Source organism: Variovorax sp. 10N432 (assembly GCF_056394465.1).
The window spans coordinates 54753-167045 of the sequence record NZ_JBFTHX010000012.1 but is presented as its reverse complement, the minus strand read 5'-3'; the positions used below and the strand labels follow the sequence as shown (position 1 = coordinate 167045).

The 112293-nt window shown below is 67.1% G+C and carries 102 protein-coding genes (2 of these 102 running past the window's edge); 50 read left to right on the top strand and 52 right to left on the bottom strand.

Features of this window, described 5'->3' with window-relative positions:
• Positions 1 to 184 carry the 3' end of a glutathione S-transferase family protein gene (locus AC1DF3_RS16545; RefSeq protein WP_478140235.1) on the top strand. It extends 461 nt beyond the left edge of the window, so 184 of the gene's 645 nt are visible here — the last part of the coding sequence; the start codon falls outside the window, past its left edge; it ends in the stop codon at positions 182 to 184.
• Positions 181 to 1140: a flavin-nucleotide-binding protein gene (locus AC1DF3_RS16540; protein WP_478140234.1), complete on the top strand. Its 960-nt coding sequence runs from the start codon at positions 181 to 183 to the stop codon at positions 1138 to 1140. Before AC1DF3_RS16545 ends, AC1DF3_RS16540 begins: the two co-directional genes overlap by 4 nt.
• Before the next feature lie 3 nt (positions 1141 to 1143).
• Here AC1DF3_RS16540 and AC1DF3_RS16535 read toward each other — a convergent pair whose 3' ends face one another.
• On the bottom strand, positions 1144 to 2295 hold the full coding sequence (locus AC1DF3_RS16535; protein ID WP_478140233.1) for a cytochrome P450: 1152 nt from the start codon (positions 2293 to 2295) through the stop codon (positions 1144 to 1146).
• Positions 2296 to 2346: 51 nt separating this feature from the next.
• On the opposite strand from AC1DF3_RS16535, the gene AC1DF3_RS16530 reads away from it, so the two are divergent.
• Positions 2347 to 3042, top strand: a complete 696-nt coding sequence (locus tag AC1DF3_RS16530; RefSeq protein ID WP_478140232.1) for an ArsR/SmtB family transcription factor — start codon at positions 2347 to 2349, stop codon at positions 3040 to 3042.
• An 18-nt stretch (positions 3043 to 3060) separates the two neighbouring features.
• Here the strand turns inward: AC1DF3_RS16530 and AC1DF3_RS16525 are convergent, their stop codons facing one another.
• The 5 genes from AC1DF3_RS16525 to AC1DF3_RS16505 all read right to left on the bottom strand — a co-directional run bounded on the left by AC1DF3_RS16525 (position 3061) and on the right by AC1DF3_RS16505 (position 9807).
• Positions 3061 to 4578, bottom strand: a complete 1518-nt coding sequence (locus AC1DF3_RS16525) for an AMP nucleosidase (RefSeq protein WP_286522088.1) — start codon at positions 4576 to 4578, stop codon at positions 3061 to 3063.
• Positions 4579 to 4592: 14 nt separating this feature from the next.
• The gene (gorA, locus tag AC1DF3_RS16520; protein WP_478140231.1) at positions 4593 to 5948 is read right to left on the bottom strand and encodes a glutathione-disulfide reductase; all 1356 of its coding nucleotides are present in this window, start codon (positions 5946 to 5948) and stop codon (positions 4593 to 4595) included.
• Between the two features lie 53 nt (positions 5949 to 6001).
• On the bottom strand, positions 6002 to 8047 hold the full coding sequence (locus AC1DF3_RS16515; RefSeq protein ID WP_478140230.1) for a DUF6600 domain-containing protein: 2046 nt from the start codon (positions 8045 to 8047) through the stop codon (positions 6002 to 6004).
• Between the two features lie 147 nt (positions 8048 to 8194).
• Positions 8195 to 9346 (bottom strand): extracellular catalytic domain type 1 short-chain-length polyhydroxyalkanoate depolymerase, encoded by a 1152-nt coding sequence (locus AC1DF3_RS16510; RefSeq protein WP_478140229.1) that lies wholly within the window; start codon positions 9344 to 9346, stop codon positions 8195 to 8197.
• A 35-nt stretch (positions 9347 to 9381) separates the two neighbouring features.
• On the bottom strand, positions 9382 to 9807 hold the full coding sequence (locus AC1DF3_RS16505) for a CopG family transcriptional regulator (protein WP_286534204.1): 426 nt from the start codon (positions 9805 to 9807) through the stop codon (positions 9382 to 9384).
• 78 nt (positions 9808 to 9885) lie between these two features.
• Between AC1DF3_RS16505 and AC1DF3_RS16500 the strand changes: the two genes are divergently transcribed.
• The gene (locus AC1DF3_RS16500) at positions 9886 to 10338 is read left to right on the top strand and encodes a rhodanese-like domain-containing protein (protein WP_286534201.1); all 453 of its coding nucleotides are present in this window, start codon (positions 9886 to 9888) and stop codon (positions 10336 to 10338) included.
• A 36-nt stretch (positions 10339 to 10374) separates the two neighbouring features.
• Here AC1DF3_RS16500 and lysM read toward each other — a convergent pair whose 3' ends face one another.
• Positions 10375 to 10836, bottom strand: coding sequence for a peptidoglycan-binding protein LysM (gene lysM / locus AC1DF3_RS16495; protein WP_286534200.1), 462 nt, complete (start codon positions 10834 to 10836; stop codon positions 10375 to 10377).
• A 123-nt stretch (positions 10837 to 10959) separates the two neighbouring features.
• Between lysM and AC1DF3_RS16490 the strand changes: the two genes are divergently transcribed.
• Positions 10960 to 11733, top strand: a complete 774-nt coding sequence (locus AC1DF3_RS16490) for a type III pantothenate kinase (RefSeq protein ID WP_286522095.1) — start codon at positions 10960 to 10962, stop codon at positions 11731 to 11733.
• Positions 11734 to 11998: 265 nt separating this feature from the next.
• On the opposite strand, the gene AC1DF3_RS16485 is transcribed toward AC1DF3_RS16490, so the two are convergent.
• Both AC1DF3_RS16485 and argE read right to left on the bottom strand, forming a co-directional pair.
• Entirely contained in the window at positions 11999 to 13222 is a 1224-nt protein-coding gene (locus AC1DF3_RS16485; RefSeq protein ID WP_478140228.1) for a DUF445 domain-containing protein, read from the bottom strand.
• 13 nt (positions 13223 to 13235) lie between these two features.
• Complete coding sequence (gene argE, locus AC1DF3_RS16480) at positions 13236 to 14444, bottom strand: acetylornithine deacetylase (RefSeq protein WP_301805861.1); 1209 nt, start codon at positions 14442 to 14444, stop codon at positions 13236 to 13238.
• Between the two features lie 101 nt (positions 14445 to 14545).
• On the opposite strand from argE, the gene AC1DF3_RS16475 reads away from it, so the two are divergent.
• The 3 genes from AC1DF3_RS16475 to AC1DF3_RS16465 are packed head-to-tail and all read left to right on the top strand — an operon-like array spanning position 14546 to position 18106.
• Positions 14546 to 15745: a glycerophosphodiester phosphodiesterase gene (locus AC1DF3_RS16475; RefSeq protein WP_478140227.1), complete on the top strand. Its 1200-nt coding sequence runs from the start codon at positions 14546 to 14548 to the stop codon at positions 15743 to 15745.
• A 55-nt stretch (positions 15746 to 15800) separates the two neighbouring features.
• Positions 15801 to 17015: a M20 aminoacylase family protein gene (locus AC1DF3_RS16470; RefSeq protein ID WP_301805856.1), complete on the top strand. Its 1215-nt coding sequence runs from the start codon at positions 15801 to 15803 to the stop codon at positions 17013 to 17015.
• Positions 17012 to 18106: a M14 family metallopeptidase gene (locus AC1DF3_RS16465; RefSeq protein WP_478140226.1), complete on the top strand. Its 1095-nt coding sequence runs from the start codon at positions 17012 to 17014 to the stop codon at positions 18104 to 18106. Before AC1DF3_RS16470 ends, AC1DF3_RS16465 begins: the two co-directional genes overlap by 4 nt.
• Here the strand turns inward: AC1DF3_RS16465 and AC1DF3_RS16460 are convergent.
• Complete coding sequence (locus tag AC1DF3_RS16460) at positions 18103 to 19227, bottom strand: ABC transporter substrate-binding protein (RefSeq protein WP_286534189.1); 1125 nt, start codon at positions 19225 to 19227, stop codon at positions 18103 to 18105. The two genes, AC1DF3_RS16465 and AC1DF3_RS16460, sit on opposite strands and share 4 nt — an antisense overlap.
• A gap of 73 nt (positions 19228 to 19300) precedes the next feature.
• Between AC1DF3_RS16460 and AC1DF3_RS16455 the strand changes: the two genes are divergently transcribed.
• Genes AC1DF3_RS16455 through AC1DF3_RS16445 form a run of 3 tightly spaced genes read left to right on the top strand, consistent with a single transcriptional unit; the run spans position 19301 to position 22815 of the window.
• Positions 19301 to 21367: a molybdopterin-containing oxidoreductase family protein gene (locus AC1DF3_RS16455; RefSeq protein WP_478140225.1), complete on the top strand. Its 2067-nt coding sequence runs from the start codon at positions 19301 to 19303 to the stop codon at positions 21365 to 21367.
• A 10-nt stretch (positions 21368 to 21377) separates the two neighbouring features.
• Entirely contained in the window at positions 21378 to 22520 is a 1143-nt protein-coding gene (locus tag AC1DF3_RS16450) for an aminopeptidase (protein WP_478140224.1), read from the top strand.
• Positions 22513 to 22815, top strand: a complete 303-nt coding sequence (locus tag AC1DF3_RS16445) for a polyhydroxyalkanoic acid system family protein (RefSeq protein ID WP_478140223.1) — start codon at positions 22513 to 22515, stop codon at positions 22813 to 22815. Before AC1DF3_RS16450 ends, AC1DF3_RS16445 begins: the two co-directional genes overlap by 8 nt.
• A 12-nt stretch (positions 22816 to 22827) precedes the next feature.
• On the opposite strand, the gene AC1DF3_RS16440 is transcribed toward AC1DF3_RS16445, so the two are convergent.
• From AC1DF3_RS16440 to AC1DF3_RS16420, 5 genes are all read right to left on the bottom strand, one after another.
• On the bottom strand, positions 22828 to 23082 hold the full coding sequence (locus tag AC1DF3_RS16440; RefSeq protein ID WP_286534182.1) for an acyl-CoA-binding protein: 255 nt from the start codon (positions 23080 to 23082) through the stop codon (positions 22828 to 22830).
• 62 nt (positions 23083 to 23144) lie between these two features.
• Complete coding sequence (locus AC1DF3_RS16435) at positions 23145 to 23975, bottom strand: hypothetical protein (RefSeq protein ID WP_478140222.1); 831 nt, start codon at positions 23973 to 23975, stop codon at positions 23145 to 23147.
• 15 nt (positions 23976 to 23990) lie between these two features.
• Positions 23991 to 24665, bottom strand: coding sequence for a TetR/AcrR family transcriptional regulator (locus AC1DF3_RS16430; protein WP_286506677.1), 675 nt, complete (start codon positions 24663 to 24665; stop codon positions 23991 to 23993).
• A 116-nt stretch (positions 24666 to 24781) separates the two neighbouring features.
• The gene (locus AC1DF3_RS16425; protein ID WP_478140221.1) at positions 24782 to 25270 is read right to left on the bottom strand and encodes a phasin family protein; all 489 of its coding nucleotides are present in this window, start codon (positions 25268 to 25270) and stop codon (positions 24782 to 24784) included.
• A gap of 77 nt (positions 25271 to 25347) precedes the next feature.
• On the bottom strand, positions 25348 to 27006 hold the full coding sequence (locus AC1DF3_RS16420) for a hypothetical protein (RefSeq protein WP_478140220.1): 1659 nt from the start codon (positions 27004 to 27006) through the stop codon (positions 25348 to 25350).
• 205 nt (positions 27007 to 27211) lie between these two features.
• Here AC1DF3_RS16420 and rfbB point away from each other — a divergent pair, with 205 nt between their 5' ends.
• The 7 genes from rfbB to AC1DF3_RS16385 all read left to right on the top strand — a co-directional run bounded on the left by rfbB (position 27212) and on the right by AC1DF3_RS16385 (position 36721).
• On the top strand, positions 27212 to 28291 hold the full coding sequence (rfbB, locus tag AC1DF3_RS16415; protein WP_478140219.1) for a dTDP-glucose 4,6-dehydratase: 1080 nt from the start codon (positions 27212 to 27214) through the stop codon (positions 28289 to 28291).
• Entirely contained in the window at positions 28288 to 29178 is an 891-nt protein-coding gene (rfbD, locus tag AC1DF3_RS16410; protein ID WP_478140218.1) for a dTDP-4-dehydrorhamnose reductase, read from the top strand. Before rfbB ends, rfbD begins: the two co-directional genes overlap by 4 nt.
• 19 nt (positions 29179 to 29197) lie before the next feature.
• The gene (gene rfbA / locus AC1DF3_RS16405) at positions 29198 to 30085 is read left to right on the top strand and encodes a glucose-1-phosphate thymidylyltransferase RfbA (protein WP_478140217.1); all 888 of its coding nucleotides are present in this window, start codon (positions 29198 to 29200) and stop codon (positions 30083 to 30085) included.
• Positions 30082 to 30630 (top strand): dTDP-4-dehydrorhamnose 3,5-epimerase, encoded by a 549-nt coding sequence (gene rfbC / locus AC1DF3_RS16400; protein ID WP_478140216.1) that lies wholly within the window; start codon positions 30082 to 30084, stop codon positions 30628 to 30630. The genes rfbA and rfbC overlap by 4 nt, the downstream gene beginning before the upstream one ends.
• Positions 30631 to 30737: 107 nt before the next feature.
• Positions 30738 to 32813 carry a DUF7024 domain-containing protein gene (locus AC1DF3_RS16395; RefSeq protein ID WP_478140215.1) on the top strand — a complete coding sequence of 692 codons (2076 nt, stop codon included), beginning with the start codon at positions 30738 to 30740 and terminating at the stop codon, positions 32811 to 32813.
• 66 nt (positions 32814 to 32879) lie between these two features.
• Entirely contained in the window at positions 32880 to 34535 is a 1656-nt protein-coding gene (locus AC1DF3_RS16390) for a hypothetical protein (RefSeq protein ID WP_478140214.1), read from the top strand.
• A gap of 2 nt (positions 34536 to 34537) precedes the next feature.
• Positions 34538 to 36721: a carbohydrate-binding protein gene (locus AC1DF3_RS16385; RefSeq protein ID WP_478140213.1), complete on the top strand. Its 2184-nt coding sequence runs from the start codon at positions 34538 to 34540 to the stop codon at positions 36719 to 36721.
• On the opposite strand, the gene AC1DF3_RS16380 is transcribed toward AC1DF3_RS16385, so the two are convergent.
• From AC1DF3_RS16380 to gmd, 17 genes are all read right to left on the bottom strand, one after another.
• Positions 36718 to 38697 carry an acyltransferase family protein gene (locus tag AC1DF3_RS16380; RefSeq protein WP_478140212.1) on the bottom strand — a complete coding sequence of 660 codons (1980 nt, stop codon included), beginning with the start codon at positions 38695 to 38697 and terminating at the stop codon, positions 36718 to 36720. The two genes, AC1DF3_RS16385 and AC1DF3_RS16380, sit on opposite strands and share 4 nt — an antisense overlap.
• Positions 38690 to 39637, bottom strand: coding sequence for a glycosyltransferase family 2 protein (locus AC1DF3_RS16375; protein ID WP_478140211.1), 948 nt, complete (start codon positions 39635 to 39637; stop codon positions 38690 to 38692). The genes AC1DF3_RS16380 and AC1DF3_RS16375 overlap by 8 nt, the downstream gene beginning before the upstream one ends.
• Positions 39634 to 40008 carry a GtrA family protein gene (locus AC1DF3_RS16370; protein WP_478140210.1) on the bottom strand — a complete coding sequence of 125 codons (375 nt, stop codon included), beginning with the start codon at positions 40006 to 40008 and terminating at the stop codon, positions 39634 to 39636. The genes AC1DF3_RS16375 and AC1DF3_RS16370 overlap by 4 nt, the downstream gene beginning before the upstream one ends.
• 1 nt (position 40009) lies before the next feature.
• Entirely contained in the window at positions 40010 to 40924 is a 915-nt protein-coding gene (locus AC1DF3_RS16365) for a transketolase family protein (protein WP_478140209.1), read from the bottom strand.
• A complete protein-coding gene (locus tag AC1DF3_RS16360; RefSeq protein ID WP_478140208.1) occupies positions 40921 to 41733 on the bottom strand; it encodes a transketolase in 813 nt (270 codons plus the stop codon). Before AC1DF3_RS16360 ends, AC1DF3_RS16365 begins: the two co-directional genes overlap by 4 nt.
• Positions 41730 to 42794, bottom strand: a complete 1065-nt coding sequence (locus AC1DF3_RS16355) for an NAD-dependent epimerase/dehydratase family protein (protein WP_478140207.1) — start codon at positions 42792 to 42794, stop codon at positions 41730 to 41732. The genes AC1DF3_RS16360 and AC1DF3_RS16355 overlap by 4 nt, the downstream gene beginning before the upstream one ends.
• The gene (gene rfbH, locus AC1DF3_RS16350) at positions 42775 to 44106 is read right to left on the bottom strand and encodes a lipopolysaccharide biosynthesis protein RfbH (protein WP_478140206.1); all 1332 of its coding nucleotides are present in this window, start codon (positions 44104 to 44106) and stop codon (positions 42775 to 42777) included. Before rfbH ends, AC1DF3_RS16355 begins: the two co-directional genes overlap by 20 nt.
• Positions 44099 to 45190, bottom strand: coding sequence for a CDP-glucose 4,6-dehydratase (gene rfbG, locus AC1DF3_RS16345; RefSeq protein WP_478140251.1), 1092 nt, complete (start codon positions 45188 to 45190; stop codon positions 44099 to 44101). Before rfbG ends, rfbH begins: the two co-directional genes overlap by 8 nt.
• Positions 45190 to 45960, bottom strand: coding sequence for a glucose-1-phosphate cytidylyltransferase (gene rfbF, locus AC1DF3_RS16340; RefSeq protein ID WP_478140205.1), 771 nt, complete (start codon positions 45958 to 45960; stop codon positions 45190 to 45192). Before rfbF ends, rfbG begins: the two co-directional genes overlap by 1 nt.
• Positions 45961 to 46033: 73 nt before the next feature.
• Positions 46034 to 47779, bottom strand: a complete 1746-nt coding sequence (locus AC1DF3_RS16335) for a sugar translocase (protein ID WP_478140204.1) — start codon at positions 47777 to 47779, stop codon at positions 46034 to 46036.
• Positions 47776 to 49089: a glycosyltransferase family 4 protein gene (locus AC1DF3_RS16330; protein WP_478140203.1), complete on the bottom strand. Its 1314-nt coding sequence runs from the start codon at positions 49087 to 49089 to the stop codon at positions 47776 to 47778. The genes AC1DF3_RS16335 and AC1DF3_RS16330 overlap by 4 nt, the downstream gene beginning before the upstream one ends.
• Positions 49086 to 50123, bottom strand: a complete 1038-nt coding sequence (locus tag AC1DF3_RS16325) for a glycosyltransferase family 4 protein (RefSeq protein ID WP_478140202.1) — start codon at positions 50121 to 50123, stop codon at positions 49086 to 49088. Before AC1DF3_RS16325 ends, AC1DF3_RS16330 begins: the two co-directional genes overlap by 4 nt.
• Positions 50120 to 51154: a glycosyltransferase family 4 protein gene (locus AC1DF3_RS16320; RefSeq protein ID WP_478140201.1), complete on the bottom strand. Its 1035-nt coding sequence runs from the start codon at positions 51152 to 51154 to the stop codon at positions 50120 to 50122. The genes AC1DF3_RS16325 and AC1DF3_RS16320 overlap by 4 nt, the downstream gene beginning before the upstream one ends.
• Positions 51151 to 52254, bottom strand: a complete 1104-nt coding sequence (locus tag AC1DF3_RS16315; protein WP_478140200.1) for a DegT/DnrJ/EryC1/StrS family aminotransferase — start codon at positions 52252 to 52254, stop codon at positions 51151 to 51153. The genes AC1DF3_RS16320 and AC1DF3_RS16315 overlap by 4 nt, the downstream gene beginning before the upstream one ends.
• The gene (locus AC1DF3_RS16310) at positions 52251 to 52892 is read right to left on the bottom strand and encodes an acetyltransferase (protein ID WP_478140199.1); all 642 of its coding nucleotides are present in this window, start codon (positions 52890 to 52892) and stop codon (positions 52251 to 52253) included. The genes AC1DF3_RS16315 and AC1DF3_RS16310 overlap by 4 nt, the downstream gene beginning before the upstream one ends.
• On the bottom strand, positions 52889 to 54085 hold the full coding sequence (locus AC1DF3_RS16305) for an FkbM family methyltransferase (protein WP_478140198.1): 1197 nt from the start codon (positions 54083 to 54085) through the stop codon (positions 52889 to 52891). Before AC1DF3_RS16305 ends, AC1DF3_RS16310 begins: the two co-directional genes overlap by 4 nt.
• Before the next feature lie 164 nt (positions 54086 to 54249).
• On the bottom strand, positions 54250 to 55287 hold the full coding sequence (gene gmd / locus AC1DF3_RS16300; protein WP_478140197.1) for a GDP-mannose 4,6-dehydratase: 1038 nt from the start codon (positions 55285 to 55287) through the stop codon (positions 54250 to 54252).
• Positions 55288 to 55749: 462 nt separating this feature from the next.
• Between gmd and AC1DF3_RS16295 the strand changes: the two genes are divergently transcribed.
• The 4 genes from AC1DF3_RS16295 to AC1DF3_RS16280 all read left to right on the top strand — a co-directional run bounded on the left by AC1DF3_RS16295 (position 55750) and on the right by AC1DF3_RS16280 (position 62428).
• Positions 55750 to 58149: a glycosyltransferase gene (locus AC1DF3_RS16295; RefSeq protein ID WP_478140196.1), complete on the top strand. Its 2400-nt coding sequence runs from the start codon at positions 55750 to 55752 to the stop codon at positions 58147 to 58149.
• A 4-nt stretch (positions 58150 to 58153) separates the two neighbouring features.
• Positions 58154 to 59299 carry a glycosyltransferase gene (locus AC1DF3_RS16290; protein ID WP_478140195.1) on the top strand — a complete coding sequence of 382 codons (1146 nt, stop codon included), beginning with the start codon at positions 58154 to 58156 and terminating at the stop codon, positions 59297 to 59299.
• Between the two features lie 35 nt (positions 59300 to 59334).
• Entirely contained in the window at positions 59335 to 60294 is a 960-nt protein-coding gene (locus AC1DF3_RS16285) for a GDP-L-fucose synthase family protein (protein ID WP_478140194.1), read from the top strand.
• Between the two features lie 193 nt (positions 60295 to 60487).
• The gene (locus AC1DF3_RS16280) at positions 60488 to 62428 is read left to right on the top strand and encodes a glycosyltransferase family 4 protein (protein ID WP_478140193.1); all 1941 of its coding nucleotides are present in this window, start codon (positions 60488 to 60490) and stop codon (positions 62426 to 62428) included.
• 17 nt (positions 62429 to 62445) lie between these two features.
• Here AC1DF3_RS16280 and AC1DF3_RS16275 read toward each other — a convergent pair whose 3' ends face one another.
• Genes AC1DF3_RS16275 through AC1DF3_RS16265 form a run of 3 tightly spaced genes read right to left on the bottom strand, consistent with a single transcriptional unit; the run spans position 62446 to position 65372 of the window.
• Positions 62446 to 63147 carry an ABC transporter ATP-binding protein gene (locus AC1DF3_RS16275; RefSeq protein ID WP_478140192.1) on the bottom strand — a complete coding sequence of 234 codons (702 nt, stop codon included), beginning with the start codon at positions 63145 to 63147 and terminating at the stop codon, positions 62446 to 62448.
• 6 nt (positions 63148 to 63153) lie between these two features.
• A complete protein-coding gene (locus AC1DF3_RS16270) occupies positions 63154 to 63957 on the bottom strand; it encodes an ABC transporter permease (RefSeq protein ID WP_478140191.1) in 804 nt (267 codons plus the stop codon).
• Positions 63954 to 65372: a mannose-1-phosphate guanylyltransferase/mannose-6-phosphate isomerase gene (locus tag AC1DF3_RS16265; RefSeq protein ID WP_478140250.1), complete on the bottom strand. Its 1419-nt coding sequence runs from the start codon at positions 65370 to 65372 to the stop codon at positions 63954 to 63956. Before AC1DF3_RS16265 ends, AC1DF3_RS16270 begins: the two co-directional genes overlap by 4 nt.
• A 115-nt stretch (positions 65373 to 65487) precedes the next feature.
• On the opposite strand from AC1DF3_RS16265, the gene AC1DF3_RS16260 reads away from it, so the two are divergent.
• From AC1DF3_RS16260 to AC1DF3_RS16250, 3 genes are read left to right on the top strand one after another with little or no spacing between them, the layout of a single operon-like run.
• Complete coding sequence (locus AC1DF3_RS16260) at positions 65488 to 67455, top strand: glycosyltransferase family 2 protein (protein ID WP_478140190.1); 1968 nt, start codon at positions 65488 to 65490, stop codon at positions 67453 to 67455.
• A complete protein-coding gene (locus AC1DF3_RS16255) occupies positions 67452 to 68444 on the top strand; it encodes a glycosyltransferase family 2 protein (protein ID WP_478140189.1) in 993 nt (330 codons plus the stop codon). Before AC1DF3_RS16260 ends, AC1DF3_RS16255 begins: the two co-directional genes overlap by 4 nt.
• 31 nt (positions 68445 to 68475) lie before the next feature.
• Positions 68476 to 69528 carry a glycosyltransferase family 2 protein gene (locus AC1DF3_RS16250; RefSeq protein WP_478140188.1) on the top strand — a complete coding sequence of 351 codons (1053 nt, stop codon included), beginning with the start codon at positions 68476 to 68478 and terminating at the stop codon, positions 69526 to 69528.
• Here the strand turns inward: AC1DF3_RS16250 and AC1DF3_RS16245 are convergent.
• Entirely contained in the window at positions 69510 to 70277 is a 768-nt protein-coding gene (locus AC1DF3_RS16245) for a glycosyltransferase family 2 protein (protein WP_478140187.1), read from the bottom strand. The two genes, AC1DF3_RS16250 and AC1DF3_RS16245, sit on opposite strands and share 19 nt — an antisense overlap.
• Before the next feature lie 44 nt (positions 70278 to 70321).
• Between AC1DF3_RS16245 and AC1DF3_RS16240 the strand changes: the two genes are divergently transcribed.
• Both AC1DF3_RS16240 and argB read left to right on the top strand, forming a co-directional pair.
• Positions 70322 to 71416 (top strand): glycosyltransferase family 4 protein, encoded by a 1095-nt coding sequence (locus AC1DF3_RS16240; protein ID WP_286522159.1) that lies wholly within the window; start codon positions 70322 to 70324, stop codon positions 71414 to 71416.
• Between the two features lie 57 nt (positions 71417 to 71473).
• Positions 71474 to 72367 (top strand): acetylglutamate kinase, encoded by an 894-nt coding sequence (gene argB / locus AC1DF3_RS16235; protein ID WP_286522163.1) that lies wholly within the window; start codon positions 71474 to 71476, stop codon positions 72365 to 72367.
• 15 nt (positions 72368 to 72382) lie between these two features.
• Here the strand turns inward: argB and galE are convergent, their stop codons facing one another.
• Positions 72383 to 73402: a UDP-glucose 4-epimerase GalE gene (gene galE / locus AC1DF3_RS16230; RefSeq protein WP_478140186.1), complete on the bottom strand. Its 1020-nt coding sequence runs from the start codon at positions 73400 to 73402 to the stop codon at positions 72383 to 72385.
• A 122-nt stretch (positions 73403 to 73524) separates the two neighbouring features.
• Between galE and slmA the strand changes: the two genes are divergently transcribed.
• Together slmA and katG are read left to right on the top strand one after the other, a co-directional pair.
• Complete coding sequence (slmA, locus tag AC1DF3_RS16225; protein ID WP_478140185.1) at positions 73525 to 74175, top strand: nucleoid occlusion factor SlmA; 651 nt, start codon at positions 73525 to 73527, stop codon at positions 74173 to 74175.
• 148 nt (positions 74176 to 74323) lie between these two features.
• On the top strand, positions 74324 to 76567 hold the full coding sequence (gene katG / locus AC1DF3_RS16220) for a catalase/peroxidase HPI (protein WP_478140184.1): 2244 nt from the start codon (positions 74324 to 74326) through the stop codon (positions 76565 to 76567).
• 16 nt (positions 76568 to 76583) lie between these two features.
• Here the strand turns inward: katG and AC1DF3_RS16215 are convergent, their stop codons facing one another.
• The 8 genes from AC1DF3_RS16215 to AC1DF3_RS16180 form a co-directional block, all read right to left on the bottom strand.
• Entirely contained in the window at positions 76584 to 76988 is a 405-nt protein-coding gene (locus AC1DF3_RS16215) for a DUF2501 domain-containing protein (RefSeq protein WP_478140183.1), read from the bottom strand.
• An 89-nt stretch (positions 76989 to 77077) separates the two neighbouring features.
• Positions 77078 to 78148 carry a malate/lactate/ureidoglycolate dehydrogenase gene (locus AC1DF3_RS16210; protein WP_478140182.1) on the bottom strand — a complete coding sequence of 357 codons (1071 nt, stop codon included), beginning with the start codon at positions 78146 to 78148 and terminating at the stop codon, positions 77078 to 77080.
• A gap of 5 nt (positions 78149 to 78153) precedes the next feature.
• Positions 78154 to 79095 carry an SMP-30/gluconolactonase/LRE family protein gene (locus tag AC1DF3_RS16205; protein WP_478140181.1) on the bottom strand — a complete coding sequence of 314 codons (942 nt, stop codon included), beginning with the start codon at positions 79093 to 79095 and terminating at the stop codon, positions 78154 to 78156.
• Between the two features lie 2 nt (positions 79096 to 79097).
• Complete coding sequence (locus AC1DF3_RS16200) at positions 79098 to 80624, bottom strand: UxaA family hydrolase (RefSeq protein ID WP_286522177.1); 1527 nt, start codon at positions 80622 to 80624, stop codon at positions 79098 to 79100.
• A 99-nt stretch (positions 80625 to 80723) separates the two neighbouring features.
• Entirely contained in the window at positions 80724 to 82118 is a 1395-nt protein-coding gene (locus tag AC1DF3_RS16195; protein WP_286534102.1) for a TRAP transporter large permease, read from the bottom strand.
• Between the two features lie 11 nt (positions 82119 to 82129).
• The gene (locus AC1DF3_RS16190; RefSeq protein ID WP_286534101.1) at positions 82130 to 82687 is read right to left on the bottom strand and encodes a TRAP transporter small permease; all 558 of its coding nucleotides are present in this window, start codon (positions 82685 to 82687) and stop codon (positions 82130 to 82132) included.
• Positions 82688 to 82696: 9 nt separating this feature from the next.
• The gene (locus tag AC1DF3_RS16185) at positions 82697 to 83692 is read right to left on the bottom strand and encodes a sialic acid TRAP transporter substrate-binding protein SiaP (protein WP_478140180.1); all 996 of its coding nucleotides are present in this window, start codon (positions 83690 to 83692) and stop codon (positions 82697 to 82699) included.
• Positions 83693 to 83743: 51 nt separating this feature from the next.
• Positions 83744 to 84451, bottom strand: a complete 708-nt coding sequence (locus tag AC1DF3_RS16180) for a FadR/GntR family transcriptional regulator (RefSeq protein WP_286534099.1) — start codon at positions 84449 to 84451, stop codon at positions 83744 to 83746.
• A 162-nt stretch (positions 84452 to 84613) separates the two neighbouring features.
• On the opposite strand from AC1DF3_RS16180, the gene AC1DF3_RS16175 reads away from it, so the two are divergent.
• From AC1DF3_RS16175 to AC1DF3_RS16165, 3 genes are read left to right on the top strand one after another with little or no spacing between them, the layout of a single operon-like run.
• On the top strand, positions 84614 to 85348 hold the full coding sequence (locus tag AC1DF3_RS16175) for an SDR family oxidoreductase (protein ID WP_286534098.1): 735 nt from the start codon (positions 84614 to 84616) through the stop codon (positions 85346 to 85348).
• Positions 85345 to 86091 carry an SDR family NAD(P)-dependent oxidoreductase gene (locus AC1DF3_RS16170; protein WP_478140179.1) on the top strand — a complete coding sequence of 249 codons (747 nt, stop codon included), beginning with the start codon at positions 85345 to 85347 and terminating at the stop codon, positions 86089 to 86091. The genes AC1DF3_RS16175 and AC1DF3_RS16170 overlap by 4 nt, the downstream gene beginning before the upstream one ends.
• A gap of 20 nt (positions 86092 to 86111) precedes the next feature.
• Complete coding sequence (locus AC1DF3_RS16165; RefSeq protein WP_478140178.1) at positions 86112 to 86963, top strand: fumarylacetoacetate hydrolase family protein; 852 nt, start codon at positions 86112 to 86114, stop codon at positions 86961 to 86963.
• 165 nt (positions 86964 to 87128) lie between these two features.
• Here AC1DF3_RS16165 and AC1DF3_RS16160 read toward each other — a convergent pair whose 3' ends face one another.
• From AC1DF3_RS16160 to AC1DF3_RS16135, 6 genes are read right to left on the bottom strand one after another with little or no spacing between them, the layout of a single operon-like run.
• Positions 87129 to 88109 (bottom strand): tripartite tricarboxylate transporter substrate binding protein, encoded by a 981-nt coding sequence (locus tag AC1DF3_RS16160; protein WP_286534095.1) that lies wholly within the window; start codon positions 88107 to 88109, stop codon positions 87129 to 87131.
• A gap of 59 nt (positions 88110 to 88168) precedes the next feature.
• Complete coding sequence (locus AC1DF3_RS16155; protein ID WP_478140177.1) at positions 88169 to 88525, bottom strand: cupin domain-containing protein; 357 nt, start codon at positions 88523 to 88525, stop codon at positions 88169 to 88171.
• Between the two features lie 12 nt (positions 88526 to 88537).
• The gene (locus AC1DF3_RS16150; protein WP_478140176.1) at positions 88538 to 89536 is read right to left on the bottom strand and encodes a quinone oxidoreductase family protein; all 999 of its coding nucleotides are present in this window, start codon (positions 89534 to 89536) and stop codon (positions 88538 to 88540) included.
• Positions 89533 to 90414, bottom strand: a complete 882-nt coding sequence (locus AC1DF3_RS16145) for a beta-keto acid cleavage family enzyme (protein ID WP_478140175.1) — start codon at positions 90412 to 90414, stop codon at positions 89533 to 89535. Before AC1DF3_RS16145 ends, AC1DF3_RS16150 begins: the two co-directional genes overlap by 4 nt.
• Positions 90411 to 91175 carry an SDR family NAD(P)-dependent oxidoreductase gene (locus AC1DF3_RS16140; RefSeq protein WP_286534091.1) on the bottom strand — a complete coding sequence of 255 codons (765 nt, stop codon included), beginning with the start codon at positions 91173 to 91175 and terminating at the stop codon, positions 90411 to 90413. Before AC1DF3_RS16140 ends, AC1DF3_RS16145 begins: the two co-directional genes overlap by 4 nt.
• 42 nt (positions 91176 to 91217) lie before the next feature.
• Positions 91218 to 92084 carry a dioxygenase family protein gene (locus tag AC1DF3_RS16135; RefSeq protein WP_286534090.1) on the bottom strand — a complete coding sequence of 289 codons (867 nt, stop codon included), beginning with the start codon at positions 92082 to 92084 and terminating at the stop codon, positions 91218 to 91220.
• Positions 92085 to 92219: 135 nt separating this feature from the next.
• Between AC1DF3_RS16135 and AC1DF3_RS16130 the strand changes: the two genes are divergently transcribed.
• The 17 genes from AC1DF3_RS16130 (at position 92220) to AC1DF3_RS16050 (ending at position 110659) form a co-directional block, all read left to right on the top strand.
• Positions 92220 to 93251 carry a LacI family DNA-binding transcriptional regulator gene (locus tag AC1DF3_RS16130; protein WP_286534089.1) on the top strand — a complete coding sequence of 344 codons (1032 nt, stop codon included), beginning with the start codon at positions 92220 to 92222 and terminating at the stop codon, positions 93249 to 93251.
• 342 nt (positions 93252 to 93593) lie between these two features.
• On the top strand, positions 93594 to 94376 hold the full coding sequence (locus AC1DF3_RS16125; protein ID WP_478140249.1) for a GntR family transcriptional regulator: 783 nt from the start codon (positions 93594 to 93596) through the stop codon (positions 94374 to 94376).
• 17 nt (positions 94377 to 94393) lie between these two features.
• Complete coding sequence (locus tag AC1DF3_RS16120) at positions 94394 to 95614, top strand: ABC transporter substrate-binding protein (RefSeq protein WP_286534088.1); 1221 nt, start codon at positions 94394 to 94396, stop codon at positions 95612 to 95614.
• A 146-nt stretch (positions 95615 to 95760) separates the two neighbouring features.
• Positions 95761 to 96633 (top strand): branched-chain amino acid ABC transporter permease, encoded by an 873-nt coding sequence (locus AC1DF3_RS16115; protein WP_286534086.1) that lies wholly within the window; start codon positions 95761 to 95763, stop codon positions 96631 to 96633.
• A 58-nt stretch (positions 96634 to 96691) separates the two neighbouring features.
• Positions 96692 to 97672 (top strand): branched-chain amino acid ABC transporter permease, encoded by a 981-nt coding sequence (locus AC1DF3_RS16110; RefSeq protein ID WP_286534084.1) that lies wholly within the window; start codon positions 96692 to 96694, stop codon positions 97670 to 97672.
• Positions 97665 to 98432: an ABC transporter ATP-binding protein gene (locus AC1DF3_RS16105; RefSeq protein WP_478140174.1), complete on the top strand. Its 768-nt coding sequence runs from the start codon at positions 97665 to 97667 to the stop codon at positions 98430 to 98432. The genes AC1DF3_RS16110 and AC1DF3_RS16105 overlap by 8 nt, the downstream gene beginning before the upstream one ends.
• Positions 98433 to 98493: 61 nt before the next feature.
• Positions 98494 to 99204 (top strand): ABC transporter ATP-binding protein, encoded by a 711-nt coding sequence (locus AC1DF3_RS16100; RefSeq protein WP_286534079.1) that lies wholly within the window; start codon positions 98494 to 98496, stop codon positions 99202 to 99204.
• A 25-nt stretch (positions 99205 to 99229) separates the two neighbouring features.
• Positions 99230 to 100183, top strand: coding sequence for a tripartite tricarboxylate transporter substrate binding protein (locus AC1DF3_RS16095; protein ID WP_478140173.1), 954 nt, complete (start codon positions 99230 to 99232; stop codon positions 100181 to 100183).
• A complete protein-coding gene (locus tag AC1DF3_RS16090) occupies positions 100180 to 101469 on the top strand; it encodes a 3-isopropylmalate dehydratase large subunit (RefSeq protein ID WP_478140172.1) in 1290 nt (429 codons plus the stop codon). The genes AC1DF3_RS16095 and AC1DF3_RS16090 overlap by 4 nt, the downstream gene beginning before the upstream one ends.
• Positions 101466 to 101963 (top strand): LeuD/DmdB family oxidoreductase small subunit, encoded by a 498-nt coding sequence (locus AC1DF3_RS16085; protein WP_478140171.1) that lies wholly within the window; start codon positions 101466 to 101468, stop codon positions 101961 to 101963. Before AC1DF3_RS16090 ends, AC1DF3_RS16085 begins: the two co-directional genes overlap by 4 nt.
• Positions 101960 to 103660, top strand: a complete 1701-nt coding sequence (locus AC1DF3_RS16080; protein WP_478140170.1) for a hydantoinase B/oxoprolinase family protein — start codon at positions 101960 to 101962, stop codon at positions 103658 to 103660. Before AC1DF3_RS16085 ends, AC1DF3_RS16080 begins: the two co-directional genes overlap by 4 nt.
• Entirely contained in the window at positions 103657 to 105711 is a 2055-nt protein-coding gene (locus AC1DF3_RS16075) for a hydantoinase/oxoprolinase family protein (protein ID WP_478140169.1), read from the top strand. Before AC1DF3_RS16080 ends, AC1DF3_RS16075 begins: the two co-directional genes overlap by 4 nt.
• Before the next feature lie 82 nt (positions 105712 to 105793).
• Positions 105794 to 106405, top strand: a complete 612-nt coding sequence (locus AC1DF3_RS16070) for a cysteine hydrolase family protein (protein WP_478140168.1) — start codon at positions 105794 to 105796, stop codon at positions 106403 to 106405.
• Positions 106402 to 107832, top strand: a complete 1431-nt coding sequence (locus tag AC1DF3_RS16065; RefSeq protein WP_478140167.1) for an FAD-dependent oxidoreductase — start codon at positions 106402 to 106404, stop codon at positions 107830 to 107832. The genes AC1DF3_RS16070 and AC1DF3_RS16065 overlap by 4 nt, the downstream gene beginning before the upstream one ends.
• Positions 107822 to 108685 carry an isocitrate lyase/PEP mutase family protein gene (locus tag AC1DF3_RS16060; protein WP_478140166.1) on the top strand — a complete coding sequence of 288 codons (864 nt, stop codon included), beginning with the start codon at positions 107822 to 107824 and terminating at the stop codon, positions 108683 to 108685. Before AC1DF3_RS16065 ends, AC1DF3_RS16060 begins: the two co-directional genes overlap by 11 nt.
• A 64-nt stretch (positions 108686 to 108749) precedes the next feature.
• Positions 108750 to 109736, top strand: a complete 987-nt coding sequence (locus tag AC1DF3_RS16055; protein ID WP_478140165.1) for a Bug family tripartite tricarboxylate transporter substrate binding protein — start codon at positions 108750 to 108752, stop codon at positions 109734 to 109736.
• Positions 109737 to 109756: 20 nt separating this feature from the next.
• Positions 109757 to 110659, top strand: a complete 903-nt coding sequence (locus AC1DF3_RS16050; protein ID WP_478140164.1) for a DUF1932 domain-containing protein — start codon at positions 109757 to 109759, stop codon at positions 110657 to 110659.
• A gap of 46 nt (positions 110660 to 110705) precedes the next feature.
• Here the strand turns inward: AC1DF3_RS16050 and AC1DF3_RS16045 are convergent, their stop codons facing one another.
• The gene (locus tag AC1DF3_RS16045) at positions 110706 to 111614 is read right to left on the bottom strand and encodes a LysR substrate-binding domain-containing protein (RefSeq protein WP_286534067.1); all 909 of its coding nucleotides are present in this window, start codon (positions 111612 to 111614) and stop codon (positions 110706 to 110708) included.
• A 141-nt stretch (positions 111615 to 111755) separates the two neighbouring features.
• Here AC1DF3_RS16045 and AC1DF3_RS16040 point away from each other — a divergent pair, with 141 nt between their 5' ends.
• Positions 111756 to 112293, top strand: the 5' portion of a protein-coding gene (locus AC1DF3_RS16040; RefSeq protein WP_478140163.1) for a substrate-binding domain-containing protein. The gene runs 185 nt beyond the window's last position; only the first 538 of its 723 coding nucleotides appear in the window; the start codon lies at positions 111756 to 111758; the stop codon falls past the right edge of the window.

Below are 112293 nucleotides of genomic sequence, written 5' to 3'. Positions count from 1 at the left end.
TCCGTTCCTTGCCGGAGAGTCCGCCACCCTGGCCGACATCGCCAACTACACCTACGTGGCCCATGCGCCGGAAGGCAATGTCTCGCTCGAGGCCTATCCGCAGGTGCGCGCCTGGCTGGCGCGGATCGAGGCGCTGCCGGGCTTCGTGCCGATGGCGGCCTCGCGCATCGGGCTGGCGTCATGAATGCCACCCTCACCCCCTGGCACGAGGGCGAACGCGCGATGCAGACGCTCGCTGGCGTGCGCGAGCGGATGGAGGCCTTCGGCGCCCGCGTGCTGCGCGACTACATGCCCGATCAGCACCGGGACTTCTTCGCCCAGCTGCCGTTCCTGGTCGTCGGCAGCCTGGATGCCGCTTCGCAGCCGTGGGCCAGCGTGCTGGCGGCGCCGCCGGGCTTCGCGCATTCGCCCGACCCGCGGTTGCTGCGAATCGACGCCTTGCCCGCGGAAGGCGATCCGCTGGCGCAGGCCCTGGCGCCCGACGCGCCGATCGGCCTGCTCGGCATCGAGCCGCACACGCGCCGGCGCAACCGCATGAACGGCGTGGTGGCGAGCGTCGATGGCGCCGGCTTCTCGGTCGACGTGCAGCAGAGCTTCGGCAACTGCCCCAAGTACATCCAGGCGCGCGAGCCGGTGTTCGTCGAGCGCGCGCCGGCGGCCGCGGCGCCCCATTGGACCGACCGCCTCGATGCCGCGGCGCGGCGGCTGATCGGCCAGGCCGACACCTTCTTCATCGCGACGGCACATCCGTCGGCCGGACGGGGCGGCGCGGCGCAGGGAGTGGACGTCTCGCACCGGGGCGGCCGACCGGGCTTCGTGCAGGTGAGCGGGGAAGGCACGCTGACAGCGCCCGACTTCGTCGGCAACGCGTTCTTCAACACGCTCGGCAACATCGCGGTGAATCCGCGCGCCGGACTGTTGTTCATCGACTTCGAACGCGGCGACCTGCTGCAACTCGCGGTCAGGGCGGAGGTGCTCTGGGACGGGCCGGAACTGGCCGCCTTCGCGGGCGCCGAGCGCCTGCTGCGGATGCAGGTGGTGTCGGTGCTGCACCGGCCGGCGGCACTGCCGCTGCGCTGGGGCCGCGCCGCGCCGTCGCCCTTTCTCGCGCCCACCGGGCGGTGGCCGGAAGCTGCTTGAGCCTCAGTGAAAGACGGGGATCCGCGCGTTGACCGACGGCCGATAGTGCCAGCCGCGCCGCAGCAGCGCATCGGTGTCGAGCCCCTCGGCCAGCAGCGCCTGGAGGCCGGCGGCCGCGAGGGTGCCGGCCAACGCCTGCCCCGGGCAGGCATGGCGGCCGTGGCCGAAACCCAGGCAGCGCCGGTCGGTCCGCATCAGTTCGAAAGTCGCGGGGGCGGGATTGAGCGCCGGGTCGCGGTTGGCGGCCGCCAGCACCAGCAGCACCGCGTCGCCCGGCGCCAGCGCCTGGCCGGCGACCGTGGTCGGCGCGGCGACGAAGCGCCGCGTGTTGTGGACCGCGGGGTCGTGCCGCGCGACCTCCGCCACCAACAAGGGCATCAGCGTCAGGCGGTCGCCGATCTTCCGGCGCAGGCCAGGTTCCCGCGCCAGCGCGGCGAGGCCGTTGCCCAGCAGTCCGGCCGTGGCCTCGCAGGTCTGCGACAGCAGGCCCACCAGGTTGGCGCGCAGCGCCCGCGACAGTGGCGCCGGCGCGTCGGCCTGTATGGTGGCGAGCAGGCTGCCGTGGCGGGCCGGCCGGGCAGCGACCAGCCCTTCGAAGCGGTCCATGAGCCGGGCCGCGGCGGCGCTCGCCGATGCCAGCTGGCCGTCGGTCGACAGGGGCGAGAGACAGGCGACGAAGTCGCGCGTCCATCGCGCGACCTGCGGCAGTTCGCCGTCGGCGAAGCCGAGCAGGTGCGCGACCGCGCTGACCGGCAGCGCGAAGGCCCGGTCGGCCAGCGTCATGGCGGGCATCGCTGCGGCGACGCGCAGCGTGGCGGCATGCGCCGCTTCGAGGTCGACGCCCGCCAGCGCGCGCTGCAGCAGCGGCTTGTGGGCCGTGTGCAGCGCGCCGTCGTTCATGCGGACCAGCAGGCCGAACAGCTCGCCGGCCGGCGTGCCCGCGATGCCGCGTGGCACCGCCTCGGCCACCGGCCGCACGCGCAGCGCATCGTTGGCGAAGATCTCATGCAGCACCTCGGCGCGGCTGGCGATCCAGAGCTTCAGCCTCGGGTCGAAGACCAGCGCCGGCCCGCTGCGCAGGCCGGCATACCAGGGGTAGGGGTTGCCGTGGGTCACGGCGGCGATCGCGTCGGGGGGCGGGGCCATGGAGTTCATGCCCCGCAGTCTGGACTTTTCATGCCGACACGCTTCGTCTACGATCGAAATATGGATGCCGCCTCCACCGCCGATTCCCATCTCTCGCGCCTGGCGAGCGCGATCGCCGAGCCCGCGCGCTCGCGCATGCTGTGCTGCCTCATGGACGGCCATGCCCGCACCGCGACCGAACTCGCCACCGTCGCCGAGGTCGCGCCGTCCACGGCCAGCGCGCACCTGGCGCGCCTCAAGGAGCAGCGGCTGGTCCATGCGGTGGCGCAGGGCAAGCACCGCTATTTCCGGCTCGCGGGTCCCGAGGTGGCCGCCGCGCTGGAGGGCCTGCTGGTGGTGGCCGGCGCGCCGCGCGGCGAGTTTCGCCCGACCACACCCAGCCGGCTGCGCGCCGCGCGCACCTGCTATGACCACATGGCCGGCAGCGCAGGGGTGGCGCTGCACGACAGCCTGCATGCCCAGGACTGGCTGCGGGCGACCTCGGAGGGCGGCGACTACGTGCTCACGCCGGCGGGTGCGATGGCGCTCGAGAGCCTGGGCCTGGACGTGGCGCAGGCCCGCGCCGCCCGACGCCGCTTCGCCTGTGCCTGCCTCGACTGGAGCGAGCGCCGGCCCCACCTGGGCGGTGCGCTGGGGGCGGCCTGCCTGCAGCTGTCGCTGCGCCGCGGCTGGGTGCGGCAGGACCTCGACGGCCGGGCGCTGGCCCTGACGCCCAAGGCCGCGCGCGAGATGCCGGAACTGTTCGGGCTGGCCTGAGCGTCCGGCCCCGTCGGCCTACTGGAAAGCCACTTCCGCGAAGCTGCGCAGCTTGCGGCTGTGCAGCCGGCTCGAGCCTTCCTGGCGCAGGATGTCGATCGCCGCCATGCCGATGCGCAGGTGCTGCTCGACCCGTTCGCGGTAGAACTGGTTCGCCATGCCCGGCAGCTTGATCTCGCCGTGCAGCGGCTTGTCGCTGACGCACAGCAGCGTGCCGTAGGGCACCCGGAAGCGGAAGCCGTTGGCCGCGATGGTGGCGCTTTCCATGTCGAGCGCGACCGCCCGGCTCTGGCTGAAGCGCCGCTGCGGCTGGTTGCCCGGCAGCAGCTCCCAGTTGCGGTTGTCGGTGCTGGCTACGGTGCCGGTGCGCATGATCTTCTTGAGTTCGGTGCCCTGGGTGCCGGTGACCTCGGCAACCGCCTTCTCGAGCGCCAGCTGGATCTCGGACAGCGCCGGGATCGGCACCCACAGCGGCAGCTCCTCGTCGAGCACGTGGTCCTCGCGCACATAGGCATGCGCGAGCACGTAGTCGCCGAGCTGCTGCCCCTGGCGCAGCCCGGCGCAGTGGCCGAGCATGACCCAGGCGTGCGGCCGCAGCACCGCCACGTGGTCGGTGATGGTCTTGGCGTTGGCCGGCCCGACGCCAATGTTCACCATGCTGATGCCGGTGCAGTCCTCGCGCACCAGGTGGTAGCCGGGCATCTGCGGCAGGCGCGGCGGCGGCGTGCCCTGCGAGCCGTCGAGCAGCTCGCCATACATCGAGCTCGAACCCGCCGCCAGTCCGCGGCGCCGCGTGATGACGTTGCCCGGCTCGATGAAGGCGATGTATTCGCTGTTCTCGTCGGTCATCGCCTCGTGGCCGAGGCGCACGAACTCGTCGATGTAGAACTGGTAGTTGGTGAACAGCACGAAGTTCTGGAACCACTCGGGCGCCGTGCCGCTGTAGTGGCGCAGCCGGTGCAGCGAGTAGTCGACCCGCGCCGCCGTGAAGAGCGACAGCGGCTGCGCCTCGCCGGCCTTGGCCTCGTAGGTGCCGTTGGCGATGCCGTCGTCCATCGCGCCGAGGTCGGGGAGGTCGAACACGTCGCGCATCAGCGCCCGCCGCTCGGCGCTCATGGTGCCCTCGATGTGGTCGTTCTCGGCGAAGGAGAAATGGATCGGGATCGGCTGCGTGCTGGTGCCGATCTCGAGTTCGACCTGGTGGTTCTCGAGCAGCAGGCGGAACTGGTCGCGGTAGTAGCGCGAGAACAGGTCGGGCCGGGTCAGCGTGGTCTCGAAGCGGCCGGGCCCGGAGACGAAGCCGTAGCTCAGCCCGGCATTGGCGGCCGGCGTGCGGCGCGAGACCGTATGGGTGTGCACCCGCACGAAGGGGTAGCAGGCCCGCACCCGGCCCGGCAGGCTCTCGCCGGCCACGAAGCGCAGCATCGCATCGCGCAGGTGCTGCAGGCCGCCGTTGTAGATCAGTCGGACTTGCGCCAGGGCGGCATCGGGATCGGTGAAGCGGGCGGGCGCGATGAAGGCGGGCATGTAGGGCATGAAGCCATTGTGGCTCAGCCCGGCATCGGTTCGCGCATCGTCACGAACTCCTCGGCCACCGTCGGATGGATGCCGATGGTGCTGTCGAACATCGCCTTGGTGGCGCCCGCGCGCATGGCCACCGCGAAGCCCTGCACGATCTCGCCGGCGTCGGGGCCGACCATGTGCAGGCCGACCACGCGGTCGCTGGCCTTGTCGACGATCAGCTTCATGAAGGTGCGCTCGGCGCTGCCGGAGAGCGTATGGCGCAGCGCGCGGAATTCGCTCGAGTACAGCGTCACCGCGCCGAACCTGGCGCGCGCGGCGGCCTCCGTGTAGCCGCAGGTGCCGATGTTCGGATGGGTGAAGACGGCGGTCGGCGTGTAGTAGTAGTCGAGCCGGCGCTTGCCGGTGCCGAACAGCGTGTCGACCACGGCCATCGCCTCGGCCAGTGCCACCGGCGTGAGCTGCTGCCGGGTCGAGACGTCGCCCACGGCGTAGACCGATGGCACCGAGCTGCGGTAGCGCGCGTCGACCTCGACCCGGCCCTGGGCGTCGAGCGCGATGCCGGCCGCCTCGAGGCCCATGCCCTGGGTGTTCGGAACCCGGCCGGTCGCGAACAGGATGTCGTCGGCCTCGACCCGCTGGCCGCGCGACAAGATCGCGCAGAGGCCGCTGTCCAGGCGGCGGATCGAGGCGATCTCGGCGTTGAAGCGGATGTCGACGCCGGCGCGGCGCATTTCCTTGGCCAGGAATTCGCGGATGTCCTCGTCGAAATCGTTCAGCAGATGCGCACTGCGCTGCAACTGCACCACCTCGGCGCCGAGGCCGTTGAAGATCGACGCGAACTCGCAGGCGATGTAGCCGCCGCCAACCACCAGCAGCCGCTTCGGGAAGGGGTCGAGGTCGAACATCGCATCGGAGACGACCACGTGCTCGCGGCCGGGAAGGTCGGGCACGAAGGGCATGCCGCCGGTCGCGATCAGCACGTGCTGGGCCGTGAAGCGGCGCTCGCCGACCTGGACCGTATGGGCATCCGCCAGTTGCGCCCAGCCCTGGACCAGGGTCGCGCCGGCGCCTTCGAGCAGGCTGCGGTAGACCTCGTTGAGGCGCTGGATCTCGCGCGCCCGGTTGCTTTTCAGGCGGTTCCAGTCGAAGCGCGGTTCGCCCAGGTCCCAGCCGAAGCCGGTCGCCTCCTCGAAGGCCTCGGCGTAGCCGGCGGCGTAGCTGTAGAGCTTCTTGGGAATGCAGCCGACGTTGACGCAGGTGCCGCCCAGTTCCGCGCATTCGGCCAGCGCCACGCGAGCACCGCGCTGGGCGGCCATGCGGGCGGCGCGCACGCCGCCGCTGCCGCCGCCGATGACGAACAGGTCGAAGTCGAATGTGCGCATGGGAACTCCTTCGCGCCGACTGTAGCCGGCGCGGGGCGTTCCTGCTGCGCGGGCTACGGGCGGTCCGGCTGTGGCTGTTGCTGGCCCGGAACGCCGCTGCGCTGCGGGCCGCGCGGCTCGCCAGGTCCCCGGGGCTGCTGCTGCATCTGCTGGGCGCGCTGCTGCACTTCCTGCGCCTGGCGCATCGCGTTGGCCTGTTGCGCCTGCTGGGCTTGCAGCATCTGCTGTTGCGCCTGCATCTGCTGCTGCTGCTGCGCGCGCTGGGCCTGCATCTGCTGCATCGCCTGCAGCTGCTGGGCCTGCGCCTGGGCCGCGCGTTGCTGCGCTTCCTGCTGCAGGTGCATGGCCTGCTGTTGAGCCTGTGCCTGTGCCTGTGCCTGGACTGCTCGCTGCTGGGCTTCGATCTGCTGCCGTTGCGCCTGTTGCGCCTGCTGCATCTGCAGGGCCTGCTGCTGTTGCAACTGCTGGGCCTGCTGCAGGCGCTGTGCCTGCAGTTGTTGTTGCTGTTGGGCCTGTGCCTGGGCCTGCGCCTGCGCCTGGGCGGCACGCTGCTGGGCTTCGATCTGCTGTCGTTGCGCCTGCTGCGCCTGCTGCTGTTGCAGTTGCTGTGCCTGCTGCATCTGCTGCGCCTGCACCTGTGCCTGCGCCGCGCGCTGCTGTTGTTGCTGCTGAAGCTGCGGAGCCTGCTGGAACTGCGGCGTCTGCTGCATCTGTTGTGCCTGCTGCAATTGCTGGAACTGCCGCAGTTGCAGCGCGGCCTGCGGCGGCGGCGGCGTGGCCGGGCGGCCGAAACCGCCATGGCCCCGGTCGCCCGTCGGCACCGGCGCGCCCATGCCGACCGGCACCCCCGTCAGCTGTGCGGGCGGCAGCCGGACCATGTCGCGCCGGCCGATCGGACCGCGACCGAAGGCGTCGGTGGGGACCACCGTGACGGCGCCGGGCAGCTGCTGGTTGGCGAAGCCGCCATTGCGCGCCGCCAGCTGCCGCTGGAAGGCGGCCCGGTTGGCCTCGTCGACATAGCGCTGGCTGGCGCGGTAGCCTGGTCGCCAGGGCTCGCCGGGCGCCAGCGGGAACCAGCCGACGCCGTGCCGGCCGTTGCCGATCGCGAGGTTGGCGCCGGCGGCACCGCCGACGAAGCCGACCAGCGCCGGCGCGTAGATCGGGCGCGCCTGCCGCGGCCCGGGCACCCAGCCCCAGCGCGGACCGATGCGCGCCCAGCGTCCGTAGTGGGCGGGCGCGAAGCCCCAGGGCGCAGCATCGATCCAGGTCCAGCCCCAGGGCGCCACCTCGACCCATTGGCCGTCGCGGTAGGGCGCCCAGTCGGCATCGACGTTGCGCGGATACCAGACGCTGCCGTAGCCCGGGTCGTTCTGCCAGTCGCCATAGGCGTCGAGCTGCTGGTAACCGACCACGTCGCGCGAGACGTAGCGCGCCGAGATCGACTGGTCCTCGATGCGGTCCCGCTCGGCCACCCAGCGATCGAAGCCGGTGCCGGCGCGCACCGGTGCGCCGCTCACGGCCTCGAGGTTGCGCCCCGCGGTGGTGAGCTGCTGCTGGGCGCCGAGGGCGACCGACTCGCCCCCTTCGCCGAACAGCGTCACCTGGCCGGCGGCCACGGCGACCCGGGTGGTGCCGGCCGCGGGGTCGGTCTCGATGCGATAGTCGCCCGGACTGTCGATCACCATGGCGAGGTTCGCGGTGTCGACCTCGATGCGCTGGCCCGCCAGGTCCTCGCGCACCCGCAGCTGCAGCCGGCCCTGGGCGGCGGTGATGCGGGCGGTGACGTCGTCGAGCTCGGACAGCGTGATGGCGGTCTGCTCGTCGAGGCGCAGCGCCGTGGCGCCCAGCGACAGCTCGGCGCGCGCATTGCGGTCGATCCAGAGGCGGTCGCCGGTGGTGATCGGGCGATTCGGGCCCAGCTCGAACCAGTCGTCGGCGCCCGCCGGCGAGAAGCTCACGGTGCCCTGCTGGTCGTTGAGGCGGCCGACCCGCCCGGGCGGGTCTGGCTGGGCGAAGGCCGGCAGCCCGGCCAGCAGCAGTGCCAGGCCGAGCAGCCAGCTGGCCGCGCGGCCGGAAAGGAGGGGGGTACGGTGCATCATCGAGGGCTTTCTTTCGTCTCTTTGCACTCAACGCACTACAGCGGATGCGCGACGGCATCCGCTTTGCAAAGCAACGAAATATTTCGCCCTTGAAGGCAACCGCGTGTAAGCCGAGCTTGCGGCCGGCTGCAGGTCGACCGCGCCTTCTCAGTGCGTGGCGGCGACTGCCACCTTCCGGTGGCTCAGGAAGAAGCGCAGCATTTCCGCGCTCGCATCCGGACCGGAAGGGTCGGTGTACGAGCCGCGCGCGCTGCCCCCGGACCAGGCGTGGCCGGCGCCGTGCAGCAGCCACTGCTCGACCGCCGCCAGGCCGTGCGCGTCCACATGCACGCGGCGGGTGTAGGCGCGGCCCTGCGCCGATCGTCCGTCCGACGCCTGCACTTGGGTGGCGGCGCCGTCCTGGGCCGCCAGCGCGGCCTGGACCACCGCCTCGCCGTTGCGGGCGTGGACGGTGCCGTCGGCATCGCCGTGGAAGACGATGGTGGGCACGCCCGGGCCGCCCGTCGCGTTCGATGCGGCCGCCGAGGGGCCGCTCTTCATCGCGGCCAAGGCCGACATCAGGTCGCTGGCCGCACCGCTGGGCAGCCCCGAGTGCACGCCGACCGCCGCGAAGAGGTCGGGATAGCTGCGCCCCAGGATGTCGGCCATCGCACCGCCGGCCGACAGGCCGGCGACGTAGACGCGATCGGGGTCCACGTCGTGGGCATCGATCACCGACTGGGTCAGCGCCGCCAGCAGGGCCGGCTCGCCGCGCCCGCGCTGCTGGTGCTGCGACTTGAACCAGTTCCAGCACTTCGAGGAGTTGGCATGCTGCGTCTGCGCCGGGTAGAGGACCAGGAATCCGTTCTCGCGCGCCAGCTGGTTCATCCGGGTGCCGGCAGCGAAGTCGTCGGGATTCTGGGTGCAGCCGTGCAGCATCACGACCAGCGGGCGAGGGCCCACGGCCTGCGTGCCGGGCACGAAGAGCTTGTAGGCGATGGGCCGGTGCTGGTGGGCGAACAGGCCGTCGCTCCACTGCTCGACGCCGGCTTCGCGCGCCGGTGGCGGCGGCGCTGGCGGTGTTTCGGGAGTGGGCGCAGTTGCCGGCGCGGTTGCAGGCTCGACGAAGCGAGCCTCGACATCGATGACCCGGGCTTCGTCGTTCGCCGCCGGGGTGGCGGTGGTCCGGTCGGTGGCGCGGGTGCCTTCATCGGCGGCGCCGCCCAGGGCGCGCTGGATCGCCCGGGTCGCCTCCTGCAGCTGGCCGACCTGGGTCAGTCGGGTGGCCTTGCGCATCAGTCGTTCGAACAGGGGATTCATGGGGAGCCTTGGAGAGTAAAAAACAGGAGAGGGCATCAACGCAGACGATCGGCCAGTGCGGCCTTGACCGCGGCGCTCGCATGCAGGGCGCCGAGCACCGTGACGGACCCGATGGTCTCGAGCGCCAGCTCGGGCGTGACGTCGGCCGAGATCGTGGCCAGTCCGAGCACGCGGATCTCGAGCTTCTCGCCGGCGCGGCGCACGGCCTCGAGGTCGGCGGCGCTGAACTGCTGCAGCCCGAGCACCAGCATCTTGCGGGCCACCACCTGCTTCAGCGCCTCGCCGTGGGCGGTCAGCTGGTTGCGGATCGCGGTGCGGATGAAATCGGTGCGATTCGAATAGAAGCCCTCGGCCACCAGCAGGTCGACCTGGCCGAGGTCGACGTAGCCGAGGTTGATGGTGATCTTCTCGGCCTCGGGCAATTTGGGCCGGGTGGCCGGAAGAGGGGTCTGGATTTGCATGGCGCCATCCTACCACCATCCGTGTGGATGGTGTTGGGATGGTAAATCCATGTTCTCGATTTGGTGAAGAATCCGGTTATGACTGATTCCGACCGCTCTTCCCCCACCGTCGCCACCGGCCGCGACGACATTCGCCCGGCCGCCGGCTACGCGGGCGACGTGACCCCTGAACTGGCTGCGCAATGGGTTGCCCGCGGCGACGCCGTGCTGGTCGACGTGCGGAGCGACGCCGAACGCGAATGGGTCGGCTACGTGCCGGGCGGGGTGGGACTGGCGTGGAAGCAGTGGCCGGGCATGGCGCTCAATCCCGGCTTTGACGACGGCCTGAGGGCGGCCGTGCCGGCGGGCCTCAAGGCGGTGATGCTGTGCCGCAGCGGCGTACGCTCGGTGGCGGCCGCCAGGCGCGCCACCGAACTCGGCATCGAGGCCTACAACATCCTCGAAGGCTTCGAAGGCAATCCCGACGAGGAGGGCCACCGCGGCCGCCAGGGCGGCTGGCGCTTTCGCGGCCTGCCCTGGAAACAAAGCTGAGGCCGCACCGGTCGGGCCGGCGCGGCCCTTGCGAACTCAGAGCTTCGGGATCCGCAGTTTCTGGCCCGGATAGATCTTGTCCGGGTGGCTCAGCATCGGCTTGTTGGCCTCGAAGATCGCGTTGTACTTGTTGGCATCGCCGTAGTACTTCTTGGAAATCGCCGACAGCGTGTCACCGCGAACCACGTCGTGGTACTGCGCCGGGTCGGCAGCGGGCGCGACCAGGTTGTTGTCGACCTGCGTGACGTTGGCCACGTTGCCGGCGGCGAGCGAGGCCTTCTCGCTGGCTTCCTGCGAAGGCGCATTGCCCGACAGCGTCACGACCCCGCTGGTCGCGACATAGGTGACCGCGAGATCGGTCAGGCCCAGGTTCTGGGTCTCGATGTAGGTCTTGATGGCGGCCGCGGCGGCCGCATCCTTGTCCGGCTCGGCTGCGTGCGCGGACGACCCGCCGAACAGCTTCTCCCCAGCCTCCTTGATGAAACTCAGCAAACCCATGATTTTCTCCTTCTGCCTTGGTGGATCGGACGGACCACTTTAACGGCGGAAGATGGCGCTTTCGCGTAGGCCGCGGTCGCAATGTGCAAGCGGCCGTAAGCACAACTCGCAATAATGCCGCGCATGGCATTCCTCGCGATCGACATCGGCAACACCCGCCTCAAGTGGTCCCTCTACGATGCGGCGCGGCCCGGCGCCGTGCCGATCGCGCATGGCGCCGAGTTCCTCGACCACATCGAGCGGCTGGCCGAGGGCCCGTGGGCCGACCTGCCGCCGCCCGATTCGATGCTCGGCTGCGTGGTCGCCGGCGATGCGGTGCGGCGCCGGGCCGAGGAGCAGCTGGTGGAGCGTTTCGAGTGCTCGCCGCGCTGGGTGGTGTCGAGCCAGGCCGAGGCCGGCATCGTCAATGGCTACGACCACCCGACCCGGCTGGGTGCCGACCGCTGGGTCGCCATGATCGGCGCGCGCCACCGGATGATGACGCAGGGCGCACCGCGGCCGATGGTGGTCGTGATGATCGGCACCGCGGTGACGGTCGAGGCGGTGGACGTGCACGGCAAGTTTCTGGGCGGCCTGATCCTGCCCGGCCACGGCATCATGCTGCGCGCGCTCGAGTCCGGCACTGCCGGGCTGCATGTGCCGACCGGCGAGGTGCGCGAATTCCCGACCAACACCAGCGACGCCCTGACCAGCGGCGGCACCTACGCGATCGCGGGCGCGGTGGAGCGCATGGTGCAGCACGTGCGGGCCCATTGCGGTGCCGAGCCGGCCTGCTACATGACCGGCGGCGCGGGCTGGAAGATGGCGCCGAGCATGAACGGCGATTTCGAGCTGGTCGACAGCCTGATCATGGATGGCCTCCTGGTCATCGCGCAGGAGCGGATGCTGGCCGGCTGAATGTGGCCCCCACGCTCCCTCACTGCGTGTGGTCGCTGCCCCCCGAGGGGGCCGCAGGCCGCCTTGGGGCGGCCCGGCGCCGGCCTGGGTGGCCCCCACGCTCCCTCRCTKCGTGTGGTCGCTGCCCCCCGAGGGGGCCGCAGGCCGCCTTGGGGCGGCCCGGCGCCGGCCTGGGTGCCCCCCACGCTCCCTCACTGCGTGTGGTCGCTGCCCCCCGAGGGGGCCGCAGGCCGCCTTGGGGCGGCCCGGCGCCGGCCTGAACCGCTCAGCCCTTCCAGAGCTGCGTGGCGGTGTGGATCAACAGCCCCACCAGCCCGCCGACCAGCGTGCCGTTGACCCGGATGAACTGCAGGTCGCGGCCGATGTTGCGCTCGAGCTCAACGGTCATCTCGTCGGCGTTCCACTCGGCCACGCGCTCCACGATGTAGCGCCGGATGTCCTCGCGGTAGCGCTCGATCGCCCGCGGCGCGGCGTCCACGATCTGCTCGTTGATCCAGCGCCGCATCGCCTCGTCAGCCGAGAGCCGTGCGCCGAGCGTGCCGGTCATCGCGACCAGCCGCTGCCGGATGCTGGAGTCGCTCTTCGCGAGGTCGTCGTGCAGCCAGGCGAGCAGTTCGCTCCACAGCCCGTGCAGGTAGTCGCCGAGTGCCGGATGGGCCTGCAGATCGGCCCGGAGCGCCTCGCCGCGGCGCTGGAATTCGGGGTCGGTCTTGAGCCGCTCGACGAAGCCGGTCATGTAGGCGTCGAAGCGCAGCCGCAGCGGATGCGCCGGCTCGGCCGCCATCTCGCCCAGGGTGTGGACTGCCGCGGCCACGATCTTGCGCGTCGCCAGCCGGGCCGCCATCTGGTCCAGGCCGACATAGCGCAGGGTCTTGATCTCGCGCGCGATCGCCTCGGTGATGCGCTCCTGCATCTCCTCGCCCTCGACCACGGCCGTGACCTGGCGCAGCACGTCGTCGAGCAGCGCATGATGGCGCCCGCCCGCGGTCAGCGCATCGAGCGCCTGGCCGGCCAGCCGGGCCAGGTCGACCTGCGCCAGCCCGGCCGCCGCCATCCGGCCGAGGAAGTCGCGCACCCTCGTGTCGTCGAAGGCCGTCAGGCCGTAGCGCACCGCCGCCACCAGGTGGCCGCCGAGCTTGTCGGCGCTCTCGGGCCGCGAGAGCCAGTCCGCCAGGCGGGCGGCCGGATCGAGCTGCGCCAGCTTGGCCAGCACCTGCGGCGTGCTCAGGAAGTTGTTGCAGATGAAGCCGGCGAGCCGGGCCCCGATGCGGTCCTTGTTGGCCGGGATGATCGCGGTGTGCGGGATCGGCAGGCCGAGCGGATGGCGGAACAGCGCCACCACCGCGAACCAGTCGGCGATGGCGCCGACCATCGCCGCCTCGGCGAAGGCCGCCACGTAGCCCCAGGCCGGATGGCGGGCCTCCAGGGCCGTCGCCAACGCATAGAGCAGCGCGGCAGCGCCCAGCAGGGCCAGCGCGATGCGTTTCATGCCGTGGGCCGGGTCAGCGGATCTCCTTGGCCGCCGCCAGCCCCTGCAGGAACTGCTCGCAGCGCGCCAGCTGCTCCAGCGTGACGTACTCGTCGGGCTGGTGCGCCTGGGTGATGCTGCCCGGGCCGCAGACCACGGTCGGGATGCCGGCGTTCTTGAACAGGCCGGCCTCGGTGCCGAAGGCCACCAGCGTGGTCCGCGACTCCTTCGCGAGGCGCTGCGCGAGCCGGGTCACGGGCTCGTCGGCGGAGCTCAGGAAGCTCGGGATCTCGCAGATGGTCTCGAAGCTGAAGCCGGCATCGGGCGCGACCTTCTTCATCGCGACTTCGGTGCGGCTGGCGTAGTCGGCGACTTCCTTCTGCATCCGCGCCGCGTCGGCGGTCGGCAGGTTGCGGAACTCGTAGCGGAACTCGGCGTCGCGCGGCACCACGTTGTCGGCGATGCCGCCGTGGAACTGGCCCACGCTGGCGGTGCTGAAGGGGACGTCGAAGCCCTCGTAGCGCCGCTCGTCGCGCTCGAAGCCCTCGGCCATGTCGCGCAGCTTGCCGACCACCCGCGCCGCCATCTCGATCGCATTGACCGACTGCGGCGTCAGCGACGAATGCGCCTCCTTGCCGCGCACGCAGCACTTGTAGCGGTAGACGCCCTTGTGCGCGATCGCCGGGATCATCAGCGTGGGCTCGCCGATGATGCAGGCCAGCGGCTTGATGCCCTGGTCCTTCATGTCGGCGATCAGCTCCCGGACGCCGAAGCAGCCGACTTCCTCGTCGTAGCTGAAGGCGAAGTGGACCGCGAACGGCGAGTCGCTCTCGATGAAGCGCTCGGCATTGGCCAGGGCGATCGCGATGAAGCTCTTCATGTCGGCGGCGCCGCGGCCATAGAGGCGCGGCTCGACCCGTGCCGATTCGGCATCGGCGTCGTCGGCCGGCCAGTCCTGCACGATAGCCGACAGCGGGTCGACGCTCCAGTCCTGGCCGTCCCAGGGCACGGTGTCGGTGTGGCCGGAGACGATCACGCCGGCCTTCTTGCCGGCGCCCAGCGTGGCGAACAGGTTGGCCTTGGTCTTGTCGGCGTTGTAGGTGAGCCGGCTGCGCACGCCGAGGCCAGCCAGGTGGTCGCGCGCGAAATCGATCAGCTCGAGATTGCTGTTGGCGCTGACGGTGTTCATGCGCACCAGCGTCTGCGCGAGTTCGAGGCTGCGGGGGGAAAGCACGTGTGACATGCGGGCCATTGTCCGGGAAGTTGGCGCCGTGGTGCCGCGGCCGCCGAAGTGTCATGGCCGTGCGGTAGGCTGGAGCGTTAAATCCTTCCCGGAGACCCGACATGACGCCAAGCAAGACCCCGATCGCCGCCGCCCTGGCTGCGGCACTCTGCCTCGCAGGCTGCAGCGCGCCGGGGGGCGGTGCCACCGCCCGCCTGCCCACGCTGGACGGCCAGCCGCCCCTGGTCGTCGCGCACCGGGGCGCCTCGGGCTACCTGCCGGAGGAGACCCTGGAGGCCTACGCCCGCGCCATCGACCTGGGCGCCGACTACATCGAGATGGACCTGGTCTCGACCCGCGACGGGGTGCTGATCACCCGCCACGATCCCAACCTGGCGATCAGCACCGACGTCGCCAGCCGGCCCGAATTCGCGGCCCGCAAGAAGACGATCCAGGTCGACGGCGAGACCCAGACCGGCTGGTTCAGCAACGATTTCACCCTGGCCGAGATCCAGCGGCTGGGCGCCATCTCGACCGATGCCGAGCGGCCGCAGCAGTTCAACGGCCAGTACAAGGTGCCGACCTTCCAGCAGGTGATCGACCTCGCCAAGGCCAAGTCGCGCGAGACCGGCCGCACCATCGGCATCTACCCAGAGACCAAGAATCCGACCTACTTCCGCGACCTCGGCCTGCCGCTGGAGGACAAGCTGATCGCGATGCTCGAGGCCGCCGGCTGGAACAGCCGTGGCGCCCCGGTCTTCGTGCAGTCCTTCGAGCCCGGCAGCCTCAAGTACATGAAGGGCAAGGGCCTGAAGACGAAGACGGTGCAGTTGATCGACGGCGACGGCATCGACCTGAAGACCGGCGCCATGACCTACGCGGTGCCGGTCGATCGCCCCTACGAATGGACCAAGGCCGGCGACCGCCGCAACTTCGACGTCATGGTGACGCCGGCCGGCCTGGCCGAGATCAAGACCTATGCCGACGGCATCGGGCCGTGGAAGCGCTACATCGTCAGCACCAAGGGCACGATCGGCGCCGACGGCAAGCCCGTCGACGTCAACCGCGACGGCAAGATCAACGACGCCGACGCGGTGTCGACAGCGCCGACCACGCTGGTCGCGGACGCCCACAAGGCCGGGCTGTTCGTGCACCCGTTCACCTTCCGCAACGAGTCGCGGCGGCTGGCCAGCGACTACAAGGGCGATCCGGCGAACGAATACATCGTCTTCTACCGGCTCGGCGTGGACGGCGTCTTCACCGATTTCACCGACACCGCGCTGGCGGCGCGCGGCGCCTGGGTGAAGGACATGGGGCGCTGAGGCGAAGGGGGCACGATCTTTGCGGGCGCTCCCCGCAAAGCCTAGACTCTTGCCCATGAAACTCATCGATTCCCTCGTCACCCAGGCGGCCGGCATCGCCGCGGTCCGACGCGACCTGCATGCCCATCCCGAACTCTGCTTCGAAGAAGTGCGCACCGCCGACGTGGTGGCGGCCAAGCTGACCGAGTGGGGGATTCCGATCCACCGCGGGCTCGGCACCACCGGGGTGGTCGGCATCGTCAAGAACGGCACCAGCGAGCGCGCCGTCGGCCTGCGCGCCGACATGGACGCGCTGCCGGTGACCGAACTCAACACCTTCGAGCACGCCAGCCAGCACCACGGCAAGATGCACGCCTGCGGCCACGACGGCCACACCGCGATGCTGCTGGCGGCGGCGCAGCACCTGGCGAAGCACCGCAACTTCGACGGCACGGTCTACCTGATCTTCCAGCCGGCCGAGGAGGGCGGCGGCGGCGCCCGCGAGATGATCAAGGAGGGCCTGTTCGAGCAGTTCCCGATGGAGGCGGTGTTCGGCATGCACAACTGGCCCGGCATGAAGGCCGGCCAGTTCGCGGTCAGCCCCGGGCCGGCCATGGCCTCGAGCAACGAGTTCACCATCAGGATCACGGGCAAGGGCGGCCATGCGGCGCTGCCGCACACCGGCATCGACCCGGTGCCGGTGGCCTGCGAGATGGTGCAGGCCTTCCAGACCATCATCACGCGCAACAAGAAGCCGACCGATCCCGGCGTGATCTCGGTCACGATGATCCACGGCGGCGAGGCCAGCAACGTGATCCCCGACAGCTGCGAGATCAAGGGCACGGTGCGCACCTTCTCGCTCGAGGTGCTGGACCTGATCGAGTCGCGCATGAAGACCGTGGCCGAACATGTCTGCGCGGCCCACGAGGCCGAGTGCGACTTCCGCTTCCACCGCAACTACCCGCCGACCATCAACTCGGCCGCCGAGGCCAACTTCGCCCGCCGCGTGATGGCCGGCATCGTCGGCGCCGACAACGTGCTGGTGCAGGAGCCGGCCATGACCGCCGAGGACTTCGCCTTCATGCTGCTGGCCAGGCCGGGCGCCTATGCCTTCATCGGCAACGGCGACGGCAGCCATCGCGCGATGCACCACGGCGGCGGACCGTGCCTGCTGCACAACGCGAGCTACGACTTCAACGACGACCTGATCCCGCTCGGCGCCACCTGCTGGGTGCAGCTGGCCGAACAGTTCCTCAACGGCCCGAAGCTGGCGGAAGGGAGCGCGGCATGATCGGCATCGCAGAAGCCTTCTCCGCGCGCTATGCGCAGGCCCGCCAGAAGTTCCTGCAGGGCTGCGACAGCGCCGGCCTCGCGGTGCGCTCGCATGTCCACCCGCTGAAGGGACGCGACGGCGAGGAGCTCGCGATGGACGTCGCGCTCGATGGCGACCCGCAGGCCGAGCGCATGCTGATCGTCACCAGCGCCTGCCATGGCGTCGAGGGCCACTGCGGCAGCGGCGTGCAGGTGTTCGCCCTGCATGACTCCGAGTGGCGCGAGAAGGCCAGGGCGCAGGGCGTGGCCGTGCTGTACGTCCATGCGCTCAACCCGCACGGGTTCTCGCACGGCCGCCGCGTGACCCACGAGAACTGCGACCTGAACCGCAACTTCTTCGATTTCGCCAAGCCGCTGCCGGTCAACAAGGACTATGCGGAAATCCACGCGCTGCTGCTGCCCGAACAATGGCCGCCGACCGCGGCCAACGAGGCCGCCCTCGGCGCCTGGATCGAGAAGAACGGTCCCACCGCCTACCAGGCGGCCGTGACCCGCGGCCAGTACCAGTTCGACGACGGACTGTTCTTCGGCGGCAAGGCGCCGACCTGGAGCAACGACACGCTGCGCAAGGTTCTGCGCACGCAGGTGCAGGCGGCCCGCCGGCTGGCCTGGATCGACCTCCACACGGGGCTAGGCCCGAACGGCCTCGGCGAGCGGATCTTTTCCTGCCGCGACGACAAGGCCGCCTATGCGCGCGCCAACGCGTGGTGGGGCACGCCGGCGGCGCCGGTGACATCGATCTACGACGGCTCCTCGACCTCGGCCTTCCTGACCGGCCTGATGTGGAGTTCGATCTACGAGGAATGCCCCGAGGCCGAGTACACCGGCATCGCGCTCGAATACGGCACGGTGCCGGTGATGCAGGTGGTGGGCGCGCTCAGGGCCGACCACTGGCTGCACAAGCACCCCGAAGCGCCGCCCGAACTGGCCGCTTCGATCCGGGCCCAGATGCTGGAGGCCTTCTACACCGACACCGACGGCTGGCGCGGCCAGATCATCAGCCAGGCCAGGCAGGCGATGTTCCAGGCGGTGGATGGGCTCGCGAGCTAAGTCCTTATCCGGCCATCGCCGGTGAGCATCGACAGTTCGACGAACTTCGACGCCACGTGGTTGCGCGGCGAGAACGAGACCTCGAAGCCGCCGAACTGCTGCCGATCGATGCTCTCCAGACCGGCGATCAGGCTGTCGCGCGTCACCTTGCCGGGCGCCCGGCGCAGCCCCTCGACCAGCACCTTGGCAGCGATATAGCCTTCCAGGCTCGAGAAGTTGGCCTTGGTGGCGCCGCCGCTCTTGCGCTGGGCCTCGTTGAATTCGCGTGTGATGGCGTTCGCCGCGTTGTAGGGCGAAGGCACGACCTGCGTCACGACCACGCCGGCGCCGTCCTTGCCGAGCTCGTCCGACAGCGCCTGCGTGCCGACGAAGGACACGTTGAAGAAGGTGCCGCCGTAGCCTGCCTTGCGGGCTTCGCGGATGAAGGCGGCGCATGACTTGTAGGCGCTGACCTGGACCACGGCGTCCGGCTTCGCGGCGGCGATGGTCCTCACCGCGGCGGCGACATCCACAGAGTTGCGCTCGACCGTGGCGAGCGCGGTCGGCTTCAGGTCGAGCTGGGCCAGCGCCAGGGTCACGCCGTCGAGCCCGGCCTTGCCGTAGGCGTCGTTCTGGTAGAAGACCGCGATCTTCTTGAGGCCCAGGTGGGTGAGCTGCTTGACGATCAGCGCGGTCTCGTCGTTGTACGAGGCGCGCAGGTGGAAGACGTTCCTGTGGAAGGGCTCACGCAACGCCATCGCGCCGGTGAAGGGGGCGATGAACGGCACTTTCGCGTTGACCGCCAGCGGCAGTGCCGCCAGGCTGGTCGGCGTGCCGATGTAGCCGAACAGCGCGAAGGCCTCCTCGTCGATCAGCTTCCTGGTGTTGGCCGCGCAGCGGTCGGGCTCGTAGCCGTCGTCCAGGAACTTGATCTGGACGTCGCGATGGCCGGGCTGCGCGTTGTACTGGTCGAGGTAGAGCTTGGCGCCTTCGTAGAACTGGATGCCCAGCTGGGCGGCCGGCCCGGTGAAGGGGGCGGACTGGCCGAGGATGATCGGCGTCTCGCTCTGCGCCCGCGCCGGCTGGAAGCCGGCCAGCGCCGCGGCGCCCGTGGCGATTGAAAATTGTCTGCGGCTGATCATCGTGAATACCCCTTTGCGCGTGTTCGCATCGTTCAAACTAGACTTGCGGGTTGGTCTTCGCTCCGGTCGAACAATGACTTCCCCCACCCCCTCGAATTCAGTGACCCAGGTGCTCGGCGCCTGCCCGCACGACTGCCCCGATACCTGTGCCCTCGTGACCACCGTGCAGGACGGCGTGGCCGTCAAGCTGCAAGGCAATCCCGAGCACCGGCACACCGCCGGCGTGCTCTGCACCAAGGTCTCGCGCTACATCGAGCGCAACGACCACCCCGAGCGCCTGGTCCAGCCGATGAAGCGCGCTGGGCCCAAGGGCAGCGGCCGCTTCGAGCCGGTGAGCTGGGACGCGGCGCTCGACGACATCGCTTCCCGCCTGAATGTATTGAAAGGTAACAATCCCCAAGGGATTCTCCCCTACAGTTACGCCGGAACGATGGGTCTTGTGCAGGGTGAGTCGATGGATCGTCGTTTTTTCCACAAGCTCGGGGCGTCGCTGCTGGACCGCACGATCTGCTCGACCGCTGGGGGTGAAGCCTTAAGTTTTACTTTGGGTGGCAAGGTGGGCATGCGGGTCGAATTCTTTGCCGAAGCCCGCCTGATCCTGATCTGGGGCAGCAACTCGATCGCCAGCAACCTGCATTTCTGGCGCCATGCGCAGGCCGCGAAACGGGCCGGCGCGCGGCTGGTGTGCATCGATCCGCGCAAGACCGAGACCGCCGACAAGTGCGACGAGCACGTGGCGCTGCTGCCGGGCACCGACGCCGCGCTGGCGCTGGCGCTCATGCACGAGCTGATCGTGAACGACTGGCTCGACCACGACTACATCCAGCGCCACACCATCGGCTGGGACAAGCTGCGCGCGCGTGCGCTCCAGTGGCCGCCGGCCCGCGCCGCCGCGGTCTGCGGCGTGCCGGAGGCACAGATCGTGGCGCTGGCGCGCGCCTACGGCACCACCCGGCCGGCCGCGATCCGGCTCAACTACGGCATGCAGCGGGTGCGCGGCGGCGGCAATGCGGCGCGCGCCGTGGCCTGCCTCCCGGCGCTGGTCGGCGCCTGGCGCGAGCGGGCCGGCGGGCTGCTGCTGAGCAGCTCCGGCCAGTACCCCGTGAATCGGGCGGCCCTGCAGCGGCCCGACCTGCTGGCGGGGCGCCGGCCGCGGACCATCAACATGAGCACCATCGGCGACGCGCTGACCGACACGGCGAATCCGGTCGAGGCGCTGATCGTCTACAACAGCAACCCGGTCGCGGTCGCGCCCGACTCGGGCAAGGTGGTGGCCGGCTTCGCGCGCGAGGATCTCTTCACGGTGGTGCTGGAGCAGTTCCAGACCGACACCGCCGACTATGCCGACTACCTGCTGCCCGCCACCACGCAGCTCGAGCATTGGGACATCCACACCAGCTACGGCCACACCGACGTGCTGCTGAACCAGCCGGCCGTCGCGCCGCGCGGCCAGGCCCGTAGCAACACCTGGGTCTTCCGCGAACTGGCGCGCCGGATGGGCTTCGACGAGCCGTGTTTCTCCGACGGCGACGAGGCCGTCTGCCGCAGCGCCTTCGCGCCCGAGGTGGTCGACTTCGGGGAATTGCAGGCGCAGGGCTTCGCGACGCTGAAGCTGCCGGACGCGCCCTTTGCCGAAGGCAACTTCCCGACCGCCTCCGGGCGTTGCGAGTTCTTCAGCGAAGCGCTGGCGGCAATGGGCCAGGACGGGCTGCCCGACCACCTGCCCAACCACGAGGCCTTCGGCAGCTCGACCGAGTTCCCGCTGGCGATGATCTCGCCGCCGGCGCGCAACTTCCTCAACTCGAGCTTCGTCAACGTGCGCAGCCTGCGCGCGATCGAGGGCGAGCCGCTGCTCGAGATCCACGCCGCCGACGCGGCCGCGCGCGGCATCGCCGACGGCGCCACGGTGCGCATCTTCAACCAGCGCGGCGAGCACCGCTGCCGCGCCGAGATCTCGCGCCGCGCCCGGCCCGGCGTGGTGCATGGCCTGGGCATCTGGTGGCGCAAGCTCGGGCTCGACGGCACCAATGTCAACCAGCTCACCAGCCAGCGGCTGACCGACATCGGGCGCGGGCCCACGTTCTACGACTGCCTGGTCGAGGTCGAAGCCGTCGCGGTGCCGGAGCCGGCCGCGTCATGAAGGTGACCGAGTGAGGCCAGGCAGGCGCGGCGCGGCAGCGCTGGCGGTACTCGCCGCGTCGGCGCTGCTGGCGGGCTGTGCCGACCTCGGCTACTACTGGCAGTCGGCCAGCGGGCACCTGGGTCTGATGCGCGCCGCCCGGCCGGTGCCCGAGTGGCTCGACGATCCGGCCACGTCGGAGGCGCTCAAGACCAAGCTGGCGCTGACGCAGCGCATCCGCCAGTTCGCGGTGGCCGAACTCGGTCTGCCCGACAACGACAGCTACAAGTCCTATGCCGACCTGCACCGCAACGCAGCGCTGTGGAACGTGGTCGCCGCACCGCCGCACGCACTGACCCTGAAGACCTGGTGCTTCCCGGTGGCGGGCTGCGTCGGCTACCGCGGCTACTACGACGAGGCCGCCGCCAATGCCGAGGCCGCCGCCCAGCAGTCGCAGGGCCTGGAGACCGCCGTCTACCCGGTGCCGGCGTACTCGACACTGGGCTGGATGAACTGGGCCGGCGGCGATCCGTTGCTGTCCACCTTCATCGGCTATCCGGAAGGCGAACTGGCCCGGCTGGTGTTCCACGAACTCGCACACCAGGTGCTGTACGTGCCCGACGACACCATGTTCAACGAGTCCTTCGCGACCGCGGTGGAACGCATCGGCGGGGCCCGATGGCTGCGCACGCATGCGAGCGAGGCGGCGCGGCTCGACTACGCGCAGTTCGATGGCCGCCGCCAGCAGTTTCGCGCGCTCACGGCCGAAACGCGGCGGGCGCTGGAGGCGGTCTACGGCTCGCCCGCGGCCAAGGCGCAGGACTGGCCGGCGGTCGACGCCATGAAGGCCGACGCGATGGCCGATTTCCGGCAACGCTACGCGAAGCTGCGCGAAGGCTGGACCGGTCCGCGGCAGGGCGTCTACGACGGCTGGGTCGCGCGGGCCAACAACGCGATGTTCGGCGCCCAGGCCGCCTACGACGAGCTGGTGCCGGGCTTCGAGGCCCTGTTCGAGCGCGAAGGCGAAGACTGGCCGCGCTTTTACGCGGCGGTCAAGCGGCTGGCCGAAATGCCCAAGGCCGAGCGCCGTCAGGCGCTGCGGACCGAGGCCGCGCCAGCGACGGCGGGCGCCCCGACAAATCAACAACAACAGCAAGGAGGCCGAGGTGGCTGACATCGTGATCGAACGCGCCCACCAACTCGGCCTGGCCGGTGCCCGGGAGGTCGCGCACCGGTGGATGCGCAAAGCCGAGAAGGCGTACGGCCTGGAGTGCCGCTATGTCGAAGGGGCGGATGGCGACCAGGCGGCATTCACCCGCGAAGGGGTCGATGGCCGGGTCGAGGTCGGCGCCGACCGCCTCCGGCTCGAGGCCACGCTGGGTTTCCTGTTCGCGGCCTTCAGCGGGCAGATCGAGCAGCGGCTCGCCAGCAGCCTCGACGAATTGCTGGCCGGCGCGGCACCGGCCTGAGCCGGGCGCCGTTCAGCGCAGCGACTCGATCAGGTCGATGTACTGCTGCTTCGCCTCGTCGGCGCTCAGTCCCTTGCGTGCGGTCCAGGCGTCCCACTTGGCGCGCGCCACGATGTCGCTGAAGCTGGGCTTTTTCTCGGCGTTGTCGCCGGCCGTCGCCTGCTTGAATAGGCCGTAGATCTTCAGCAGGGTGGGGTTGTCCGGGCGCTCGGCGAGCAGCTTGGAGTTGGCTTGGGCGGATTCGAACAGTGCGTTCAGGTCGGACATGAAAGATAGGGGCGTGATGAAGAACGAAGCGCGATCTTAAGTGACGGCGCCGTTGAGATAGATCAATCGATCAATCCGGCCCGCGCCAGCTCGACATCGAGCCGCTCCCGCGCGTCGGCCGGTTCGAGGTGGGCCGCGCGCTCGTAGAGCCGGGTGGCGTCGGGCATGCGCGAATCGCCGTGCAGCATCAGCAGGCCGCGGGCGTATTCGATCAGCGCGCTGGCCGAGTGGGGGTTGAGCTGGAGCCCGCGCTCGAACAGCGAGACTGCGGCGTCGGCGCGCACGCCGTAGGTCATGCGGCCCACCAGCGAGCCGACTTTGTCGATCACCTCGGCGTGAAAGGCCGCCAGCGCCACGTGGGCGTCGGCGTGCTGCGGCCGCAGCTCGATCAGGTGCTCGAGCGCGCCCTTGACCTTGGTCCCGAGGCCCTGCGCCAGGGCCCGCGCCACGCTGATGCCCTGGCTGTAGCGCCCCAGCGCGTAGGCCTGCCAATACAGGGCCTGGCAATCGTCCGGGTCCGACGCGAGCTGCGCGGTGGCGCGCTCGGCCACCTGCTTGAACAGCGCCTGCCGCACGGATTCGCGCGGCTCGAGGTAGTTGGCGTAGATCGCCGTCGCCTGGTTGGCGAGCCCCAGGCCTTCGGGCGCGTGCGCCAGCCCGAGCGCGGCGGCGCGTTCGAAATCCCCGCTGTGATAGAGCGCCCAGCCCTCGGCGAGCGGGCCCTGCGGCGGCGTCGGCAGCCCCTGCCCGACATGCAGCCGGGGCCAGTGCAGGTGCAGGTCGGCGGCGTTGAAGCGAGGCCCGTCGCGGTAGGGCAGCCGGGTCCATTGCCCCACCGTGTCGGGTTCCCGGGAAGAAAGCAGCGAAAGCGGGTCGGGTGGGGGTGGATTCATTCGCTCTATGAGGTGTCAGGCCATCGCGGATTGATCTTCGCCAGCATAAGCGCTGCTGAGGGCCAGCAGGTGGCGGCGTTGCTCGGTGGCGAGATAAGGCGCCAGCAGGTGCAGGGTATGGTGGGCGCCGCGCATCAGCGCGCCTTGGGCGTGCGCCGGCTCCAGGGCCTCGCGCGGGTTGCGCACGTATTCGTAGCTGAGCCAGTAGGTCAGCACCACCACCATGCTCTGCGCCAGGGTGTCGACCTCCCGCGCATCGATGTCGAGGTGGCCGGCGCGGCCCAGGCCGGCGATCAGGGCGCGGATGGCACGGGCCTTGTTCTTGAGCACCAGCTGGAACTGGGTCTCGAGATGGCGGTTCTTGCTGAGCAGGTCGTTCAGGTCGCGGTAGAGGAAGCGGTAGCGCCAGATCAGTTCGAACAGGCTGTGCATGAAGAACCAGGCGTCTTCGACGTCGTGCACGCCTTCGCTGGCATGCAGCAGTTCGAGCAGCTCGGTTTCGTAGCCCTCGTAGAGCCGGTTGATCAGCTCGTCCTTGGCGGGGTAGTGGTAGTAGAGATTGCCGGGGCTGATGTTGAGCTCGCCGGCGACCAGGGTGGTGGAGACGTTCGGTTCCCCGAAGCGGTTGAACAGGTCAAGTGCGGCTTCGAGGATGCGTTGCGCAGTGCGGCGTGGCGCTTTTTTGGCCATGTCGTAGCCCCGTTTGTCTCGTGGGGAGCACTCTAGCGCAAGTCCGCGGAGGTGGGGGAGGCGGCGCGCCGGCGGGCGAGCGCCGCGCGGGCGTTCAGGGTCTGGTCAGGCGTGCTTCAGCTGGCGCCGCCCGGCTTGTGCCGCTGCGAAGGCTTGGCCGGCTCCGAAGTCTTGCGCGCGACGGTCTTGCGGGGCGCGGCGGCGCTGGCCTGGCGCTTGAGCTGCGCCTCGAGCGCCTCGACCCGGGCCCGCAGGGCCGCGACTTCGTCGGCCGACGGCACGCCGAGCTTTTCGAGGGCGCGGGCGACCCGCTCCTCGAAGATGTTCTCGAGCTTGCCCCAGCCGCCCGCGGCCTTGGTGCCGAACTCGCTGGCAAAGCCGGCCATCCGGGCCTGCGCCTGGGCCAGGGTTTCTTCGGCGGCCTGCTGGGTCTTTTTCTGCACGCCGGCCCCATCCTTGACCAGGGCTTCGAAGGCCTTGCTGCCTTCCTGCTGCATCTTGGCGAAGGCGCCGAGGCCCGCGAGCCAGATCTGTTGGGCGGAGTCCTTGATGCGGTCACTCGCCGCCGATGCGGTGCGTTCACTGTCGTCGGAAGGTTTTTCCATGGCTGAACCTCGGGATGTGAATGCTGCGACTTTAGGCCATGGGGGCAAGGGTTGTTAGAGCCGCGTCCCCAAGGCGGCTAGACCTCGTGTCGCTGGAGCAGGGCATGGATGTCGGCGCGGATCGTCTGCACTCTGGAGACGACGCTGTGCTTGATCGCCGTCCAGCGCGAGGTGTCCGCGTCGGCCATGTCCAGGCTCGTTGCGAGCAGTGCGGCCGCTGCCAGGGCCAGTCCGGCGAGCGTCGCCGTCGCCGCCGCGTGGGGCGCTGAAGTTGCATGCGCCGCCAATGGTTCGCCAGCCGTCGCGGCGCTTACACAGAGCTCGCGCAGCCGAAATCCCGGTCGGTCGCCGACCTCGATGTCCAGCACGAGCAGGCGCGGCGCCGCGGGCGGCTCCAGGTGCGCAGACAGGCGCAAGCGTTCGTTGCCTTGCCGGCAGGGCTTCCCGTTGATCCGTATCGCTGGCACGGCCGCCTCCGGCCACGAGCCGGCGGCAAGCGGGATGACGACGCAGGCGTGCGCCGCGGCGACCGCAACGCCGGCGCTGCCTGGCTTGTCCCAGCCGAAGCTCAGCCAGCCCGTCGGCAGGCTGCCGTCGCGCAGCGCATAGGTGCGGCCGGGCTTCAGCGTATGCAATTCGCCCAATCCAGCGTTTTGTGCATCCAACCCCCAGCGCAGGCCGAATACCCGGTCCAGCGCATCGTCGGGGAAGCGCGCTGCGGGCGTCGACGGGGCGACCGGATGGGCCATGCAGCCGTCCGCCAGGAAGTCCACGCAGGCAATGCCTGGACCGACCGGGATCCAGTTCGAGCAAGCGGCCGGCAGGGTGGCGCGATTGTTTCGATCCGGCTCGATCAACTGCACCACATCCTTCTGGAAGTAGGGCGCCTCGCGCAGCGCGCCGGACGAAAGCCCGCAGACGAGGCGCAGGTTGTCCGCGCAAAGCAGCGCATAGAAGTTGGCGTCCGTCCAGGCCACATTGGAAATGCCGGAGGCCAGTTCGGCCAGTTGCGAGTGTTCTGGTTCGTAGGGGTGGGGCTTGATCACCAGCAGGTCCACCTCCTTGGCCAGGGAGCGGACCTTGTCGAGCGCGTCGATGGGGCGGGCGATCCTGCCGTCGCTGACCAGCGCCAAGTCGATGGCGCTCTGGCCGCAGAACAGCCCGATCCGCAGGTCGGCGTGGAACAAGGACGGGGCGCTTCGGCGTGAAAAATAACCCTGCAGCACGGTCGCTTCGTTCCAGAAGACCTCGTCGTCGATGCGCCAGCGTTCGAGGGCCGCTTCGATCGGTCGGTCGTTGGTGCGCGCGCAGAAGTTCAAATGGGTGGCAAAGCGGATGGGCGCGATCTCGACATCGAGAAAGGACACGCCTTGCTGGTCCAGCAGGTGCATCAGCGACGGCGGCATGCCCCAGCCGATCACCAGTGTCCGCGTCGTGAACCGTGGCATGAGCCCGGGGGCGAGGAGTCTCGACAGGTCGGCCACGCAGGTCTTCGCCCAGCCGGGCGGGCCTTGAGGCAGGCCCAGGGCTCGCATCATCGCCGCCACGTCGAGTTCACCGCCTTCTGAACGGGCGGCCAGTTCGCGACACGACATGCCCAGTCGGTTGGCGGGCGGGCCGAAGGTTCGACGAAGGAAGCGCCGGTTCGCCGGATAGGACGTCAACAGGTTGTCGGAAGAGCGAAAGAAATTGTCCAAGAAGACGATTTCGTCGAAACGCCCGGGCTTGTCTTGCATAGATGTGTCCCCCGTTGGCCGGTAGCGAAGGCTCGGATCGGGCGCGGATTCAACGAGTTCCAGTCTTTACGATTCTTCACCGTTGGACGCCTGGTTCGCACGTGAGAGCCGCGTTCCGACGATGTTCGCCTTGGCAATTTCCGCAATGAGATAATTTCGCCCGGTCGTCGGGACGGCCACTCATTCAGAAAACTTAGGGACCCGCATGATTCTCGTCACCGGCGGCGCTGGCTTCATTGGCGCAAATTTCGTACTCGACTGGCTTGCACAAACCGGCGAGGCCGTGGTCAATCTCGACAAGCTGACCTATGCCGGCAATCTTGAAACGCTGGCATCGCTCAGTGGCCATGCCGGGCATCTCTTCGTCCAGGGCGACATCGGTGATAGTGCCTTGCTCGACCGCCTGCTGGCCGAGCACAAGCCGCGCGCGATCGTCAACTTCGCCGCCGAGTCCCATGTCGACCGGTCGATCCATGGCCCCGAGGACTTCGTGCAGACCAACGTGCTCGGCACCTTCCGACTGCTGGAGTCGGTGCGGGGCTACTGGAGCGCGCTGCCGGCCGACCAGAAGGCCGCCTTCCGCTTCCTGCATGTGTCGACCGACGAGGTCTATGGCTCGCTGTCTGCCACCGACCCGGCCTTCACCGAAGAGAACAAGTACGAGCCCAACAGCCCGTACTCAGCCAGCAAGGCGGCAAGCGACCACCTGGTGCGGGCCTGGCACCACACCTACGGCCTGCCGGTGCTGACGACCAACTGCTCGAACAACTACGGCCCCTTCCACTTCCCCGAGAAGCTGATCCCGCTGATGATCGTCAACGCGCTGGCCGGCAAGCCGCTGCCGGTGTATGGCGACGGCATGCAGGTGCGCGACTGGCTCTACGTGAAGGACCACTGCAGCGCGATTCGCCGCGTGCTCGAGGTCGGCCGGCTGGGCGAGACCTACAACGTTGGCGGCTGGAACGAGAAGCCCAACATCGAGATCGTCAACACCGTGTGCGCGCTGCTTGACGAGTTGCGTCCGCGGGCCGACGGCAAGAGCTACCGCGAGCAGATCAGCTACGTCACCGACCGCCCGGGCCACGACCGCCGCTACGCGATCGATGCGCGCAAGCTCGAGCGCGAACTGGGGTGGAAGCCGGCCGAGACCTTCGACACCGGGATCCGCAAGACCGTCGAGTGGTATCTCGCCAACAGCGAATGGGTGGCCAACGTGCAGAGCGGTGCCTACCGCGAATGGGTGCAGAAGCAGTACGACGCTGCGCCCGCCAAGGCGGCGGCATGAAGCTGCTACTGCTCGGCAAGGGCGGGCAGGTGGGCTGGGAGCTGCAGCGCAGCCTGGCGCCCTTGGGCGAGGTGGTGGCGCTCGATTTCGACAGCACCGACTTCCATGCCGACTTCAGCCGCCCGGAACAGCTGGCCGAAACGGTGCTGAAGGTGCGGCCCGACGTGATCGTCAACTCGGCGGCGCACACCGCGGTAGACAAGGCCGAGAGCGAGCCGGAGTTCGCGCGCAAGCTGAATGCGACCTCGCCGGGCGTGGTGGCGCAGGCGGCGCAGGAAATCGGCGCCCTGATGGTGCACTACTCGACCGATTACGTATTCGACGGCAGCGGCAACAAGCCCTGGCTCGAGGACGACCTCACGGCGCCGCTCAGCGTCTATGGCAGCACCAAGCTCGAAGGCGAGCTGCTGGTCGCGCGGCATTGCGCGCGGCATCTGATCTTCCGCACCAGCTGGGTCTATGCGGCACGCGGCGGCAACTTCGCCAAGACGATGCTGCGGCTGGCCAAGGAGCGTGACCGTCTGACCGTGATCGACGACCAGTTCGGCGCACCGACCGGGGCGGAGCTGCTGGCCGACGTGACGGCCCATGCCGTCCGGGCGACCGTGGCCGACCCGGGCAAGGCGGGGCTGTACCACCTCGTGGCGGGCGGCGAGACCACCTGGCACGGCTATGCGCGTTTCGTGCTGGCGCAGGCACAAGCGGCAGGGGTCGCGCTCAAGGCCTCGCCCGATGCGGTGGATGCGGTGCCGACCAGTGCTTTTCCGACACCCGCCACGCGCCCACACAATTCCCGGCTGAATACTGACAAGCTGCAGGCGGCTTTTGGGCTGAAGCTGCCGCATTGGCAGCTCGGCGTCGCGCGCATGCTGGCCGAGACCCTCTAATCCACGACCGAACAAAAGAATGACCCAACGCAAAGGCATCATCCTGGCAGGCGGCTCCGGCACGCGGCTGCACCCGGCGACACTGGCCATGAGCAAGCAACTCCTGCCGGTCTATGACAAACCGATGATCTATTACCCGCTGAGCACCTTGATGCTGGGGGGCATGCGCGACATCCTGATCATCAGCACACCGCAGGACACACCGCGCTTCCAGCAATTGCTGGGGGACGGTAGCCAGTGGGGGATCAATCTGGAGTACGCGGTGCAGCCGAGTCCGGATGGGTTGGCGCAAGCTTTCATCATTGGCGACAAGTTCGTGGGTAATTCACCGAGCGCGCTGGTGCTGGGAGACAACATCTTTTATGGGCACGACCTGGTGCACCTGCTCTCGGATGCCGACAAGAAGGACGGCGGTGCGACCGTTTTCGCCTACCACGTGCACGACCCCGAGCGCTACGGCGTGGTGGCCTTCGACGCCAGCGGCAAGGCCAGCAGCATCGAGGAGAAGCCGGCCAAGCCCAAGAGCAGCTATGCGGTCACGGGGCTGTACTTCTACGACAACCAGGTGGTCGACATCGCCAAGGCCGTAAAGCCGAGCGTGCGGGGCGAACTGGAGATCACGGCGGTCAACCAGGCGTACCTGGATCTGGGCAAGCTCAACGTGCAGATCATGCAGCGCGGCTATGCCTGGCTGGACACGGGAACGCACGAGAGCCTGCTGGAAGCGGGGCAGTTCATCGCGACGCTGGAGCATCGGCAGGGGTTGAAGATTGCTTGCCCGGAGGAGGTGGCTTGGCGCAATGGCTTCATCGATCGGGAGCAGCTGGCGTGCCTGGCGGCGCCGTTGGAAAAGAGCGGCTACGGCAGGTACCTCAAGCACCTGCTGGCGGAAGAGATCCGGTCATGAAGGTCACGGCGACGGCGATCCCCGATGTGCTGTTGATCGAACCGAAGGTGTTCGGGGATGCGCGCGGGTTCTTCTATGAGAGCTTCAACGGGAAGGCCTTCGACGAGGCGGTGGGACGGCACGTGGCGTTTGTCCAGGACAACCATTCGCGGTCGGTGAAGGGTGTGTTGCGAGGCTTGCACTTCCAGATTCAACAGCCGCAGGGGAAGCTGGTGCGCTGCGTGCGTGGCGCGGTGTTCGACGTGGCAGTGGACATCCGGAAGTCGTCGCCGACCTTCGGGCGATGGGTCGGTGTCGAGCTCACGGAGGACAACCATCGGCAGCTCTGGATTCCTGAGGGCTTCGCCCATGGTTTCCTGGTCACGAGCGAGTCTGCAGACTTCCTGTACAAAACCACCGATTACTATGCGCCAGCGCATGAGCGCGCGCTCCGTTGGAACGATCCGAGTCTCGGGATCCGGTGGCCCGAAGTGGAGGTCGACCTCCAACTGTCGGCCAAGGACGTCGCGGGCGCCGCGCTTCTCGAGGCGCAACTCTTCGACTAAGGCGCTCGAAGAAACAAGACACCGGCTTGTGCGGACTTCGAGAGGTCGGCGGCCGGATGTCTGCGGCCTCGTCACCTTCTCGTGTCATGTAATCCCTGGATCGACTGATGTTTAATAAGAACAAGCGGGTACTTTGGCTTTTGAACCACCGGACGTTGATGCCGTTCGAGGCGCCCTTGATCCAAAGGCTCGGCTTCGAGATCTACATACCCAAGGTCATTCCGAAGACGAACTTCCGCAGCGCTGCGATCGACTTCTCATTCGACGAGTCGCTCTCGATCCCTCGAGCCGTCCTCGATCGTTTGAACAAGTTCAACTTTTACGAGGATGTATGGCCGACGGACATCGTCAAGATCGTGAACCGCTACTTCGGCACGGTCTTCATCATCCCTCATGCACGGCAAGTGACTGAGGCGCTGAAGAACTTCGAAGGGCAGATCGTTTTTCGTGCCTTCGGCCTCGACAATGGCCAGTCGTACCGGCTGGTTCTGGAGAACCTGTACGACCCGCTCGTGCTTCGGATGATCAAGGGAATCAAGGAAAGATTCTGGTTCGGCGAAGGCTATGACAATCTTCACGAGTGCGAAGATCCGGTGTTCGCGGAACGAGCCTTGTACCTGCCCATAGGCGTTCCGAAGTCGTTCTTTGCCAATGCCAATCGTTGGAGTGGCAAAGAGGCGAAGATACTGTTCGTCTGCCCTCACGTCGTCAGCAATCCTTACTACCGCGCGATCTACCAGGAGTTCAAGGAGGCCTTCGGCGATCTGCCGCACGTGATCATAGGCGCTCAGGATGGTCCGGTGGCGGACCCGCATGTGGCCGGCTTCGTTTCGGACGAGGACCTCAATCGGCTCTATCTGGAGTGCGCGGTGCTTTACTACCACTCGACGGAGATGCGCCATGTCCACTACTCGCCGATCGAAGCCTCGATCAACGGTATGCCGATCGTGTTTCACAAAGGCTCTCTGCTGGATCGGCTCAGTGGAAGTCGTACCAAGGGGTCGGTGGCGACGGTCGAGGAAGCGCGAAGCCTCATCGAGCGAATCCTTGCGGGAGACAACGCGCTGATCGAGGAAATTCGGACCGATCAGCAACGCATAGCCCACCATTTCTCGGACGGGTATTGCACTGCCACATGGCAGAGAAATATGGAACAGCGTGGCTTCTTCCGAGAGCTGAAGGCTGACTCCAGATGGTCGACTCTGCTGACCGAAGGAAGACGGGAATTGATGCTGCCGCTGGCCGGCGGGCGTACGACTATTCATCCCCAGCGCAAAATTCTTACGCCAGCCTCGGCCAAGCTGAGTGCCCGGCAAGCGGTCGACCAGTTCGGCTCCTCGATCTATGAGGGCATCCAGTTCGGCGAGGCGCAATATCCGGAAATGGTCGACTACGTCTCCGGCGTCGGTGCCAGCGAGGGTTGGGGGAGGTGGAGCACGGGCGACAAGATCGTGATAGTCCTCAAGCATCTGCTCGAAGGCAAGTTCAGGCTCTTCGTGAGCGCAGTCGGCTACGAGAAGAACGCCGGTGCCGCGATCCCCGTCAGGGTCGGATCCCAGGTGCGTTCAATGCGACTCGCCAAGGAATTGGCCGGTGACACCGGTGCCTGGCTGCATTTCGACCTGCCTGCTCCCTCGAACGTGATCGAGATCGCTGTTCCATTCCCGAGCCGACCTCCCATGGATGCCCGGATGTTGGGCATCGGCCTAGCAGGACTGCGTGCCGCTCCCTTCGTGGTGATGAGCGCTGCCGAGGCAAGCCACGCCTTCGGCGCTTCGATGGAGGACGGGATCGACTTCAGCCGGCCGGCGCTCCCGGCTTTCGTGGATTCGATAAGCGGAGTCTTCGCCAACGAGACCTGGGGACGTTGGAGCACGGGGGAACGCGTTGCCATCGAACTGAAGCATGTGCTGCAGGGCAAGTTCAGGCTGTTGTTCCGTGCCGTCGGTTACGGACCCAACATCGACGCTCCCATCGCTGTCCAGGTCGGCGCGCAGCGCCGCATGCTGAAACTTCCTGCGCGGATCGGCTCGGAAGATGAGTTTGCCGTCGAATTCGATCTGAGGACCGCGTCCAACACGATCGAAATCGACGTGCCGTTCCCCATTTGTCCCCCTGACGACGGCAGGGCACTCGGCATCGGCTTCTACCGGATACGCGTCGAAACCCTTGCCAACAGTTAGGGGCTTGCGGTGAAGACGGCTCTGTTCTCCCCCCTCCCATGGGTCGGGATATGCCTGGCGGCCCTCGTGTTCCGCATGACCTTGGGCATCGATCTCGGCGACGAGTCCTATTACGCCGCCTTCATAGACGGATGGCTCAAGACGGGGCTGGGCGGCAACGCTTTCCTGATGGTGCATCAGACGGCCGCTCTGCTGGTCTACCCCTTCGCCTACCTGTACAGCGAAGTGCGTGGCGACGCGGACGGCCTGGTGCTTTTCTTGCGCTTCGTATACCTGGCGTTGGCAGCGGCTTCCGCGCTGTGCCTCTACCGGGCCGTAGCCCTGCATCGCGGCAGGACCTTGGCGACGCTGGCGACGATCCTGTCGCTTCTGTTCATCCCGTTCAGCCTGCCCGCCCCTTCCTACAACACCATCGGCATGTATGCGCTCGTGGCCGCCTTGTCGCTGTTCGCTTGCGGCTACACCCGGTCGCTCGAGGCCGCTGGCGACAGCGGCTTGTCCTTGCTGTCGCCGGTCTTGTGGCTTTCTGCCTTCTGGTGGGCCGTCGGCTGCACTGCCTACCCGCCCTTGATCGCACCCCTCGTAGCGCTGCTTGTCCTTTCGTTCGCTTTTCTCCATGCGAAGCCGGAGCGCCGTTGGCTCCTGCGCTACGCGCTTGCCTGCGCCGTCATGCTGGCGCTGGCTTTCGTCGTGCTGTGGGTGGCCCTCGGCCACGCCCATCTCCTCCAGATGCTGCGCTTCACAAACGCCTTCAACAATGTATCTGGCGGCATCGGCGGTAAGGTGCGGACGGCGCTCGATGCGTTCGCGGCCCACCCGCGGCTGGCACTGATCTGCCTTGCCGCGACAGTGCTCTCTGCACTGCGCTGTCTGCGCGCGTCGCGGTGGCGGCTGCTGTGCGACATCGGCACCGGGCTGCTGGTCATCGCCGTGGCGACTGCGCCTGCTCCGACCTTCTACAGTCGCACGCATGATCTGGTCCTGGTGCTGGCCCTGTCCGGCATCTTTCACGGCGCGCGGGAATTGATTAGGCGCACCGGGGAGCGCCGAACCCGTGTGCTCGCGCTCCTCTATGTGGTGAGCCTGCTCGGCGGTATCGCGACTGCCGCGATGGCCTTCAATGGCCTGTTCAACTTTCCGATCGGAGGTTTGCTGGCCGCGACCCTGGCCTTGGCGATTCCGGAGCGTTCGACCAGGCCCGAGCGTGCTGCGGGCTACGCCATCACGGCCCTTGCCTGCGCGGCCATGGCGGCGACGGCCTTCACGACCTACTACGGCCAGATCGGCTCGTTCGCCTATCGGCATTCGGTGCGCGTGGGGCAGGGTGCATTCGCCGGCCTGCGTACGGATGCAGACCAGGCTGTCTTCATCGAGCGGCTCGGCGCGGCCATCGAGCGTCAGCAAGGCTGCGGAACCAGGTTTGCCGTACTCGGAACCGGCCCCGGGTTTTACCTGCTGACGTCGATGTCTCCCTCGACGGTGTCCAGCTGGAATTTCCCCGGCGATGCGCGGAACTTCGCGACCGATACGCTGCGGGCGTTTTACCAGGTGCCCAAGAACCGACCCGACGTGATAGTGGTGAACAACTGGCAGTGGGCAACGCCGCTGTCGTCATCTGACCGGGCCTTGCTCGAGCGCTATGCGCTGGCGGAAAAGGTGACCGTGGGAATCCGCAATGCATCGGTCTACCGGCGTGCGGATTGCGACGGCAGCGGGGAGTGAGCATGAATCCATTCGCTGCCCGGCACGCTTCCCCGGACCAGGAACGACACCTGACGGATCTCGGCATCTTGCCCCTGTTGCTGCCGTCTCTGGTCCTGATCGTGCTGCTCTGGTTGCCTTTCGGGTTCCACATGGGCGCGCTGCTCGAGGACTGGGGCCTCCTGAGAATCTATTCCGAGCTCGGCGGGCCGGTTTTCTTCTCGGGCGGAGCCGGCGAACTGGCGCAGCATCAGGTCCGACCGATCATGACCACGCTTTGGGCGATCGCCTATGCCGTGGACCCCGACTCCTGGTGGTTCTGGCATGTCGAACTCGCGCTCTCGTTGCTCATCAAGGGCGCATCCCTGACCTGGATCGTCTTTCATCTGACGGGCTCGCGTCGCTGGGCCGTGGTTGCCGGAATGCTGTTCGTCGTCTGGCCGGCCGACACGCTGCAGATGGCCTTCCGAGCGATGAATATCGGCTTCTCGGCAGGACTCGCGACGCTGGCGGCGGCATTGTTCGTCGCCGCCTACAACGCGCACCGGGCGGGCAGGCAGGCGCTGCTGGCGGCGCTGGGAGCGATGTCCGTGGTCGCGGGGACGTGGATGTACGAGGTGATGCTGCTCATGGCGCCCCTGCCATTGCTGCTCTTGTGGGTCCTGGAGGGCTGGCCGGGGACGTGGGCACGGGTGCGACGCGAGTGGCAGGTCTCCCTGGCGTGGTGCATCGCATTGGCTATCACGCTGGCCTACATCCTCTTCGTGACGCTGACGGCCAAGGCAACTTATCAGCAAGCTGTAGCCGGGAGCGGTCAGCAGTTGCTGGAAACGCTGAAGAGCACTGCGCCGATGCTGTTCACGCGTGGCCTGGTACGCGCGCTTGCCGACGGTTGGATCGATGCCGCGCGCATCGTTTCCAAGGACCTCCACTGGAACGTCTATCTGCTGGTCGTCGCCGCCGCAATGGCGATGGTCGTCTGGTTCGCCGGCCGGAAGTCCGAAAATGTCACATCCGCTGCCGGGCCGGTGCCGCTGGCCAGGATGGCGGTCGTCGGCCTGGTGGTCGTCCTTCTCGGTTATGCGCCGTTCCTGGTTTCACTGGGGCATGTCGCCGTTACCCAGCGGACCTATCTTTTCGTGGCTTCCGGCTCGGCGCTGGTTTTCGTTGCATGTCTGGCAGCCGTGGGCCGGTGGAGTCGCGGCGCAGCGATGCTGGCCGCGGTGCTGCTGCTGACGCTCGGAGTGGCGCAGCAGCTCTACCAGTTTCGTGAGTACAACGCGATCCATGATCGCCAGCGAGCAGTGCTGCGCGCCATCGTCGAGCAGGCGCCGGCAGTTCCCGACGGCAAGACCCTGGTCGTGCTGGACGAATCGCAGCGCATCAACCATGTCTGGATGATGAGCAGCGTGCTGCATAGCGCCCTGGCCTATCTCTACGACAAGGGCGATCAGCGCGTGGAAGTCTGCCTCCGGCCGGTCGGGGTGTGGCCGCGTGATGGGGCCGGTCGGCAAGGCAGTTGCGTGGAGACCGCCGACGCCTGGGTCTTCAAGGCGGCCGCCCCGCTTCCGGTCCAGACATCCGCAGCCGCATTGCCGGACGTCACGGTCATGAAGTCGGACGCCATCGTGGTCCGGATCAATGCGGATGGAACGCCTCCCAAGACAGCGGCGGTCCTGCAGAACCAGGAGGCACTTCGACAGGCGGAGACGCCGTCGGGAAGGCGGTACCGGCGGGCCATCGGCGTGGAGGCCTGGCCACAAGGCCTGCGCTTCTTGTCGCAGCCCGGACCGGGCCCGGCCTACCGCTGGGATTTCGGCCGCCGCTGGAACCTGGACTGGCCGGAGCCGGGTTCCGGCTGGACCGAGGCAGACTGGCTCTACCGGCCTCTCAAGCAGGCATCCGTCGTGTGGATGGCCTTGCCGCGCACCACCCTCGTGTTCCCCCTGGTGCCTGCGGCCGGCCCGTACCGGCTGCGACTGCGCCTTGGCGAGCCATGGACCGACGGACGCGGCGAGGTCGCCATCCAGGTCAACGGCAATGCCGTCGCCTCGGCCTGGACATCGGATCTCGATCTCACAGCCAGCATTCCCGCCGCCATTCTCGAAGAGGGAATGAACACGCTGGAGTTCGCGGCACCGGTTTCGGAAAACTGGGGCGTCTCGATGCATGTGGACTGGATCGCGGTCGAGCCGCTGCCGAACTAGAAGATCCGGCCGGCGAGCTTCTCGATCAGCAACCGGGAGGCCGGCGGTGACAAATGGCCGAGGTCATATGTACTCACGGCGCCATCGTCAAGAACGGTCAGGCAGCCGTCGCCAGTGCACATGGCCTCGTATGCAGACAGGTAGGACACGCCGAGTGTGGCCGAGAAGTCGCGCATCGACCGATCGAGCACGTCGACTTCCGGGACGAGTCCACAGCGGGAGTGCCAACCACCTTCCCGCAGCGTCTGCTGGCCTGCGCAGCTCCCCAGCATCGAAGGCATGGGCTTGTCCCATTGCGGCGTCGGTCCGATCACGACCACCTGCCTCACGCCGGCCCGTTTCAGTTCCGCAGTGGTTCGAGCCAGTTGGCTGAACTCGTACGCAGGTTCCACCTGCCGGTATGACCAGCGCGCGGTCAGGACGACCGTGTCGGGCCTTTCATGGGCAATCTTGCCGATCACCATGTCGTTGATCGCCTTGCAATGGTGCTGGGCGGGAAATTGGGTGCCCAGGAGCGGCGGACAGGCCGAGGCGGTGTATTGGGCCAATCGGAAGGCGCCTTTCTCCTCCAGAGCTTTCAGGCCAGGGTAGAGGGCGGCGGCGTAGGAATCGCCCCATAGAACGACAAGCGGTCTGGTCTTGCCTGAGCCATCGCAGACTGTCGCGAATTTCTCCGGCCCGTCTGCCGGACTCAGGAAGCATATGCGATCCCGCCACTCGGTGGCCGGATACTTCCCCGCGAATCGGGCAAGCCTTGCCATTTCGCCACTGTCACGAGCCGAGAAGCCGTCGGAGCGCACCGTCACGACGCCGACGAAGACCATCGCCAGCATGGACGCGGCCAAGGGTGCTGTCGCATATCGCCGCAGGCTGCCGAAGCGCACCGGACGCTCGACCGCCAGGTAGGTCGCTGCGCTCAGTACGACGCTGAGCGTGATGGCGGCCCATCGCGCGGCATCCTCGTCGGCGGATCGGAACAGGTCGAAGTAGCGGACCAGGTAGAGCACCGGCCAGTGCCAAAGGTACATCGGATAGCTGATCAGGCCAATGGCCCGCATGGGAGCGCAGCCGAGCACGTGTCGGTTGAACCACGACCCGCGAGCTGAGATCAGGAGTGCGGCGGCAAAGACGGGTGGCACGGCGAACCATCCCGGGAACGGTGAGAGATCGGTCGTCAGCGCCAAGGCGGCGAGAAGCAGAAGCAACCCGAGCAGCGCCCGTGCATCGTGATTGCGGTGGCGGGCTTCGGTGATCGGGTTCGAACGGCTGAGGCAAGCAAGCAGCCCCCCGATCATGAGCTCCCAGAAGCGTGCTGGCGGCGAATAGAACGCGGCGGTCCGGTCCGAGCCGATCAGCAGGATGCCGGCGGCGAACGATGCCGCGCAAAGCACGGCAACAATCGCGACAGGCTTGAATCGCAGCCGCCGGATTCCGACCAGTATGAGCGGCCACAGCAGGTAGAACTGCTCTTCGATGGCCAGCGACCAGAGATGGAGCAAGGGCTTCGTGTCGGCTCCGCCATCGAAGTAGCCCGTCTGCTGCCAAAAGTAGAAGTTCGATACGAAAGTGGCGCCGGCCAGGATCTCCTTGGCAAGTTGCAGGTACTCGGTCGGCGTGAGGATGAACCAGCCGACGATGTAGCAGGTGGCGAGCACCAGACACAGGGCCGGAAAAATCCGCTTGACCCGGCGCGCATAGAAATCCCGGAGTTCGCGCGCTCCGAATGTGCCGCGCGAGAGGCTGTCGAACAGTACGCCGCTGATGAGGAAGCCGGAAATGACGAAGAAGATGTCGACGCCGATGAAGCCGCCTCGGACCCAGGCCGGGAATGCATGGTAGGCGACCACGAGCATGACGGCGATGGCGCGCAGGCCATCGATGTCGCCTCGGTAACCGGGGGCGTGCTGTCGAGCGCTTCGTTCGGTCGAGGGCTCGTCGCTTTCGGCGGCGCTTGCTGCTGCGCCGCCTCTATGCATCGGACGCTTGATCCATGTTGATCCGCTCGCGTTCCACCACCAAGGGGCGCTTCATCACATGCGTCAGGATCGCGCCGACGTACTCGCCCAGCAACCCGATGAAGAACAGTTGCACCGAAGCAAAGAAGAACATGCCGATCAGGATGGGCGCGGTGCCAGCCGAGAACTCGCTCCAGAACACGAGCTTCAGCACCAGGTAGATCAGCGACAGGAGCAGGCTGAGGCCGGACAGGACGAATCCGGCCATGGTGGCAATGCGCAGCGGCACGCGTGAATGCGAGGTGATACCCAGCATCGCCATGTCATACAGCGTGTAGAAGTTGTTCTTCGTGATGCCTCGCTTGCGGCGCGGCTGGTTGTAAGGGATCTGTACGGGCGCGAAGCCGACCTCGGAGACCAGGCCTCGAAGATAGGGATACGGGTCGTCGATCTTGCGAAGCTGTTCCAGGACCACGCGGTCGTAGAGTCCGAAGCCTGTGAAGTTCTGGATCAGCTTCACGTCTGCGATTCGCGTCACGGTGCGGTAGTACAGCCGGCGCACGGCGAACATCAGGCCGGATTCGTCGGCACTGGGCTTGACGCCGATCACCAACTTGGCGCCCTGACGCCATTCGTTCACGAAATCCTGCATCAGCGCGGGCGGATCCTGGAGGTCGCAAACCAGCAGGATTGCCGCGTCGCCGCCTGCCTGCAACAGGCCGTGGTAGGGCGAGCGGATGTGCCCAAAGTTGCGCGCGTTGAGAATCACCTTGACCCTCGGGTCGGCGGCCGCCATGGCGCGCAGCAGTTCGGGCGTGCGGTCCGAAGAGTAGTTGTCGATGAAGAGGTGCTCGTAAGTCACGCCTTCGATGGTCGCGAAGACCTCGCGCACCTGTCGGTGAACCTCTTCGACGTTCTCTTCCTCGTTATAGCAAGGCGTCACGACGGTGATGTGCTTCATGAAATTCCAAAGACGAAACGGCGCTGCAGCACGAACGCTACCATCGCCATGGGAAGGATGACCAGTGCGTTCGCAACATAGACGCTGAGTCCGGTTCGCAGCAGCAGCGCGACCGAGCCGACGTTCAGGAGGTAGATGACGACGTAGACGCCGACGAAGCGGCCCAGTTGCGTCAACGGCGCACCACCAAAGACCAGGCGACCGACGCTCTGGAAATTGAACAGGACACCCAGGACGGTTGCCAGACCGATGGCCAGCGGGTACGGCAGGCCGGCCCAGACGAGGCCCGCAAACAGCCCGTAGCCCACCACGGTATTCAGCACGCCGACGAGCAGGAAGCGAATCAACTTGACGTCGAGGTAGTTGGTCACCTCAAGCCTTCCAACGGGCGGCGAAGTCGAGCACACGCCCACGGACGGTCTGCGGATCGAGGCCGTGCTCGCGCATCGAATGGGCATAGCTGCCGCAGGTCTGGGAGAAGTTCTCTCCGATGCCGATGCGAAGGACGGGAACCGGGGCGGTTTCCGAGATCGCTTCCACCACGGCCCCACCCAGTCCGCCGACGTCGGAATGCTCTTCGATCGTCACCAAGGCACTCGCTTTGGTTGCCAGGGCGCGGAGTTGCTGAGGGTCGAGGGGCTTGATCCAGGGTGCGCTCCAGACCGATGCATCGATTTCGTCGCCGATCGCGCAGGCGGTCCTGACCATGGAGCCGGTTGCGATCAATTCGACCGGATGCCGACCCGTGCGCACCTCGACGAGCGCGCCGCGCTGCAGTTGCGGCGGTGCCTTGTGGACCGGCCCGATGTCAGCCTTGCCCATTCGGCAGTACACCGGACCGGGATTGGCCAGCGCCATCCGCATGCAGGCCGTGAGCTCATGCGCGTCGCAAGGCGACATGATCTCGATGTGCGGCACGGCCCGCAGGCAGGCGATGTCCTCGAAGCTCTGGTGGCTGGTTCCGAGCGTGCTGTAAACCAGGCCCGCGCCGTCGCCAGTGAAGATGACGGGCAGTTTTTCATAGCAGACGTCGATCTTGATCTGTTCCAGCACCCGCACCGGAATGAACGCGCTCAGTCCATAGACGATGGGGCGAAGGCCGGCCTTGGCCAGGCCGGCGGCGACGCCCACCATGTTCTGTTCGGCGATGCCGGCGTTGATGTACTGTCCCGGGCATCGCTTGCGGAACTCGTCGAACAGTGCATAGCCGTGGTCGCCGGTGAGAAGGACGACCCGCTCGTCCTGGATCGCAGCCTCCACCAGTGCGTTAGAGAATGCGGCCCTCATGCCGCTGCTCCTTCGAGTTCGCGCAAGGCCTGCGCATGGAGGTCGGCGTCGAGGCGCGAGTAGTGCCAAGCATTGACGTTCTCCATGTAGGAGACACCCTTGCCCTTCACGGTTCTCGCCATCAGCGCCTTGGGACGTCCGTTCTTCTTGGCTTCGAGCGCGTCGATGGCCGCGGATATGGCGTCCATGTCGTGCCCGTCGACAGTCTCGACGTCGAAATTGAAAGCGGAGAACTTCGCGCTGAGGTCCCCGAGTTCCATCACTTCGTCGGTTGTGCCCATCGCCTGGAAGCCGTTGACGTCCACGATGACCATCAGGTTCTCGAGCCGGGCATGGGCCGCGAACAGCATCGCTTCCCAGATCGGGCCTTCGTTGATCTCGCCGTCGCCGACGATCGCATAGCATTTCTGGCCGGTCTTCTTGCGCATGGCCGCGAGCGCCAGGCCGACGCCGACGGACAATCCGTGCCCCAACGTGCCGGAGGTCACTTCGCAGCCCGGCACATGGGCGTCGGACAAGCCCTTGAGCCGCGAGCCATCGTGGAAATAGTTGTCGATGTCCTTGCGTTCCAGCCACCCGAGCTGGTACAGGCATGCGTATTGCGCCATCACGCCGTGGCCTTTGCTCAACACCAGAAAGTCGCGCCCGGCGTCGTCGGGGTTCGTCTCGTCGTAGCGCATGTGGCGGCCGTAGAGACAGGCCAGCAGTTCGATGATCGAGAAGGCACAACCGAGATGCACCGCATTGCCGGCATACGCCATCTCGACCACGTTCTTGCGCAGCAGCGCTGGAGTGAAGGGAGGTTTCATGTTGGGACTGTTGAAGTTTCCAGAGTCGTCCTGCGCCAGGCAAGGGTGCGCCGGATGGCCTCTTCGAGGTTCACCGCGTTGCGCAGGCCGAGTTCCTCGTCGGCTCGCTTCACGTCGGGCACGTAGCGCTGTCCTGCAAGTCCGGCAACGGCGTTCCCGGCGATCTGCACAGCGACCGCGTTCTCGGCAACGCGCGCGATCTCATTGGCCAGATTGGCGATGGTGACTGCGGCATCGCTGCCGATGTTGTAGGCGCGACCGGGCTTGCCGAGCGCGAGGGTGGTCAGCAGCCAGCGCGCCATGTCGCTTGCGTACTGATAGCTTCGAACCGCTTCGCCGGTGCCCTGGACGACGATGCCATTGCCAACGGCCGAGGCTTCGATGAACTGGGCTGCGGCCGAGCCGCTCGAAGGCTGCAGGCAGGGGCCGATGAATGCAAAACAACGGGCGATGCTGACCTCGAACGGCCAAGGCTCACTGACGACCGCCTCGGCGAGCCTTTTGGCCTGCGTATAGTCGTTGCCGGAAAGGGCGTCGTTCCAGGGCGCGTCTTCGATCAGTGTTGGCGCCTGCATGGGCGCGCCGTAGACTGCGCCCGAGCTGATGTGCAGCAGCCTGCGGGCGCCCCGGGCAGCAGCCAGCTCGCAAACTCGGCGAGCGCCGTCTTGCGCCAGTGGCTGGAGCTGGCCGGCGCCACCCTGCGGAGGCGCTACCGGCAGCGCGGCATGGATGACCATCGAAAAGGTCTGTTGCGGAAAGTCGAAATCGACGACATCTCCCTGGACGACCCTCACCGCAGGGCTTTCGGCGAGGCGCGGACTGTCTTGCGCAAATCGCGCGGGGCTCCGCGAGAGCAGGCACAAGTTGAGTCCCAGGTCCAACTCGCGGTCGGCATGCAGCAGGCATTCGACCAGCCATTTGCCAACGAAGCCCGTCCCGCCCGTGATGAAAAGCGACTGCCGCTGTAGTGCCGTCCAGACTTCGGGCGCCGTCAACCGCAGCACCTCGTCGAGGTCGGCAGAAGGAACGGGCCCGGTGAGATCAGTCAAATCGCAGGCCAAGGTAGGTTTCGATGCTCGCGATCGTATGGTCCAGCATGGGTTGCGTCAGCCCAGGGTACAGGCCGACCCAGAAGGTGTCGTTCATGATCCGGTCGGTGTTCTTGAGTTCGCCCACCACACGGTAGTTGCGCCCGATCATGTACGGCTGCCGCAGCAGGTTGCCTGCGAACAGCAGGCGCGTGCCGACCTTCTGCTGGTCCAAGTAGGTGAGCAGGTCGACCCGGCGCGTGTTCGCCGCTTCGCGAAGCGTGATCGGGAAACCGAACCATGAGGGCTCCGAGCCAGGCGTTGCTTCGGGCAGTTCCAGGAACTCTTCAGCATTGCGCAGGCCTTCCTTCAGGTATTGGAAGTTTTTCTGGCGCGCCTCCACGAAGCCGTCGAGCCGATCGAGCTGCGCCAGCGCGCAGGCGGCCTGCATGTCGGTGATCTTGAGGTTGTAGCCCAGGTGCGAATACGTGTACTTGTGGTCATAGCCTTCGGGCAGATCACCGAGTTTCCAGCAGAAACGCTTGCCGCAGGTGTTGTCCTTGCCGGGCGGGCAGTAGCAGTCGCGGCCCCAGTCGCGGATGGATTCGGCGATCAACCGAAGCTCGTCGCTGTTCGTGAACACGGCGCCACCTTCGCCCATGGTGATGTGGTGTGCGGGGTAGAAGCTCAGCGTGCCGATGTCGCCGAAGGTGCCGACCAGCTTGCCGTCGTAGCGGGCCCCGAGGGCGTCACAGCAGTCTTCGACAAGCCAAAGATCGTGCTTCTCGCAGGCGGCCTTCACGACCTTCAGGTTGTACGGATTGCCCAGCGTGTGCGCGAGCATGATGGCCTTGGTGCGTGGACCGATGGCCGCTTCCAGAAGGTCGGCGTCGATGTTGTAGGTGGGGATATCGACATCGACGAACACCGGCACCGCGCCGCATTGAAGGATCGGATTGACGGTGGTTGGAAAGCCGGCGGCGACGCCGATCACCTCGTCACCCGGCTTGATGGCGCGATCTCCGAGCTTGGGCGAGGTTAGGGTCGAGAACGCCACGAGGTTGGCCGAGGAACCGGAGTTCACGGTCATGAGGTGCTTGACGCCGAGGTAGGCCGCCAGGCGGCTTTCGAAAAGCGTGTTGAAGCGGCCCGTGGTCAACCAGGCGTCCAGCGAAGCTTCCACCATCAATTGCATTTCAGGCGTGCCGACGACCTTGCCTGAAGGGGGAATCAAAGTCTCGCCCGGAACGAAGGATTGAGGTTTGCCGGCGAGCTCGCCGTATTCCGCCACCAGCGCAAGGATCTTCTTGCGCAGCTCGTTTTTGTGGAGTGAAACTTCAGTCATGGGAGGGGGTGCTTTCGTATTGATCGATCTGTTCGAAGGTGAAATTCGTCATGTCGCCGCCGCCAATCCACGCTTGCTGCCATTCGACGATGGCGCCAAGGCTGCGGCGCAGGTCCCAGCGCGGAATCCAGCCGAGGCTCTGGCGCGCCTTGGAGCAGTCGAGCTTGAGCCAGGACGCTTCGTGCGGCTGGTCTTCGCGCGACTCCGTGCGCCATTGCGCGGTGCCGCCCCAGATCGCCGTCAACTGGTCGGCAATCCACGACACCGGCCGCGCGTCCGCATCGTTGGGTCCGAAGTTCCATGCTTGCGCCCAGGCCGGGCCGTCAGCGTACAGCTTTTCCGCCAGCATCATGTAACCGCGCAAGGGCTCCAGCACATGCTGCCAGGGGCGGACAGCGAACGGGTTGCGGATGTCGGCCGTGCGATTTTCGCCGAAAGCGCGCAGCAAGTCCGGCACCAGGCGATCGTCCGACCAGTCACCGCCACCGATGACATTGCCGGCCCGTGCCGTCGCCAGCGCCACCCCATGCTCGGCATGCCGGTCTGCGTTGAAAAAGGACGACCGGTAGGAGGCTGCGACCAGTTCGGCGCAGCCCTTGCTGTTGCTGTACGGGTCATAGCCGCCCATCGGGTCGTTCTCGCGATAGCCCCAGATCCACTCGCGGTTCTCGTAGCACTTGTCGCTGGTGACGATGACCACCGATCGCACGGAGGCGCAGGTGCGCACCGCCTCGAGCAGGTTCACCGTGCCCATGACGTTGGTGGAATAGGTTTCGACCGGATTCAGGTAGGAATGGCGCACCAGCGGCTGGGCGGCGAGGTGGAACACGACGTCCGGAGCGCAGGCATCCATCGCCCGGCGCAGTTCGGCCAGGTCGCGGATGTCGCCGATGACGGACTGATCCGTGGCCGCCTGCCCCGTCAAGGCATGCAGGCTGGGTCGGGTCGAAGGGTCGAGGGCAAAGCCGGTGACCTTGGCGCCGGCACGGGTCAACCACAGCGCCAGCCAGCCGCCCTTGAAGCCTGTGTGGCCGGTCAGGAAGACGCGCTTGCCGGACCAGAAGGGGTGTTGCGCTTGCTGCATCACCACGCCTTCCACGGCGCCTTGCCGCCTTGCCAGAGTTCCTCGAGGTAGGTCTTGTCCCGCAACGTGTCCATCGGTTGCCAGAAGCCCTCGTGCCGGTAGGCGCCCAGTTGCGACTCCTGTGCCAATCGTTCGAGGGGCTCTCGCTCCCAGATCGTCTGGTCGTCCGTGATGTAGTCGATGACCGAAGGTGACAGGACGAAGAAACCCCCGTTGATCAGTACTCCGTCGCCCTTGGGCTTCTCCTTGAAAGCCATGACCTTGTCGTCCTGCAGATCCAGGGCGCCGAAGCGGCCTGGCGGCAGCGTGGCGGTCAGCGTCGCCTTGAGCTTGCTGGCGCGATGGAATTCCACCAGGCGGGTGATGTCGACGTTGCTCACGCCGTCTCCGTAGGTGAAGCAGAAGTCCTGCTCGCCCTCGAGATGTTCGGCCACCCGCTTGAGGCGGCCGCCGGTCATCGTCTCCTCGCCCGTGTCCACGAGGGTCACCCGCCAGGGTTCGGCGTAGCGTTGGTGAACCTGCATTTCGTTGTGCTCCATGTCGAAGGTCACGTCCGACATATGCAGAAAATAGTTGGCGAAATATTCCTTGATGACGTAGCCCTTGTAGCCACAGCAGATGATGAAGTCGTGGATTCCGTGGGCGGAATAGATCTTCATGATGTGCCATAGCACAGGCTTGCCCCCGATTTCCACCATCGGCTTGGGTTTGAGATGCGTTTCTTCGGAGATGCGCGTTCCGAGACCGCCAGCGAGAATCACTGCTTTCACGATGTTTCCTTTTGCCGTGGAAGATGGAGATTGAAAAGACACCCGCCGTGCGGGTGACATGCAGATTCGATGGTCATTGTGTGAGGGCAAAAAATTCGACTCGACCGTCCTCACGGCTCAGGGTCGGTGGTTGCCCGATGATTTCCGAGATTTCCCGTACGACCATGTTGCCGCCGTCGGGGTATCCGCGCCGGTCGATGTAGACGCCCAAAAAACCCATGCCCCGGGCCACGGCGAGCTGCTCGCGGACCGGCTTCTTGGCCAGCTCCCGGTAGTAGAGATCGGCCTTCCGGCCCTGCATTCCACCGGAACTCCATCGCAGGTGCCTGGAATTGAGAAAGCCGACCAGCAAGTCGTAGCCCCCGAGGGTCGAAAGGTTGCCGGCCTCGGGGAACGGTACATACGGCATCTGGTAGACGGCGGCCCCGCGCGGCAGCGACTCCTCGATCGCGCCGATGAATTTGCGATCGCGGTGGAATACGGCTTCCGACGTCAGCCCGGCATTGAAGGAGGGCGCTGCCGTTTGATCGAGCAAGCCAATGACCGTGACGGCGAGCAGGATCGACCCGGCAGCACGGGGGCTGAACGCGCGGTGTCTGAAAAACTTTTCGAGCGCGATGAAAAACGCAGCCACCGAAAAGAAGGCGATGAAGATGCTGATGCGGTCCCAGCCGCGGATCATCGGCGAGATCAGAGTGGCGAACAGCACGTTGAGTCCGCCGACGGTCGCGGTGAGAAGCAGCATCAGCGTCAGCAGCATCAGCAATCTTGTGCGGCTGTCGCTCGCTTGGCCGGCGGCCGAACGGAAAAGCGTCAGCATCATGGAGAGAAATCCGAGAATGCCGACAATGCCCAGGGCGGACACCGTGTTGGAGAGAGGAAAGGTGTTGTTGTAGGTCCGCGTGAATTCGCCTAGACCCGGAATACGATGTTGCTGGTATGGGAGCAGGAGGTGGACCAACTTCAGTGCATAGACCTCCGACTCCGTAGGGGCCCGCTGGGCCACCTCCAGATTCTTCCCGTTCTTGAACGTGTTGGCAACGTTCGGTGCGATATTCAAAACCACGCCGAAGCAAATCGCCGCGCACATCACGAGCGACCTCATCATCGGCCCTCGACTCCGGGTCTGCAGGGTTCCGAAAAGTCCGCAGACGACAACCACGATCAGTCCGAAGAACGCGAAATACACCCCGAAGCAACTCGCGGCCACCAGCAAGGCGGCGATCGCGATGCAGCTCCGTCGATCCGGTGCATCCTTTCCAGTACGTGATATCAGAAATCCGACATAAAAATAGATCGGAATGACGAAATACCAAGTATAGAAGAGATGGCCCATCAAGAGCCTGGCGAAGTGATACGGAATGAATGCGAAAAGAAGGGCGGCCGAAAATGCCGTGCCTCGTCCCAGATGGATTCTACGCAGCACGATGAAGGCCGCCGCGAAGGCCGTCGAAAAACCTAGCAGCAGGTAAATGTTGTTGGCGGCGAAATACGAGCCGAAGATCTTGCCGAGCAACTTTAGGATGAGCAGGTTGCCCGAGTCCGAGCCCGGAAAGTCGAGGAACGAAGATCCGAATGGGAAGCCGTTGCGAGGGTTCTGGAACACCCAGCCCTCGATCGCGCGCTGGCTCATCCAGAACTGCAGCAGGCCGTCGCCCGCATATATGTAAGGATGAGTGATGTTCGGCACAAGGCCCTGGGGCCACCCGGTCATCAGCACGCTGGCAAGGAAGAAAGCCAGCACGACGCCGGCGGCAAGCACGACGTTGTCGACGCGGTGCTCCCCCACGCCAGGCCACGAAAGCCGGATGCCACTCACGGCAGCGCCACTCCGCTCGGCCCGAACAACACCAGCGGTTCGGCGATATCGTGCGCAGCCAGCAGTTCGGGGCTTGCACCCCAGTCTCGCAGCTGGGTGATCAGCCGGTCGGCCATCTGGATCACCGGCTTGGCTGCGGCGATCGGCTGCGCCAGTTCGACCAAACCTGCCGCATAGTTCGCAGCACTGAAAGTCGCCGTCGCCCATTGCTGGCCCCTGACAGCCTGCGCGCGCCGCTTGTCGGGGTTGGCGCAGAGGAATTCAAGCGCGTCCTTGAGGTGGCTGACCTCCGCATCGTGCGGGATCTTCAGCACGCAATCATCGGGCAGTTCGCTGTAGAAACTGGTGTCGCTCACGATGACCGCCTTGCCGTAGAGCAATCCTTCGATCGCCGTCGCCGAGGCCGCCTCGAAGCTCGGCCATCGCAGGCAGCAGGCGATGTCGGCTTCGTTGATGGCAATCTGCAAACCCGTGTCGTCGATCTCGCCGGTGACGGTCAGTTGAACCCCGAGGCTTCGGGCAAGGGTGATCAGCTTGATCGCGTACGGCGGTTCGATGCGGCCGCAAACGCGATAGCTGACGGTATGGCGCAACAGTGCGCTGGCGCCGATAGCCTGGATGACACTTTCGATTCGCTTGTTCGAGTTGGCATGACCGACAGTGATGACGTTCACCTCGTCGCTGAGCTGCGGTGAACTCGCCAGGCTGATCTTCGCCGCGAAGGGTGCGTCATAGGGGAGCGGAAGCGCACGCACCGGACCCGCGCACGCACTCGCCACCCTGGCCATTCCCCAGTGGCTGTGCGAGACGACACCGTCTGCCTGCGCGCATACCCACTCGGTCATCGGATAGATGGCACTGGCATCCGCCATGAACTCGACCTCGTTTCTGACGCTGAAGAAGCGGGTGGCGACCTGCTCGCCATACCATTGCTCCAGGACGCGCTTCGCTTCGTTCGGGCGCGACTGTGCCCAGCCGGCGAACAGGTGCGCGACGACGAAGTCATGCAGGCAGACGACGCCCGGCAGCTGCGCAAGCCAGTGCAATGCGCCGCAATGAAACTCGTAGTTGTTGCCGACCTGGTAGACCAGCAGGTCGGCGTCCTGCACCAGACGCAGGACGGCCTCGGTGTCGGTCCAGCGGACCTGCTCGACGCCGCATGGATGGTGCAACTCGTCGATTGCTGCGTTCTGCTCGGTCCGTACGATGGCAACTTCCTGCCCCAAGGCTTCCAGCGCGCGGACGATGAGTGCCGTGACTCTTCCAATAGCCGATATGCTGACCAGCGGGCTGAAGATCAGGAGCTTCATGACAGCAATGCCTTGACCGTGGCCGGCCAGGTGATGTCGTGCGATACCCATAGAGCCTTTGCAGCGACGCCGAGATCCCGTGTGCGCTTCGGATTCGCGTACACCGCGCTCAGCGCATCTGCCAGGCTCTTGGCCTCTGGCGCCGCCACCCATCCGGTCCGGCCGTGGCGGGCCAGGCCGAGCACCCCTCCGCTGTCTGTCGTGCTGATCAGCGCCTTTTCGGCCGTGGCGGCTTCCATCGCGACGTAGCTGAATGATTCCTCGTCGAACGGCAACGAGGCGACCGCCGCCGCGCCATTGATGTAGTCCGCGTATTCGGACCGGTCGAGGAAGCGAAGGTCGAGCCGGACTCGATCGAGCACGCCGTGGCGTTCAGCGGCTTCATGGAGCCGCGTGGCATCGGCTGTCGAATCGGGCGGTCCCGCGATGACCAATCGCACATCCTTCGATGCGCTGGCCAAGGCTTCGATCAGCAGATGCTGCCGCTTGGCCGCATTGACGCGTCCACCTGCAAAAACATAGCCTTGCGAAGCACCGCCGTGGAAGATCTCCGGGTCGTTGATCGGCGCACGCAGCACTTGGGACTGAAATCCGTTGTACTTTGCCAGTCGATTCTGCGTCACCTCCGAAATCGCGAAGATGCGTCGGGCGTCGCGAAAGCATTCGTCATCGGCGTTCTTGATCACGCGACGAATGTCGCTGCCATGCTGTCCTTCCGGTAGATTGGACTGGCCGGCGTCGAACAGGTCGTAAGCCTGACGGTACTGATGCACCAGCCACAAGGTCTTGTTCGAATGCGGAATCAGATAGGCCGGAAACTTGAGGGCGATGACATGGTCGACGTTTTGCAGCATCAGCGATCGGGCGAGAAGCATCTGCGAAGGAATCCGGGTCGCTGGTTCCCACTGGAACGGAATGCGAAGGACTTCGGCCCGGTGGCCGGCAATTTCCAGATTTGCCTTCAAGTGTGCGGCCATGGACTCCGCGCCGCCCGAGACGAAAGGCGCCATGTTGTTGACGACGAGCACCTTCATGCGAGCAGCCTCTCGAGCACGCGGGTCCAATCGATGCGCAGTTCGTCGATCCGTGCCGTTGCACTTGCGCCCATCTGCCGTGCAGCGTCCCTGTCGCTGTAGAGGCGATCCATCGCGGCCGCCAGTGCCAGGGGCTGGGGCTCGCTCACAAGACCGTTCACCTCGTGGATCACGAACTCCAGTGGCCCGCCGGAGTCGGTCGCCGTGAGAATCGGCTTGCCCGAATGCGCAGCCTCGATCGTCGGGTATCCGTAGGAGTCTTCGTCGTCGGGGAGATAGGCCGCTGCCAGGCAATTGGACAGTTGGTCGGCTTTCTCTTCCTCGCTGATCCAGCGGTTCTCGACGACGACTCTTTCGGCCAGTCCATGGTCCGCCGCCAGTTGAAGCAGCAGGTGCGGATACGCCTCGTCTGTACTCGCTCCACACAACCGGACGCGAACGGGAGTCCGGCAATACCTCAGTGCCTCGAGCAGCAGGTGCTGGCGCTTGTGGTCTTCCAGGCGGCAGATGCACACGATTTCGTCGTTCATCGCGCGGAACTGGAACCGCTCCGGGTGAAGAACAGGAGGGAACAGCGGCTCGCTCTCGATACCGTTGAAGCGCCTGAGCCGATCCGACACCACCTGCGAGTTCGAGAAAACGAACCGAGCTTCCATCAATGCAGCCGTATCGGCGGCCATGAGCGCGTCACGTATGCCACGATGCTTTTCATCGTCCGGGAAGTTGCGGTACTTGCTGTCCCAAAGGTCGTAGAAGACACGCAGGTGATGGATGAACCAGACGATCTTGTGCGGATGGGAAATCAGGTGGGATTGCGGCCGAAAGCAGATGACCCGGTCGGCGGCGCTGAGGTCGACGAATCGGAAGGCCGCCATCTGAGTGAACAGGTGCTCCGGCGTGTCGACTTCGGGAAGATAGACGCGCTCCACTTCATGCCCCGCCTCACGCAGCACGAATTCGAGCCATTCAACAATGTTGCGGTAGCCGCCGTTGATGAATGGGACGAATGATGAGCAGAGCGCAATTTTCATCGATCCAGGGCTTGCGCGAGAGCCTCGGCGATCCGGCTCACGTCCGCCTTCGTCATGAACTGGTGCGTCGGGAGATTCATCCCGCGGTGCGCCCAGAGATCGGCGACCGGGTACGCGTTGTCTTCCTTGTACGGCGGTAGTACATGCATCGGATAGAACACCGGCCGTGTCTCGATGCCTGCCTGGTCCAGGGCGATCATGACGCCGTTGCGCCGGGCTTCATCACCGTCGCGCAGGAAGACGGTGTACATCCAGTAGACGTGACGCATGCCTGCATGAGTTTCGGGCAGCACGAGAAGGTGGCTCAGCGGGAGCAGCGCCTCGTCGTACATCTTCGCCAGAGCCATGCGATCTTCCAGCGCCGCGTCGATCGTTTCCATCTGGGCCAGCCCGATCGCTGCCTGGATGTTGGTCATGCGGTAATTGTAGCCAACGACCGGAAACCAGTATCGCCTTTTCGGGTCGACGCCCTGGCCCCGATAGAGCCGCAGCTTCGCCGCCAGTTCATCGTCGTTGGTCGTGACCATGCCGCCTTCGCCGGTGGTGATGATCTTATTGCCGAAAAAACTGAAAGTCGCGCAGGTTGCGAGATTGCCCACCCGCTTGCCATCGACTTCCGCGCCATGGGCCTCGGCAGCATCTTCGAGCACCCAGAGGCCGTGTTTTCGGGCGATCGCGTTGACCGCCGTCATGTCGGCAGGATGACCGTAGAGATGCACCGGAATGATCCCCCGCGTGCGAGGCGTGATCTTCCGTTCGATTTCTATCGGATCGATGTTCATGGTGTCGGCACACACATCCACCAGAACTGGCGTGGCCCCGCAATAGCGCACGGCATTCGCCGTCGCGATGTAGGTCACTGTCGGGATGATGACCTCGTCACCTGGCTCCAGGCCCAGAGCCACCAACGCGAGATGAAGGGCGGTCGTTCCGTTGTTGGCCGCTATCGCGTGCTTGGCGCCGCAAAACGATGCGAAGGCTTCCTCGAAGGCGCCGATGTACTTTCCATTGGAAGAGATCCAGTTGGTGTCGAGGCAGTCGAGCACATACTTCCGCTCGTTGCCCGCAAGTTTGGGTTCTGCTACAGAGATTCGCTTCATGGTGTGTTTTTCCCTTTGTGGAGCTTCCGGGCCGGAACTCCAGCAATCCTGGCCTCCGGTTCGATGTCAGAAATGATGATGGAGCCGGCGCCAGCGACAACGTACTTGCCGATGGTTATGCCCGGGATCACGCGGCTACCTATGCCCAGGAATGCGAGAGGCCCTACGGTGACGTTGCCAGCAAGGGCGCATTGAGGGGCAATATGTGCCGCCTCACCAATTTGGGCATCGTGGTCGATACTTGCCGACGTGTTGATGATCGCAAGGTCGGAAATGTTGCTGTCCGCGTTGATGACAACTCCTGCCATGATAGCGACGCCTTCGCCTATCCGCACGCTGGGCGAGATGATTGCGGCAGGGCTGATGGCATTGACGAGTTCATATCCCAGCGCCCGGACAGATTCGCCCATCCGCTGGCGCGTCGCGTTCGATCCGATGGCGATGAACGCACGGGAATAACCCTCGGCGCGAAGTCGTTGCAAGTGATCATCTCCCTTGAGCACAGGCACGCCGAGGCAGGACTCGACACTGTCCGCCCCCGCGATACAAAACGCGACGGGGACAGATGATGCTCGAAGCAGTTCGATACAGACCTTGGCATGCCCGCCCGCTCCAACGACGATGACCTCACGCTTCATGGCGTCTCCTTCGCCTGCACCAGGGCAGTCGAGCCCGCACGGGCGAAAAGCAGGTTGACGGGGGAATTGCCTTCAAGCTCCGAGGCTGAGATCTCGCGCAGCGCCCCTGTTTCCGGATCGATGACGCTACGGATCAGGCCCATCCTTTCGAATCGGCCCAGCCATTCGGAGGTGGTTTGGCCCACTTTGCGAAGGCGGGAGACGTCGAACTCCACGATCAGCACGATACGCGCATTCCTTGCGATGGTTTCCGCGGCGCCCTCGAGCGCTTGGAGTTCGATACTTGCAGCGTCGAACTTGATAACGTCGACCTTGCCATCCTGCTTTTCAATGTCGTCGATTCGTACAAGAGGGACATCACCGAACAACGAAGAGGGCAGCGCTTCGCTCGCCGCTTGGTTCGAAGCGGCGGCCTGATGCGTCTCGACGGTCGAACAGTACCCGTTCATCCAAGCAGATTTTTTCAGCAGGTCGTGGCTCGCAGCGACGGGTTCGAAGGCCACAATGCGCCCCTTCTGCCCTATGGCGCGAGCCGCTGCAAGCGTGTGCATTCCGATGTTTGCGCCAGCATCAATGAACGTCCCTCCGGGACTAAGAAGCCGTTCGATCACAAGGCGAGTTCCGCGCTGGAACTCGCCAGTCTCCATCAGAACAGACGCCAGGGCGAAATCGGAGGCTGGGCACAGAACCGGTCCGACTGCAGTCCGCAGGAGAAATGCGTCCGGTTGCACACGAACAGCCGCCTCTTGCACGGCAACCGGATGAGCCGCGAGACTATTGCCCGATTTCGGGTGTGCGTGGGGCTGGCTGCGATGCAGAGATTCCCGCAACGCTTGGATCTCCTGTAGTACGTGTGTGGTGTGGATGGTGAGCAGCCGGTCCGTGGCCACAAGCTGAGCCTGCCGGTGGGCTTCGAGGCTTTGCGCGACCGTAAGATGCAATCGCTGCGTCTCGGCCTGAAGCCCCCCTACCATGTACGAGCGAAGCCTGAAGGCGATGGGCCGGGCGAACGTCTTGGTCAGCTTGAAAACGAGCCTTGCCACCGGCCGCAGGCTCCGCTTTACCGCGGACCGGAAACCTGCAGCGGGTGCCACTTCTGCAGGCGAAGACTGTTCTGCAGCAGGACTGTTTCCCTCATTGATCTCGGAAGAACGGAGCCGGGCTTTAGAGGACAGCGCAACGCGAACGTCCACGCCGGCTCTTTCATGGTTTTCAGTAGCGTGCATTGAAGCGTAGTGGCTTGGCCAATGGCGGCCCACAACCTTTCGCCTTCGTCAGGGCCGAGAGCGATTGGTGGTTAACGGAGGACTGGGGCGACGACTGACGGCTCACCGCGCATCGCCTGCAAGCAAGGGGTCTAGAACGAGCGCCCTTCGGCGTTCCGCCGCAGATCCGCCTCGACCATCATCGTGCAAAGCTGCTCTAGCGTGGTCTTCGGCTCCCAGCCCAGTTTTTCCTTGGCCCGGGCGGGATTGCCAATCAGCAGGTCCACCTCGGCAGGTCGGTAGAACTTGGGATTGACGCGTACCAGCGTCTTGCCGCTCTTGATGTCGATGCCGACTTCGTCCTGTTCCTCGCCCTCGAAGCGCACCTCGTAGCCAGCGGCCTTGAAGGCCATGTCCACGAATTCTCTGACGGTTTCGGTCCGATTGGTGGCAAGCACGAAACTGTCAGCTTCCTTTGCCTGCAGCATCAGCCACATGCCTTCCACGTACTCCTTCGCGAAGCCCCAGTCCCGCTTAGCGCTCAGGTTGCCCAATTCGAGTATATCGAGCTTGTTGAGCTTGATTTTGGCGACCGCGTCGGTGATCTTGCGGGTTACGAACTCTCGGCCGCGCAGGGGGCTTTCATGATTGAACAGGATGCCGCTACAACCGAAGATGTCGTAGCTTTCGCGGTAGTTGATCGTCATCCAGTGCGCGAACAGCTTGGCGACGCCGTAGGGGCTGCGCGGGTAGAAGGGGGTTTCCTCGACCTGAGGGATCGCCTGCACCTTGCCGAACATTTCGGAAGTGGAGGCCTGGTAGAAGCGAATCTTCGAATTGGTCATACGAATCGCTTCAAGCAGGTGCAATGCGCCCATGCCGGTGATTTGCGCCGTGGCGTCGGGCTGGTTGAAGCTGACACCCACGAAACTCTGGGCGGCGAGGTTGTAAACCTCGTCCGGGGCTGCTTCCTTCATCAGCGACATCGAACTGCCGAGATCCGTCAGGTCGTACTCGATCAAGTGCAGATCTGGGTTGTCCTGGATGCCAAGTTCCTCGATGCGCCAGAAGTTAACGGAGCTGGTACGGCGATAGGTTCCATAGACGATGTAGCCCTTGCTAAGGAGCAACTCGGCAAGATAAGCGCCGTCCTGGCCAGTGATGCCCGTGACCACTGCACGTTTTTTCATGAAAGACCCTTTCTTGATTGACCATCGGAGCGGCTCTACCGGCTTCAGTCGGCAAAGCGCAAAGTCCTCGATTTTGCCGCAAAGGATCAGTGGTTCTGAAAGTTGACCCGGCAGCATTCCCCGAAAGGCGTCCGCGCGGGCCCGCGGGCCCGCGGGGCGCCGGCCCGTGAGGCGGTTCCCCCTAAAATCCCAAGCTCCGGTAATCCCGGATTGAGAGGCGGCGTGCGCCACCGGCAAGCGGCCGGTGGAAATTGTGGTTCGCATCCGGCGACTGTCAAGCTGAAATCCATCCCGAATGGGGCCTTTCGATAGCAAACGAAGCGAATGCGGCCGTGGGACGACGCTGCAGGAAGGAGCCGTGGTTGTTCGCAGGCGCTCCGCAAGAATGCGGACGCGCCGGGCGTCAGCGCGACCTCAGCTTGTCGTGCACCGGCATCTGGGAAACTCAACGTGAATCGAACAATGAATCATCCGAAGCCACGCCTTGCGCTGGACATGTACGTGCTGGCACAGGGCGTAAGAACGGGCATCTACCGCGTTTGTGACGAGTTGTTTCCCATCCTGGCGCGTTCGGGGAAGCTGGATACGTGGCTCTTTTATCGTGATGGAGATGAAGCCAGGGCAGCCGGCTATCTGGCACAGAAGCGGCTCCCTGCGCAACGCTTGGCAGGCGATGGTGGACTGCCGTCGGCGTCTGCCGACATTCTGCTATCGCCGTTTGGCGTCGCGCCGTCCCCCTGGCTACTCGATTCGGGAGTACTTCACGCGCATCTGATCTACGACCTGATCGGCGTCCGACGGCCGGAGTTCTTTTCGGTCGAGGCGGCCGCAGAGGTTCGAAACATCGTTGACAGCCTCGACGAACACACGGTGGTGTTCGCCATCTCTGAGTCCACGAAAAAGGACCTCTTGGCGTGCAGGCCGGACCTGAGCCCGAGGCAGGTCACGGTCATCCCGCTGGCAGCGGGGCCGTCTTTCAAGCCTTGCGGCGATGCGAGCCTGAAGCAGGCAGTGCGGTCGAAGTACGGGATCCCGCCGGGCGTTCCGTACGTCCTCAGCCTGGCGACGCTGGAGATACGCAAAAACCTCGACCAGGTTGTCAATGCTTTTGTTCTCCATCTCGAACAAAACGAGTCGAGCCGACTACACCTCGTGCTGTCGGGGATGTCGGGCTGGAAGCTCGAGCAGCTGCAGGAGGCCCTGGCGGCGGCAGACAAGTGGGGCCACCGCATCGTTCTCACCGGCTTTGTCGAGGACGCCGACTTGTCGGCGCTCTACAGCGATGCTCTGTGCTTCGTCTATCTGTCCCGCTATGAAGGCTTCGGATTGCCTCCGCTGGAGGCCATGGCCTGCGGCACGCCGGTGATCTGTGCCGACAATTCCTCGCTCCCGGAGGTCGTAGGCCGGGCGGGCGCGATGGTGGACGCGGACGACGTGGCGGGTGTTGCCCGCACAATTCGTCGGATGGAGGAGTCCGAGGCCTATCGCGCCGAACTCTCCGAGGCCGGCCTGCAGCAGGCTCGCTTGTTCAGTTGGGACCGCTGTGCGGAGATCGTCATCGACACTTTGTGCGCAGCCTACCTGCGCCATGTCGAACGGCCGAACAATCGTCGGCGCCGCGCGTTGTTGCCTGGCGCGCAGGCCGCCAGATACATGCGCTCCGACGGTATCGTCGAAGCCAACTTCATCGACTACCAGAATGGGAGCCACGGCCCGCATTTCCCTCGGCTGGGCGATGCGCCCGCAGCGGCCCGACGTTCCGATTGGCCCCGTTGGACCGATGCTCTTCCCCTCGCATCGGGCTCGACTCGCGTCGAAGGAGGTTTGCGGGCGGGTGGCGTCTTCAAGACCGGGACGCCGGACCGCCCTCTGGTGAGCTACGTCACCGTGGTTCGCAACAACACGAAAACCTTGGCGCGAACGATCGAAAGCGTGCAACGGCAGACGTACGCCAACGTGGAGCACATTGTCCTCGACGGTGCGTCGACCGATGGCACGCTCGACCTGATCCTTCAATACAGCGACCGGCTCGACTATTTCGTCTCGGAGCCGGACAAGGGTCTCTACGATGCCGTCAACAAGGCCATCCCGCTCGCGCGCGGACAACTCATTTGCATCTTGAATTCCGACGACTGGCTCGAGCCGGATGCCGCCGAGATCGCCGTTCATCGCATGGGCGATAGCAGCGGCTGCGCGATGTTGCTGACTGCGGCCAACGTGCAGGGAGCCAATGTGAGCCAAGAATGGTACCCGGCGTTCGTGCACCCAGGCTGCTATTTCATGTGCGCCAACGACTGCCACAACGGAATCTATGCCACCAGAGCAGCCTATCAACGCACGGGTCCGTATGACGTCTCGTACAAGATCGTCGCCGACTTCAAGTGGATCATGACCTGCATGGAGGCCGATGTGACGTTTGTGTACACCCGAGAGGTGACGGTCAACTATTCGCTCGGCGGAACGTCAGGAGACGTTCGGCAGCACAGTGTCGAATGCATGAGAGTGGTCGCAGAGCGCTTCCCATTCCTGTCGCCGACCGACATCACCGGGCTCTATCACTGCTTTTTCTTGTTCGCCGGACTGACCGATCCGCCCAATCCTCCTTCCAATCGAACTGCATTCCTCAGGGATGTGTTCGCAAGGCATTCGGCCAAAACCGAGTTCCTTGATGCGCTAGGCTGGGCGTCGATCGAAAGACTTCAACACCCTGGCGATATCCAGCCCGCTGCCTTGCCTGTCGCCGAGGAGCGCAGGCAGACGGTCAAGGGTGCGGTCAAGGAAGCCGTCAAGGCGTCCCTGCGGCGCCATCCCGGCGCGTACGCGGTGGTCAAAGGACTCTATTCGACGGTTCTGAGAAGGTAGCGCCGTGGCCCGCATCGCTTACCTCGATCATTCGTTCCATCGCACCACCCGATCGACAGCATTTCTGCCGGAGATCCTGCGCCGGCACGGCCATAGCGTCGATCTGTTCTGGGACGATGCGTGGCAAGGTGGCCCGCCGGTAGCGTGGGCGGATGTACGATTGCACGACGTCGTGATCATGTTCCAGTCGTACTGTGCGCCGGATCGTCCGCAATTTCGGCAGTCGCACCCGAACGTCGTATACGTCCCCATGTTGGATCAGTTCGGGCTGTGGCAGGGGCCGATCTATAACCTGTCCGCGTTCTGGGAGCCGTTCCAGGGCTCGAAGGTCCTGAACTTCTCGAACGCCGTCCACTGCATGACGAGCGGGTTCGGCATCGTGAGCCACTTCGTGCGCTACTACCAGCCGGTTATTGCACGGCCTGCACCTGCGCGCCAAGGCCTTCATGGCTTCTTCTGGTTGCGTCGAGAGCCGGAGTTGCCGTGGCGGGTCATCCGTCGATTGATTGGCAACACCGCTTTTGACAGCTTCCACATCCACTTGGCCGTGGATCCGGGCACGCCTGCGCCTGAAGATCCCTTGGCCGAGGACATCGCCAAGCATCACATCACGACCTCGACCTGGTTCGAGGACAAGGCCGATCTCGATGCTTTGATGGAGCGTGCGAACGTCTTCTTCGCGCCCCGGCTGGAGGAGGGCATCGGGCAGTCTTTTTTGGAGGCGATGGGTCGAGGCCAGTGCGTCGTGGCGCCCAACCATGGCACGATGAACGAATACATCATTCCAGGCCTTAACGGCTTACTCTACGAAGCCCGCGATCCGCAGCCGCTGGATTTTTCGACTGCGGAAAAGCTAGGGGCACAGGCCAGGGACGGCGTCGTGGCGGGCCGAGCCGCGTGGGAGAACGCTGAGGCAGATCTGGTCCGCTTTATCCTGACGCCCAGCGAGGCGCTGTATGCCGGAAAGTACCAGCACGCGTTGGGTGAGGCGGAAGTCGGCGCGTCGACTGCTCGGGCATCAGGGGCGCCGCCGCGAGCATCGGCGTCTTCCGGGTTGCGCGGTTTTGCGCAGCGCCACGCGATATTCCGGTCGACCCGGTTCATCTGGCATCCGATGCTCAGGCTAGCCCGGCAACTCTTGGGACGCTGAACTTGGTGCTGCACAACTTTTCAGTGAGAACTCCGATGGAAAAATTGAAGGTATTCGTCGCTGGTCATCGCGGTTTGGTCGGCTCGGCAACGATGCTGGCGTTGAAGAACCACCCGGACTATGAGATCGTGACGCGGACTCATGGCGAACTCGATCTTCAAGACCGCGCCGCCACACGCGCGTTCTTCATGGAACACCGGCCGGACCATGTCGTCATGTGTGCCGCGAAAGTCGGAGGCATCCTGGCCAATTCCAAGCTGCCCGTCGAATTCCTTCACGACAACCTGCGCATCCAATTGAATGTGTTCGATGCCGCGCGCGAGGCTAGGATCGATCGCATGATCTTTCTCGGATCTTCCTGCATCTACCCGCGGGACTGCCCCCAACCCATCAAGGAGGAGTACCTACTGACCGGCCCGCTGGAGGCGACCAATCGTCCCTATGCGTTGGCGAAGATCGCCGGCGTCGAGTCCTGCTGGGCGTCCAATCGGCAGTACGGCACGCGCTATCTCGCGATGATGCCGACCAACATGTACGGGCCGGGCGACAACTACCACCTCGAGCATTCGCATGTGCTGCCGGCCCTGATCAGGCGCTTCCACGAGGCGAAGGTCACGGCGGCGTCGTCGGTAGTTGTCTGGGGCTCCGGCAGACCGCGCCGGGAGTTCATGTACTCGTCCGACCTCGGGGACGCGATCCTTTTCCTTCTTGCATTGCCCGATGAGTGTTTCGCCGCGCTGACTCATCCGGACGTTGCGCCCTTGATCAATGTCGGCGTCGGCGAGGATGTGACGATTCGGGACGTGGCCGAACTTGTCAAGGCGACCGTGGGCTACCAGGGTGAACTCAAGTTCGACGCTACAAAGCCGGATGGAACGCCGCGCAAGCTGTTGGACGTGGGGCGCCTCGCGGCGATAGGATGGACGGCGAAGACCCAACTCGATGTCGGGCTCCGGCACGCCTACGAGGACTTTCTCAAGCGTCATGCCTCATAGCCTGATCCGACGATACGTAAGGCGAATCGCGAAGGGTGCCTGGTGGCTTGTCACACCTTGGCGGATGAGGCAACGCGTGAACTTCTTGCGAGCGCGCGCTGCTACTAAGGCTCGAGCTGCAGAGTTGGCTCGCTTCGTCGCGTGGGAGCAGGCTCGACTTGCATTGCGACAGCGCGGCGCGGACGTGCCTCCCATGGAGACGCTCGACCTGTTCTCCGACGCGGAGGTGATCCGGGTGGTCGACATGCCTGCGAGCCAGTTCCTGTGGCCGCCTGTCGCGCCCGAGGCGGTGGTGGACCGTTGGTCGGCCGCGCGCTTCTGTATCGACCTTTGGCGCGGGCGCAGTGACCTTCGGGCGCGGTTCTTTGCCGGCCTTGCCGGAGGACGTGGGGGTGAACTCGGCGGCTGGCTTCAGCAAGCGGGCGCCGCGGAATTGGGTTTGAGCGAAGCCGCCCTGTCGCACCTTCTTGACGCATTGGAGGGTGGCCTGCCCGATCGGGCAAGACAGACGTTTCTCGCGAACGAAGTCCTCGGATCGGTGCTGCCGCATGGCCTGACGCCCGCTGGGATGAGTGGCCTTTTCCGTTGGTTCATGCGATGCGGGGCGAGCGAAGCGGGGCTGCGTCCGGAGGAGGTCTGGTGGCTGTTCTTGGAAGCCGCGCAAAACCCAGAGCAGGAACTCATGCTGGCCTACTCTTTCACGCCGGCGTGGCAGCGACAGCACCCTGACGGGATGACGGTATTCGGACGCGATGCGTTTGCGTCCTGGTTTGCTGCCGAGTACGGCGCTTCCGACGGGTGGATTGATCCGTCCGGATGGCCGCAGTGGCATGAGCCGGCATCGCAGATTCGAACGACCTATTGGGCTCGAGACGCATGGCGAGCAGCCCAGCCAAATGCGCTCGTAGACCGGCAAAGTGCACGCTCATTGCTGGTCTGGTTGGCGTCACCGGAAGCCGGTCTGTCCGAGTCAGTCCGGAATTGGTGCGGGCGACTCGACCCCCAGGCGATTGGGGACGAACTCATCGGTCTCGGCATCAATGTCATCGGCCACTTCTGCTATCCGTCAGGCCTCAGGGTGTCGGTCGAATCGATGGTCGAGGCGGTACGCCTGGCGGGCGTGTCGACTTCCCTGCGCGACGTGCGCACCGATGCCAAGGACGACCCCCATCACGTGGATTTCCGCGGCATGGAAAGCCATGACGTGACCGTCATCCACACGCAACCTGAACCCTTCTTCGATGAAGCATATCGGCGCGCGAATCTGTACGAGCGCCATCCGCGGACATACCGCGTGGGCTACTGGTACTGGGAGTTCGATTCGATCCCGGACGCATGGGTTGCGCATGCGCGGAACGTGGACGAGGTATGGGCGGCGACGGAGTTCGTGGCGAAGGGCTTACGCGAGAAGCTGTCGGTGCCGGTGCGAACCTTGTTCCCTGGGGTCAAGCTGGCGCCGTACGAACGGCGCCCGAAGAGTTATTTCGGGCTGAGCGAGGGGCCGTACACCTTCCTGTTCACGTTTCACATGATGAGCGTGATGGAGCGCAAGAACCCGCTGGGTTTGATCCGGGCGTTCAAGCTGGCGTTCGGAGAGGAGGAGGGGGTGCGGCTGGTGCTGAAGACCTCGTTCGGCGACCGCCACCCGGCGCAGATCCAGGAGTTGCGCGATGCGGCTGCGGGGGCGAACATCAAGGTGATCGATCAGGTGTACAGCCCTGACGAGGTGCTGTCGCTGATGGACGCGTGCGATGCCTACGTGTCGCTGCATCGCAGCGAGGGCCTGGGCCTGACGATGGCCGAGGCGATGCTGATGGGCAAGCCGGTGATCGCCACCAATTTTTCAGGCAACGTGGACTTCATGGATGAGAGCAACAGCTTGCTGGTGCGTCATGAACTCGTGAAGCTCGGCAAGCCGATCCCGCCGTACGATCCGGATCTGGAATGGGCGCAACCATCGGAGGAGCACGCAGCGCAGTTGATGCGTCGCGTCTATGAAGAGCAGGACTGGGCGCGCGAGGTGGGCGCGCGCGGCAAGGCGAGCGCTGAGACCAACCTGTCGCTTCAAGCGGCCGGCCGGCGCATCGCTGCTCGACTCGACGAGATCAAGGTGCTGCGGCGCGGTTCGCCCTGAACCGGCGCGGCAGGCGCTCAGCGCTCGACGATGCGCCCGTGCTCCAGGTGGATGACCCGGTTGCACTCCTTGGCGATCAATTCGGGCGAGTGAGACGCCAGTACCAGGATGCCTGACTTGGAGACCACGTCCTTCATCCGCTTCTCGGCCTTTTCGGTGAACTCGGCGTCGCCCACTGACAGCCATTCGTCCATCAACAGGATGTCTGCCTCGACGCTGGTCGAGATGGAGAACGCCAGCCGCATCATCATGCCGGTCGAATACGTCCGCACGGGCATGTTGACGTACTCGCCGAGCCCGCTGAACTCGCAGATCTCGGGGGTCAGGGCGTCGATCTTCTTCTTGCTCATCCCCATCACGAGGCCTCGCAGCATGATGTTCTCGATGCCGGTGGCGTCCGCCTCGATGCCCAGCGAGGGGTCGATCAGGCTCGAGATGCTGCCTTGCCTGACGAACTCGCCCGATGATGGCTCGTAGACGCCCGCAAGCGTGCGCAGCAGGGTCGACTTGCCCGCTCCGTTGTGTCCGATCAGGCCCAGCCGGTCGCCGCTCTTGAGTTCGAGGTTGATCCCGCTCAGGGCCTGGACCACGTTGACGCCGGTCTCCTTGCCGAAACGGCCCCCGGTGACGGAAGCGGCGAGCGTCTTCTTGAACGAGGCTGCGCCGGCGCCGTAGATGGGAAAGTTGACGGAGACGTCTTTGAGAGAAATGAGAGCCATGTTTTTCTACAGCCAGTAAACGACGCGGCGGCGGTACTTTGCGAAAAGCAAGCCCGAGGCGGTCACGGTGGCGGCGGTCCACCCCAGGATGCCCCACCAGTTGTGCGTCTCGGCAACGCCGCCCATCAACGGCGTGCGCAGAAGGTCAAGCATCTGCGCGAACGGATTCCAAAGGATGTACTTGGCGCGACCGGGCAGGCTCGATGGCAGCCAGAAGACGGGCGTCAGGAACATGAGCATCTGCATCACGCTCGTGACGATCTGTGTCACGTCACGAAATCGCGTGCACACCAGGCCGAGTGCGATGCCCACCGCCTGAGCGTTGATCAGAACGAGCAAGAATGCTGGGACGAACAGCAGTGAAGACCAGGATAGCGAAATGCCGGCCCAGAGCGCCACGGGGATGTACAGCACGATCTGGTGAGCGAACTGGATCAGGTTGCGCGCCATGCTTCGCCAGACGAAGAGACTGATCGGAAAGTAGCCCTGCTTGAGATAGTTCGACGATCCGATGAAGGCGTTGCAGGAGTCGGTCACCATGCTGGAGAAAAAGCTCCAGAAGATGATGCCGAGCGCCAGATGCGGAAAGAACGTTGACAATTCGGTGCCGAACAGCGAACTGTAGAGCGGCCCCATGCCGCCGATCATCGCGCCCATGCTGAGCGTCAGCCAAAGGGGGCCCAACATCGAGCGCCGGTAGCGCAGGACGATGTCGAACCAAGCGAGAGTCCACCAGATGTCAGTGCGGCGCGTACCTTCCCACCAGTCGCCCCACGCGCTGCGATGCAAGTTCGAATGCGCCTGGCTCATACGCGCCCGTAAGTGTCGGCCAGTCGCACGATGTCGTCTTCACCCAGGTAGGCTCCGCATTGCACTTCGATGAGTACAAGTTCGTCTTCGCCGATATTGGTCAAACGATGTTTCTCCTTCAATGGGATGTAGCGGTATTCGCCCGGGTGTGTTTGATGCTCGACGTCGCCGACCTGGACCAATGCCGTGCCGCGCACCACCACCCAGTGTTCGGCCCGCTGATGGTGGTATTGCAGCGAAAGCGACTCGCCAGGCTTCACCGTGATGCGCTTGACCTTGTAGCCGTCTTCTTCCTTGAGCGAGGCATAGGTGCCCCAGGGCCGATGAACCACGGCGGGCAGATGCACCGTTTCGTGTTCGCGGGCCTTCAGTATGTCGACGACGCTCTTGACCGACTGCGCGCTGTCCTTGTGCGCCACCAGCAGTGCATCCGGCGTGTCGACGATCACGAGATCGTGAACGCCCAGCGTGGCCACCACTTTCGGGCTATGGCTGGAGACCTGCACGTGAGTGCCCGTGGTGTCGATGGCGACGACGTCTGGCGGCATGGTGTTGCCGCTGGCATCGGGCGTCTGGGCCTTGGCAACCGATGGCCACGAACCAACATCGCTCCAGCCGAACTTGGCAGGCACTACGTGAACATTGTCGGCGCGCTCCATCACGGCATAGTCGATGCTGATATCGGGCTGCAATCCGAAAGCGTGCAATTCGAACTGGACTGTCTGGCCCACCAGCTGCGACGATTCGAGCGCACCGCGCGCGGCGGTCAGCAACTGGGGCGCATGGCGCTCAAAGGCCGAGAGGATGGCATCCGCGGTGAAGCAGAACATGCCGCTGTTCCAATAGTAGCGCCCGGTCGCAAGGTATTCCTGTGCGGTCTCCAGGTCCGGCTTCTCCACGAATCGCGTGGCTCGCTGGCTTTCGCGCGACACATGCTCTACCTCGATATAGCCGAAACCGGTGTCCGGACTGGTCGGGCTGATGCCGAAGACCACCAGGGCTCCCTGTTCGGCCAGCCTGAAGGCCTGGCTGGCGCTGGCAACGAAAGCCTCGACGTCGGGTACCAAGTGGTCCGCCGACAGGACCAGCATGACAGTGTCGCCGCCGAACTGTCGGGCGCACTGTAGCGCCGCCAGTGCGATCGCAGGCCCGGTATTGCGACCCTTGGGCTCGAGCAGCAACGTGGCTTCGGGCGGGTCGACCATCTGCGCTAAGACGTCCTTGGTGAGAAACAGGTGGTCCTTGTTGGTGACGACCAGCAGGTCGCCGGTACCGCAGGCCTGCCCTCGTTCAATCGCTTGCTGAAGCAGCGTCGAACCCCCGAGCTTCATGAATGGCTTCGGAAAGGCCTGGCGTGAAGCGGGCCACAGGCGGGAGCCTGCGCCTCCCGAGAGCACAACTGAAAGCAAGCGCATTTTTTTCCTGATATCTGGACGGGCGATAATTTTACCGGTCCGACTCCAGCCGGCCTCGGAGACCGGGGCCACGGGGCCTCGGCTTGTCACCGATCCATGCCGAAGTTCACGAACGATGTTTACAAAGCCCACCCTGCCGACGACGCATCCGCCGAGCCGCCCCCGCCCGCGCAGCGTCGACGAGGAGAAGGCCAAACTTCACCGGCAGGTTCGACTTTTGACCTCGGAAGTCACGGGGCTCGAGGAACAGCTCCAGGCCATGCGTCAGTCGACCAGTTGGCGGTTCTCGGCGCCCTTGCGCTGGCTGAGCCGGCAACTGGGGCGGAAGCCGGCGCCGAGCCCGGCCGCCTTGAGAAGGGACCAGAGTTACGCCGAGTGGATTCGTCTGTATGACTCACCGGACCCCGGGATGCAGGATCGCTTCTGCGTCCGCAGGGCTGGCCATGTCGTACGGCCTTCGCTTTCGATCGTGCTTGCGGCGAGTATCGATGAAGTGCCCTTGCTGGCGCCGTCGATCGGCGCCATCCTGGCCCAGGACCATGCGGATTGGGACATCGTTGTCGCCGTCCCGGCAGGCGCACGGGCCGAGGTGGAGGGCCTTCTTGCCCGGGACGTCCGCGCGGCGGTTCGCACTACGGTGCGTTCCAGCGCCGTTCCGGCTTCGAAGGCCAACGCGTTCAACGATGCACTGGCGTGGGTCAAGAGTGATTGGGTGCTGTTCCTGGATCCGGGCGACGCCTTGTCGAGTTGCGCGCTGAGCCATTTCGCCCTCGAGATCGTTGGCCGGAGCGGGGCGGGGATCATCTATTGCGACGATGACGGCCTCGATATCGGTGGCAACCGAGTGGATCCCCGCTTCAAGCCGGACTGGAATCTCGACCTCTTCTATTCGCAGCACTACGTCTCGCACACGGCCGCCTACTCGATGGCGTTGCTGAGGGAGGTCGGTGGGTTTCGCGAAGAATTCGGCGAAGGTGCCGGCTACGACCTGATGCTCAGGTGCGTCGAGCGTTTGAGCCCGGGCCAGATTCACCGGGTTCCTCGCATCCTATGGCACACGCGAACTGCGCCCGCATCGACCGATCGCAGGGAAGCGATGGTGGCTGAGTCGCGGGCGCTGGACCAGCACCTGGAGCGCCGCGGCATCGCGGCGCGCGTAACGGAAGCTGATGGCGTGAGGCGGGTGCAATACGCGCTTCCTGCCGAACTGCCCTTGGTCACGCTGATCATTCCGACGCGCAACGGCCTGGCGCTGCTTCGACAGTGCATCGAGAGCATCGTCATGCTCTCGACCTACCCCAACTACGAGATCCTGTTGGTCGACAATGGCTCGGACGAACCGGATGCGTTGGCCTACATGGCGGAACTCGATCGGCAATCGGGAATTCGCGTCATTCGGGACGACCGGCCCTTTAACTATTCGGCTCTGAACAACATGGCGGCAGGCCATGCGCGCGGCACCGTGCTGGGCCTGATCAACAACGACATCGAAGTCATTTCGCCAGGTTGGCTCGAAGAAATGGTGTCCCTGGCGATGCAGCCTGGCGTCGGTGCCGTGGGTGCCAAATTGCTGTATCCGGACGAGACCGTCCAGCATGGCGGCGTATTGCTGGGTGTCGGCGGCGCCACAGGCGTGGCGGGCCACGCAAACAAGTTCCTGCCGGCGACGGAAGCTGGTTACATGCGGCGGGGCGCGTCGGTGCAGTCATTCTCCGCAGTGACCGCGGCCTGTCTGGTGGTTCGCAAATCGCTGTACGAACAGGTGGGCGGGCTCAATGAAGTTGACCTGAAGATCGCCTACAACGACGTCGACTTCTGCCTTCGGCTTCGCGAAGCCGGCTATCGCAACGTCTGGACACCCCACGCGGAACTGTTCCACCACGAATCGGCGACGCGAGGGTCCGATTTCTCGCCGTCGAAACGCCAGCGTTTCGACCAGGAGCAGGACTACATGCGCTCGAAATGGCGCGAACTGATCGCCGACGATCCGGCCTACAACCCCAATCTCACGGTGTACGCAGAGGATTTCGGCCTGGCCTGGCCGCCTCGCGTGCGCTGGATCACCGGCGCCGCAGCCCCATGACCCTCTCCGTCTCCGTCGCCCTCTGCACCTACAACGGCGCCCGCTACATCGGCGAGCAGGTCCGCAGCATCTGCCTCCAGACCTTGCCGCCCTCGGAGATCGTCCTGTCCGACGACGCCTCCACCGACGGCTGCGTCGAACTGGCGCAGGCCGCCCTGGAGACCTGCCAGCGCGAGCGTCCGGGCCTGTCGATCCGCTTCAGGGCGATGCGCAACGCCAAGGCCCTCCGCGTCACCAAGAATTTCGAGCAGGCCGCCAGCGCCTGCACCGGCGACCTGATCGCCCTCAGCGACCAGGACGACGTCTGGCATCCCGAGCGCCTGGCCCGGATGGTGGCCGAGTTCGAGGCGCGCCCGGATCTGCTGCTGCTTCACACCGATGCCCGCCTGGTCGATGGATCGCTCGAGCCGCTCGGCAACACGCTGTTCCACGCGCTGGAGGTCAAGCCCTTCGAGCGCGCCTGGATCCATGGCGGCCGCGCCTTCGACGTCTTCCTGCGGCGCAACCTCGTGACCGGCGCGACGACCCTGTTCCGGCGCTCCCTGCTGGTCCAGGCCCTGCCTTTCCCCAAGGAGTGGCTGCACGACGAGTGGCTGGGCATCGTCGCCGCCGCGATCGGCCGGGTCGACGTGCTCGAACAGGAACTGATCGACTACCGCCAGCACGAAAGCAACCAGATCGGCGCCCGCCGCGACAGCTTCATGGGCAAGGTCCGCAAGGCCCTGGCGTCCCGTGGCACGACCCACCAGGAACGCGCGCGGAAGGCCGAACTGCTGCTCGAACGGCTGCAGTCGCTGGGCGACCAGGTGGCTGCGGATACCATCCAGAAGCTGCGCGACAAGCTCGAACACCAGCGTTTCCGGGCCGCGCTGCCGGCGTCGCGCCTGGCACGCTGCGTGCCGGTGCTGCGCGAAGCCATGACCGGCCGCTACGAGAAGTTCGGCCGCGGCGCGCGCGGCGTCGTGCGCGACCTGTTCGAATCCGTCTGAGACCGCCCCGCTGAATCACAAGCCACGCTGAATGCCCGCCAACAACGATTCCCCCGCTGCCGCCAAGCCCACCGTCGTCGTCGTCATCCCGTTCTACAACGGCGCCGACTTCATCGAGCGGGCCGTCAAGAGCGTCTTCAACCAGACGGTGCCCGCCGATGAGGTGTTCGTCGTCAACGACGGCTCGCGCCCGGAAGAGCGGGAAGCGCTGGGAGCGCTGGCCGAGCGCTATCCGTTCCGGATCATCGACAAGGAGAACGGCGGCCAGGGCTCGGCGCGCAACGCGGGCGTGGCGGCCTCGCATTCGGACTACATCTGCTTCCTGGATCAGGACGATTTCTATCTTCCGAACCACATCGAGCTCCTCGCCAACGCCATCCCCGGGGACGACGCGCGCTTCGGCTTCGTCTACGCGGATCTCTACGAGGCGGATGTCGACGGCAACGTGGTGCGCACCGAACTCGTCAAGCAGCACTCGAAGGACCATCCCAAGACCAGCATCTTCGACATCCTGCGCTACGACATGTTCGTGCTGCCGTCGGCGACGCTGGTCAGCCGCGCGGCCTTCGACGCCGTGCAGGGCTTCGATCCGCAGTTCATGGGTTTCGAGGACGACGACCTGTTCCTGCGGATCTTCCGCAAGGGCTACAGCAACCATTTCCTCGACCGCGCGGTCACGGTCTGGTGCATCCACACCGAGAGCACCTCGTTCGGCATCCGCATGATCCGCAGCCGCTACCGCTTCTTCCTGAAGCTCGCCGCGCTGTTTCCGGACGAACCGAAGCGCAATCGGTACTACCTGCGCGACTACCTGATGCCGCGCTTCGGCAAGCTGTTCGTCGATCACGCGATCCAGGCCATCAAGCTCGACAACGAGTACCGCGAAGAGATGTTCGCCCACCTCGACGACTTCGCCCGGATGGTCCTGACCAACCCCTACGTCGGCGTCAAGGCCAAGACCAGGCTGCGGCTGACCCGCTTCCTGCTCTCCCACAGCACCCCCGGCATGGTCCGCGCCATCGGCGCCGCCACCAAGCTGCCCCTGATCCGCGGCTTCCGCCGGCTCTACCGCACCGAGGCCTGAGCCTTGCGCAGGGCGCCGCGGAAGCGCCAGAACGCGGCCGAACTCCACACCTTCAGCAGGCTGGTCACGTGCCAGTACAGGTGCCGGTGGCTGGTGCGGCTGGCGCGTTGGGCGTCGTGCCGGGCCAGCAGGTCTTCCGCCACCTGAAGCTTCCAGCCGGCGAGCTGGGTGCGGGCGCAGATGTCGAAATCTTCCCCGTACATGAAGAAGCGCTCGTCGAAGCCGCCGATCTCGCGGTAGGCGTCGCTGCGGAACAGCATGAACAGCCCCGGGATCCAGTGCGGCACCGCGGGGCGCTGGTAGCCGGGCCGCCGGCGCACCAGGATCTCGTGCGGCGTGATGATCGCCCGGTGCTGCTCCGGCTCGTCCTTGCCGGGTTCGAGGATGCGCGGCGTCAGCAGGCCGCTGTCCGGCCGCGCCTGGGCGACCAGCGGCGCCAGGATGTCGCGATCGAAGCGGATGTCCGGGTTCAGCACCAAAAACCACGGCGTCGCGCAGTGGCCGAAGGCCTGGTTGTGGTTGGCGCCGAAGCCCATCGGGGCCGGATTCTCGATCCGCTCCACCTCGAAGCCCCAGTGCAGGCCCGCCAGCGCATCGGTCTCGGGAACGTTGATCGTCAGCACCACCTTGGCGACCATGCCGCGGCTGAAGCGGTCGAGTTCCTTCATCAGGGGGCGCACCAGGTCGAGCTGGCCGTGGCTCACGATCGACACCGTGATGGAGGCAGGGGAAGAGGGGGGCATCGGCATGGTCTAATTTCGTCCGGGAATTCTAGGGTTCCCCAACACCACCCATGATTGCCCTGATCGTCATCAGCTTCCTCTTCTCCGCCTTCGCGGTGCAGCTGTTCATGCGCCGTGCCCGCCGGCATGCACGTCGCTACGGCGCCGACATGCCGCAGCGCTTCCACAAGGGGCACGTGCCGCGGCTGGGCGGGGCCGGCATCTTCATCGGCACCGGCGTCGCCTGGCTGGTCGCGGGCATCGGGTCGGACCCGTTCAATGTCTCCTGGCCGCTCAAGAGCTCGGCGCTGACGCTGCTGTGCATCGCGCCGGCCGTGCTCGGCGGCATCATCGAGGACGTGACCCAGCAGGTGTCGGTGCGCTACCGGCTCAGCCTGACCATCGGCTCGGCGCTGCTGCTGTGCTGGGTGCTGAACCTGGGCCTCGCGCGGGTCGGCATCCCGGCCGTCGACGGCTGGCTGCAGGCCATGCCCTATGCCGCGATCGTGTTCGCCGCCCTGGCCATCGGCGGCCTGCCGCATGCCTTCAACATCATCGACGGCTACAACGGCCTGGCCGGCACGGTGGCGGTGCTGGTCTGCCTGGCGATTTCGCACGTGGCGCTGCAGGTCGGCGACCGGCAGCTCGCCGCCATGGTGATCTGCCTGGTCGGTGCCACGCTCGGCTTCCTGATCTGGAACTACCCGCGCGGCAAGATCTTCGCCGGCGACGGCGGCGCCTATGTCTGGGGCATGGTCATCGCCATCGCCGCCGTCACGCTGGTGCAGCGGCACCGCGTGGTCTCGCCCTGGTTCCCGATGCTGCTGCTGATCTACCCGGTCTGGGAGACGCTGTTCTCGATCTACCGCAAGGTGGCGCGCGGCCAGTCGCCGGGCACGGCGGACGCGCTGCACTTCCACCAGCTGATCTTCCGCCGCATCGTGCGCGTGGCCTTCGCCGACGACGAGGCCCGGCAGCTGCTGGCGCGCAACAACCGCACCTCGCCGTACCTGTGGATCTTCGCGGCGCTGACCGTGGTGCCGGCGGTGCTGTTCTGGAACAACACGCTGGTGCTGATCGCCTTCTGCGTCCTGTTCGTGGCCACTTACGTCGCCGCCTACCTGATGATCGTCCGGTTCAAGGTGCCGCGCTGGCTGCGGCCGTAACCTCGGCGTCGCCGAGTTCCGCCACAATCCGGAAATTCGTCTTTTCCATCGCTCGCCATGACTGACCCCGTCCTCAACATCCCTCCGCGCGACAAGGCCGAGATCCTGGCCCAGGCGCTGCCCTACATCCGCAAGTTCCACGGCAAGACCATCGTCATCAAGTACGGCGGCAATGCCATGACCGACCCCGAGCTGCAGGCCGACTTCGCCGAGGACGTGGTGCTGCTCAAGCTGGTCGGCATGAACCCGGTGGTGGTGCATGGCGGCGGCCCGCAGATCGAGGCGGCGCTCAAGAAGCTCGGCAAGACCGGCCACTTCATCCAGGGCATGCGCGTGACCGACTCCGAGACCATGGAAGTGGTCGAGTGGGTGCTCGCCGGCGAGGTTCAGCAGGACATCGTGGGCCTGATCAACCAGGCCGGCGGCAAGGCGGTGGGCCTGACGGGGCGCGACGGCGGACTGATCCGGGCCCAGAAGCTCAAGATGGCCGACCGCAACGATCCCAACCTCGAGCACGACGTCGGGCAGGTCGGCGACATCGTCTCGATCGACCCGAGCGTGGTCAAGGCGCTGCAGGACGACGCCTTCATCCCCGTGGTGAGCCCGATCGGCTTCGGCGAGAACAACGAGAGCTACAACATCAACGCCGATGTCGTGGCCGGCAAGCTGGCCACCGTGCTGCAGGCCGAAAAGCTCATGATGCTGACCAACACCCCCGGCGTGCTCGACAAGAACGGCACGCTGCTGACCGACCTGAGCGCCCGCGAAATCGACGAGCTGTTCGCCGACGGCACCATCTCCGGCGGCATGCTGCCGAAGATCGAGGGCGCGCTCGACGCCGCCAAGAGCGGCGTCAACGCGGTCCACATCATCGACGGCCGCGTGCCGCACGCGATGCTGCTGGAAATCCTCACCGACCAGGCCTACGGCACGATGATCCGCGCCCGCTGAGGGCGCCGGGCGAGGCTAGCTTTCGTAGCCCCGCGGGTTGGCTTGCTGCCAGCGCCAGCTGTCGGCGCACATCTGGTCGATGCCGCGGCGGGCCGTCCAGCCGAGCGTGGCTTGCGCCAGTGCCGGATCGCCCCAATAGGCCGGGACGTCGCCGGGGCGGCGTCCGCCGATCTCGTAGCGGATGGGGTGGCCGCAGGCCCGCTCGAAAGCTTTCACCACCTCGAGCACCGATGCGCCCCGGCCGGTGCCCAGGTTGAGCGTGGCGAGTCCTGGCTGGCTTTCGGCATGCCTCAGTGCCGCCACGTGGCCCTCGGCCAGGTCCATCACGTGGACGTAGTCGCGCACGCCGGTGCCGTCGGGCGTCGGGTAGTCGCCGCCATGCACCGCGAGCTTGTCGCGCAGGCCCACCGCGACCTGGCTGACGAAAGGCATCAGGTTGTTGGGCCGCCCCTGCGGGTGCTCCCCGATCAACCCGCTCTCGTGCGCGCCCACGGGATTGAAATAGCGCAGCAGCGCAATCCGCCATGTCGGGTCCGAACGCTGAAGGTCGCCCAGCGCCTCCTCGACCATCAGCTTCGAGCGGCCGTACGGATTGGCCGGTCGGCGTGGCGCGTCTTCCGGGATCGGCGAGTGATCCGGCTCGCCGTAGACCGTCGCCGACGACGAGAAGATCAGCGTGCGCACCCCGGCGGCCTGCATTGCCGCGGCCAGCACGAAACTGCCGTGCACGTTGTTGTCGTAGTAGGCGAGCGGGTCGGCCACCGAGTCGCCGACCGACTTGAGGCCGGCGAAGTGGATCACGCCGGCGATCGGCTGTGCGGCGAAAAGCCGATCCAGCAAGGCCCGGTCGCGAACATCTCCCTCCACGAAGCGCGGCGCGCTGCCGATGATGCGCGCCAGCCGCTCGAAGACCCGGGCATCGCTGTTGCAGAAGTTGTCGAGCACCAGCGGCGCATAGCCGGCAGCGGCCAGCGCCACGCAGGTGTGGCTGCCGATGAATCCGGCGCCGCCGGTCACGAGAATGGTGGGGCTCATGGTCTGTCTTGTGTCGGAAGCGTGAATGATTTGTCGATTCTGCGCGACAGGCAGGGCTTGCCCGGTTGGCGCGCGCTAACGTTCCCGTGCGAGAATCATTTTTTTACATTTTGCACGCGCCCATGCAGAACGACGAGCCGAGCGCCTCTGGCGCCACAAGCAGTTCAGAACCGGTGGCCGCACCGACGCGCAAGCGCCCCAAGCCGGGCGAGCGGCGCGTGCAGATCCTGCAGGCCCTGGCCGCCATGCTCGAGCAGCCGGGTGCCGAGCGCGTCACCACGGCCGCGCTGGCCGCACGGCTGGAGGTCAGCGAGGCCGCGCTATACCGCCATTTCGCCAGCAAGGCGCAGATGTTCGAGGGCCTGATCGATTTCATCGAGCAGAGCGTGTTCACTCTGGTCAACCAGATCATCGAGCGCGAGGCCCCGGGCCACGAGCAGGCCGCGCGCATCATCGCGATGCTGATCCAGTTCGCCGAGAAGAACCCCGGCATGACCCGCGTCATGGTGGGCGATGCGCTGGTGTTCGAGAACGAGCGGCTGCAGAGCCGGATGAACCAGTTCTTCGACAAGATCGAAGCGACCCTGCGCCAGTCCTTTCGCGACGGGGCGCAGGTCGATGGCTCTGCCACGCCCACCCTGGACGCGCAGGTGCGCGCCTCGGCGCTCACGGCCTTCGTGGTCGGGCGGCTGCAGCGCTTCGCGCGCTCGGGCTTTCGCCGGGCGCCGTCCGAGCACCTGGACGCCTCGGTGGCGTTGATGCTTCCAAACTGAACACGTGCGAGGCGTCGGCCTCGCACTGGACGTCGCCCCGCGATGCCCCGATCCGGCTATGCACGGCATAGAGAGGCCCTATTCGCAGCCGGCCGGTTCTGCCACAGAATGCTCCTCCGACCCTCATCGTAGAACGTAGGAGAACCCCATGAGCAGCGAAAAGACCGAAGCCAAGTGCCCCTTCAGCCCGGCCGCGGGCGGCACGACGAACCGTGACTGGTGGCCCCAGCAGTTGCGGCTCGACCTGCTCCACCAGCATTCGTCCAAGTCCGACCCGATGGGCGAGGGCTTCGACTACGCCGCCGAGTTCAAGACCCTCGATCTGGCGGCGCTGAAGAAGGACCTCGCCGACCTGATGACCGATTCGCAGGACTGGTGGCCGGCGGATTTCGGGCACTACGGGCCCCTGTTCATCCGCATGGCCTGGCACAGCGCCGGCACCTATCGCATCGGCGACGGACGGGGCGGCGCCGGCCGCGGCCAGCAGCGCTTCGCGCCCCTGAACAGCTGGCCGGACAACGTCAGCCTCGACAAGGCGCGCCGGCTGCTCTGGCCGGTCAAGCAGAAGTACGGCAAGAAGATCTCCTGGGCCGACCTGATGATCCTCGCCGGCAACGTCGCGCTCGAAACCATGGGTTTCAAGACCTTCGGCTTCGGCGGCGGCCGTGCCGACGTGTGGGAGCCTGACCAGGACGTGTACTGGGGTCGCGAGACCAAGTGGCTCGGCGGCGATATCCGCTACGCCCAGGGCTCGCCCGGCGTCGACGAGCCGCACGGCGTGCTCGTGAAGGACGACGACAGCCAGGTGCCGCACTCGCGCAAGCTCGAGAATCCGCTCGGTGCCGTGCAGATGGGCCTGATCTACGTCAATCCCGAAGGTCCGGACGGCAACCCCGATCCGATCGCGGCCGCCTACGACATCCGAGACACCTTCGGACGCATGGCGATGGACGACGAGGAAACCGTGGCGCTGATCGCCGGCGGCCACACCTTCGGCAAGACGCATGGCGCCGGCCCGGCGTCCAACGTCGGACCCGAGCCCGAGGCCGCCGGCCTCGAGGCCCAGGGCCTCGGCTGGGCGAACAGCTTCGGCACCGGCCGCGGCGGCGACACGATCACCAGCGGCCTGGAAGTCACCTGGACCACCACGCCGACCAAGTGGAGCAACAACTTCTTCTGGAACCTGTTCGGCTACGAATACGAGCTGAGCAAGAGCCCGGCCGGTGCGCAACAGTGGGTGGCCAAGGGCGCCGGCGCGACCATTCCGCATGCCCACGACCCGTCGAAGAAGCTGGTCCCCACCATGCTGACCACCGACCTGTCGCTGCGCTTCGATCCGGCCTACGAGAAGATCTCGCGCCGCTTCATGGAGCACCCCGACCAGTTCGCCGATGCCTTCGCCCGCGCCTGGTTCAAGCTGACCCATCGCGACATGGGGCCGCGCGCCCGCTACCTGGGGCCGGAGGTGCCGGCCGAAGAGCTGATCTGGCAGGACCCGGTTCCTCCGGTCAACCATCCGCTGGTCGACGAGAAGGACGTCGCGGCGCTGGCCAAGAAGGTGCTGGCTTCGGGGCTCACCCCGGCGCAGCTGGTCTCGACCGCCTGGGCGTCGGCCTCCACCTTCCGCGGCTCCGACAAGCGCGGCGGGGCCAATGGCGCCCGGATTCGCCTGGCGCCGCAAAAGGACTGGGACGTCAACCAGCCGGAGCAGCTGACCAAGGTCCTGCAGGTGCTGGAGGGCATCCGCACCGAGTTCAACGGGGCGCAGACGGGCGGCAAGAAGATCTCGCTGGCCGACCTGATCGTCCTGGCCGGCGGCGCGGCCGTGGAGCAGGCGGCGCGCGACGGCGGCCACGAGGTGCGGGTTCCCTTCACGCCGGGGCGGACGGATGCGCTGCAGGCGCAGACCGACGCCGAGTCGTTCGCGCCGCTGGAGCCGGTCGCCGACGGCTTCCGCAACTACGTGAAGGCCGGGGTGGCCGGGCCGGCCGAGGTGCTGCTGGTCGACAAGGCACAACTGCTGACCTTGACTGCGCCCGAGATGACGGTGCTGGTCGGCGGCCTGCGCGTGCTGGGCGGCAATGCCGGCCAGTCCCGCGATGGTGTCTTCACCGACAAGCCGGGCACCTTGAGCAACGACTTCTTCGTCAACCTGCTCGACATGGGTACGGAGTGGAACGCGGACTCGGCCGGCGCCGCGTTCCAGGGCCGCGACCGCAAGACGGGCGAGCTCAAGTGGACCGGGTCCCGCGTCGACCTGGTCTTCGGCTCGAACGCGCAGCTGCGCGCCATCGCCGAGATCTACGCCAGCTCGGACGCGAAGAAGAAGTTCGTCGACGACTTCGTGGCGGCCTGGACCAAGGTCATGAACCTCGATCGCTTCGATATCTAGGCCGGCGCCGGGGGGCCTATAGCATTTGCTTGGCCTGCTTGAGCACGAAGTCACAGGCCTTGCGCGTGACTTCCTGCTTCAGGCCGCCGCCGGTCAGGTCCATCTTCTTGCCGTCGGTGCCGGTCAGGATGCCTTGCGCGCCGTCCACGTAGCCGGGGTCCGACGCCGGCTTGCCGCCCGGGATCTTGCCCATCAGCTGGTCCTTCACGGCCGTGGTGGCGCTGTCGGCGCTCAGGTAGTTGTTCTTGAGGCAGTACTCGATCACGCCGGCGGCGTTGCCGAGGCTGCCCGAGGCCATGCCGCCACCGCCGCCGGCCAGGCCCTTGAGCATGTCCAGCGACTGGGCCTGGGCGAAGCCGGCGCTGCCGAGCAGCAGGGCGATGGCGCTGACGCGCATGAAGCGTTGACTGGTGGTGTTCATGTCGGCTCCTTGTACTTTGCGAACAGTTGGGGAAACCATAGCGCAAGCCCAAGGCCGGGCGAAGACGACATTGAAACAGTTGGTGGGCCCTAACCGCCGGTGGCACCGACCGTGACACCGACCTTGCGTCCCGCCTCCACGATCTCGCCCCAGGTCGCGTCGTCGAGCCAGATGCCCTCGCGCTCGCGCGCCGCCCGCGCCTTGCGCTCGGGCTCGCCGGCGATCTGCACGGCCTCGAAGCCGGCGCCCGGCGGGCTCTGGCGCAGCCAGTCGACGAAGGCCGTCGCTTCCTGCTCGAAGCTCGCCTGCGTGCCGAGTTTGGCAGGGTCGATCAGCACCACCAGCATGCCGTTGAGCACGGTGCGCGCGGTGTCGGCCGGACGGTGCCAGGTGCCGCTGCCGGTCAGTGCGCCGCCGAGCAGCTCGCAGGCCACCGCCATGCCATAGCCCTTGTGCTCGCCGAAGGTCATCAGGGCGCCGAACAAGCCGTTGCTCTGCGGCACCACCACCACGCCCGGGTCGTCGGTCGGTGCGCCATGCTCGTCGATCAGGTGGCCCGGCGGCACGCGCTCGCCCTTGTTGTAGGCCACGCGCATCTTGCCCTGCGCCACCCGGCTGGTCGCGAAGTCGAGGATGAAGGGCTCGGCCCCTGCCAGCGGCACGCCGATGCAGCAGGGGTTGGTGCCGAAGCGGCCGTCGCCGCCGCCCCAGGGCGCGACCACCGGCCGCGACAGCACGTTGACGAAATGCATCGCCACCAGCCCCTGGGCCACCGCCATCTCGGCGAAATGGCCGATGCGCCCCAGGTGGTGCGCGCTGGCCAGCGACACGATGCAGCTGCCATGCTGCTTGGCCCGCGCAATGCCGAGCTCCATCGCCTGCACGCCGACGATCTGGCCGAAGCCGTGCTGGCCGTCGAGCGAGAGCAGGGCGCCGGTGTCGAGGATGATCCGGGCCGCGGCATTGGGCACCAGGCCGCCCTCGGCGATGGCGTCGACATAGCGCGGCAGCATGCCGACGCCGTGCGAATCGTGGCCGCTCAGGTTGGCCAGCACCAGGTTGGCGGCGACCTGCTCGGCCTCGGCCGGCGTGCTGCCGGCGGCGGCCAGGATGCGGGCGACCTCATTTCTCAGGCGGCCCGGCTCCAGTGTTTGGGACATGTGATTCAAACTCCCTTGGCGTTGAGGGTGATGGCGTAGAGCGAACTCGTGGCGCAGATGAAGAGCCGGTTGCGCTTGGGGCCGCCGAAGCAGACATTGGCCACGCGCTCGGGCAGCAGGATCTTGCCGATCAGGCTGCCGTCGGGGTGCAAGGCATGCACGCCGTCGGCGGCGCTGGTCCAGATGCGGCCCTCGGTGTCGAGCCGGAAGCCGTCGAACAGCCCCTGCGTGCATTCCGCGAACAGGCTGCCGGCACCCAGCCGCCGGCCATCGCTCGCGACCGCGAAGCGGCGGATGTGGCGCGGCCCGTCGTCCGCATGGCTGGCGCCGGTGTCGGCGATGTAGAGCATCGATTCGTCGGGCGAGAAAGCCAGCCCGTTGGGCTTGACGAAGTCGTCGGCGACGAGGTCGACCGCGCCGCTGGCCGGGTCGATGCGGTACACGTTGCAGGCGCCGATCTCGCTGTCGGCGGTCAATCCTTCGTAGTCGCTCAGGATGCCGTAGCTCGGGTCGGTGAACCAGATGCCGCCATCGGAGTGCACCACGACGTCGTTCGGCGAGTTGAGGCGCTTGCCTTGCCAGTGCGAGGCCAGCACCGTGAGGCTGCCGTCGTGTTCGGTGCGCGTCACGCGCCGCGTCAGGTGCTCGCAGCTGACCAGCCGGCCCTGGCGGTCGACCGTGTTGCCGTTCGAATTGTTGGACGGCTCGCGGAACACCGCCACGCCGCCGTTGCGCTCGTCGAAGCGCATCATCCGGTTGTTCGGGATGTCGGACCACACCAGTGTGCGGTGGGCGCCGAACCAGGCCGGCCCCTCGCACCAGCGGGCGCCGGTCCAGAGCCGCTCGACCTTCTCGGGTCCGGGCACGAGGCGGTTGAAACGGGCGTCGAATTTCTCGATGCCGCAGCCGTCCAGCGTGCCGAAGGGTGGTTGAGTGAAATGCGACATGGCTACATCACCGCGCCGACCTGCCAGGGCACGAACTCGTTCTGCCCGTAGCCATGGCGCTCGCTCTTCGAGGGTTCGCCCGAGGCGGTCGCCAGCACCATCTCGAAGATGCGCTGGCCCATCTCCTGGATCGACACCGTGCCTTCGACGATCTCGCCGCAATTGATGTCCATGTCTTCTTCCTGGCGCTGCCAGAGCGCGGAATTGGTCGCCAGCTTGAGCGACGGCGAAGGCGCGCAGCCATAGGCCGAGCCGCGGCCGGTGGTGAAGCAGATGATGTTGGCGCCGCCCGCCACCTGGCCGGTGGCGCTGACCGGATCGTAGCCCGGCGTGTCCATGTAGACGAAGCCGTGCGCGGTCACGGGTTCGGCGTATTCGTACACCGCCTCGAGGTTGCTGGTGCCGCCCTTGGCCACGGCGCCGAGCGACTTCTCGAGAATCGTCGTGAGCCCGCCGGCCTTGTTGCCGGGCGAGGGGTTGTTGTTCATCTCGCCCTCGTTGATCGCGGTGTAGTGCTCCCACCAGCGGATCCGCTCGACCAGCTTTTCGCCGACCTCGCGCCGCACGGCGCGGCGGGTCAGCAGGTGCTCGGCGCCGTAGACCTCCGGCGTCTCGGACAGGATCGCCGTGCCGCCGTGCGCCACCAGCAGGTCGACCGCGGCGCCCAGCGCCGGGTTGGCGCTGATGCCCGAGTAGCCGTCGGAGCCGCCGCACTGCAGCCCGATCGTGATGTGGGCCGCGCTCAGCGGCTCGCGCCGCACGGCATTGGCGCGCGGCAGCATCTCGTTGATCAGCGCCACGCCCTTCTCGACCGTCTTGCGCGTGCCGCCGGTGTCCTGGATGTTGAAGACGCGGAAGTTCTCGCCTTCGCTCAGGTGGCCGGTGGCCAGCCAGGCGTTGATCTGGTTGGCCTCGCAGCCCAGCCCGACCACCAGCACGGCGGCGAAGTTGGGGTGCGTCGCGTAGCCCGTGAGCGTGCGCTCGAGCAGCTGCATGCCCATGCCGCCGGTGTCCATGCCGCAGCCGGTGCCGTGGGTGAGCGCGACCACGCCGTCCACGTTCGGGTAGTCGGCCAGCGCCGCCGGATTGGTCTTGCGCGAGAAGTGGTCGGCGATGGCGCGTGCCGCCGTGGCCGAGCAGTTGACGCTGGTCAGCACGCCGATGTAGTTGCGCGTGGCGACGCGGCCGTCGGCCCGCTTGATGCCCATGAAGGTGGCCTCGCGCTTCGGCGGCGGCGCCTTCACGTCGGCCCCGAAGGCGTAGTCACGCTCGAAGTGGCCCTTGTCGGGGCCCATGTCGAGGTTGTGCGTATGCACGTGTTCGCCGGGCGCGATCGGCTTGCTGGCGAAGCCGATGATCTGGTTGTAGCGGCGCACCGGGTCGCCTTGCGCGATGGCGCGCACCGCGATCTTGTGGCCGGGCGGGATCAGGCCGCGTGCCGTCACGCCCTCGACCGGCGTGCCGCCGACCAGCTGGCCGCGCGCGATCACGACATCGTCGGCGGGATGGAGTCGAATGAAGGGGTTCATCGTGGGGGTCCTTTGCTTTGTCTTGTGCGGCACCGGGTCTGGTCAGTTGGGGACAGAGCAAAAACCGCTGAGCGGTTTGTTGGTCTATCCCGCAAGGTCTCAGAAGAACATTTTCGGCAGCCACAGTACCAGGGACGGCATGTAGGTGATGATCGCCAGGCTCACCAGCAGCGGCACCAGCCACGGCAGGATCGCCATGGTAGTGCGCTCGAAGCTCAGGCCGGCGACCCGCGCGAGCACGAACAGCACCATCCCCATCGGCGGATGCAGCAGCCCGATCATGAGGTTCAGCACCATCACCAGGCCGAAGTGGATCGGATCGATGCCCAGGTGGGTCGCGATCGGCAGCAGGATCGGCACCAGGATCGTGATGGCAGCGGTGGGCTCCAGGAAGCAGCCAACGAACAGCATCAGGAGGTTGGCCAGCAGCAGGAAGACCCAGGCCTGGTCGGTGAAGCCCAGCACCCAGCTGGCGATCTCGGCCGTGACGCCGGTCGCGGTCAGCATCCAGCCGAAGATCGACGCCGCGGCGACGATGAACAGCACGGTCGAGGTGGTCTCGATGGTGTCGAGGCAGACCTTGACGAACATCTTCCAGGACAGCGTGCGGTACCAGGCGAAGCCGAGGATCATGGCCCACACGCAGGCGGCGATCGCGCCCTCGGTGGGCGTGAAGAGGCCGGTGGTCATGCCGCCGATCAGCAGCACCGGCGTCATGATCGGCAGCAGGGCCTCGAAGCGGAAGATCCGGTCGAGCACGAACAGCGCCGCCAGGCCGCCGAAGACCGTCAGCTGCGGCGGCGTGCCCAGCTGGCTGATCAACAGCCACATCAGCAGCGGCCAGCCGACCACCACGGCCAGCTCGCTCAAGGCCTTGAACAGCCGTGTGCGCGAGAACTTGACGTCGCCGCCCCACTTGTTCTTGTGAGCGTAGTAGGCCACCGTGAGCATCATCAGGATCGCCATCATGGCGCCCGGCAGGATGCCCGCGAGGAACAGCGCGCCCACCGAGACGTTGGCCATCATCCCGTAGATCACGAAGGGCAGGCTGGGCGGGATGATCGGCCCGAGCGTGGCCGAGGCGGCCGTGACGCCGACCGCGAACTCGGTCTCGTAGCCATGCTCCTGCATGGCCTTGATCTCGATCGTGCCGAGGCCGGCGGCGTCGGCGATCGCGGTGCCGCTCATGCCGGCGAAGATCACCGAGCCGAGCACGTTGACGTGGCCCAGCCCGCCCTTGAGCCAGCCGACCAGCGCCAGCGCGAAGTTGTAGATGCGGGTCGTGATGCCGGCGTTGTTCATGAGGTTGCCGGCCAGGATGAAGAAGGGCACGGCGAGCAGCGGGAAGCTGTCGATGCCGCTCACCATCCGGTGGATCACGACGAAGGGCGGCAGGCCGCCCGACATCAGGATGTAGGCCAGCGAGGCGCCCGCCATCGCGATCGCCACCGGGATGCCGCCGGCCATGAAGACCAGGAAGAATATCTTGAGCATGTTGGACGGTCTCAGTGGTCTGACAAGGTGGATTCAGGCCGTTCGAGCACGCTGTAGCCGCGCCGCCAGTGGATGCGCGCCACCTGCAGCGAGCGCCAGGCCATCGCCGCGAAGCCGAACAGGCAGAGGCCGTAGACGATGTTCATCGGCAGGTCGACGATGGTCATGCGCGTGCGGCTGCCGATCTTGAACATCATCTGCACGGTCATGATCACCGCACCGGCGAAGAAGGCGATGCGCACCAGGTCGACCGCCTTGGACATCCACACGCCCATCGCCTTGGGCATGTGGCGGTAGAAGAAGTCGACCTGGATCTGGTTGTTCTTCGAGACCCCGATCGCCGCCCCGATGAAGACCACGCCGATCAGCATGTAGCGCGCCACCTCTTCGGTCCAGGCCGCGGAATCGTTCAGCACGTAGCGCGTGACGAACTGGTAGAAAACCGTGAGGCCGAGCAGCCAGAACAGCGCCAGCGCGATCCATCCCTCGGCGATGGTGTCCGAAAGGTCGACCACTTCGTCTTCCGCATGGAAGTGGCCCTCGTCGTCGATGATCTTCTGCTCGGTCATGGCGGCGCCTTACTTGATCGCCAGGATGCGGTCGTAGTCCTGCTGGCGGTATCCCTGGTCGGTCGGCTTGGTGTTCTTGAGCACGGCCTCGCGGAACGCGGCCTTGTCGACCACGATCACGTTGTTGCCCTTCTTCTTGAACTCATCGGTGAGACGGATCTCCGAAGCGATGATCTCGCGGCCGGTCTTCTCGGCCGCTTCCTGCATCACCTCGGTGAAGATCTTCTTCTCGTCCGGCGACAGCTTCTCCCAGGTCTGGCCCGAGACCACGGTGAGCAGCGAGTCGATGATGTGGCCGGTCAGCGAGATGTTCTTCTGCACTTCGAAGAACTTCTTGGCCTCGATGGTCGGCAGCGGGTTCTCCTGGGCATCGACCGTGCCGTTCTGCAGCGCCAGGTAGACCTCGGCGAAGGCGATCGGTGTCGCGTTGGCGCCCAGCGATTTCGGGAAGGCCAGGTAGGCCGGCGCGTCGGGCACGCGGATCTTCAGGCCCTTCATGTCCTCGGGCTTGGTCACCGGCTTGGCGGCGGCCGAGGTGACGTGGCGCGCGCCGTAGTAGTTGAGCGCCGTGATGTGGTTGCCGCTCTTGTCGTCGTAGCCCTTGGCGAGCTCCTTGAAGACATCGCTTTGGGCGTACTTCAGCAGGTGCTCGGAATCGCGGAAGATGAACGGGAAGTAGGTCACGGCGAGCGGCTTGTAGGTGTTGCCCGCGAAGCTCGCGCCGGTCAGGATGATGTCGACCGTGCCCAGGGTCAGGCCCTGGTTGATGTCCGACTCCTTGCCCAGGCTGGAGGCCGGGAAGACCTGGATCTCGTACTTGCCGTTGGTGCGCTTCTTGATCTCGTCGGCGGCCCACAGCGAGTATTTGTGGAAGGGCTCCGAAGTCTCGTAGACATGGGCCCACTTGAGCTTGGTCTGGGCCTGCGCGAGGCCGAAGGCGCCGAGCGCGCCGGCCGCGAGGGCGCAGGCCGCGAAGGTCTTGAGGGCGAAGCGTTTGCTGGTCATCGATTTGTCTCCGTTGTGGTTGGGAAGAAAAGCGGACTGACTTGGCTGGGATCAGGAGGCCTTCGCGCGGCGCCAACTCGCGCTGAATCTCTGGTGGGACTTGTCCATGTGCGCGTGCATGGCGGCACGGGCGGCGTCGGGGTCGCGCGCGGCGATCGCGTCGCGGATGGCCTCGTGCTCGGCGATCGCGCTGCGCCACGACTTGACGGTCTCGAAGTAGCCGCCGAGCCGCGTGAAGATCGGGCCGTTGCGCGAATCCCAATAGCCCTGCACCGTCTCGGACAGCACCACGTTGCCGCAGGCCTCGACGATCGCCAGGTGGAAGGCCCGGTCGCCCTCGAGCGGCATCATGTTGCGGTCGGCCATCTCGCGCATGCTTTCGATGGCCCGGGTGAGGGTGTCGACGTCGCGCCGTCGGCCCAGCGCGGCCGCCAGGGCCGCGGTCTCGCCCTCGACCACGCGGCGGGCCCGGATCAGTTCGAGCGGGCCCCATTCGGCCGCCGCCACCGGCGCCGCAGTGCGGTGCGAACGGTCGAGCACGTAGACGCCCGAGCCGGTGCGGACCTCGACCCAGCCCTCGACCTCGAGCGCGATCAGCGCCTCGCGCACCGAAGGCCGGCTGACGCCGAGCTGCCTGGCCAGATCGCGCTCGGCGGGCAGCCGCGCGCCGACCGCGAACTCGCCCTCGGCGATCAGCGCGCGCAGCTGGTCGGCGATCTGCCGATAGAGGCGTTGGGGCTCGACGGTTTGCAGCGGCACGTGCAGGGCGCGGGGAGGGGGTTAAGGGTTGTCCTGAATTGGACAAGTGGTAAGGCCAATTCAGAATACGAGCCGCACCGGAGCCGGGCCATCGGGCGAAACCCTGAATGCGGCGCGGCCTTCGCGGCATCACCATCGCCATCAGCTTCGAGAGGACATCCCATGAGACTTCAGGGCAAGACCGCGCTCGTCACCGCGGCCGGACAGGGTATCGGCCATGCGAGCGTGCTCGCACTCGCGGCCGAGGGCGCGACGGTGTGGGCCACCGACGTCAACGAAAAGCTGTTGGCGCGCTTCGACGGCGTCGCCAACGTCAGGACCGCGAAGCTCGACGTGCTCGACAAGGCCGCCATCGGCGCACTCGTGCAGACCTTGCCGGCGCTCGACGTGCTCTTCAACTGCGCCGGCGTGGTCCACAACGGCAGCGTGCTCGACGCCGCCGACGCCGACCTCGAGTTCGCCTTCAACCTCAACGTGCGGGCCCAGTTCTGGACCATCCAGGCGGTGCTGCCGGGGATGCTCGCGGCCGGGCGCGGCAGCATCATCAACATGGCGAGCGTCTGCTCGAGCATGAAGGGCCTGCCGAACCGCTTCGTCTACGGCACCACCAAGGCGGCGGTGCTCGGCCTCACCAAGAGCGTCGCCGCCGACTACGTGACCAAGGGCATCCGCTGCAACGCGGTGTGCCCCGGCACGGTCGACACGCCCTCGCTCGGCGACCGCATCAACGCCAACGCCGACCCCGAAGAGGCACGCAAGGCCTTCATCGCGCGCCAGCCGATGGGCCGGCTCGCGCGGGCCGAGGAGATCGCGCCGGTGGTGGTGTTCCTGGCCAGCGACGAATCCGTCTTCGCGACCGGCCAGGCCTTCACGGTCGACGGCGGCATCATGATATGAACCAGCTCGACTTCAACGGCCGCCATGCGGTCGTCACCGGCGGCGCCACCGGCCTGGGCTTCGGCATCGCCAAGCGGCTGCTGGCCTCGGGCGGCAGCGTCACCGTGTGGGACCGCGACGGCGAGGCCGCGACCAAGGCCGCCTGGGCGCTCGGCGCCAAGGCCTATGCGCTGGCGGTCGACGTGACCCAGCAGCCTTCGGTGGCCAAGGCCGTGGCGGCCACGCTGGCGCAGGCCGGGCGCATCGATGCGCTGGTCAACAGCGCCGGCATCACCGGGCCCAACACGCGGCTGTGGGACTACCCGGTCGATGCCTGGCGCCAGGTCATGGAGGTCAACCTGACCGGCCTCTTCATCTGCTGCCGGGAGGTGGTCGGCCAGATGCGCTCGCAGGGCTGGGGCCGGATCGTCAACATCGCCTCGGTCGCCGGCAAGGACGGCAACCCCAACGCCAGTGCCTACAGTGCCAGCAAGGCCGGAGTGATCGCGCTCACCAAGTCGCTCGGCAAGGAACTCGCCGATACTGGCATCCGCGTCAACTGCGTCACCCCGGCGGCGGTCAAGACCGCGATCTTCGACCAGATGACGCCCGACCACATCGCCTTCATGCTGTCGAAGATCCCGATGGGGCGATTCGGCACGGTGGAGGAGGTGGCCGCGATGGTGGCCTGGCTCTGCACCGAGGATTGCTCTTTTTCCACCGGCGCGACCTTCGATCTTTCGGGCGGTCGCTCCACCTACTGATCCCACAACAAAGGACCTTCATGAAACTCGTTCGCTATGGCAACCCGGGCAAGGAGAAGCCTGGCCTCATCGATGCCGAGGGCAAGCTGCGCGACCTGAGCGCGGTGGTCGGCGACATCGGCCCCGACCAGCTCGGCGACGCCGCGCTGGCCAAGCTGCGCAAGCTCAAGGTCGACAAGCTGCCGCTGGTCAAGGGCAAGCCTCGCTACGGCTGCCCGGTGGCCAAGGTCGGCAAGTTCATCGCGATCGGCCTCAACTACGCCGACCACGCGGCCGAGTCGGGCATGCCGATCCCCAAGGAGCCGGTGGTGTTCACCAAGGCCAACAGCTGCATCCAGGGGCCGAACGATCCGGTCATGCTGCCCAAGGGCTCGGTCAAGGGCGACTGGGAGGTCGAGCTCGGCGTGGTGATCGGCACCCGCGCGCGCTACGTCTCGCCGAAGAACGCGCTCGACTACGTGGCCGGCTTCTGCGTCGTCAACGACGTCAGCGAGCGCGAATGGCAGCTTGAGCGCGGCCTGACCTGGGACAAGGGCAAGGGCTTCGACACCTTCGGCCCGATCGGTCCCTGGCTGGTCACGCGCGACGAGATCGCCAACCCGCAGAAGCTCGCGATGTGGCTCGACCTCAACGGCGAGCGCATGCAGACCGGCAACACCAAGACGATGATCTTCAACGTCGCCAGGCTGGTGAGCTACGTGAGCCAGCTCAACACGCTGGAGCCCGGCGACATCATCACCACCGGCACGCCGCCGGGCGTCGGCATGGGCAAGAAGCCGCAGCCGGTGTTCCTGAAGAAGGGCGACGTGATGACCCTCGGCATCGAGGGGCTTGGCGAACAGCGCCAGGAAGTGGTGCCGTTCAAGCTCTGAAACGAAAACACCCCCCGAAGCGCCTGCGGCGCCTCCCCCCTCAAGGGGGGCGATACCAGCGGCCCGGCAAAGCCGGTTCCGCGGTATCCCTGGCGTTCGACTGCGCCTGATTCATGCGTCGCGGGTCACGCGATCGCGTGGCGATCACTGAGAAAGCGAGTCGGCTCAGTCCACCTTGATCCCGGCCGCCTTGACCACCTGCTGGGCCTTGGCGGTCTCGTCGGCCAGGAAGCGATCGAAGTCCGCCGAGGGCATCGTGAAGGGTTCGGCGCCGAGCTTGTCGAGCCGCTCCTTGAGGTCGGGCGCCGCCATGATCTTCGCCACCTCGGCCTGCAGCCGGTCGACCACCGGCCGCGGCGTCTTCGCCGGCGCGAACAGGCCGACCCAGAACAGGTACTCAGAACCCGGCACGCCGGCCTCGACCGTGGTGGGCACCTGCGGCATCACGGACGATCGCTTGCCGGTTCCGACCGCCAGCGCCTTCAGCCGCCCGTCCTTGATCAGCGGCAGCGCCGAGACCATCGGCGCGAAGAACCAGTCGACCCGCCCGCCCATCACCTCGGTCATGGCTTCGGGCGTGCCGCGGAACGGCACGTGCTGGGCCTGGAGGCCGGCCGCGAGCCGGAACACCTCGGCATTCATGTGGGTCGCCGAGCCGTTGCCTGCCGAGGCGTAGTTGAAGCCTGTCGGCTTGGCCTTGGCCTGCGCGACCAGGTCCTTCACGTCGGCGAAGCGCCCGGGCGGGGCGACCAGCACGTTGGGCAGGCTGGCCAGCGGCGTGACGCCGGCGAAGTCCTTCAGCGTGTCGTAGCTGAGGCCCGGATAGATCGACGGGTTCACCAGATGCCCCGCCGAATGCACCAGCAGCGTGTAGCCGTCGGGCGCCGCCTTGGCGACCTGGGCAGCGCCCAGCGTGCCGCCCGCGCCCGGCTTGTTGTCGATGATGACGCTGGTCCCGAGCGCCGGCCCGAGCCGCTCGGCCACCAGCCGGGCCACGATGTCGGTGCCGCTGCCGGCGGTGAAGGGCACCACCATCCGGATCGTCTGGCCGCGGGGCCAGTCGCCTTGCGCCTGGACGGCCGGGAAGGCGCACAGGGCGATGGCGGCCGCCAGCAGCTGGCGCCGGCCGAGGAAGGATGTCGTCATGGGGTTGTCTCCGTTGGAATGGTGTGTGTAGCGAGGAACGACGAAAGGCGAAAGAAGGCTCAGCCGGGTGCGGCGTTGGCCATGACCAGCGCCACCAGCACCGGCCGTTGGCTGCGGTTCAGCAGTTGCCGCTTCACGCCTGGCGCGAAGCGGCAGCTGTCGTAGGGGCCGAGCTCGTGCTCTTCCTGGCGGCCGTCGAGTTCGGACACCACGGTCAGGCGCCCCTCGAGCACCAGGTAGAGCTTTTCGATCGGCGAGCCATCGAGCGTGGTGTGGCCGCCCGGCAGGATCTGGCTCATGCCCATCCACATCTGGGTCGAGGGCCCGGCCTCCTTGCCCTGCAGCCGCAGGCAGCGCATGTCGAAATGGTTGGGCGCCTCGTAGGCCGGCGCCTGCTCGAATCGGGTCAGGTGCATGGCGGCGTCTCCTCAGGGCCGCAGCACGACGCGGTCGGTGCTGCCCGACAGCACCAGCCGGTAGGCATCCGCGGCCTGGTCGAGCGTGAAGGCACGGGCCACCGGAAAGGGCTTCAGCGTGCCGCGCTCGAAGCCCTCGCGCATCGCGTCGAGCTGGCCGGTGGCAGCCACGCAGTCCATCGCCAGCGAGTCGATGCCGACATAGGTGTGCATGCCGCGGTAGAAGGCGAAGATGTCGAAGGGCACCGCGCGGTCCTGGGTCGAGATCAGGATCTGCGTCGCGCCCTTGGCCATCGACTTGTTGGCGGCGTCGAAGTAGGCGCTGCCCACCGTGTTGTAGGCGATGTCGACGCCGCGTCCGCCGGTGAGCTCCCGCACCCGCGCCGCGATGTCGCCCTGCGTGGCATCGATCGTCTCGACCGCTGCGCAGGCGAAGCCTTCGAAAGGCCCCGGGCGCCGTTGCACCGCGATCACCCGCGCCCCGCCTTGGGCCGCCAGCTGCACCGCCGCCTGGCCGACTTTGCCATTGGCGCCCAGCACCAGCACCGTCTGCCCGTCCCTCGGCATGCCGCTGCGCCGGAAGCCCTCGTATGCCGTGACGAAGGGCACGCCGACCGCACCCGATTCGTCCATCGAGATGCTGAGCGGCCGGTCGCGCAGGGCGGCCACCGGCAGCACCAGGAAGCGCGCATGCGAGCCGTCGCGCGTGATGCCGATGTCGCCGCCGGAGCCATAGACTTCGCGGCCGATCCAGTCGTTGGGGCCGTCGACCACCACGCCCGCGAAATCGCGCCCCGGGGTGCGCGGCCAGACGGCCTGCGGCATCAGGCCGAGCGCCGCCTTGACGTCGCTCGGATTGACCGCCGCGGCGCCGACCCGCACCACCGCGAAGCCGGGACTGGCCGCCGGTTCGGGCTGGGCGGCGGCCTGGAGCCGCAGTCCGGCGATGTCCGCGGCCTTCTCGGCCAGCCGCAAGGCGCGGGCGCTGTCGTCGACAGTGGCGGCGTTCATGCGCGGCCTCCTTCCAGTCCCAGCGTGGCGCGCGCCTCGCGCGCCGAAGCCACCTCGCCGCCCAGGCTCACGATGATGTCCCTGGCCTTGGCCACCAGCTGCGCGTTGCTTTCGGCCAGCACGCCGCGCTCGAGGTAGATGTTGTCTTCCATGCCGACCCGCACGTGGCCGCCCATGAGCCACGCTTGCGCGACGATCGGGAACTCCATGCGGCCGATGCCGAAGGCGCTCCAGAAGGCGCCGCGCGGCAGCATGTTGCGGGCATAGAGCAGCGTCTCGGGTGTCGGCGCGAAGCCGTACTTCACGCCGAGGACGAAGGTCCACATGGCGGGGCCTTCGAGCGTGCCGTCGGCGATCAGGTCGAGCGCCAGGTTGATGTCGCCCGAGTCGAAGATCTCGAGCTCGGGCTTGACGCCCGCTTCGCGGATCACGCGGGCCATGCGGCGCACGTTCTTCGGCGTGTTCATGACGACGTCGGGGCCGGAGTTCATGGTGTTGAGGTCCAGCGAGCAGACGTCGGGCTTGATCAGCGCGATGTGCTCGACCCGCTTCTCGGGCGGCAGCAGCGTGCTGCCCGGCGCGGCGACCTTCGGGTCGTCCTCGCTCGGAATGAAGCGGCCGCCCGGGCCGGTGGTCAGGTTGATGATGAGCTCGCGGTTCTGGCGCCGGATGCGGTCGACCACGTCGCGGTAGAGGTCGACCTGCATCGACGGCTTGCCGGTCTCGGGGTCGCGCACGTGGATGTGGACCTGGCCGGCGCCGGCCTCGGCCGCGGCCAGGCATTCGTCGGCGATCTGCGCCGGCGTGATCGGCAGGTGCGGCGTCTGCTCGGGCTTCACGAGGTTGCCCGTGACGGCGCAGGTGATCAGCGTCTTCACAGGTGCCGCCCTCCATCGACCACGATGCGGGTGCCGGTCACGAAGCGCAAGGTGGTCGCCAGCGCTTCGATGGTGGCGGCCACGTCCTCCGGCCGGCCGATGCGGCCCAGCGGGGTGGTGGCGGCCATCTTGTCGGCGAACTCGGCGCCACGGCCCGGCACGAAGCCCGACTCGACCGCGCCCGGCGACACCGAGACCACGCGCACCGCCGGTGCCAGGGCCTTGGCCAGCGCGTCGCCGACGACGTCGAGCCCGGCCTTGGCCGCGACATAGGCCAGGTTGCTGCCGACCCCGGTGAAGCCGGCGATCGACGAGACGTTGACCACCAGCCCGTCGCCGCTGGCCTTGAGCATCGGCGCGAAGGCCCGGATGGTGGCGAACACGCCGCGGAAGTTGGCGCGCAGCAGGTCGTCGATCAGTTCGTCGGTCAAGGCATCGAGGTCGGCGGCGGGCACCGGCTGCGTGTGGCCGGCACTGTTGACCAGGATGTCGCAGCGTCCGTAGCTCGCCTGCACGGCGGCGGCGGCGCGCTGCAGGCTGGGCGTGTCGACGATGTCGGCGCGCAGCGCCGAATGGCGCTGCCCGTCGGCATGCGGCAAGGCGGCGGCGCGGGCGTCGGCGTCCTCGCCCTTGCGGTGCACCAGCACGCAGCTGGCGCCGAGCGCGGCGAGCCGGCGTGCGCTCGCATGGCCGATGGCGCCGAGGCCGCCGGTGATGACGGCGACCTTGCCGTCGAGTCGGGAGGTGGGATCAAAACTCATGGGGTGTCCAAGGGAAAGGTTGAAGGCGATCGATCGAGGTGTTCATGGAATCGGCGGGCGCGGGAACTTCATCTCGCCGGGCTCCAGCACGAAGTCGTACTGCAAGGTCGCGTGGCCGCCGCCCTGCTGGGGTTCGAAGCGGCCGATCAGCCGGCGCGTCACGCCGAACACCGGGTCGCTCTCGAGGTTCTCGTCGTCGTCCGCGAAGACCTGCGTGACGAGCACCTTGTGGCCCGGCTTGCTGACCATGAAATGCAGGTGCGCCGGCCGGTTGGGATGCCGCAGCTGGGCCCGCAGCAGGTCGCCGCAGGGGCCGTCGGTCGGCACCGGATAGCCGGCCGGCCGGACGCTGCGGAAATGGAAGCGGCCCTCGGCATCGGTCCTGAAGCGGCCTCGCAGGTTCATGTCCTGCTGCGCCGGGTCCTGGTTCTCGTAGAGGCCGACCGGCGAGGCCTGCCAGACATCGAGGGTGGCGTCCGCCACCGGACGGCCCGCGCTGTCGCGCACGGTGCCGGCGACCTCGAGCGGAACGCCGGGCGTCTCCGAGCGCGCAATGCTCTCGCCGCCGTCGCAGAACGGCGCGTTGGCGCGCCAGAACGGCCCCAGCAGCGCGGCCGGCGACTCGCCCTGCGGGTCCTGGTTGTTCTGCAAGGCCACCAGGGTGGACACGCCGAGCAGGTCGGCCGCCAGCACGACCTCGTTCTTGGTCTCGCCGCTGGCCTGGCCGATCGCGACCAGGAATTCGAGCGCGCGCTCGAACTCGTCCTCGGTCAGCTCGACCTCGCGCACGAAGGCATGCAGGTGACGGGTGAGGGCGGCCATCACGCTGCGCAGGCGCGGGTCGGGCGTGCGCTCCATCGCCTGGAGGGTGATCTGCAGCACGGATTCGGGGGTGGTCACGATGTTCATGGGGTGGGCGGCCTTTTATGCAAACGTTTGCAAATTATTCCTCCATTCTTCGAAAAAGTAAAATCAGCATATCCATGCGCTCATCGTGGAAAATCGCCGGGTTGTCCCGATTCGGGCATTCAATCGTTTGCATCCATGAACCCCCAACCCTCGTCCACCGTCACCATCCGCGATGTCGCGCTGGCCGCCGGCGTGCATGTCTCGACGGTCTCGCGCGCGCTCAATCCGGACAAGCGCAGCCTGATCAGCGCCGAGGTGCTGAAGGTGGTCGAGGAGGCCGCGCGCAAGCTCGGTTACCGGCCCAACCGCGCGGCGTCGGCGCTGCGGACCGGCCGCACCCACACCATCGGGGTGCTGGTGCCCGACATCACCAACCCGGTGTTCCCGCCGATCCTGCAGGGCATCGAGGCCAGCGCGGCGGCGCGCGGCTACTTCGTCTTCGTGACCAACGTGGTCGACCATGCCCTGGCGCGCCCGATCGTCGAGCGGATGCTGGCGCAGCGGGTCGACGGGCTGGTGCTGGCGATCGCCACCCGAGACGACCCGCTGGTCGACTACATCGGCAAGGCCGGCCTGCAGGCGGTGCTGGTCAACCGGGCCGACGAGACCGGGCGCCTGCCCGCCGTGGTGAGCGACGACCGGCTGGCGATGAAGCTGGCGGTCGACCACCTGGTGTCGCTGGGCCATCGCCGCATCGCCCACCTGGCCGGCCCGCAGAACGTGCCGACCGGCGTCGGCCGGCGCCAGGGCGTCGAGCAGGCGCTGCGCGACCGCGGGCTCGAGCTGGCCAGCGTCGAGGAATGCGAAGGCTACAGCCGCGAGGCCGGCCGCGCCGCCATGCAGCGGCTGCTCGATGGCCACGAACGGCCGCAGGCCGTGGTGTGCTGCAACGACCTGGTCGCGCTCGGCGCCTACGACGTGCTGCGCGAGCGCGGCATCCGCGTGCCGCAGGACATCTCGATCACTGGCCACAACGACATGCCGCTGGTCGACATGGTCAACCCGCCGCTCACCACCATCCGGCTGCCGCACCGCGAACTCGGCTGGCGCGCCGCCGAGATGCTGTTCGACGGCATCGAGGGCCGGGCGCCGTTGGCCTTCACGGTGGTGCTGCGGCCGGAGCTGGTGGTGCGCGAGTCGACGCGGGACGTTGTTGGCGAGTCTTGAGGACGGGTCTTCAGGGGTGCGTGCCGAGGGCACCGGGTGGCCCCCTCCGCTCATGTCCCCCGGCCTGCGGCCTCCTCCTTTACTTCGCTGCGGGGGCCACCSGGTGCCCTCGGCACGGGTAGCGCCGTGCGGTGCTGCCGAGGATGAACCACCGGCTTGACGGCTCACGCCGATGGTGTGCTCTGCGCAGCGAAATAAAGGAGGAGGCCGAAGGCCGGGGGACATTCGCGGAGCAGAGCACACCGTCGGCGTGAGCCCCGCCCCGGCGTATCAATGCAATTGACAGCAAATGTCCCATTGACAGAACAATAGAAGTGCTCAACCATCGCGGGCATGTCGCAGATGCCCTTGCCGAAGTACCACCAGATCTATCTGGTGCTGCGCGAGCAACTCGAAGAAGGGCGCTTCGCCGACGGCCTGCCCGGTGAACTGGCCCTGATGGAGCAGTTCGGCGTCGCCCGTGTCACGGTGCGGCGGGCCCTTGGCCAGTTGTCGTCCGAGGGTCTGATCTCGCGCAACCCCGGCCGGCGCACGCGTCCGGTGCCGCCGGCGGCGAGCGGCGAGCCCCGTGCGGCCGACGGCATGGCGCGCGCCAACCTGCGCGGCCTGCTCGAGAACCTGGTCACGATGGGCCTGCACACCTCGGTCAAGGTGATCGACGTGGCGACCATCTCGGCTTCGACCCAGGTCGCCGACGCCCTGCAGCTCCAGCTCGGCGACGCGGTGCAGAAGGCGGTGCGCGTGCGTTCGACGCGCGAGGGGCCGCTGTCGCACATCACGACCTACGTGCCGAACGACATCGCGCGCAAGTTCGGCCGCCGCGAACTGGCCAGGAAACCGATCCTGGTGCTGCTCGAGGAGTCCGGCGTCAAGGTCGGCCGCGCGCACCAGACCATCACGGCGCGGCTGGCCGACAACGTGCTTGCGGAGCACCTCGAAGTCTCGGTCGGCTCGGCCCTGCTGGCCGTGCGCCGCCTCATCTACGACGAAGCCGAGCGCCCGGTGCAGTGGCTGCACGGCTTCTACCGGCCCGATCGCTACACCTACGAGATGCAACTGTCGCGCGTCGGCAGCATCGACGCCAAGGTGTGGGTCAGCAAAGACGTGTCAGCCCAGTTCAACTGAAGAAAAAGGAAAGCACCATGCCCCATCGCTTCGATCGCCCGGACCGCCGCCGCTTCATGTCGCAGTCCGCCGCCGTGGCCTCCGCCATCGCCTTCCCGCTGGTGGCCGGCGCCCAGCCCAAGCCGATCAAGGTCGGGGTGCTGCACCCCGTGACCGGCGCTCTCGCCTATTCGGGCCAGCAGTGCCGGCTCGGTGCGCTGATGGCGATCGAGGACATCAACAAGGCCGGCGGCATCAAGTCGCTGGGCGGCGCCAAGATCGAGGCATTGCTTGGCGACGCCCAATCGCAGCCCCAGGCCGGCGCCGCCGAGGTCGAGAAGATGAACGAGGCCGGCGTCTCGGCCATCGTCGGCGCCTTCGCGTCGGCGATCTGCCTGGCCACCACGCAGGCCGCGGCCAAGTACAACCTGCCGCACGTGGTCGATGTCGGCGTGGCCGACCAGATCGTCGAGCGCGGCCTCAAGAACACCTTCCGCTTCGGCCCCGGCTACAAGAAGTCGACCGAGGTCGCGATGGCCAACCTGCTGGTGCTCAACAAGGCCGCGGGCAGTCCGGCCAAGACGGTGATGATCATCCACGAGGACTCGCTGTTCGGCTCCGGCACGGCGGCGCTGCTGTCGCGCGAGCTGCCGGGCTACGGCTTCGAGGTGAAGGAGGTCGTGAAGCACGCCAACCCGACGCGCGACTTCAACAACATCGTGCTGCGCATGAAGTCGATCAACCCCGACATCGTGATCCCGGCCAACTACTACAACGAGTACGCGCTGCTGGTGCGCACCATGCAGCAGCAGAAAGTGCAGCCGAAGGCGATCTTCTCGGTGCTCGGCGGTGCGGCGTCGAGCTACAAGTTCGTCAAGGAGTTTCCGGACGCGGCCAACGGCATCATCGACTGCAACCACTGGTTCAACCCGAAGGACAAGCGCTCGGCCGAGCTGCGCAAGCGGGTCGAGGCCCAGGGCCAGTTCTTCAGCTACGAGGTCTTCATGACCTATACCGCGATGACGCTGCTGGCCGACGCGCTGGAGCGCGCCAAGTCGAGCGATCGCGCAGCCATCATCGACGCGCTGGAGAAGAGCACCTTCTCGAACCACATCATGCCGTACGGCCCGACGAAGTTCGTCAACGGCCAGAACGAGGGCGCGCAGCCGCTGATGACGCAGGTCGTGAAGAACGACATCAAGGTGATCATCCCGCGCGAGTTCCGCGAGGTCGAACCCATGTTCCCCTTGAACGCCTAGAGATGGAGCTCGCCCCCAGGTTGCCCGGCACTTCGTGTCCGGGCGCCCACCCCCTACCGGGGGCAACACCGTCGGCCCGGCAAAGCCGGTTCCGAGGTGTTTCACCAACGGGCCTGGCTGCGCCGGCCGGCTTTTAGACAAGGCACATGTTCGACTCCAGCATCCTTTTCTCGTCGGTCCTGAACGGCCTGACGACCGGCGCGGTCTATGCCCTGATCGCGCTCGGCCTCACCTTGATCTACGGCGTGCTGCACATCATCAACTTCGCGCATGGCGCCTCGCTGATGCTGGCCCTCTACGCGGTGTACTTCCTCAAGGAGCGCTGGGGCATCGACCCCTACCTGGCGCTGCCGATCGTCATCCCCGGCATGTTCGCGCTCGGCTACGGGCTGCAGCGCCTGGTCATCAACCGCGCCGGCCACGGCAAGGACGAGAACATCCTGCTGGTCACGCTCGGCATCGCGATCGTGATGGAGAACCTGGCGCTGCTGTTCTTCAAGTCGGACACCCGCAACATCGACACCGCCTACGCGCTCAGCACGGTCGCCATCGGGCCGGCAATGATCGCGGTGCCCAAGCTGGTGGCCTTCGCCGGGGCGCTGGTGGTGTCGGCACTGCTGTTCTGGGTCATGGGGCGCACCGACCTGGGCCGCGCGATCCGCGCGGTCGCCAAGGAGAAGGAGGGCGCCAAGCTGATGGGCATCGATGTCGACCATGTCTATGCGATGAGCTTCGGCATCGGCCTGGCATGCCTCGGCGCCGCCGCCTGCTTCCTGCTGCCGGCCTACTACGTCAACCCGCAGGTGGGAGGCGGCTTCGTGCTGGTGGCCTTCACGATCGTGGTGCTGGGCGGCATGGGCAGCTTCGTCGGCGCGCTGATCGGCGGCTTCCTGGTCGGCATCGTCGAATCGCTCGGCGGCCTCTACCTGGGCGAATCGCTCGGGCAGATCGGCATCTTCGCGATCTTCATCGGGGTCGTGCTGTTTCGCCCGCAGGGCATGTTCGGAGCGAAGGCATGAGCGCCGCCCGGCCGCCCGAAGGCGCTCGCACCGCAGTGCGCAGCACGGAGGTTTCCCAATGAGCGGTCCTCGTCAACTGGCGGGCATCGCGCTGTTCGCCGCGGCCGTGGCCTGCGTGCCGCTGGTCACAGCGTCGGGCGCGACGCTCAACTTCGTGATGATGGCGCTCTACGCCACCTTGATCGCGCAGGCATGGAACATCCTCGGCGGCTTCGGCGGCCAGTTCTCCTTCGGCCATGCGCTGTTCTTCGGCAGCGGCGCCTACATCCAGGCGATCGCGCAGCTGCAGGGCGGCCTCAACGCCTGGGTCGCGCTCGGGTTGGCGGTGATCGGTGCCGCGGTGGTCGGCCTGTTCATCGGCGGCTTGAGCTTTCGCTACGGGCTCAAGGGCTCCTACTTCGCGCTGGTCACCCTGGCCTTCGCGGAGGTGTTTCGCATCGTCGCGCTCTCGGTGCCCTTCACCGGCGGCGGCGTCGGCCTGATGCTGCCCCTGCGAGAGGCGCCGTCGAACCTGCAGTTCGCCACCCGCGCCGGCTACCTGTGGGTGGTGCTGGCCTTCGTGGTCGCGGCGCTGCTGGTGACCTGGTGGCTGCGCAACGGGCGCTTCGGTGCCTGGCTGCAGGCGGTGCGCGACAACGAGGACGCGGCGCGCGCGGTGGGCGTGAATCCGTTCCGTGTCAAGCTCGGCGCGATCGGCATCTCGGCCGCCTTCATGGGCGCCGCCGGCGCCTTCTACGTGCAGGTGTTCCAGTACATCGACCCGGGCATCGCCTATGGCTCGTCGACCTCGGTCGAGGCGCTGGTGGGGGCCATCGTCGGCGGCGTAGGCACCCTTTGGGGGCCGGTGCTGGGTGCGGTGGTGCTGCATCTGCTGGCCGACCTGACGCGCAACCTGTTCGGCGAGCTGCCGGGCATCAACATGGTGATCTACGGCACGGTGCTGGTGCTGATCGTGATCTTCCTGCCGCGCGGCATCGCCGGCCTGGGGCTCTCGGTGCGGCAGCTCTGGGCGTCCGCGAAGGGAGGTCCCCGTGGCTGAACCGCTGCTGGTGCTGAATGACATCTCCCGTTCCTTCGGTGGCCTGAAGGCGGTGCAGGGCGTCAGCCTGTCCGTCGCCGAAGGCAGCCTGAGCGCGCTGATCGGGCCCAACGGCGCCGGCAAGACCACGCTGTTCGCGCTGATGTCGGGCTTCCTCAAGCCGGACACCGGCACGGTGCGCTTCGCGGGCCAGGACATCACGGGCCGCGAGCCTCACCGCAATGCCCTGCTCGGCATGACGCGGACCTTCCAGATCGTCAAGCCTTTCGCGGCGCAGACCGTGCGCGAGAACATCGCGGTCGGCGTCCACCTGCATGAGCGCAGCCGTGGGGCGGCATTGCGGCGCGCGGACGTGGTGGCGCAGCGCGTGGGCCTGGCGGCACAGCTCGACAAGCCGGCCTCCGACCTCACGGTCGCCGGCCGCAAGCGGCTCGAGCTGGCACGCGCGCTGGCGACCGAGCCGCGCCTGCTGCTGCTCGACGAAGTGCTGGCCGGCCTGAACCCGCAGGAGATCGCCGAGATGATGCCGGTGGTGCGCGGCATCGCCGATGGTGGCGTGACCGTGCTGATGATCGAACACGTGATGCAGGCCGTGATGAACCTGGCCGAGCATGTGTGGGTGCTGGCGCAGGGCCAGCTGATCGCCGAAGGCAGTCCGTCCGAGGTGACGTCGAACGACAAGGTGGTCGAGGCCTACCTGGGCCATGGCACCGCGGCGCGGCTGCGCAAGGCGGCTGCGGCGAAGGGGGTGAAGGCATGAGCCCCCGCCCGGCCGCTCCGAAGGGGGCTCGCACCGCAGCGCGAAGCGCGGAGGTTACCCAATGACCGCGCTGCTGGACATCAAGGGCTTGCGCGGCGGTTACGGCCGGGTCGAGGTGCTGCGCGGCGTCGACCTGCAGGTGAATGCCGGCGAGATGGTCGCGCTGCTCGGCAGCAATGGCGCCGGCAAGTCGACCTTGAACAAGATGGTCTGCGGCCTGTGCCCGGCCTGGAGCGGCAGCGTGCGCTTCGATGGCCAGGACCTGAGCGGCGCCCACTACCGCGAGGTCGTCAAGGCCGGCCTGATCCAGGTGCCCGAGGGCCGCAAGGTGTTCCCGAACCTCAGCGTGCTGGAGAACCTCGAGCTGGGCTCGTTCACGCGGGCCCGCGAACGCCGGGCCAGCAACCTGGAGAAGGTGTTCGGCATCTTCCCGCGGCTGCGCGAGCGCATCCGGCAGAACGCCGGCACCATGAGCGGCGGCGAGCAGCAGATGCTGGCCATCGGCCGCGGCCTCATGGCCGAGCCGGTGCTGCTGATCCTCGACGAGCCCTCGCTGGGCCTGTCGCCGCTGCTGGTCGAGGAGATGTTCACGCTGATCCGGCGGCTGCGCGACGACGGCCTCGCGGTGCTGCTGGTCGAGCAGAACGTCGGCCAGTCGCTGGAGATCGCCGACCGCGCCTACGTGCTGGAGAACGGCAGCGTGCGCTTCTCGGGCGCGCCGGACGAACTGCTCGGCAGCGACGAACTGCGCCGCGCCTATCTCGGGCTCTGAGCCTGGGACCCCACAAGGAAAGACAATGAAACGCAGAGACATCCTCATCGCCTCCATGACGGCGCTGGCCGGCACCGCCCGGGCCCAGATCGGCAACACGCCGATCCGCCTGCTGGTCGGCGCGCCGGCCGGCGGTTCGACCGACACCATCGCCCGCACCCTGGCGGCCGGCATGGGCCCGGTGCTGGGCCGCACCGTGATCGTCGAGAACCGGCCTGGCGCCGGCGGCAACATCGCCGCCGAGGTCGTCGCCAAGGCCCCGCCCGACGGCAATACGCTGCTGCTGAGCTTCACCAGCCATGCGATCAATGCGACGCTCTATCCCACGCTGCCCTTCGATCCGGTCAAGGACTTCACGGCCCTGAGCTGCATCGCCACGTCGCCGTCGATCCTGGTCGCCCATCCGTCGGTGCCGGCCGACAACGTGCGCGAGCTGATCGCGCTGGCCAAGGCCAAGCCGGGCCAGCTGAACTTCGCCATCGGCGCGCTGGGCTCGTCGCTGCACATGGCGGGCGAGGCCTTCAAGATGCAGTCGGGCGTCTACATCGTGAACATCCCGTACCGGGGCACCGCGCCGGCCGTGCAGGACGTGCTCGCGGGCCAGGTGCAGCTGATGTTCGCGGCGGTCGGCAACGTGCAGCAGCACATCAAGGCCGGCAAGCTGAAGGCATTGGGCGTGACTTCGGCCAAGCGCCTGCCCGAGTTTCCCGACCTTCCGGCCATCGCCGAGACCTTGCCCGGCTACGAATCGAGCGCCTGGTTCGGGTTGTTCGGGCCGGCGCGCATGACGCCTGAAACCACGCGCCGCCTGGCGGATGCCGCGCGGCAGGCGATCGCCGAGCCGGCGATGCGCAAGCGCTTCGACAGCGAGGGCGTGATCGCGGTCGGCAATACGCCCGAGCAGTTCGGCCCCTTCGTCCAGAGCGAGATCAAGCGCTGGGCCCAGGTGGTCAAGTATTCAGGCGCGAGGCCCGAATGACCGCGCCGGCCGTCACCCTCAAGCCGGCGCCGCAGACGCTGGCGCAGAAGCTCATCGCCCGTGCCTGCGGCCGCGCGGCGGTCGCCGTCGGCGAGATCGTGACCTGCGCGGTCGACCTGGCGATGTTCCACGACTCCTCGGGGCCGCGCCGGCTGCAGCCGATGCTGGAGGAACTCGGGGCGCAGATCTGGGACCGCTCGCGCATCGTGCTGGTGATGGACCACTACGTGCCCGAGCGCGACGACGATTCGCGCCGCATCGTGCGCATCGCCCGCGACTGGGCCCGCGACCAGCGGCTGCCGCATGTCTACGACAGCCAGGGCATCTGCCACGTGGTGGTGCCGCAGCACGGCCATATCCGTCCCGGCATGCTGTGCGTGGGAGGCGATTCGCATTCGCCCACCGGCGGCGCCTTCGGTGCCTACATGTTCGGCATCGGCAGCACCGAGATGCTCGGCGTGGTGGTCAGCGGCGAGATCTGGCTGCGCGTGCCCGAGACGATCCAGATGTGGTGGGACGGCCGGCTGCCCGCGGGCGTCACGGCCAAGGACATGATGCTTCACATGCTGGCGCGCTTCGGCATGAACGGCGGGCGCTACCAGGCGGTCGAGTTCTGCGGGCCGGCGGTTGCGGCACTGTCGATGCAGGAGCGCATGACGCTGTCGAACATGAGCGCCGAACTCGGTGGTCAGGTGGGACTGATCGCGCCCGATGCGACCACCTCGGCCTTCCTTGCCGAAGCCGGCGCGCCGGCGATCGACACGGCGCCGTGGTTCACCGACGAAGGCGCCGAGCTGACGCGCCATCGCTTCGACGCTTCGGCGCTCGAACCCTATGTGGCGGCGCCGCACAGCCCGGCCAACGCGCACGGCGTGAGCCACTACCTCGGCACGCCGATCGACGTCGCCTATGTCGGCGCCTGCACCGGCGCAAAGCTCGAGGACCTGCGGGCCGCGGCCCAGGTGCTGCGTGGCCACAAGGTGGCGGCCGGCGTGCGCCTGATCGTCGCGCCGGCCAGCCTGCAGGACCAACAGCGGGCGCGCGACGAGGGCGTGCTGCAGTCCCTGCTCGACGCCGGCGCCGAGCTCTTTCCCACCGCCTGCGGCGCCTGCTCGGGCTACGGCGACCCGATGGGCGACGACATCACCGTGATCTCGACCACGGCGCGCAACTTCAAGGGCCGCATGGGTTCGCCCACGGCGCAGGTCTACCTGGGCTCGCCGTACACCGTGGCTGCGGCGGCGCTGCGCGGCTGCGTCACCGACCCGCGCGAGGTGCTGGCATGACGGCGCACCGCGTCTGGCGCCTCGGCGCCGATGTCGACACCGACGCATTGGCGCCGGGCCATGCGATGAAGCACGGCATCGACGTCATCGCCCGCCATTGCCTCGAAGCCGTGCGGCCCGAGTTCGCCCGCGAGGTGCGGTCCGGCGACCTGATCGTGGCCGGGCCGAATTTCGGCATCGGCTCGTCGCGCGAGCAGGCGGCCGCGGTGCTGGTGCACCTGGGCGTGGCGGCGGTGATCGCGCCTTCTTACGGCGGGCTCTATTTCCGCAATGCCTTCAACCTCGGCCTGCTGCTGCTGACCTGCCCCCAGGCCGAGACGCTGCAGGACGGCGATCGCGTCGAACTGGACCCGGCGCGCCCCTCGGTGGTGGCGCCCGATGGCCGGCTGCTGGCCTGCGAGCCGGTGCCCGGATTCCTGATGGACATGGTCCGCGCAGGCGGCCTCATGAAGCAGCTGCGGCAACGCTTCGGCAAAGAAAGATCCCAACCATGAACGACTCCCCCCCGACCCCGATGGACCCGGTCACGCTCGCGGTGCTGCGCGGCCGCCTCGAACAGGTGGCCGACGAGATGGATGCGACGCTCTACCGCAGCGCCTTCAATCCGATCATTGCCGAGGCCCACGATGCCTGCCACGGCCTCTATGACGCCGACAGCGGCGACACGCTGGTGCAGGGCAAGTCGGGCCTGCCGGTGTTCGTCGGCGCGATGGCCTTCGCGGTGCGCGCGACCGCCGCCGCCGCGGCGCCGCGCGGCGGCATGAAAGCTGGCGACATCTGGATCAGCAACGACCCCTACGACGGCGGCACGCACGCCAACGACTTCAAGCTGGTGCGGCCCTTCTTCCGCGACGGCCGGCTCTATTGCTACATGGCCTCGGCCGCCCACTGGCACGATGTCGGCGGCGCGGTGCCAGGCAACTACAACCCGGCCGCCACCGAGTGCTGGCAGGAGGCGGTCCAGATCCCGCCGGTGCGCATCGTGCGCGACGGCGTGCTCGACCAGGACGTGCTGGCGATCCTGCGCGCCAACACGCGGCTGCCCGAAAGCCTCTGGGGCGACCTCAACGGCCAGCTCGCCGCGCTCGAACTCGGCGCCAGGCGATTGCACGGCCTGCTCGACGAGTACGGCGACGCGCCGGTGCTGCAGGCCATGGGCGAGCTGCGCAGCCGCGCGCTGCGCCTGATGCGCTCGCACATCGCGTCGCTGCCCGACGGCCGCTACAGCTTCGAGGACGTGCTCGACAACGACGGCATCGTCAACGAGCCGCTCACCATCGCGCTCGACATGACGGTGGCCGGCGACCGGCTGCTGCTCGACTTCTCGCGCACCTCGCCGCAGTGCGCGGGGCCGGTGAACATCTCGCGCGCGACAGCGATCGCGGCCTGCTACGTGGCGCTGAAGCACCTGTTCCCGGACGTGCCGGCGAACGCCGGCGTGCTCGATGCGGTGGACTTCGTCCTGCCCGACCGCCTCGTGATCAGCGCCGAGCGGCCGCGGCCGGTCGGCGGCTACACCGAGACCATCCTGCGCATGATCGACGTGATCTTCAGCGCCGCCGCCCAGGCCGACCCGACGCGCGCGGTGGCGCAGGCCTACGGCACCATCAACGCGCTGTCGATCGCGGGCCACCGCAGCGACGCCGGGCGCGAGGGCCAGCGCTGGGTGATGTTCAGCTTCTTCGGCGGCGGGCATGGTGGCCATGCCGGCGGCGACGGGCTTTCGCACGGCAACGCGCCGATCTCCACCGCCACCATCCCGCCGCTCGAAATCCTCGAGGCGGCCTACCCGGTGCGCTTCACCGAATGGTCGCTGCGAGCCGATTCGGGCGGCGATGGCCGCCATCGCGGCGGCCTCGGCGCGGTCTACGAGATCGAGCTGCTGGAGCAGGGGGCCGAAGCCTTCGTCTTCGGCGAGCGCGGCACCTCGCCGCCCAAGGGCATCGCGGGCGGCGGTGCCGGCGCGCTGAACGTCTTCCGCTACGAGAACGACGGCGCCTGGCACGAGCCGCCGATGGTGTCGAAGATGCGTGGCATCCAGCTCGTTCGCGGCCAGCGCGTGCGCCTCGAAACCCCCGGCGGCGGCGGCTGGGGCAGCGCCGCCGAGCGTGCGCCCGAGCAGCGCGAGCGCGACCTGGCCATGGGCTATGTCAGCGCCGCCGCCGATGAAACCAAGAAAGCTTCCGAATGACTTCCCCAAGCCAATCCCTGGTCGTCGGCGTCGATGTCGGCGGCACCTTCACCGACCTGTTCGTGCTCGACGAGTCGAGCGGCACGGCGCGCATCGTCAAGGTGCCGTCGACCCGCGGCGAGGAAGCCCGCGGCTTCATGAACGGCGTGGCCCGCGTGGCCGACTCGGCCGCCGCCATCGCCACCATCGTGCACGGCACCACGGTCGGCACCAATGCGCTGCTCGAACGCAAGGTGGCGCGCACCGGCATCATCACCACGCGGGGCTTTCGCGACGTGCTCGAGATGCGCCGGCGCGACCGGCCCCAGACCTGGGGCCTGCGCGGCAGCTTCGTGCCGGTGGTGCCGCGCGACCTGCGGCGCGAGGTCGACGAGCGCGTGCTGGCCGACGGCACGCTCCATACGCCGGTCGACCTCGACCAGGTCCGCGCCGAAGCCCGCGCGCTGCTGCAGGCCGGCTGCGAGGCGGTGTGCGTGTTCTTCATCAATACCTACGCCAATCCTGAGAACGAGCGGCTGGCGGTCGCGGCGGTGCGCGAACTGTGGCCCAACGCCCATGTCACCTCGGCCTGCGAAGTGCTGCCCGAGATCCGCGAATTCGAGCGCTGCTCGACCGCCACGCTCAACGCGGCGCTGCAGCCGGTGGTTGGCAGCTACCTCGAGCGGCTCGAGTCGGACCTGCGCGGCCAGGGCTTCGACGGCGAACTGCTGGTGGTGCAGAGCAACGGCGGCGTGATGTCGCGCCAGACCGCCAGCGACCTGCCCGTGCGCACCGCGCTGTCGGGCCCGGCGGCCGGCGTGATCGCCTGCGCGGCGATCGCCCGGGCGGCGGGCTTCCCGAATGCGATCACTGGCGACATGGGCGGCACCTCCTTCGACGTTTCGCTGGTCGCCAACGGCGAGGCGGCGCTGGCGGCGCAGACCGCGATCGAGTTCGGCATGGTGATCCGCTCGCCGATGATCCAGATCGAGACCATCGGCGCCGGCGGCGGCTCGATCGCCTCGGTCGACGCCAGCGGCATGCTGCAGGTCGGTCCCGAATCGGCCGGCAGCATCCCGGGCCCGGCCTGCTACGGCCGCGGCAACATGCGCCCGACCGTGACCGATGCCAACGTGCTGCTCGGCCGCATCGCCGCCGACCGGCCGCTGGGCGGCGGACTGCTGGCGGCGCTCGATGCGGGCAAGTCCTTCGAGGCGATCGAGACGCATGTCGCGAAGCCGCTCGGTCTCGACGTCCACCAGGCGGCGGAGGCGATCCTCACGGTCGCGAACGCGCGCATGGCCGGCGCGATCCGGCTGGTGTCGATCGAGCGCGGCCACGACCCGCGCCGCTTCGCCTACATGCCCTTCGGCGGCGGCGGGGCGCTGCACGTGTGCGCGATGATGCGAGAGGTCGGCGTCGCCATCGGCATCGTGCCGCGCTACCCCGGCGTGACCTCGGCGCTGGGCTGCGTGATCGCCGACATGCGGCACGACGCGGTGCAGACCCTCAATCGCCCGCTCGACGAACTCGACGTCGCGCAGCTCGCGCGGCGCATCGCCGAGCTGGCGGCGTCCTGCCAGCAACGGCTCGATTCCTCGGGCGTGCGCTTCGACGAAGTGCGCGAGGTGATCGCGCTCGACATGCTCTATGCCGGCCAGACCCACACGCTGCCGGTGGTGCTCACGGCCGCCACCGCGCAGGCGTTGACCCGTGAAGGCATTCGCACGGCCTTCGAGGCCAGCTACAGCGCCGCCTTCGGCCGGGTGCTCGACGGCATCGGCATCCGCGTGATGAACCTGCGCTATGCGCGCATCGGCGTGCGGCCCAAGTTCGACCTCGCCGTGCTGGCGCCCGAAGGCAAGGGCAGCGTCGCGCCGCTGGGCACGCAGCGCGTGTTCCATGCGGGGCAGTGGCACGAGGCGCTGCGCTTCGCGCGGCTGGACTTGCCGGTCGGCGCGCGTGTCGACGGTCCGGCGATCCTCGAGCAGGCCGACACCACCGTCTGGCTCGAGCCCGGCTTTCATGCCGAGGTCGATGCCCATGGCAATCTGCTGGTGAAGCTGTCATGAACGCAGCGCCGGGCCGCCCCAAGCAAGTTCGCGCCCCCTCGGGGGGCAGCGAGGACACGAAGTGCCGAGCGTGGGGGCTGTCATGACCGCGGCGCCGATCCGCGGCGCGACCACGGCGCTGATCGTGATCGACCTGCAGAACGACTTTCTCGATGCCCGCGGTGCCTATGCGCGCGGCGGCGACAGCAACCCGCCCGCGCTGCTGCTGCCCGACCGCGTGGCGGCGGTCGCGCGCGCGCTCAAGACCGTCGGCGGCCTGGTCGCCGCGAGCCAGTTCACGCTGTGGCCCGATGCCGCCGGTGAGCCGATGGTCTCGCCGCACCTGAAGGCGCTGCGCCCGTACCTGCGCAAGGGCGACTTCGCACCGGGCAGCTGGGGCCAGGCCAACGTCGACGCGCTGGCCGGCCTGGTCGACGTGGCGGTCAGCAAGGTCGCCTACTCGGCCTTCTTCAACACCCAGCTCGACTGGGTGCTGCGCCGCGCCGGCATCGACACCGTGGCCGTGTGCGGCATCGTCACCAACGGCGGGGTGGCGAGCACGGTGCGCGATGCGCACATGCGCGACTACCGCACGTTGGTGCTGGCCGACGGCTGCGCGGCTTTTGGCGAGGAGCGGCACCGGACCTCGCTGGCCGACATGGCCAACGTGGCCGAGGTGACGGACTGCGCGGCGTTCGTGCAGGGGCTGGCATGAGCGTCTCGAGCGCGGCACCGGAGCGCCGGGTCCGGCGCGCGTCACGGATCGATGCCGAGATGCAGGTCGGCGTCGCGATCGTCGGCGCCGGTGCCTGCGGGCTCACGGCGGCGCTGATGCTGCACGACGCGGGCGTCGAATGCGTGGTGCTCGAACGCGACGCCATGCCGAGCGGATCGACCGCGCTGTCCTCGGGCTTCATTCCGGCGCCCGGCACGCTCGCCCAGCGCCGGCAGGGCATCGAGGGCGACAGTCCTGCCCGCTTCGCGGCCGACATCCAGGCCAAGGCGCATGGTCGCGCGGCGCCGGCCCTGGTGCCGGCGTACGCGCAAGCCGTCGGTCCGGCACTCGACGCGCTGCAGGCCAGGCATGGCCTCGACTGGATCGTGCTCGATGGATTCCTCTATCCCGGTCACAGCGTCCATCGAATGCATGCGCTGCGGCAGAAGACCGGTGCCGCCCTGATGGCCGGCTTGCAGGCGGCCGTCGAAGCCGCCGGCATCCCGGTGCTGACACAGGCCCTGGTCGACACGTTGTGGCTCGATGAGTCAGACCGAGCGATCGGCGTCGGCTACCGCCGGCCCGACGGCCGCGAGGAAACGCTGGGCTGCGACGCGCTGCTGCTGGCCTGCAACGGCTTCGGCGGCAATGCGGCGATGGTGCGCGCGCTGCTGCCCGAGATGGCCGAGGCCGCCTTCGGTGGCCACGTCGGCAATGACGGCAGCGCCATCCTCTGGGGCGAGGCGATCGGTGCGCGGCTGCGCGACCTCGGCGGCTACCAGGGGCATGGCTCCTGGGTCACGCCGCAGGGCGCGCTGATGTCCTGGGCCGTGATGATGGAAGGCGGCGTGCAGCTCAACCGCGAGGGCCGTCGCTTCCACGACGAGACCCAGGGCTACTCCGAAGCCGCGGTGCATGTGCTGGCGCAGCCGGGCGGCGTCGCCTGGAATGTCTTCGATGCGCCGCTGCTGGAACTGGCGCGCGGCTTTCCCGATTTTTGCGAGGCCGAGGCGGCCGGCGCGCTCAGGCGCTGCGACGGCATGGCCGAGCTGGCGGCCTGCATCGGCTGTGATGCGGCCGCGCTGCAATCGACGCTCGACGGGCTTCGCGCCGGCGCCGTGCAGGCCGATGGCCGTGTGTTCGCGCGTCCACTGGCCGCGCCGTACTTCGCGGTCAAGGTCACGGGTGCGCTGTTCCACACGCAAGGCGGCCTCGACGTCGGGCCCGATATGCGGGTCCTGCGCCAGGACGGCACCCCGCTGCCCAATCTGCTGGCCGCGGGCGGCGCCGCGGGCGGCGTGTCGGGCGATGCGGTCTGGGGCTATCTCTCGGGCAACGGACTTTTGAGCGCGGTCGCCGGCGGCTACATCGCGGCGCACACGGCCGCCGCGCTCTTCGATGAAAGGAAGGCTTCCCATGGCCGATGAGACATTCAAGGCGCGCCTGGCGCGCAACGACATCGTGCTGGCGCCTGGTGTCTACGACGCGCTGAGCGCCCTGGTGGCCGAGCAGGCCGGCTTCGAGGCGCTGTACCTGTCGGGCGCATCGATCGCCTACACGCGGCTCGCGCGCTCCGACGTCGGGCTCACCACTTTCACCGAGGTCGAGGACACGCTGGCGCGCATCACCGAGCGCGTCGGCCTGCCGGTGATCGTCGATGCCGACACCGGCTTCGGCAATGCGCTCAACACGCAGCGGACGGTGCGCGGCTTCGAGCGCGCGGGCGCGGCGATGATCCAGATCGAGGACCAGGGTTTCCCGAAGCGCTGCGGCCACCTCGACGGCAAGACCGTGGTGCCGGTGCGCGAGATGGTGGGCAAGCTCGAGGCCGCGCTCGATGCGCGCGCGTCGGCGCAGACCTTGATCCTCGCGCGCACCGACGCGGTGGCGGTCGAAGGGCTCGATGCCGCGCTCGATCGCGCGCAAGCCTATCTCGAGACCGGCGTCGACGCGCTCTTCATCGAGGCGCTGCGTTCGCCCGCGCAGATGGACGCCGCCTGCCAGCGCTTCGCCCATCGCGTGCCGCTGCTGGCCAACATGGTCGAGGGCGGCAAGACGCCGGTGCAGGACGCGGACGCGCTGCAGGCGCACGGCTTCCGCATCGCGATCTTCCCGGGCGGCACCGCCCGTGCGGTGGTGCACACGCTGCAGGGCTACTACGCAAGCCTGCAGGCGAATCGCACGACGCTGCCCTGGCGCGACCGGATGCTGGATTTCGATGGGCTGAACGAAGTGATCGGGACGCCCGAGTTGATGGCGGCGGGCAAGCGCTACGAGTGAGCGGCGGCACGGCCGGCGCGCTTCGGCCTACACTGGCTGCCCCTTTCAAGCCTGCGCGTTCGACATGCGATCCACCCGTCGTCCCTTCCTCCTTCTTCCGGCCGCGCTTGGCCTTGCCGCCGTCCTGCCGGTCTCGGCCCACGCCGCCGACAGCCGCGACACCCAGCCGATCCGCCTGGTCGTCCCCTTCGGTGCCGGCGGCGTCGCCGACCTCACGGCGCGCGTGGTCGGCAAGGCGATGTCCAGCCAGCTGAACCAACCCGTGATCGTCGACAACCGCCCCGGTGCCGGCGGCGTGGTGGCCGGCACGATGGTGGCCTCGGCGGCGCCCGACGGCCTCACGCTGCTGCTGATGAGCAACGGCACGGCGGTCAGCGAGGGCTTGTTCCAGAAGCTTCCGTTCGACACCCGCAAGGACTTCGCGCCGGTCTCGCTGCTGGGCTATTTCGACATCGCGATCGTGGTGCCCGAGAGGTCGCCGCTGCGCAGCCTGGCCGATCTGGTGGCGGCCGCCAAGGCGCGGCCGGGCGCGCTGAACATCGGCACGGTCAACATCGGCAGCACCCAGCACCTGGCGGCCACCTTGTTCAAGAGCCGGGCCGGCATCGACGCCCAGGTGGTGCCCTTCAACGGCACCCCTGCCGTGGTGACGGCCCTGCGCAGCGGCCAGATCGACGCCGGCGTCGAGATCCTGTCGCCGGTCATGCCGCAGATCACGGGCAAGGCGCTTCGCGTGCTGGCCGTGATGGGCGAGAAGCGCAATCCGGCCTTGCCCGATGTGCCCACGGCGGCCGAGGGCGCCGGGCTCAAGGGCTTCGACGTGCGTTCCTGGAACGCGCTGGCCGCGCCGGCCAAGACGCCGCGCGAGCGCATCGACCGGCTCAACCGCGCCGTCCGCGCGGCGCTGGCGTCGCCCGAGGTCCAGCAGCAGTTGGCGACGCTGAACGTGCAGCCGCGTGCCGGCAGCCCCGAAGAACTGGCGACGCTGCTCGACAGCGAGATCCACCGCTGGAGCGGCGTGATCGCCGCCGCGGGCATCCCACGGCAATAGCTTCCCTGTAGAGGTCGCACATGCAACTCGAACACATCGGAGTCATCGGCTACGGCGAAGTGGGAAAGACCTTCGCTTCGGGCCTCAAGGACAAGCCCGGCGTTCAATCCGTCGGCGCCTGGGACCTGAATTTCATCGACCCTGCTCGCCAGGCGGACGAGCAGGCGCACGCGGCGCGCGCCGGCGCGGTGGCGCAGGCGTCGATGCCCGCCCTGTGCCAGGCCAGCACGCTGGTGATCTCCGCCGTCACGGCGTCGAACACCCTGCGCGTGGCCGAGGAGGCAGCAGTGCACCTGCGCCCGGGCACGCTGTTCCTCGACCTCAATTCGGCCTCGCCGGGCACCAAGCAGCGCTGCGCGGCGCTGGTCGACGCGGCCGGTGCGCACTATGTGGAAGCCGGCGTGATGACCTCGGTGCCGCCCTACGGCATCCGCGTGCCGATGCTGCTCGGCGGCGAGCGGGCGGCGGCTTTGGCCGAGGCGCTCGCCGCCTGGGGGCTGGACACCAAGGCGGTGAGCGAGCGGCTCGGCGTCGCCAGCGCGATCAAGATGAGCCGCAGCGTGATGATCAAGGGCCTCGAGGCGCTGGTCATCGAAAGCTACGCCACGGCGCGCGCCTACGGCGTCGAGGACCATGTGCTGCCGACCCTGCAGGAGACCTTCCCGAGCATCGACTGGAGCCGCCAGGGCGCCTACTTCTTCAGCCGCGTGGTCCAGCACGGCCAGCGCCGGGCCGAGGAGATGCGCGAAGCCGCCAACACGGTGCGCGAAGCCGGCTTCGCGCCGACCATGGCCGCGGCCATCGCCGAGAAGCAGCAGTGGGTGGCCGACCAGGCGAAGGCCGGCGTGTTCGACGGGCTCGACAAGCAGGCGACCTGGCAGGACTACGCCGACCGGCTGCTCGCCCAGCGAAGCAAGGACTGAGGCCCCACGGAGCGGTCCGCCTTGGGGCGGCCCGGCGGCGGACCTTTCAACCCCGTAGCAGCGTCTCGCCGGTCTTGCGGATCAGCTCGAGCGTCGCGTGCTGCGTCAGGGTGGCGCGGCGCAGCGCGCTGACCGCGGTGAACACCGGGATGCGCAGCGGCGGCGACACGATCTCACGCAGCGTGTAGGCCGACGGATTGATCGAGCGGATCACCGCGTTGCGCGACAGGATCGCGAAGCCGGCGCCGTCGGCAACCAGGTCGAGCATCGCCGAGACGCCGTCGATCTCGAGCGCGACCCTCGGCGTGCAGCCGACGCCGGCCATCTCCGATTCGACATACATCCGGATGGCGTTGGGCCGGCTCGGGATCACCAGCGGCAGCCGTGCCACCTCCGCCAGGGTCAGGGGGGCGGGCGGCGGATCTTCCTGCAGGCCGGGCGGCCGGCGCCCGACCAGCATCAGCGCCTGGTCCAGCAGCCGCTGGACGTCCAGTCCGGGCATCGGGCGGGCGTCGTAGAGCACCGCGATGTCCAGCCCGCCATGCAGCAGCTGGTCCTGCATGGCGGTCGAGAGGTTCTCGCTGATCGACAGCTGGGCCTGCGGCATCTGCTCGCGGAAGGCGCGGGTCAGCGGCACGGTCAGCACCCGCGCGATGCTCGGCGGCAGCCCCACGGCCACCCGCCCGGCCAGCGAGCCGCGCACCCGGTCGAGCTCCTCGCGGGCGCGCTCCACCTGGTGCAGGATTCCGCGCCCGTGGGCCAGCAGCACCTGGCCGGCCTCGGTCGGCGTCGCGCCGCGGCCGTTGCGCACCAGCAGGTTCTGCCGCAGCTCGACCTCGAGCAGGCGCACCTGGCGGCTCAGCGCCGGCTGGGCGACCTTGAGCGCCACCGCGGCCCGCGTGAAGCTGCCCAGTTCGGCGACGCGCACGAAATACGCCAGCTGTTTCAGGTCCAAGGGGTCGTCTCCAGGCTCGGACTTGGATGATATGCCGTTTTGTTCTAGCTGCTAGTGGCTTATGGCGGATCGAGTAGGGCCATCCCGCCGCACAATCCGCCGAACGCGCCCGCCAAAGGGCCTGGAGACAAGGCGAAAAGCATGCAGAAGACCGCAATCAAGGGTATTTCGTCGATGGCCACCCGACAGGTGCTGGCCGACCTCGTGGCCGCCTTCGAGGGCCGCTCGGGTGCTTCGGTGTCGATCGAATCGGTCGGCGGCGTCGATGCCGCCAAGCGGGTGCAGGCGGGCGAGGCCTTCGACCTCGTCATCCTGGCCTCCGACGCGATCGACAAGCTGATCGCCGCCGGCCGCGTCGATGCCGCCAGCAAGACCGACCTGGTGCGCTCCGGCGTCGCGGTGGCCGTCAAGGCCGGCGCGCCGCACCCCGACATCGGCTCCGAGCAAGCGCTTCGCAGCGCCGTGCTGGCCGCCCGCAGCCTCAGCTACTCCACCGGCCCGAGCGGCGTCGCGCTGGCCGCGCTGTTCGAGCGCTGGGGCATCGCCGAAGAGATCAAGTCCCGCATCGTCCAGGCCCCGCCGGGCGTGCCGGTCGGCACGCTGGTGGCCCGCGGCGAGGTCGAACTGGGCTTCCAGCAGCTCAGCGAGCTGATCCATGTCCAGGGCATCGACCTGCTCG

What these genes read in the sequence shown, in the direction of transcription:
- AC1DF3_RS16260 (WP_478140190.1), top strand. Translation starts at nt 65,488, where the DNA reads ATGTTTACAAAGCCCACCCTGCCGACGACGCATCCGCCGAGCCGCCCC.
- AC1DF3_RS16095 (WP_478140173.1), top strand. Translation starts at nt 99,230, where the DNA reads ATGAAACGCAGAGACATCCTCATCGCCTCCATGACGGCGCTGGCCGGC.
- AC1DF3_RS16475 (WP_478140227.1), top strand. Translation starts at nt 14,546, where the DNA reads ATGACGCCAAGCAAGACCCCGATCGCCGCCGCCCTGGCTGCGGCACTC.
- AC1DF3_RS16470 (WP_301805856.1), top strand. Translation starts at nt 15,801, where the DNA reads ATGAAACTCATCGATTCCCTCGTCACCCAGGCGGCCGGCATCGCCGCG.
- AC1DF3_RS16215 (WP_478140183.1), bottom strand. Translation starts at nt 76,988, where the DNA reads ATGAACACCACCAGTCAACGCTTCATGCGCGTCAGCGCCATCGCCCTG.
- katG (WP_478140184.1), top strand. Translation starts at nt 74,324, where the DNA reads ATGAGCAGCGAAAAGACCGAAGCCAAGTGCCCCTTCAGCCCGGCCGCG.
- AC1DF3_RS16090 (WP_478140172.1), top strand. Translation starts at nt 100,180, where the DNA reads ATGACCGCGCCGGCCGTCACCCTCAAGCCGGCGCCGCAGACGCTGGCG.
- AC1DF3_RS16320 (WP_478140201.1), bottom strand. Translation starts at nt 51,154, where the DNA reads ATGAAAATTGCGCTCTGCTCATCATTCGTCCCATTCATCAACGGCGGC.
- AC1DF3_RS16500 (WP_286534201.1), top strand. Translation starts at nt 9,886, where the DNA reads ATGACTGATTCCGACCGCTCTTCCCCCACCGTCGCCACCGGCCGCGAC.
- AC1DF3_RS16285 (WP_478140194.1), top strand. Translation starts at nt 59,335, where the DNA reads ATGGAAAAATTGAAGGTATTCGTCGCTGGTCATCGCGGTTTGGTCGGC.
- AC1DF3_RS16425 (WP_478140221.1), bottom strand. Translation starts at nt 25,270, where the DNA reads ATGGAAAAACCTTCCGACGACAGTGAACGCACCGCATCGGCGGCGAGT.
- AC1DF3_RS16375 (WP_478140211.1), bottom strand. Translation starts at nt 39,637, where the DNA reads ATGAAGCACATCACCGTCGTGACGCCTTGCTATAACGAGGAAGAGAAC.
- AC1DF3_RS16315 (WP_478140200.1), bottom strand. Translation starts at nt 52,254, where the DNA reads ATGAAGCGAATCTCTGTAGCAGAACCCAAACTTGCGGGCAACGAGCGG.
- AC1DF3_RS16245 (WP_478140187.1), bottom strand. Translation starts at nt 70,277, where the DNA reads ATGCCGATGCCCCCCTCTTCCCCTGCCTCCATCACGGTGTCGATCGTG.
- AC1DF3_RS16455 (WP_478140225.1), top strand. Translation starts at nt 19,301, where the DNA reads ATGACTTCCCCCACCCCCTCGAATTCAGTGACCCAGGTGCTCGGCGCC.
- lysM (WP_286534200.1), bottom strand. Translation starts at nt 10,836, where the DNA reads ATGGGTTTGCTGAGTTTCATCAAGGAGGCTGGGGAGAAGCTGTTCGGC.
- AC1DF3_RS16110 (WP_286534084.1), top strand. Translation starts at nt 96,692, where the DNA reads ATGAGCGGTCCTCGTCAACTGGCGGGCATCGCGCTGTTCGCCGCGGCC.
- AC1DF3_RS16155 (WP_478140177.1), bottom strand. Translation starts at nt 88,525, where the DNA reads ATGCACCTGACCCGATTCGAGCAGGCGCCGGCCTACGAGGCGCCCAAC.
- AC1DF3_RS16465 (WP_478140226.1), top strand. Translation starts at nt 17,012, where the DNA reads ATGATCGGCATCGCAGAAGCCTTCTCCGCGCGCTATGCGCAGGCCCGC.
- AC1DF3_RS16060 (WP_478140166.1), top strand. Translation starts at nt 107,822, where the DNA reads ATGGCCGATGAGACATTCAAGGCGCGCCTGGCGCGCAACGACATCGTG.
- AC1DF3_RS16125 (WP_478140249.1), top strand. Translation starts at nt 93,594, where the DNA reads ATGCCCTTGCCGAAGTACCACCAGATCTATCTGGTGCTGCGCGAGCAA.
- AC1DF3_RS16460 (WP_286534189.1), bottom strand. Translation starts at nt 19,227, where the DNA reads ATGATCAGCCGCAGACAATTTTCAATCGCCACGGGCGCCGCGGCGCTG.
- AC1DF3_RS16365 (WP_478140209.1), bottom strand. Translation starts at nt 40,924, where the DNA reads ATGAGGGCCGCATTCTCTAACGCACTGGTGGAGGCTGCGATCCAGGAC.
- AC1DF3_RS16270 (WP_478140191.1), bottom strand. Translation starts at nt 63,957, where the DNA reads ATGAGCCAGGCGCATTCGAACTTGCATCGCAGCGCGTGGGGCGACTGG.
- AC1DF3_RS16100 (WP_286534079.1), top strand. Translation starts at nt 98,494, where the DNA reads ATGACCGCGCTGCTGGACATCAAGGGCTTGCGCGGCGGTTACGGCCGG.
- argE (WP_301805861.1), bottom strand. Translation starts at nt 14,444, where the DNA reads ATGTCACACGTGCTTTCCCCCCGCAGCCTCGAACTCGCGCAGACGCTG.
- AC1DF3_RS16195 (WP_286534102.1), bottom strand. Translation starts at nt 82,118, where the DNA reads ATGCTCAAGATATTCTTCCTGGTCTTCATGGCCGGCGGCATCCCGGTG.
- gmd (WP_478140197.1), bottom strand. Translation starts at nt 55,287, where the DNA reads ATGAAAAAACGTGCAGTGGTCACGGGCATCACTGGCCAGGACGGCGCT.
- AC1DF3_RS16330 (WP_478140203.1), bottom strand. Translation starts at nt 49,089, where the DNA reads ATGAAGCTCCTGATCTTCAGCCCGCTGGTCAGCATATCGGCTATTGGA.
- AC1DF3_RS16530 (WP_478140232.1), top strand. Translation starts at nt 2,347, where the DNA reads ATGGATGCCGCCTCCACCGCCGATTCCCATCTCTCGCGCCTGGCGAGC.
- AC1DF3_RS16430 (WP_286506677.1), bottom strand. Translation starts at nt 24,665, where the DNA reads ATGGCCAAAAAAGCGCCACGCCGCACTGCGCAACGCATCCTCGAAGCC.
- argB (WP_286522163.1), top strand. Translation starts at nt 71,474, where the DNA reads ATGACTGACCCCGTCCTCAACATCCCTCCGCGCGACAAGGCCGAGATC.
- AC1DF3_RS16435 (WP_478140222.1), bottom strand. Translation starts at nt 23,975, where the DNA reads ATGAATCCACCCCCACCCGACCCGCTTTCGCTGCTTTCTTCCCGGGAA.
- AC1DF3_RS16385 (WP_478140213.1), top strand. Translation starts at nt 34,538, where the DNA reads ATGAATCCATTCGCTGCCCGGCACGCTTCCCCGGACCAGGAACGACAC.
- rfbC (WP_478140216.1), top strand. Translation starts at nt 30,082, where the DNA reads ATGAAGGTCACGGCGACGGCGATCCCCGATGTGCTGTTGATCGAACCG.
- AC1DF3_RS16515 (WP_478140230.1), bottom strand. Translation starts at nt 8,047, where the DNA reads ATGATGCACCGTACCCCCCTCCTTTCCGGCCGCGCGGCCAGCTGGCTG.
- AC1DF3_RS16360 (WP_478140208.1), bottom strand. Translation starts at nt 41,733, where the DNA reads ATGAAACCTCCCTTCACTCCAGCGCTGCTGCGCAAGAACGTGGTCGAG.
- AC1DF3_RS16255 (WP_478140189.1), top strand. Translation starts at nt 67,452, where the DNA reads ATGACCCTCTCCGTCTCCGTCGCCCTCTGCACCTACAACGGCGCCCGC.
- AC1DF3_RS16115 (WP_286534086.1), top strand. Translation starts at nt 95,761, where the DNA reads ATGTTCGACTCCAGCATCCTTTTCTCGTCGGTCCTGAACGGCCTGACG.
- AC1DF3_RS16085 (WP_478140171.1), top strand. Translation starts at nt 101,466, where the DNA reads ATGACGGCGCACCGCGTCTGGCGCCTCGGCGCCGATGTCGACACCGAC.
- galE (WP_478140186.1), bottom strand. Translation starts at nt 73,402, where the DNA reads ATGAGCCCCACCATTCTCGTGACCGGCGGCGCCGGATTCATCGGCAGC.
- AC1DF3_RS16295 (WP_478140196.1), top strand. Translation starts at nt 55,750, where the DNA reads ATGAATCATCCGAAGCCACGCCTTGCGCTGGACATGTACGTGCTGGCA.
- AC1DF3_RS16540 (WP_478140234.1), top strand. Translation starts at nt 181, where the DNA reads ATGAATGCCACCCTCACCCCCTGGCACGAGGGCGAACGCGCGATGCAG.
- AC1DF3_RS16070 (WP_478140168.1), top strand. Translation starts at nt 105,794, where the DNA reads ATGACCGCGGCGCCGATCCGCGGCGCGACCACGGCGCTGATCGTGATC.
- AC1DF3_RS16130 (WP_286534089.1), top strand. Translation starts at nt 92,220, where the DNA reads ATGAACCCCCAACCCTCGTCCACCGTCACCATCCGCGATGTCGCGCTG.
- AC1DF3_RS16080 (WP_478140170.1), top strand. Translation starts at nt 101,960, where the DNA reads ATGAACGACTCCCCCCCGACCCCGATGGACCCGGTCACGCTCGCGGTG.
- rfbG (WP_478140251.1), bottom strand. Translation starts at nt 45,190, where the DNA reads ATGCAGCAAGCGCAACACCCCTTCTGGTCCGGCAAGCGCGTCTTCCTG.
- AC1DF3_RS16310 (WP_478140199.1), bottom strand. Translation starts at nt 52,892, where the DNA reads ATGAAGCGTGAGGTCATCGTCGTTGGAGCGGGCGGGCATGCCAAGGTC.
- AC1DF3_RS16120 (WP_286534088.1), top strand. Translation starts at nt 94,394, where the DNA reads ATGCCCCATCGCTTCGATCGCCCGGACCGCCGCCGCTTCATGTCGCAG.
- AC1DF3_RS16275 (WP_478140192.1), bottom strand. Translation starts at nt 63,147, where the DNA reads ATGGCTCTCATTTCTCTCAAAGACGTCTCCGTCAACTTTCCCATCTAC.
- AC1DF3_RS16140 (WP_286534091.1), bottom strand. Translation starts at nt 91,175, where the DNA reads ATGAGTTTTGATCCCACCTCCCGACTCGACGGCAAGGTCGCCGTCATC.
- AC1DF3_RS16485 (WP_478140228.1), bottom strand. Translation starts at nt 13,222, where the DNA reads ATGAAACGCATCGCGCTGGCCCTGCTGGGCGCTGCCGCGCTGCTCTAT.
- slmA (WP_478140185.1), top strand. Translation starts at nt 73,525, where the DNA reads ATGCAGAACGACGAGCCGAGCGCCTCTGGCGCCACAAGCAGTTCAGAA.
- AC1DF3_RS16160 (WP_286534095.1), bottom strand. Translation starts at nt 88,109, where the DNA reads ATGACGACATCCTTCCTCGGCCGGCGCCAGCTGCTGGCGGCCGCCATC.
- AC1DF3_RS16210 (WP_478140182.1), bottom strand. Translation starts at nt 78,148, where the DNA reads ATGTCCCAAACACTGGAGCCGGGCCGCCTGAGAAATGAGGTCGCCCGC.
- AC1DF3_RS16175 (WP_286534098.1), top strand. Translation starts at nt 84,614, where the DNA reads ATGAGACTTCAGGGCAAGACCGCGCTCGTCACCGCGGCCGGACAGGGT.
- AC1DF3_RS16525 (WP_286522088.1), bottom strand. Translation starts at nt 4,578, where the DNA reads ATGCCCTACATGCCCGCCTTCATCGCGCCCGCCCGCTTCACCGATCCC.
- gorA (WP_478140231.1), bottom strand. Translation starts at nt 5,948, where the DNA reads ATGCGCACATTCGACTTCGACCTGTTCGTCATCGGCGGCGGCAGCGGC.
- rfbA (WP_478140217.1), top strand. Translation starts at nt 29,198, where the DNA reads ATGACCCAACGCAAAGGCATCATCCTGGCAGGCGGCTCCGGCACGCGG.
- AC1DF3_RS16150 (WP_478140176.1), bottom strand. Translation starts at nt 89,536, where the DNA reads ATGAACGCCGCCACTGTCGACGACAGCGCCCGCGCCTTGCGGCTGGCC.
- AC1DF3_RS16505 (WP_286534204.1), bottom strand. Translation starts at nt 9,807, where the DNA reads ATGCAAATCCAGACCCCTCTTCCGGCCACCCGGCCCAAATTGCCCGAG.
- AC1DF3_RS16490 (WP_286522095.1), top strand. Translation starts at nt 10,960, where the DNA reads ATGGCATTCCTCGCGATCGACATCGGCAACACCCGCCTCAAGTGGTCC.
- AC1DF3_RS16265 (WP_478140250.1), bottom strand. Translation starts at nt 65,372, where the DNA reads ATGCGCTTGCTTTCAGTTGTGCTCTCGGGAGGCGCAGGCTCCCGCCTG.
- AC1DF3_RS16185 (WP_478140180.1), bottom strand. Translation starts at nt 83,692, where the DNA reads ATGACCAGCAAACGCTTCGCCCTCAAGACCTTCGCGGCCTGCGCCCTC.
- AC1DF3_RS16200 (WP_286522177.1), bottom strand. Translation starts at nt 80,624, where the DNA reads ATGAACCCCTTCATTCGACTCCATCCCGCCGACGATGTCGTGATCGCG.
- AC1DF3_RS16055 (WP_478140165.1), top strand. Translation starts at nt 108,750, where the DNA reads ATGCGATCCACCCGTCGTCCCTTCCTCCTTCTTCCGGCCGCGCTTGGC.
- AC1DF3_RS16240 (WP_286522159.1), top strand. Translation starts at nt 70,322, where the DNA reads ATGATTGCCCTGATCGTCATCAGCTTCCTCTTCTCCGCCTTCGCGGTG.
- AC1DF3_RS16165 (WP_478140178.1), top strand. Translation starts at nt 86,112, where the DNA reads ATGAAACTCGTTCGCTATGGCAACCCGGGCAAGGAGAAGCCTGGCCTC.
- AC1DF3_RS16170 (WP_478140179.1), top strand. Translation starts at nt 85,345, where the DNA reads ATGAACCAGCTCGACTTCAACGGCCGCCATGCGGTCGTCACCGGCGGC.
- AC1DF3_RS16280 (WP_478140193.1), top strand. Translation starts at nt 60,488, where the DNA reads ATGGAGACGCTCGACCTGTTCTCCGACGCGGAGGTGATCCGGGTGGTC.
- AC1DF3_RS16510 (WP_478140229.1), bottom strand. Translation starts at nt 9,346, where the DNA reads ATGAATCCCCTGTTCGAACGACTGATGCGCAAGGCCACCCGACTGACC.
- AC1DF3_RS16075 (WP_478140169.1), top strand. Translation starts at nt 103,657, where the DNA reads ATGACTTCCCCAAGCCAATCCCTGGTCGTCGGCGTCGATGTCGGCGGC.
- AC1DF3_RS16250 (WP_478140188.1), top strand. Translation starts at nt 68,476, where the DNA reads ATGCCCGCCAACAACGATTCCCCCGCTGCCGCCAAGCCCACCGTCGTC.
- AC1DF3_RS16420 (WP_478140220.1), bottom strand. Translation starts at nt 27,006, where the DNA reads ATGCAAGACAAGCCCGGGCGTTTCGACGAAATCGTCTTCTTGGACAAT.
- rfbB (WP_478140219.1), top strand. Translation starts at nt 27,212, where the DNA reads ATGATTCTCGTCACCGGCGGCGCTGGCTTCATTGGCGCAAATTTCGTA.
- AC1DF3_RS16190 (WP_286534101.1), bottom strand. Translation starts at nt 82,687, where the DNA reads ATGACCGAGCAGAAGATCATCGACGACGAGGGCCACTTCCATGCGGAA.
- AC1DF3_RS16050 (WP_478140164.1), top strand. Translation starts at nt 109,757, where the DNA reads ATGCAACTCGAACACATCGGAGTCATCGGCTACGGCGAAGTGGGAAAG.
- AC1DF3_RS16535 (WP_478140233.1), bottom strand. Translation starts at nt 2,295, where the DNA reads ATGAACTCCATGGCCCCGCCCCCCGACGCGATCGCCGCCGTGACCCAC.
- rfbH (WP_478140206.1), bottom strand. Translation starts at nt 44,106, where the DNA reads ATGACTGAAGTTTCACTCCACAAAAACGAGCTGCGCAAGAAGATCCTT.
- AC1DF3_RS16205 (WP_478140181.1), bottom strand. Translation starts at nt 79,095, where the DNA reads ATGTCGCATTTCACTCAACCACCCTTCGGCACGCTGGACGGCTGCGGC.
- AC1DF3_RS16440 (WP_286534182.1), bottom strand. Translation starts at nt 23,082, where the DNA reads ATGTCCGACCTGAACGCACTGTTCGAATCCGCCCAAGCCAACTCCAAG.
- AC1DF3_RS16380 (WP_478140212.1), bottom strand. Translation starts at nt 38,697, where the DNA reads ATGCATAGAGGCGGCGCAGCAGCAAGCGCCGCCGAAAGCGACGAGCCC.
- AC1DF3_RS16135 (WP_286534090.1), bottom strand. Translation starts at nt 92,084, where the DNA reads ATGAACATCGTGACCACCCCCGAATCCGTGCTGCAGATCACCCTCCAG.
- AC1DF3_RS16325 (WP_478140202.1), bottom strand. Translation starts at nt 50,123, where the DNA reads ATGAAGGTGCTCGTCGTCAACAACATGGCGCCTTTCGTCTCGGGCGGC.
- rfbD (WP_478140218.1), top strand. Translation starts at nt 28,288, where the DNA reads ATGAAGCTGCTACTGCTCGGCAAGGGCGGGCAGGTGGGCTGGGAGCTG.
- AC1DF3_RS16395 (WP_478140215.1), top strand. Translation starts at nt 30,738, where the DNA reads ATGTTTAATAAGAACAAGCGGGTACTTTGGCTTTTGAACCACCGGACG.
- AC1DF3_RS16065 (WP_478140167.1), top strand. Translation starts at nt 106,402, where the DNA reads ATGAGCGTCTCGAGCGCGGCACCGGAGCGCCGGGTCCGGCGCGCGTCA.